This is a genomic window from Aeromonas taiwanensis, from assembly GCF_000820165.1.
GTDB lineage: Bacteria > Pseudomonadota > Gammaproteobacteria > Enterobacterales > Aeromonadaceae > Aeromonas > Aeromonas taiwanensis.
Window position 1 is genome coordinate 1 of record NZ_CDDD01000037.1, and the last position, 86,123, is coordinate 86,123.

Genomic DNA, 86,123 nt, shown 5'->3' on the forward strand with positions numbered 1-86,123 from the left:
CCCCCTGGCTCAAGGCCCACCCCGAGCTGCGCCAGCTGGTGAGCGAGGTGCTGGCCCAGGATCCGCGCCCCGCCTACAAGAAGGGCAAGCCGGACGACAAGGAGTACGGGGTCAGGCTGTTCGACGTCAACGTGCGCTTTCGCATCAGCGAGCCGACGTGCGAGGTGCTCGCCATCGAGCCTGCGAACTGAGCGCCCCGAACAGACAAAAAAACCACCCGTACGGGTGGTTTTTTTCTGCCTGACGATGGCCCTCAGCGACGTTGCAGCAGCAGGCTGCCGATGGAGTAGCCGGCCCCGAAGGAGCAGAGCACGCCGCGAGCCCCGCTCGGCAAGTCCTGGTTGAACAGGTGGAAGGCGATGACCGAGCCCGCCGAGCTGGTGTTGCCGTAGCGGTCCAGGATCACCGGCGCCTCCTGCTGGCTGGCATCGTGGCCCAGCAGCTTGCGCCCGATGAACTGGTTCATGGTGAGGTTGGCCTGATGGAGCCAGAGCCGGCTCAAGTCACCCGCCTCCCACCCCTGCTCGTCGAGCTGGGCGGCAATCTGCTCGCACACCAGGGGCAGCACCTCCTTGAACACCTTGCGCCCCTGCTGGCGGAACAGCTTGTCGTCCCCGTAGCGGGTGCGCGGACTGAAGCGGTTCAGGAAGCCGAAGTTGTTGCGGATGTTGTTGGAGTACTGGGTCACCAGCTTGCTCGCCACCAGCTGCCAGGGGTTGGCCACCTTGCAGTCGGATTCCCGCTCCAGCAGCACGGCAGTGCAGGCGTCGCCGAAGATAAAATGGCTGTCTCTGTCGCGAAAGTTGAGGTGGCCCGAGCAGATCTCCGGGTTCACTACCAGCGCCAGCCGGGCCGAGCCCGCCGCCAGCAGATCCGCCGCCGTCTTGATGCCGAAGGTGGCGGAGGAGCAGGCCACGTTCATGTCGAACGCCATGCCGCCCGCCCCCAGATAGTGCTGCAGCTCGATGGCCAGCGCCGGGTAGGGGCGCGGCATGTTGGAGGCCGCCACTATCACCAGATCGATCTCCCCCGGCTCGCGACCGGCGGCGATCAGTGCCTGCTCGGCGGCCGCCACCGCCATCTCCACCATGATGGAGGGCTGCTCATCCGGACGCTCCGCCAGCAGGGGCTGCATGATGTCGGGATCCAGCACCCCCTCGCGGCTCACCAGATAGCGGCTCTTGATGCCGGAGGCCTTCTCGATGAACTCGCAGCTCGAGTGCTGCTTGGGGGAGAGCTGGCCCGCGTCGATGGCGGAGGCGTTCTCCTCGTTGTAGAGATCCACGTACTGGTTGAAGGCGGCCACCAGCTCTTCGTTGCTGACGGCATGGGGCGGGGTATAGAGGCCCGAGCCACTGATTACGATAGAGGTCATCTTTGCTCCTGGCCGGGTGCAGTCCCGGCTTGTCTGTTTTTTAGGGTTCAGAGGATCACAGCTGGTCGATCGCAGCGGAGAGACCAGCCAGCGTCAGCGGGTGCATGCGCCCGCCAACCAATTCATTCATCAACTTGATGGAGGGGTGCCAGAGCCACTCCTGCCTGGGCAGAGGGTTGATCCACACCATCCTGGGGAAGTGGTGCTGCAAGCGCTCGAGCCACACCTGCCCCGGCTCCTCGTTCCAGTACTCCACGCTGCCCCCCGGCCAGGTGATCTCGTAGGGGCCCATCTTGGCGTCCCCCACGAAAATCACCCTGTAGTCGCTGCCATAGGTACGCAGCAGCCGCAGGGTGTCGAAGCGCTCCTCGGTGCGCCGGGCATTGTCCTGCCAGACGAAGTCGTAGAGGCAGTTGTGGAAGTAGAAGAACACCAGGTGCTTGAACTCGTGGCGCAGGGCCGAGAAGAGCCGCTGCACCTCGGCCACGTGGGCATCCATGGAGCCGCCCACGTCGAAGAAGACCAGCAGCTTGACGCCGTTGTGGCGCTCGGGCCGCAGCTTCACATCGAGCCAGCCCTGGCGGGCCGAGCTCTGGATGGTGTCGTCGAGATCCAGCTCGGAGGGGCTGCCCTTGCGCACCCAGCGCCTGAGCTTTCGCAGGGCCAGCTGGATGGCGCGCTGACCCAAAGCGTTCTCGTCGCTGAAGTTGCGATAATGGCGCGCCTCCCACACCTTGGTCGCCCGGCCATGCCGGCCCTCTCCCCCCAGGCGGATCCCTTCCGGGTGATAACCGCCGTGACCGAACGGGCTGCTGCCCCCGGTGCCCACCCACTTGTTGCCACCGGCGTGGCGCCCCTTCTGCTCGTGCAGGCGCTGTTTGAGGGTCTCCAGCAGCTTGTCGAGACCGCCAAGGGACTTGAGCAGGGCTTTCTCCTCCTCGCTCAGCAGCCGCTCGAACTCCTGGCGCAGCCACTCCTCCGGCAGGCTTTCTGGCAGCAGGGGAATGGCATCCAACCCCTCGTAGTATTCGGCAAAGGCGCGATCGAAGCGGTCCAGGTGCCCCTCGTCCTTGACCAGCACACAGCGGGCGAGCAGGTAGAACGCCTCCATGTCGACGCTGGCCAACCTGGCCGCCAGTGCCCCGTGCAAGTCCAGCAGCTCCCGCAGGCTGCAGGGAAGCTTGTGGCGGCGAAGATGGAGGAAGAAGTCGATGAGCATTCAGCCGCCGCGGCGCGCCAGGAAGGCGAGCTTCTCGAAGAGGTGCAAGTCCTGCTCCGTCTTGAGCAGGGCGCCGTAGAGGGCGGGCACCAGCTTGCCGGGCTCTCGGACACGCAGCGCCTCGGGGGCGATGTCATCGGCAAGCAGCAGCCGGATCCAGTCCAGCAGCTCGGAGGTGGAGGGTTTCTTGCGCAGCCCCTCGACGGCGCGCAGCTCGAAGAAGAGCTCCATCGCCTCGCTGAGCAGGCTCTCCTTGAGGGTCGGGTAGTGCAGACGGACGATGGCCTCCATCTCGGCCTTGTCGGGAAAGCGGATGTAGTGGAAGAAGCAGCGGCGCAGGAAGGCGTCCGGCAGCTCCTTCTCGTTGTTGGAGGTGATGATGACCACGGGGCGCTGGCGCGCCTTGACCCGCTCGCCAGTCTCGTAGACGTCGAATTCCATGCGATCCAGCTCCAGCAGCAGATCGTTGGGGAACTCGATGTCGGCCTTGTCGATCTCGTCGATGAGGAGCACCGGTCGCTGCTGGGCGCTGAACGCCTGCCACAGCTTGCCACGGCGGATGTAATGACCTATCTCCCCCACCCTCGGATCTCCGAGCTGGGAGTCCCGCAATCGCGCCACCGCATCGTATTCGTAGAGCCCCTGCTGGGCCTTGGTGGTGGACTTGATGTGCCAGCTGATGAGGTCAGCGCCGAGCGAGGCGGCCACCGCCTCGGCCAGCACCGTCTTGCCGGTACCGGGCTCACCCTTGATGAGCAGCGGCTTCTCCAGCACGATGGCGGCGTTGACGGCCATACTCAGTGACGTTGACGCGAGATAGCGGTCGCTTCCTGCAAATCCCATGAGATCCATTCCTTTGGTCGCCCGGGCACCGGGAGGCCCTTCGGCGAGAGAGAATAAGTTCTATATGTTCTAATAACATATTGTTATAACGATTCGTCACTTCTCATTCAGAAACCACAGGTTAATCTTGTTTCATCGCCTTAACAAACACAGGGATAGCACCATGAGCAAAATTTTTGAGGACAACAGCCAGACCATAGGCAATACCCCGCTTGTTCGTCTCAACCGTGTTACCAAGGGCCGCGTGCTGGCCAAGATCGAGAGCCGCAACCCGAGCTTCAGCGTCAAATGCCGTATCGGTTCAAACCTCATCTGGGATGCCGAGAAACGCGGTGTGCTGACCAAGGGCAAGGAGATCATCGAGCCTACCAGCGGTAACACGGGCATTGCCCTGGCGTTCGTGGCCGCAGCCCGTGGCTATCCCATCACCCTGACCATGCCGGCCACCATGAGCCTGGAGCGCCGCAAGCTGCTCAAGGCCCTGGGTGCCAATCTGGTGCTGACCGAAGGCCCCCTTGGCATGAAGGGCGCCATCGCCAAGGCCAACGAGATCCTCGAATCCGAGCCCGGCAAATACGTGCTGCTGCAACAGTTTGAAAACCCGGCCAACCCGGAAATCCACGAAAAGACCACAGGCCCCGAGATCTGGGAGGCCACCGATGGTGATATCGATGTATTCGTGGCTGGCGTTGGCACCGGCGGCACCATCACCGGGGTATCCCGCTACATCAAGCAGACCAAGGGCAAGGCCATCGTCTCCGTGGCGGTCGAACCCAGCGAGTCCCCCGTCATCAGCCAGAAGCTGGCAGGGGAAGAGATCAAACCGGGTCCGCACAAGATCCAGGGCATCGGTGCCGGCTTCATCCCGGGCAACCTGGACTTGAGCCTGCTGGACCGGGTCGAGCAGGTGAGCAGCGACGAGGCCATCGAGATGGCTCGCCGCCTGATGGAAGAGGAAGGGATCCTGGCCGGGATCAGCTCCGGCGCCGCTGTGGTTGCCGCCAACCGTCTGGCCGAGCAGCCGGAGTTCGAGGGCAAGACCATAGTCGTCATCCTGCCGAGCGCCGCCGAGCGTTACCTCTCCAGCGCCCTCTTCGCCGGCGTGTTCAGCGAGCAAGAGCTGCAACAGTAGTTGATCTGCTTACATCAAAACGACGGCGCTCCTCGGAGCGCCGTTTTCATTATGCGCTAAACTCAATAGCCATCAGCGTCAGTCGGCCCCTTATTTTTTGGGGTAAAATAACAAACTCCGCCATGACAAAAAAAGCAGACATTCTGTGATAAATCTCATATCCTGTGCGGCGTCACGAGGTGTTTACCGGCTAGGTATCACAAGGTAACAAAGTGTTATTTTTCGTTATAAATTAATTTCAGGCCAGTCCTGACGCGGCTTGTAGCGCGACAACGAAAAAAGACCTGGCCAAAACGCTGAATACTGCACAGAAAATTGACCTGGATTAAACCATTGCAGGTCTGATTTCGTTACTTTACAACATATCCATACTGACACGGTGAGACAGGAAGCCTCATTAGCGACCATCTCTCCACACAATATCAATAATATGGGGTGAAACCATGTACGAGAAGTCTGTTGTTATTACTGCTGAAAACGGCCTGCACACCCGTCCTGCAGCTCAGTTCGTGAAAGAAGCCAAAGAATTCCAAAGCGAGATCACTGTGGTCTCCGGTGGCAAATCCGCCAGCGCCAAGAGCCTGTTCAAGCTGCAGACCCTGGGTCTGACCAAAGGCACCAACGTGACCATCCAGGCCGACGGCCCGGACGCTCAGAAAGCCGTTGAGAAGCTGGTTGCCCTGATGGACGAGCTGGAGTAATCCAGCTTTATTCCTCCCCCACAGTCGTTTTAATAGGAAGGATTATGATATCTGGCATTCTTGCGTCCCCCGGTATCGCATTCGGCAAGGCGCTTCTTCTGAAAGAAGATGAAATCGTTATCAATCAAGGCAAGATTTCTGCCGACCAGATTGATGCCGAGATCAACCGCTTCCTCGAAGCCCGCACCAAGTCAGCCGCCCAGCTGGAAGCCATCAAAGAGATGGCCGGTCGCACCTTCGGTGAAGAAAAAGAGGCCATCTTCGAAGGCCACATCATGCTGCTCGAAGATGAAGAGCTGGAAGGGGATATCAGATCCTTCATCAAGGACAACAAGGCATCCGCCGACAAAGCCATCTTCGAGGTAATCGAACAGTACGCCAAGATGATGGCCGAGCTGGATGATCCTTACTTGCGCGAGCGCGCCACCGACTTCCGCGACATCGGTACCCGTCTGGTCAAAAACGTACTGGGCATCGCCGTTGTCAACCTGAGCACCATCGACGAAGAGGTCATCCTGGTCGCCAAAGACCTGACCCCGTCCGAAACTGCCCAGATCAACCTGAAATACGTGCTGGGCTTCGTCACCGACATCGGTGGCCGCACCTCCCACACCTCCATCATGGCCCGCTCCCTGGAGCTGCCGGCCGTCGTGGGCACCAACGACATCACCGAGCGCGTCAAGAACGGCGACATGCTGGTACTGGATGCGATCAACAACCAGGTCATCATCAACCCGACCGCCGATCAACTGAACGAAGCCAAGAAGTTCCAGGCCCAGTTCCAGGCCGAGAAAGACGAGCTGGCCAAGCTGAAAGATCTGCCCGCCATCACCCTGGATGGCCATCAAGTCGAAGTGTGCGCCAACATTGGTACCGTCAAGGATACCGAGGGTGCCATCCGCAATGGCGCCGAAGGCGTGGGTCTGTACCGCACCGAGTTCCTGTTCATGGACCGTGACGCGCTGCCGACCGAAGACGAGCAGTTCAAGGCCTACAAAGAAGTGGCAGAGGCCATGCCGGATCAGCCGATCATCGTCCGCACCATGGATATCGGCGGCGACAAAGAACTGCCCTACATGAATTTCCCGAAAGAGATGAACCCCTTCCTGGGCTGGCGTGCCGTGCGTATCTTCTTCGATCGCGCCGACATCATGAACGCCCAGCTGCGGGCCATCCTGCGCGCCTCCGCCTTCGGCAAGCTGCGCATCATGTTCCCGATGATCATCTCCGTCGAAGAGTTCCGCAGCCTCAAGGCCACCGTGGAGACGCTGAAAGCCGAACTGCGTGCCGAAGGCAAAGCCTTTGATGAATCCATCGAAGTGGGTATCATGATCGAGACCCCGGCCGCGGCCGTCATGGCTCATCATCTTGCCAAGGAAGTGGATTTCTTCAGTATCGGTACCAACGACCTGACCCAGTACACCCTGGCCGTCGACCGTGGTAACGAGATGATTTCCGCCATGTACAACCCGCTGTCACCCTCCGTCCTGACCCTGATCAAGATGGTGATCGACGCTTCCCATGACAATGGCAAGTGGACCGGTATGTGCGGTGAACTGGCTGGTGACGAACGTGCCACCCTGCTGCTGCTGGGTATGGGTCTGGATGAGTTCTCCATGAGCGCCATCTCTGTACCGCGTATCAAGAAGCTTATCCGCAACACCAACTTCGAAGATGTGAAGGCAATGGCAGACCAGGCCCTGAGCTATGCGACCGCCGCCGAAATCGAAGCCTGTGTAGATAACTTTATTAAGCAGAAGGCAGTCTGCTAAGATCGGCTGCAAACAGCGACAATCATCTCTAGGAGCTTTTACTATGGGTCTGTTTGATAAACTGAAGAAACTGGTTTCCGACGACAGTTCTGATACCGGCGGCATCGAAATCTTTGCCCCGCTGTCCGGCGAAATCGTGCCCATCGAAGATGTGCCTGACGTCGTCTTCGCCGAGAAGATCGTCGGTGACGGCATCGCCATCAAGCCGGCCGGCAACAAGATGGTTGCTCCGTGCGACGGTACCATCGGCAAGATCTTCGAGACCAACCACGCGTTCTCTCTGGAATCCGACTCTGGTATCGAGCTGTTCGTTCACTTCGGTATCGACACCGTCGAACTGAAAGGCGAAGGCTTCACCCGTATCGCTCAGGAAGGTCAACAGGTCAAGCGCGGTGATACCATCATCGAGTTCGATCTGGCCGTGCTGGAAGCGAAAGCGAAGTCCACCCTGACTCCTGTGGTCATCTCCAACATGGACGAGATCAAAGAGCTGGTGAAGATGACTGGTGCCGTGACCGTGGGCGAGACCCCGGTGATCCGCATCAAGAAATGATGCCCCTGGCCTGGTGCCAGTGACCGCAAAAAACCGAAGCCTGGTGCTTCGGTTTTTTTATGCCTGACTGTCGTAAACCCCGGCGTTGGATAAGGGATACGGCCCCTCATACAGGCCCTATGCCGGTGGGAAAGGGATCCTCATTCATCCCCCCATTGAAAAAGCCAGTCCGGAATCCCGGACTGGCTTTTTAGGATCTTGAGCCTGACAGACCCAGGCTCAGGGCAACACCACCCGGCTTTCGCCGCCGCCGAGGGCCTCCACCCTTATCTGCACACCGATCCGCTCCACCAGGGTCTGCACGTGGGAGATGACCCCGATCTGGCGGCCGGCCGCCTGCAGGGAGTCGAGGCTTGAGAGCGCCAGATCCAGGCTGTCGGGATCGAGCGTACCGAAGCCCTCGTCGATAAAGAGCGATTCGACCTGGGTCTGGCGCGACGACAGGCTGGAGAGGGCCAGCGCCAGCGCCAGCGACACCAGGAAGCTCTCGCCGCCGGAAAGGGAGTCCACCGAGCGCACCTCGTCCCCCATGTCGAGATCCACCACCTGAAGCGCCAGATCGGTACCGGGCACCCGCTCCAGCCGATAGCGGGGGGAGAGCTCGGCAAGCTGGGCGTTGGCCTCCAGCAGCAACCGCTCCAGGGTGAGGCTCTGGGCGAAGGTGCGCAGCTTGGCACCGCTGGCCGAGCCGATGAGATCGGAGAGCCGCTGCCAGTGATCCGCCACCGCCTGCTGGGCGGCCAGCTCCTCCTGCAGGGTGCCCGCCTTGATGGCCGCCGCCTCGGCCTGGGCCAGCGTGCTCTTGCACTGGAACAGCTGCTCGTCGAGGGCGCGGCAATGCGCCTCCAGCGCCGTCAACCGGCTGTCGAGCTCCTCTGGCGCCAACGCGGCCAGTTCGGGGTGATGCTCGCGGTAACGATCCCGCTTGCTCTCCTCCAGCGCCAGCGCCCGCTGCCGCTCGGTCAAACGGGTACGCGCCTCGGCGCGGGCATCCTCCAGCGCCTGCAAGGCGGCGCGGCGGGCCTTTAACTCATCCGGGCTCATGGCCAGCAGGCGGCGCAGGTCATATTCGGCAATGCCGAGGCTGCTGGCGTGGGCAGCCCAGCGCCCCAGCACCTCCCGCCGCCGCCGGCTGCTCACCTGCTTCTCCTGCTCCAGATGGCTGAGACGGGCCTTGAGCTCGGTCTGGCGCTCGCGCAGGGCGCGGGCCGCCCCCTGCATGGCCTCCAGATCGCTCGCCAGTTGCTGCAGCCGCTGCTGCCAGCGGCTCTCGACCAGGGCAATCTCCTCGCCCCCCAGACAGGTGGCGCGGCTGGTGACCATCCCCTGCCGTTGCTGTTCATGCTCCTTGTAGTCGCGCTCCAGCTTGTGCAGCAGCTCGCGCTGGGTCTGCAGGCGCGCCTCCTGGGCGCTCAGGGCCGGGGTGAGGCTGGCGATCTCGCCGGCCAGCCGCTCCCACTCGCTCTGGCCGTGCAGCCAGGCCTCGCAGGCCCGCTGCCACTCGTGCCACTGCTGGCTGCCCAGCCACTGACGCCAGGGCTGGCCCCCCATCTGCTCATCGAGCCGGCTGCCCCCCTGCTCGATGCGCTGGCGCAGGGTCGTCTCCTGCTCGCTCATCGCCTTCACCTCCCCTTCCAGGGCGATGCGCTGGCGGTCGGCCTCCTGCCACTGCTGCTCGAACTGCTGGTGCTGGCTGGCCAGCTGGCTCAGCTGCTGGCGCACGGCCTGCAACTGCTGCTGCCCCTGCTGGGCCTCGCGCAGTTGCTGCTGGCTTCGGGCCAGCCCCTGCTCCAGGCTCTGACCGCGGCCCAGCAGGATGCTCATCAGCTCGTTCCACTCAATTGGACTCTGACCTAGCGGCAGCGGATGGCCAAGCAGGGTATCGCCTCCGAGCTGTTGCCAGCGCAAGGTCAGCTGCTCGGCACGGGTATCCAGCTCAGGCAGATGTTGCTGGCGCACCGCCAACTGGCGGGCCAGCTCCTGACGCTCGCTCTCGCACTGAATGTATTGGTGATTGAGCCGCTCCCACTCGAGCTCCAGGCTGCGGGCACGCTCCGCCAGCTGCCCCAGAATGCCCGCCACCTGCGGCTGGCTCTGGTGATAGGGGTGCTCCTCGGCGCCGCAGAGCGGGCAAGGTTCTCCGTCGCGCAGGATGTGGCGATGCTGCTCGAAGCTGGCGATGGCGCGGGACTGCTCCAGCGCGTGGCGTGCCTCGTCCCGTTGCATGGCGAGCCGCTCACGGGCCGGCGCCAGTTCGTCGCCGAGGATGGCCAGCTTGCCGATCGCCTGCTCCAGCTGGGCGATCTCCTGCTGCAGGCGACCATGCTGCTCACCGTGATTGCGGCCATAGTCCGCCAGCTCCAGCAGCTGGCGCAGCTGGCCCAGCTGCTCGGTCTGCCCTTGCCACTGCTCCTGCGCCTTGGCGAGGCGGCTCTCCCATTGCTGCTCCTGCAATTCGTGCTGCTGTTGCTGCAGCCGCGCCTGCTCGCGCTGCCAGTAGTCGCGCTCCTGCTGCCCCTGCTCCAGCTGGTGTTGCAGTTGCCTGAGGGCGCGCAGCTTGTGTTCGCGCAGGGTGAGCAGCTGCTGCAGCCTGCCGGCATCTTCGGCCCAATCCTGCATGGCGGTGAGCAGGGGCTGCCATTGGCGGGCCACCGGCGCCAGCTCCTTGTGCTCCTCAAGCCAGGCGCCCCACTGCTGGTGCTGGGCCTTGAGCTGCTCCACCTGCTGGCGCTGCTGGTGCCAGCCCTGCTCCAGGGTGAGCTGCACCTCCCGCTCCTGCGTCCCCTCCTGCTGGATCTTCTGCAGTTGCTGCTGCTTTTCCCTAATGCGGGTATCGAGCTCCTGCGCCCGCTTGAGCTCGGGCTGCAGGGCGCCCCACTCGCGCTCGGCGGCGATCTTCTCCGCCAGCAGCTGCTGTTCGGTGAGGGCGCTCTGCTGAGTCTGCTCTTCCAGCTTGCCAAGCTCGGGGCCAAGCTCGGCGAGCAGTTTCTCCTGCTGCTGCACCTCCAGGGTGAGGCGGGCCAGCTCGTCGTGATCGGCGCGGGCCACCTGGGCCTGCTCGGCGCGGGCGAACTCCTCGCGCTCGGGGGCGGCCGCACCGTGGGCCGCCTCGGCCGCGGCCAAGGCCGCCTCCCCCTCCTGACAGGCCTGCTGCTGGGCGGCAATGCGACCGTTGAGATCACGCAAGTCCTGCATCATCTGCTGTTGCTGCTGCTCGTGCTTGAGGCTGGTGGCGAGGCTGACCTGCTGGCTCACCCACTGCTCGCGGGTCGCCTCGTCCATCAGCGCCACGTCGCCGAGCCGCTGGCTGATGGCGGCCAGTTGCTGCTGCTCCTCCCGCGCCCGTTCATGGGTTTGGATGGAAATGGCGGAGTAGAGCTCGGTGCCGGTCATCCGTTCGAGCAGGGCCGAACGCTCGTCGGCACTCGATTTGAGGAAGGCGGCAAACTCCCCCTGCGGCAGGATGACGGCGCGGCGAAACTGCTCCCAGGAGAGCCCCACCAGCTCGTCGATGCGATCCTGCAGCTCCCGCTTGCTGCCACTGAACACCTGGCCCGACGCCACGTCGGTCAGGCTGCGCTCCTGGGCCTGAAAGCGCCCCTCGGCGCGGTTGCGGGCCCGGCGCACCGCCCAGCGGGCCAGCCAGACGCGGCCGTCGCAGCCGCGAAACTGCACCTCGGCAAAACCGCTGGCGTGGCCGCGACTGAGGATGCCGCGCACGTCGTTGGCCTTGAGCTTCTCCTCGTCATCCATACGGCCCACTTCGGCCACGTTCTTGCGATTGGCGATAAAGCGCGGCATCTCATCAAAGAGCGCCAGGCAGATGGCATCGAGCAGGGTGCTCTTGCCGGCGCCGGTATTGCCGGTGATGGCAAACAGGCCGGCGGTCCCCAGGGCGCCACCGGCAAAATCGATGGTGAATTGACCGGTCAGGCTGGCAAGGTTCTCACCACTCAAAGAGAGGATCTTCATACGCCACACGCCTCCATCCATACCGACCCGATATCGCGCGTGCTCTTGCCCCCATCAGCCCGGGTATTGCCGGTGATGGCAAACAGGCCGGCGGCCCCCAGGGCGCCGCCGGCAAAATCGATGGCGAATTGATCGGTCAGGCTGGCCAGATTCTCCCCTGACAGCGACAAGATTTTCATGCATTGGCCTCCTTCACCTGCTCCAGGATCTCTTCAAACGACGCCACCAGCTCAGCCTCCGGCTCTCCGTCAAACTGACGCTGATAGCAAAGGCGGAACACTTCTGTGGGGGAGAGCTCATCGAGCCGGCGCTGGCCGGCGCCGTCCGCCAGCCCTTGGCCCGAGCCCTGATAACTGGTCGTGATGCGGGCCAGGCGCACCGGCTTGTCGCCGATGGCGGCCAGCACGCGCTCGCGGATGCGGGCCTCGGGTTTGGGCAGCAGCAGCCGCACCTCGAGGAAGGGCTGCGCCTGCTGCGGGCAAGCGGGCAGCGCCAGCGCCTCGATAGCTTTGAGTGCCTCGTCGAGGCCGCTCTGGGGCAGCCGGATCATCTGTACCGCGCGGGGTACCGGGATCCGCTCAAGCCTAGCCAGCTTGCCTCTCACAAACGTCACCTCCAGCACCTGATGGTTGTAGTTCGCCTCGGCCAGCGAGAGGGGCAGCGGCGAGCCGCTGTAGTACACCCCCTCGGCCGGGCTCTGGGCCAGATGCAGGTGACCCAGCGCCGTGTAGTCGGCAGCGGCAAACAGCTCGGCAGGCAGGGCATGCTGGTTGCCGCCGAGCACCCGCCGCTCGGAGAGCTCGGAGAGCTGGCCCGCCGCCAGATAGGCGTGGCCCATGGCGATGAGGGCCTGATCCGGATTGCAGCGCGCCCGCCCCTCCGTCAGCACCGCCTCATAGACCTGGCGTACCCCTTCGATGAGCCTGTCCTGCCCCTCGCTCAGCCCTTCCGGACGCAGATCGCTGCTGCGCAGAAACGGCACGGCAGCGCACCAGGCGGCCACCTCGCCGTTTTTGCCTCGCAGCGGCACCAGCAGACGCTCGGTCTCGAGGCGCCCCTCGTCGTCCCGGCTGATGCTGCCCACCAGATGCAGGTCGAAGGCGCGCAGCAGCTCGTGGGGGGCATCCAGCTTGGAGGGGGAGTCGTGGTTGCCGCCGATCAGCACCATCTCCAGTGCCGGGTGCTCGGCGCGCAGACGTGCCAGGAAGCGGTAGAGCTGCTGCCAGGCGCTGGCGGGGGGGTTGGCGGTGTCGAACAGATCGCCCGCCACCAGCAGGGCGTCGATGTCACGGCTCTTGATGGTGTCGGCCAGCCAGTCGAGGAAGGCGTCGTGTTCGAAGCGGCGGTCGTGGCCATGGAGTTGGTGGCCAAGGTGCCAGTCGGCTGTATGCAGGATCTTCATGAAAAAGCGGCTCGAAATGAAAGAGGAGGCAGCGGTGCCGCCCGATGCAGACAAGATGAGGATATGCCCCTCGCTTTTCAAGCAAAAGGGAGGTGACCGCCAGAGTCAGACGGGCTGGTAGTGCATCTCGTACTGGAGGTGTTGGGTCAGGGGATCCGCCACTTCCTCCCCGATCAGAAAGCCGTGGCGGCGATAGAAGCGCACCGCCGGCTCGTTTTCCACGAAGACCCGGGTATGGAGCGCCCGCCCCCGGGACTTGGCCTCCTGCAGCAGGGCGTGCCCCACTCCGCGCCCCTGGCGGTCGGGGCGCACGAAGAGGGCGGCGAGGTAGTCGTCTACCAGCGCCATGAAGCCGAGCAGATCGCCGCGCTCCTCGAACACCCAGATGCGGGCATGATCGAGATAGCGGGTGCGGAGCTCCTCCTGAGCCTGCCACCAGCAGGAAGCGTCGACGAAATCGTGGGCCTGCAAGGATGCCAGCAGCCAGATCTCGACGATCTCTTCCATGTCTTCCGGCCGGCTCTGTCTCAACATAGTCGCATCCTTGTTAACAATTCGAACACTCGCAGTCTAGGGGAGTTCGACCGGGGGACGGGCGGTCAACGTGAGGCCATGTGAAGTCGATCGCCCTTTATTTAGCGAGAATGATTGGCTGATCACAAAGCGCCTCTCTAGTACAATGCCCGCCGGACAATCTAGAGACCGAGGACGCCATGTGGTTTAAAAACCTGCAGATTTATCGCTTTACCCGCCCCTTTGACCTGACCGTCGAGCAGCTGGAAACCCAGCTGGAGGCCTGTGCCTTCACCCCCTGCGGCAGCCAGGACATCTCCCGGTTCGGGTGGGTCAAGCCCCTTGGCAAATTCGGCTCCACCCTGACCCACAGCGCCTCCGGCCACATCCTCGTCTGCGCCCGCAAGGAGGAGAAGATGCTGCCCGGCACCGTGGTCAAGGAGATGCTGGCGGAGAAGGTAGAGGCGATCGAGTTCGAGCAGGGGCGCGCCCTCAAGAAGAAAGAGAAGGAAGCGCTGAAAGAGGAGATCATGCACACCCTGCTGCCGCGCGCCTTCAGCCGTACCAGCCAGACCTTCGCCTGGATCAGTCCGGCCGACAACCTGATGGTGGTGGATGCGGGCTCCGCCAAGAAGGCGGACGATCTGCTGGCCCTGCTGCGCAAGTCCATCGGCTCCCTGCCGGTGGTGCCGGTGGCCCTGAAGAACCCGCCCGAGATCACCATGACCGAATGGCTCAACGAGGGCAACCTGCCCGCCGCCTTCACCCTGGAGGACGAGGCCGAGCTGCGCAGCGCCATGGAGCACGGTGGCATCATCCGCTGCAAGCAGCAGGATCTGATGAGCGAGGAGATCAAGAATCACCTGGCCAACGACAAGCTGGTGACCAAGCTGGCCCTCAACTGGGGCGAGACCCTGAGCTTCGTGCTGGGGGATGACCTCTCCATCAAGCGCCTGAAGTTCAGCGAAGAGCTGCGCGAGCAGAACGACGACGTCACCAGCGAGGATCCCGCCGCCCGTCTGGACGCCGACTTTGCCCTGGTCACCGCCGAACTCTCCCAGTTCATCCCGGCCCTGTTTGCCGCCCTGGGTGGGGAAGAGCAGTCCATCTAGTCCGCCGGCTGGCGACAGAAATCATCGTAAAAAAACCGCCGGATGGCGGTTTTTTTTATGCCCCGGCTCAGAGTGCCCCCCGCTCCTGCAACAGCCGGTGCAGGCGCTCGGCCAGGGTGCGATACCCCGGCGCATTGAGGTGCACGGCGTCGGACTTGAGCTCGGGGCGTCGCAGCAGGTCGCCGATGCTGTCGTTGTCCAGCACCAGGCCGTACTGCTCCGCCAGCTCCTCGTAGAGGGGAGCGCCCTCGGCAAACAGGGATTTTCGGGGCACACCCACCAGCACCAGCTGGGCGCCGCTGCTCTGCACCTCCTCTATCATGGCGGCGAGGTTGGCCTTGAGCGCCCCCTCCCCGCTACCGCGCAAGATATCGTTGCCCCCTTCCAGCAGGATGACCAGGGCGGGCCTGTGTTCCGCCAGCAACCCCGGCAGGCGGGCCCTGCCGGCCTGGCTCAGCTCCCCCGACACCCCGCCATTGATGACGGGATGACCGGTCAGACTCGCCAGCACGCCGGGGTAGCTCTGGGCCGCGCTCGCGCCTCGCCCTTCGGTCAGGCTGTCCCCGAAGGCCAGTATGGTCTCCCCCGCCCCCAGGGGCCTGAGCGCCGGCTCCCCGCAGGCGGCCAGCAGCAGACAGAGCAGCGCCAGGATGCCGCCCCTTCCTTCCAGCGTTTCGAGTCTCATGGTGTGCCTCCTGACAGATTTGTAACCATATGAGTATTAAAGACAATCTTTTCATCAGGCTCCAAGTGTGACACATTCCGACAAGTGAACAAGAAACCGACAAGGAGTTTGTCATGTCCCTCAAACCTCTCGGCCTGCTGGTCGCCCTTGGCCTGCTCGCCGGCTGCGCCCCCCAGAATGGCTTCCACTATGTGCCCCCACCCCAGACCCTGACCGCCCCCGAAGCGGCCAGCGGCTGGACTGACAAGCCAGGCTGGCAGGGTCGCCACTTCATGGTGGCCGCGGCCAATCCGCTGGCAGTGGACGCGGGCTACCAGATCGTCAAGGCGGGGGGCAGCGCCGTCGATGCGGCCATCGCCGTCCAGCTGGTGCTGACCCTGGTGGAGCCGCAATCCTCCGGCATCGGTGGCGGCTCCCTCATGCTGGTGTGGGACGGCAAGCGGGTGGCCGCGGTGGATGGCCGGGAGACGGCGCCTCTGGCTGCCACGGATCAGCTGTTCATGCAGGATGGCAAGCCCATGGCCTTCTACGACGGCGTGGTGGGGGGCCGCTCGGTCGGCGCCCCCGGCACGGTGCGCGCCCTGGCCCTGGCCCACGAGCGGTATGGCAAGCTGCCCTGGGCTAGCTTGTTCGAACCCGCCATCACCCTCGCAGAGCAAGGGTTTGTGATAAGCCCCCGCCTCGCCACCCTGCTCGCCAAGGAGCCCTATCTCGCCAAGGACCCAGAGGCCCGCGCCTACTTCTATCAGGCGGACGGCACGCCCAAGACGGCGGGTACCAAGCAAACCAACCCGGCCCTGGCCAGGGTGCTGCGCACCCTGGCAAGCCAGGGGCCGGACGCCTTTTATCGCGGGCCGCTGGCGGATGCCATGGTGGCCAAGGTGCGCAGCCACCCCACCAACCCGGGGGTGCTGGCGGCGGCCGATCTCGCCAGCTACCGCGCCAAGCTGCGGGACGGGCTCTGCTTTGACTATCGCCAGAGCGAGGTGTGCGGCTTCCCGACCCCCTCCTCCGGTACCCTGGCCCTCGGCCAGATCTTCGGCATGCTGGAGAGCCGCGACATGGCGGCGCTCAAGCCCGTACAGGGGCCGGACGGCAGGCTCGCCGCCTCCAGCGACGCCATCCACCTCTACAGCGAGGCGGCGCGGCTCGCCTTCGCGGATCGCAACCAGTACGTGGCCGACGGCGACGTCGTCTCCGTACCGGTGCAGGGCATGCTGGACAAGAGCTATCTGGCGGAGCGGGGTCGCCTCATCGGCAACCGCTCCATGGGGGTCGCCAAGCCCGGTACCCCGCCCAGGGCGCTGGCCATGGGCCGTGACGCCACCCCGGAACTTACCTCCACCAGCCACATCTCCATCGTGGATGGCAGCGGCATGGCGGTCTCCATGACCAGCTCCATCGAGGACGGCTTCGGTTCGCGACTGATGGTCAACGGCTACCTGCTGAACAACCAGCTCACCGACTTCTCCTTCACCTCGGTGGACGCGGCCGGCCTGCCGGTGGCCAACCGGGTGGAGCCGGGCAAGCGCCCCCGCTCCTCCATGTCGCCCCTGCTGGTGTTTGACAAGCAGAGCGGCGAGCTCGAGATGAGCCTGGGTTCCCCGGGGGGCTCCGCCATCATCAACTACGTGGGCAAGGCGCTGCTCGGTACCCAGGACTGGGGACTGACTTTGCAGCAGGCCATCGACCTGCCGAACTTTGGCAGCCGCAACGGCCCCACCGAGCTGGAGCAGGGGCGCACGCCCGACGCCGTGGTCCAGGGGCTGAAAGCCAGGGGACACGAGATCCTGCTCAATGAGCAGACCTCGGGGCTGCAGGGGGTGCAGCGCAATGCCGGCGGCTGGCTGGGGGCCGCGGATCCGAGACGCGAGGGGGTGGCCAGGGGCGACTAGCCCCTGTTGACTCACCCTATGCCGGCAAGGGTGCCAGCAGCGAGAGCCCCGCGCTTTTGCCACGCCAGAAAAACCAAGGCCACCCGAGGGTGGCCTTGTCGTTGCTCGCGTCACGCGCCCTGGCTCACACCCCGAGGCGATCGCGCAGGGTATACCAGGCGGCCCCGGCGGCGGTGAAGGGGATGCGGAACAGCCGGCCACCCGGGAAGGGGTAGTGAGGCAGCTTGGCAAAGGCATCGAAACGCTCCGCCTGACCGCTCAGCACCTCGGAGAGCAGCTTGCCCGCCAGATGGGTACAGGTGACGCCGTGGCCGCTGTAACCCTGCATGTAGTAGATGTTGTGGCCGATGCGGCCAAACTGCGGCAGGCGCGACAGGGTCAGCAGGAAGTTGCCGGTCCAGGTGTACTCCACCTTGACGTCGGCGAGCTGGGGGAAGGTTTTCAGCATCTTGGGGATGATCAGCCGCTCGATGTCGGCAGGATCCCGCGCACCATAGACCACGCCGCCACCGTAGAGCAGGCGGTGATCCCCTGTGGTGCGGTAGTAGTCCAGCAGGTAGTTGCAATCCTCCACGCAGTAGTTTTGCGGCAACAGCGAGCGGGCCCGCTCCTCCCCCAGCACCTCGGTGGCGATCACCTGGGTACCGCAGGGCATGCTCTTGCCGGCAAGCTCGGGCACCAGGTTGCCGAGGTAGGCGTTGCCAGCCACCACCACGTAGCGCGCCTTCACCGCGCCCTTGGCGGTCTTCACCAGCGGGCTCTGGCCCGGTGTAATGCTGGTCACGGCGGATTGCTCGAAGATGAGTCCCCCCTGCATGCGAATCGCCTCCGCCTCCCCCAGCGCCAGGTTCAGGGGGTGGATGTGGCCGCCGCTCTTGTCGAGCAGGGCGCCGACGTAGCGATCGCTCGCCACCACCTCGCGCACCCCGTCGGCATCGAGCAGCTCCAGCTTGTCGTTGCCCCACTTCTGCCAGCGTTCCTGCTGTGCCTTGAGCTCGTGCAGCTGCTTCTCGGTCTCGGCGGCGAACACGCCCCCCTCCTGCAGATCGCACTGGATGTTGTAGCGCTTGATGCGATCGCGAATGATCTGGCCCCCTTCAAACAACATGGAACCGAGCAGCCTGGCCTGTTCCGGCGGGCAGTTCGCTTCTATGGTGTCGATGTCGCGGCTGTAGGAGTTGACGATCTGGCCGCCGTTGCGGCCGCTGGCGCCAAAGCCGATGCGGGCCGCCTCCAGTACCACCACCTTGTAGCCCTTCTCCACCAGATGAAGGGCGCTGGAGAGGCCGGTGTAACCCGCCCCGATGACGCAGACGTCGCACTCAAGCTGCTCGGTGAGCATGGGATAGGGGGCGTGCTGGTTGGCACTGGCTGCGTAGTAACTCTTTACATGTTCGGTCATGATCCCTGTTTCCTTACCGGTTCTTTTCCAAAACGACACTTTTCCAGAACGACACTAGAAGTTGGCCGGGGTGTGGGCGCTGACGATGCGACAGACCTGCCCCGACGGATTGCTGAAACTGTGGGGTTCGCCTGTGTCTATCACATAGCTGTCCCCGGCGCTGAGCGCATAGGTCTGCCCGGCCAGGGTCAGCAGCACCGACCCCTCCAGCACGGTGCCGACCTCCTCCCCCAGGTGTTTGACCTGGCCCCCGGTGTCCGTGCCCGGGGCATAGGTCTCCAGCATGAAGCCGAGCTGGCGACGGTTGTTGCCGTTGTGCACCAGCTTCATGGAGACCCCCTGGCTGCCCAGCTCGATGAGCTGATCCGCCTTGATCACCACGCTCGGCGTCTGCTGCTCCTCCTCGGCGAAGAAGCGCGACAGCGGCAGCGCGTAGACACTCAGCAGCTTCTGCAGGGAGGCCACCGAGGGGCTCACCTTGTTCTGCTCTATCATGCAGATGGCGCCGTGGGTCAGGCCGCTCAGCTCGGCCGCCCGGCGCTGGGAGAGCCCGAGGCCCCGGCGGATCTGGGCGAGACGCTCCCCCATGCTCTTGTCCATCTCTTTGTCAGCCAAGGGGTTATCCGTCATGGTCCGCCACTGGACCTCTCCATGGGGTTGCTGCATCGTCCATCTCCTTAATTGCCATTCGAATACCTGGTGACGGTTGGTTAAAATAGTGCATCAACGCCGGTGCCCTGTTCACTATCCTGCACAATCCCATCCGTTCATTATTTTGCACACCCGAGACGACATAAAACGCAACAATCGCTCAATTAGCCTCATTTCTAGCATGCCAGACCCCGTACACTCAAATATATTTAACACTTGAAAAACATTTCGGCTCAATTTATGGTCGTCATGTGCTTATTATTCTATACGGCGTGTCCACCGGACGAGTGAACCGCCCTGACCCACAATCGAGGCTTCCCATGTCAGCATCACAACCTGCTCTCTCCTTGATCAAATCCCTTGCCTATGTCGATGGCCGCTGGTGCGAGGCCCGGGGCGGACACCGGTTCGAGGTTCTGAACCCAGCGACCGGCCAGGTCATCACCCAGGTACCGGACATGGACGGGGAAGACACCCGCGCCGCCATCGCGGCGGCCCACCAGGCGCAGCCCGCCTGGGCGGCCCTCACCGCCAAGGAGCGCAGCAGCAAGCTCTACGCCTGGTTCGAGCTCATCATGGCCAATCAGGAGGAGCTGGCCCGCATCATGACCTGCGAGCAGGGCAAACCGCTGGCCGAAGCCAAGGGAGAGGTGGCCTATGGCGCCAGCTTCATCCAGTGGTTCGCCGAAGAGGGCAAGCGCGCCTATGGCCGCACCATTCCCGGCTTCTCCGGTGATCGGCGTCTGGCCACCATCAAGCAGCCGGTGGGGGTCGTGGCCGCCATCACCCCCTGGAACTTCCCCATCGCCATGATCACCCGCAAGGCGGGCCCGGCGCTGGCCGCCGGTTGCACCATCGTCATCAAGCCCGCCGCCGAGACTCCCCTCAGCGCCCTGGCACTGGCGGCCCTCGCGGAGCAGGCGGGCATCCCTGCCGGGGTCATCAACATCATCACCTCTCACCAGGCGAGCGCGGTGGGCGACGAGCTGTGCAACAACAAGACGGTGCGCAAGCTCTCCTTCACCGGTTCGACCCGCATCGGCAAGCTCCTGATGCGCCAGTGCGCCGACACCATGAAGCGCCTCTCCCTGGAACTCGGCGGCAACGCCCCCTTCATCGTGTTTGACGATGCGGACCTCGACGCCGCCGTGGCCGGGGCACTCGCCTCCAAGTACCGCAATGCCGGCCAGACCTGTGTCTGCGCCAACCGCATCCTGGTGCAATCGAGTGTCTATGACGCCTTCGCCGACAAGCTGGCGGCCGCGGTGCGTGGCTTCAAGGTCGGAGATGGCATGGGGGAAGGCACCCAGATAGGCCCCCTCATCAACCCGGCCGCCGCCGACAAGGTGGCCAGCCTGGTCAAGCAGGCCGAGGCAGCCGGTGCCCGGGTGCTGGTGGGCGGCAGCCCCCACCCCGCCGGCCCCCTCTTCTATCACCCCACCATCCTGACCGGGGTCGAGCAGGGCAACCCCATCCTGGACGAGGAGATCTTCGGACCCGTCGCCCCCCTGGTGCGCTTCGAGACCGAGGCCGAGGCCATCGCGCTGGCCAACGACACCCCCTATGGCCTGGCCGCCTACTTCTATGGCCGCGACGTGGCCCGGGTATGGCGCGTGGCGGAGCAGCTCGAGTACGGCATGGTGGGTATCAACGAGGGGATCATCTCAACCGAGCTGGCGCCCTTTGGCGGCATCAAGGAGTCGGGCCTGGGCCGCGAAGGGGCGGCTGAAGGGCTGGAGGAGTACCTGGAGACCAAATACCTCTGCTTTGGCGGCATTCGCTAAGGCACGCGGGGCAGTCAGGAGCACCTGACCACCCCTTCGTTTTATCGACAGCAAGGGGGCGCACCGGCCACCGTCAGAGGTCATCAGACCCGACAGCACGCCGACTGCGCCCCCCACCGGACATGCCGCCCTGCCCATGGCAGGCAGCGGATGCAATTGATAGCCAGATGGCACAGGAATATCGGGGCACATGCCCTTCAGGGAGGAAAAATGAGTCATTCAAGCAACAACCAGAGCTGGCAGGCCCGCCGTGAAGCGGCCGTAGTCCAGGGCGTCGGCACCCTGCTGCCGGTCTTCATCGATCGGGCGCAGAACGCCGAGCTGTGGGACGTGGAGGGTAACCGCTACATCGATTTCGCTTCCGGCATCGCCGTGCTCAACACCGGCCACAACCATCCGAAAGTGGTGGCGGCGGTGCGCGCCCAGCTGGAGAAATTCAGCCACACCTGCTTCCAGGTCACCCCCTACTCCGGCTACATCGAGCTGGCGGAGAAACTGAACGACCTGGTGCCCGGCCCCACGCCGAAGCGTACCCTGTTCCTCTCCACCGGCGCCGAGGCGGTGGAAAACGCCATCAAGATCGCCCGTGCCCACACCGGCCGTAGCGGCACCATCGCCTTCAAGGGAGGCTTCCACGGCCGCACCATGATGGGCATGGCGCTCACCGGCAAGGTGGTTCCCTACAAGACCGGCTTCGGCCCCTTCCCGGGCGAGGTCTATCACCTCCCCTTCCCCGCCGATTACCTGGGAGTGAGCGAAGCGGACGCCCTGGCCGCGCTGGATCTCTGCTTCAGCGCCGACATCGAGCCCGCCCGGGTCGCCGCCATCATCATCGAGCCGGTGCAGGGCGAGGGGGGCTTCTATGCCGCTTCCCCGAGCTTCCTGCAGCGCCTGCGCCAGATCTGCGATCAGCACGGCATCCTGCTCATCTGTGACGAGATCCAGACCGGTTTCTGTCGCACCGGCAAGACCTTCGCCACCGAATACAGCGGCGTCGAACCGGACATCATGACCCTCGCCAAGAGCCTGGCCGGCGGCTTCCCCCTCTCCGCCGTGGTCGGCAAGGCCGACATCATGAACTCGGCCAAGCCGGGTGGCCTCGGCGGCACCTATGCCGGTTCCCCCATCGCCTGCGCCGCCGCCCTGGCCGTGCTGGAGGTGATCGAGGAGGAGCGTCTCAACCAGAAAGCCCAGGCCCAGGGCGAGCAGATCAAGACCCGCCTGCTCCAGCTGGCCGAGCGGTTTGACTGCATCGGCAACATCCGCGGCCCGGGTGCCATGGTGGCCATGGAGCTGGTCAAGGAGCGGGATGCCACCAGGCCGGATCCGGACCTCACCAAGCGGCTGGTAGCCGAGGCGGGCAAGCGCGGCCTGGTCCTGCTGGCCTGCGGTGTGCGCGGGAACGTCATCCGTTTCCTCGCCCCCCTGACCGCACCGGCGGCCATCGTCGACGAGGGGCTCGATCTGCTCGAGCAATCCCTGTTGGCATCCCTGGCCTGATACGGAAGAAAGCGTTCGCTTATTTGTGCAAAAAAATGCGTTTTTGCTCCCTTGATATGCTTGTCAAGGGGGCAACACGAATGCACAATGCGCCGCCGTATTCAAGGACCGCCCGCTCATCGGAGCCCGGTTCTTTTTTTGCGCCAAACAAATCCATAACGAGGCCGGAACCGACCGGAAATGATAGCGAGATGGACAGCCATCTCACGACACCCGCTTCTTAGTGAGGAACACCATGGGGCATATCACCGCTTTACTGCCGGCCCTCGCCGGTCAGCGCCATCCAGCCGAACAAGGGCATGGCGCCCCCTCTGCTCAGCATGACATCTCCGTCAGCCTGATCCCGTCGGTCCGTTTCGAGGGGAACCCATAATGACTGCGCAACCCACCGCTCTGAAGAAAAGCCTGAAACTCTGGCACGTGGTCATCATGGGGCTGGCCTACCTCACCCCCATGGCGGTGTTCGACACCTTCGGCATCGTCACCGAGATCACCGAAGGCCATGTGCCCACCGCCTACCTGTTCGCCCTCATCGGCATGCTGTTCACCGCCATGAGCTACGGCCATCTGGTGCGCAAGTTCCCCTCGGCGGGTTCCGCCTACACCTATGCCCAGAAGGTGTTCCACCCCTATGTCGGCTTCATGGTGGGCTGGGTCTCCCTGCTCGACTACATGTTCATGCCGATGATCAACATGCTGCTGGCCAAGATCTACATGGAGGCCCTGTTCCCGAACGTGGAGCCCTGGACCTACATCTTCGCCCTGGCCGCCGTGATGACGGCCCTGAACCTGCGCGGCATCAAGCTGGTGGCGAACTTCAACAGCCTGATCGTCATGATGCAGTTCAGCATCATCGCCGTCTTCATCGGGCTTATCGCCTGGGGCGTCTACAACGGTGAGGGCATGGGAACCGTGGCCAGCAGCCGTCCCTTCTTCTCCGAGCAGATGCACATCAACCCCCTGCTGACCGGCGCCTCCATCCTGTGCCTGTCGTTCCTGGGTTTTGATGCCATCAGCACCCTGTCGGAAGAGACCCCGGACGCGGATCGCGTGATCCCCCGCGCCATCGTGCTGACCGCGCTGATCGGCGGCGTGCTGTTCGTCACCACCTCCTACTTCCTGCAGCTGTTCTTCCCGGACATCTCCCGCTTCCAGCAGCCGGATGCGGTCCTGCCCGAAATCGCCCTCTATGTGGGTGGCACCCTGTTCCAGGCGGTGGTACTGGTGTGCACCACGGTGGCGGTGCTGGCTTCCGGCCTGGCCTCCCACGCCGGCGTGTCGCGTCTGCTCTACGTGATGGGGCGGGATCGCGCCCTGCCTGCGCGCTTCTTCTCCTACGTCCATCCCAAGTGGCAGACTCCGGCGCTCAACGTGCTGCTGGTGGGTACCCTGGCCCTCTCCGCCGTGTCGTTTGACCTGGAGATCGCCCTGGCCCTGATCAACTTCGGCGCCCTGGTGGCCTTCACCTTCGTCAACCTGGCGGTGATTGCCCACTTCTACGTGAAGCTCGGCCACAACAAGACCCTCAAGGATCACCTGCTGTTCCTGCTGCTGCCCCTGTGCGGTGCCGCCTGCATCGGCGTGCTCTGGCTCAATCTGGAACCCGCCTCCTTCGAGCTGGGCCTGGTCTGGGCGGCGCTCGGTGCCCTCTACCTGCTGCTGCGCCTGACCGTCTTCCGGGTCCGGCTCGGCCGCCCCGAGAGCGATGCCTCCTGATCCCTCCCCTGGAGCCCGCCCCATGCGGGCTCCAGCTTTTTCCTCCCGCCAGTCCATCCGCCCTTCTGGTGAGTATCTTGTCATTTTCCCCTGGATCTGGCTGCGAAGTGACTGCTTGCACTGGAAACAAAATCCCTTCTGACGGCCTTTTTTGCTTGTCTCCTCCCCCCCCTGAGGGCACAATACGGCGCCCTTTGAGAGCCGATGTTGTTGCGACATCGGTTCTTTGCTTTTTAAGGGGCACACCACCATCCACCAAGAGGCCGGACCTTGTGCCGGAATTGATACCGAGATTGCCAAACAATCTCCCGACGTTGTGAGGAAAAACATGGGGCATTTCACTGCTTTCCTGCCGGTCCCCGCCGGCGTGCGCCATCCGTCTGTCACCCAGACCGGCGCCCCCTGTGTCCAGCGAGGCCTGCGCGCTTCCCTGATCCCGTCCGATCTCGCCCCCGTGGCCTGTGCAGAGGAGAAAGCGTGATGGCCGGTGCCAAGCTGCTCAAGACGCTCACCCTGTTCCAGGTGGTGGTGATGGGTCTGGCGTACCTCACCCCCATGGCGGTGTTCGATACCTTCGCCATCGTCGGCGACATCACTGACGGCCGCGTGGCCACAGCCTATCTGCTGGCGCTGGGCGGCATCCTGCTGACCGCCTTCAGCTACGGCCACCTGGTGCGCCGCTTCCCCTCCGCGGGCTCTGCCTATACCTACGCCCAGAAGGTGTTCAACCCCTACGTCGGTTTCATGGTCGGCTGGTCTTCCCTGCTCGACTACATGTTCATGCCGATGATCAACATCCTGCTGGCCAAGATCTACCTGACCGCCATGTTCCCGAACGTCGATCCCTGGATCTTCATCTTCGGCCTGGTCACCGTGATGACCTTCCTGAACCTGCGCGGCATCAAGCTGGTGGCGAACTTCAACGGCGCCATCGTCTTCATCCAGATCGCCATCATCATCACCTTCCTCGGCCTCATCGCCTGGGGTCTGAGCCAGGGTGAGGGTGCCGGCACCCTGATGAGCAGCCGTCCTTTCCACGTGGAGTCCGCCAGCATGCTGCCGCTGTTTACCGGCGCCACCATCCTCTGCTTCTCCTTCCTGGGCTTCGACGGCCTGAGCTCCCTCTCGGAAGAGACCCCGAACGCCGGCAAGGTGATCCCCAAGGCGATCGTGCTGACTGCCCTCATCGGCGGCATCATCTTCGTGACCGTCTCCTACAGCCTGCAGCTCTACTTCCCGGATCTGGCCCGCTTCAAGGAGCCTGACGCCGTGCTGCCGGAGATCGCCCTCTACGTGGGCGGCACCCTGTTCCAGAGCATCGTGCTGGTGTGCACCACGGTGGCGGTGCTCGCCTCCGGCATGGCCGCCCACGCCGGCGTTTCCCGCATCCTCTACGTGATGGGGCGCGATCGCATGATCCCCGAGCGGGTGTTCGGCTACATCCACCCGACCTGGCGCACCCCGGCCATCAACGTGCTGCTGGTGGGCGCCCTGGCGCTCTCCGCGGTGTCGTTCGATCTGGACATGGCCCTGGCTCTGGTGAACTTCGGCGCCCTGGTGGCCTTCACCTTCGTCAACCTGTCGGTCATCGGCCAGTTCTGGGTCCGCGAGAAGCGCAACAAGAGCCTGAAAGATCACCTGCTCTACCTGGTGCTGCCGCTGCTGGGGGCCGCCACCATAGGCGCCTTGTGGATCAACCTGGAGCAAAGCTCCCTGGAGCTCGGCCTCATCTGGGCGGGGATCGGGGTGGCCTACCTCTTCCTGCGCATCGCGGTGCTGCGCATTCCCTTCCGTCAGTACGAGGAAGCGACCGACGGCCAGTAAGCGGCCAGCGACACGCAAAGCAGAACGTCACGCCAAGCAAAAGGGGAGCCCATAGGCTCCCCTTTTTACATCCACGCCCTCTTGCGGCGCATTCGTCGGTCCGGCAACTCAGTATGCGCCGCTGTGGCGCAGCACGGCCCTGCCCGCCGCCTGGGCCGGATCGTCCACGACGTTTTCCACCCGCTGCCTGGTGTTCTTCGCCTTGCGATAGGCATCGTCCACCCCGGTGGCCTGGGCCGCCTTGCGCTTGGCGTAGTCCCCCGGGTTGTCGACCGCATCCTCCACCCGCTGCCGGGTGTTCTTCGCCTTGCGATAGGCGTCGTCCACCCCGGTGGCCTGGGCGGCCTTGCGCTTGGCGTAATCCCCCGGGTTGTCGACGGCATGCTCGACCCGCTGCTTGGTGCTGGCCGCCGAACAGCGGCTGTTGACCCCGGTCGCGCTGTTGACGGCCGAGCCAATCGCCACGTCCTTGGCGCTGCAACCGGAAGAGAGGAGGTTGGCCTGGGCCGGGAGGGCGCAGAAGGCCAGGGGGAGGAGGAGAAGGGACCAGGGTTTCATGACGACATGCTTCATGACAGACTCACCATTGCTAATGACATGGCGCCGCAGTCTACTCTCCCGGGTCGAACCCTGGCACCAGATAGCACCTTTATGTCCTTTTGGCTCCTCTTTTCCCGTTTGCTCCGTCAATTTCTAGCGCGACCTCTGGCCCAGCCGCCGGCTGCCCAACAGAAAGGGAGCCATTGGCTCCCTTTCTTGCGTCGCACGGCGTGCCGCCTCGGCCCGGAATGGCCGACACCCGGCTCAGCCCTTGGTAACCACGGCGGTGGCCGCCGACTTGACCGGATCCTTCACCACCTTCTTCACGTCCTTGCCGGCCTCCTTGAGGCCATCGGTCTTGTCATCGATCGCCTTGGTGGTGTTCTTCTTCACCTCTTTCACTTCTTTCTTGGCATCCTTGGTCTTCTGATCCACCAGCTTGTCGGTATCACAGCGCCCCTTGACCCCCAGGGTTGCATTGAGGGCCTCGTTCTTGGCCGCCTTCTCGAGATTGCACTCGGCCTGGACGCCGGCAGACAACAATCCGAGGGAAAGACACAGTATCCATGCTCGCATGACAGCACCACTCTCTTTGGTTGAAAGGACAATCGTCAGCATATAACCCTGGCTGCCAAGTACAAGCACGATTTCGAACGACGCCCTTGCACCCTCCACACAGGGGGTGCGTCCGACAGTTCCTGACCCATTTGGTGGCAGCAAGGAGGCGGTGACGATCGATCCGCCCATCTCCCTGCCGTCATCAAACCATCATAAAAGTGTCACTTTGTCATATTTCTGTCATAGAGCGCTGCTGTAATGCGCCCGTCCAATTCAACGCAGCACGTCCCAAGAGGCCACATGCACAGCACCGCATCTTCCGCACCACTGCAGCCCCGCCGTACCGGCCCACTGTTCAACTGGCTGGCGGTGATCACGCTGATCTACCTGATCCTGGTCGCCGTTGGCGCCGTCTCCCACGGCTTCAAGGGCTTCTCCGGCGGCGCCGAGGGTGCGGCCCAGATCTTCGCCTTCGCAAACAACCCCTTCGTGGCCTTGCTGCTCGGGATCCTCGCCACCGCCCTGGTGCAATCCTCCAGCACCGTCACCTCGGTGATCGTCGGCCTGGTGGCTGGCGGCCTGCCCATGGGCATGGCCATCCCCATGGTGATGGGCGCCAACCTCGGCACCACCATCACCAACACCATCGTCTCCCTCGGCCATATCCGGGATCGGGGCGAGTTTCGCCGCGCCTTCGCCGCGGCCACGGTACACGACTTCTTCAACCTGCTGGCGGTCTTCATCTTCCTCCCTCTGGAGCTGATGTTCGGCCTGCTGCAAAAGAGCGCCGAGTGGCTGTCCGGCTTGCTGCTGGGCTCCGCCGACATGTCGATGAAGGGGATGGACTTCATGAAACCCCTCATCGAGCCGGCCATGAACGTCATCGACAGCGCCGTCGCCTTCCTGCCGGGCAAGGGGCCCGCCATTGCCACCATCGTCATCGGCATCCTGCTGATCCTCGGCTGTGTCACCACCCTCGGCAAGGTGCTGCAGCGGGTCATGGTAGGCCGCGCCAAGGAGCTGCTGCACAAGGCCCTGGGCCACGGCCCCCTGACCGGCATTGCCTCCGGCACCCTGGTCACCGTCATGGTGCAGTCCTCCTCCACCACCACCAGCCTGATGATCCCGCTGGCGGGGAGCGGCCTGTTCAGCACCCGTCAGCTCTACCCCTTCACCCTGGGGGCCAACATCGGCACCACCATCACCGCCCTGCTGGCCGCCACCGCCATCAGCGGCGCCGGTGCCCAGCTGGCGCTGACCATCGCCTTCGTCCACGTGCTGTTCAACCTGTTCGCCGTGACACTCATCTATGGCCTGCCCTTCCTGCGCGAGCTGCCCATCAAGGCCGCCGAGAACCTGGCCCGGGTCGGCAGCGAGAACAAGCTGCTTGCCCTGGGGTACGTGGCTGGGCTCTTCTTCGCCCTGCCCGCCCTGATGATGGTGGCCGCCAAGTAACGCCCACTGCCACCATGAGGGGGAGGATCTATCCTCCCCCTGTTCATTTGCCAGTCCGGTCACATCCTGCCCGCCCCGGCTCGCCCTGACGCCCCGGCTGGGATAAGATGCCGTTCTCGCTCTCACAAGGGAAATTCGATGAAATTCATTCTGATCGCGCTGCTGGTCGCCGGTGTCGCCTACTACTTCTTCACCAGCAGCAATAACAAGAAGCTGGCCGCGGAAAACGTGCGCATCGGCGCCCAGTTCCTCGCCGGCAATAAAGACAATCCGCTGGTGACCACCACCGCCTCCGGCCTGCAGTACGAGGTGCTCACCAAGGGCAACGGCACGGTTCACCCCACCGCCACCAGCAAGGTGAAGGTGCACTATGAAGGCAAGCTGCTGGACGGTACAGTGTTCGACAGCTCCGTCGCCCGTGGCGAGCCCATCGAGTTTGGCCTCAACCAGGTGATCCCGGGCTGGACCGAAGGGGTACAGCTGATGGTGGAAGGAGAGAAGACCCGCTTCTATATTCCCGCCAACCTGGCCTATGGCGATCGCGCCGCCGGCAAGATCCCGCCGGGCTCCGTCCTGATTTTCGACGTGGAGCTGCTGGGCATTCAGTAAGACCCCGCCCTCTCCTTTTCCCCAGGGCCGGCCACTGCGCCGGCCCTCTCGTTACCGCCCTCCTCCCCCATCACTATCTACCTATAGTGAACAGTGATTACACATCAGCATGGATTGTTAACCTCATGGCGTGAGCAGATAATGACCTCATCGTCAGCGGCACCTCGCCCTGACCCCGGTCTTTGGTACGCCGCGCGTACCTGCACACTGCATAGGGAGTCTCGTCATGGCTATCGCCCCCGTCTGGTTCATCTCTCACGGCGCCCCGGATCTGGTCTTGCGCGACCAGCCGGCCACCCAGTTTCTCAAGCGCCTGCGCCTCGAGGGCATCAAGGGGCTGGTGGTGTTCTCCGCCCACTGGTTCAGCCGCAGCGAGCTGCAGATCAACGTCGAACCCAGCCCGGCCCTGATGTACGACTTCTATGGCTTCCCCGAGCCGCTCTACCATATCCGCTGGCCTGCCAGCAGCCCCCAGTGGCTGCAGGAAGCGGTGAGCGATCAGTTGCTGCTGACCGGCATGCCCGCCACCCCGGTGCGCCGTGAGCTGGACCACGGCGTCTGGTCCCCCCTCTCCCTGATGGATCCTCACAGCGAGATCCCCCTGGTGCAGCTCTCCCTGCCGGCCAGCTTCAGCCCGGATCAGCTGTGGCGGCTGGGGGAAGCCCTGCGGGGCCTGCGCGAACAGGGGATCGGCATCCTCGCCTCCGGCGCCATGACCCACAACCTGCGCGCGCTCGGACCGGACGGCGCCCCGGTTCCCCAGTGGGCGAGCCAGTTCGCCCGCTGGATGGAACAGGCCATGAGCGAGGGGGACAAGGCGGCGCTGGAAGATTACCGCACCCGGGCCCCCGGGGCAGTGGAATCCCACCCCCACGACGATCACCTGCGGCCGCTGTTCGTGGCGCTGGGAGCGGCGGGGCAGGACAGGCCGGAAAAACTGCACGACAGCTGGGACTACGGCAGCCTCTACATGGGGGCCTACCGGTTCGGTTGAGCGGGTGGCACGGCCACGGCGCCCGGACGGCGGTCAATCCGCCCTCCGGGCCTCTTTTTATGGGAATACACGCCAAATAAGGGACTCGTTATAGTCGTTTTCCGGTAGAATGGCCGCCTTTGAACAAGACCTGGCAAGGATGGCTGTCACGTCGGATGGCATGATGAATCTCTTTCGAACACTGAGCCTGCTCTGCCTGCTGTGCCTGCAACCGGCCCTGGCCCTGACCCTTCACAGCCGTCACGCCGCCGAGATCCTCCCGCCCCGCTGGACCCAGGCCGAGCAGGCGTGGCTGCGACAGACCCCCCAACTGCGGGTCGGCATCCTGCGCCACGACTATCGCCCGTTCAGCATGATCCTCGCCCGGCAGCGTGTGGAGGGGCTCACCACCGACTATCTCGACGTGCTGGCCAGAACCCTGCAAAAACCCCTGGCGCTGCGCGCCTTCCCCGACAAGGAAAGCCTGCTCGATGCCCTGCGCCGCGGGCAGATCCACCTTGCCAGCGTTGGCAACCTCACGCTGGCGGACACCGATGCTGCCGGTATCCGGCTGAGCGTCCCCTATTTCAGCTCGCCTCTCGTCTTCTCGGCTCCCAAAGCCCGTCAGGGGCCCCTGTTCGCGCCGGGTCAGCGCGTAGCGGCAGTCCAGGGGCAGATCGACACGGCACGCTTCAAGCGCTACTACCCCACCCTCACCCTGGAGACCTACCCCTCCAACATGGAGGCCTTCGACGCCGTCTTCTTCGGCCGTCAGGACATCTTGCTGGGGGACGCCCATGCCATGCACTTCCTCAACAGCGAGCGCTTCGACTACCTGCGCCAGCGTGGGGAGGCCCCACCCGAGCTCGCGCCGGCAGATTTTCGCTTCGCGATGCAGGCCGGCGAGCCTGTGCTGGCAGCCCTGGTCGACAAGAGCCTGGAGGGGATCGACATCGGGATCCGCAATGCCATCTTCACCCAGTGGAACGGGCCCATTCGCGACATGAACGACAGGAATGGCGAGATCTATGACGCCGCCGAGCGGGCCTGGATGCGCCAGGCCCCCCCCGTCAAGGTGTGGCTGATGGACAATCTCTACCCCTATGGTGCCCTGGATCACGACGGCCAGCTGGTCGGCATGACGGTCGACATGCTGGCCAAGGTGAGCACACGCACCGGCCTCACCTTCGAGTTCGTGAGCGCAGACTCCGAGCGCCAGCTGGCAGAAGCCCTGCGGTCAGGCACCATCGATCTCATTGGTGCCATCTCCCAGCAGGTGGCCGAGCGCTACGGGCTGCTCACCTCCATTCCCTACGCCACCGACAACATCTATGTGATCCTCACTCGCCAGGACGAGCACACCATCGACTCCCTCCAGAGCCTGGCGGGCAGGACGGTGGCAATGACGCGCCACACCCCGCTCGCAGAGAGGCTCACTGGCAGCAAGATCACCCTGGTGGAGAGTGCCGCCCAGGCGATGGATGCGCTCGATTGGGGGCAACTGGACGCCGCCATCGTGCCGCTCTACTTCGCCCGTCACGCGCTGGAGAACGATCCCCGGGCCCGGCTGCGCATCGCCGGCCCCGCCGATGACGAGCCGATCCGGATGGGATTTGCCAGCCTGCCGGAGCACGGCATGCTGATGGGGATCCTCGACAAGACCCTGCTCGCCATTCCCCCCAACGAGCTGGCCATGCTGCGCTACGAGTGGCGCAACCGCAAACTGCCGGTGCCCGGCTTCATGGAGCGCCACGCCCACGTTTTCTACCTGGTGTTTGTCGTGCTGCTCTCCCTGGCGCTGGCGCTGCTCTACCGCAACCGCATGCTCAACCGCCTCGCCCACACCGAGCAGGCCTCCCGCCAGCAGCTGGAGGCCCATGTCCGCTTTATCCGGGCCCTGGGGGAGAGTCTGCCCCACCCCATCGTCGTGCGGGACAAGAGCGGCAAGGTGCTGCTGTGCAACAGCAAGTACCTGACCCAGCTCGGCGCAGAGCCGGACGCCGTCATGGGCCAGCCCTTCGCCCGGGGGCTGGAGGGGGTGCTTGATGCCCGCAGCATCGCCAGACTCGAACAAGACTTTGCCAAGGTGTTGCGGGAGGGGCAGCCCGTCTTTGCCGATCGCCTCTTCAACCGGCAGGGGGAGCAGACCGACATCTATCACTGGATGGTGCCCTACTTCGATGGCGACGGGATCATCAGCGGGGTGATCGATGGCTGGATAGACATCACGGACCGCAAGCGACTGGAGGAGGCGCTGCGCCAGGCCAAGCTCCAGGCCGACAGCGCCAGCCGCGCCAAGAGCGACTTCCTCGCCACCCTGAGCCACGAGATCCGCACCCCCATGAACGCCATTCTCGGCATGCTGGAGCTCGCCACCGAGGATCCCGCCCTCAGCCGCCGCAGCGGCGAGTGGCTGCGCATCGCCGCAGACTCCGCCAACGGCCTGCTGGATCTGCTCGGAGACAGCCTCGACATCGCCAGCATAGAGGCGGGCCAGATGACCCTGACACCGGTGCCGTGCGAGCTCACGCCGCTGCTGCAGTCGGTGACCCGGGTGTTCGCGGGCATGGCCGGGCAGAAGGGGCTGGCCTATGACGTCAGGCTGCCCGAGCGGCCCCTGCCGAGGGTGATGATCGACCCTCTTCGCCTGCGCCAGATCCTCTTCAACCTGATCGGCAACGCCATCAAGTTCACCGAGCAGGGCCAGGTGAGCATAGCGGCCACCCTGGCCGGTGCACAGGCCGAGCCCGTGCTGCACCTCGTCATCGCCGACACCGGGGCCGGCATTTCGCCGGACAAGCTGCCCCGGCTGTTCACCCCCTTCTACCGCGCACACACCCAGGGCCACATCCCGGGTAGCGGCCTGGGCCTCAACATCGCCCGCATCCTGTGCCAGATGATGGGGGGAGAGATCAGCGTCCACAGCCGGGTCGGCGAAGGCACCCGGCTCGAGATCAGCCTGCCCCTGACACTGGCGGAGCACGCCCCGCTGCCTGCCAGGGCAGCGATTCCGACTTCCCTGACGCCGCCGACCCGGCTGCGCATCCTGGTGGTGGATGACAACCACGCCAACCAGACCCTGCTGCGCCAGCAGCTCAAGCACCTGGGGCACGACGTCAGCGTGCGCGCCAACGGGCTGGAGGCCCTGCGCGCCCTCACCAGTCATCCCTTCGATCTCGTCATCACCGACTGCCAGATGCCGGTCATGGATGGCTTCGAGCTGACGCGCAACCTGCGTGCCCGTGGCCATGAGCTGCCCGTCTGGGGGTTCACCGCCCACGCCCAGCCCCGTGAGCGGGAGCTCTGCCTGGCCGCCGGCATGAACGACTGCCTGTTCAAGCCCATCGGCCTCGCCCGCCTGCGGGCGGCACTAGCCACCCTGGCTCATCGGCCCTGACTGGCCACCGGCTGATAGCCAGGGCGCATTGGCGCTGGCTATCAGCCCGGCAAGCGCCCAATAAAAAAGACAGCCCGTGGCTGTCTTTTTTATTGGCTGGCGCGTCCTCAGTAGAAGATCCGCTCCCCTCGCTCGCTCATCTTGAGCCACACCGGCTTGGTGCTGGTCTTGTTCCAGATACGGTGCAGGTAGCTGTAGAAACGGGCGCGATCGCTGCGAAACAGCATCACCGGGAAGGCGAGCAGACCCGCCATCAGCACGAAGATGCGGCGAAGGATTATCTGAGTCAGGGAGAAGGGATGAAACATGATATGACGCCTCACTGGTAAGACCACTGAACAAAGATTACGCCACAAATTGTAGGATTACTACACCCATGAGGCCATTTTTTTGGAAAAAAACGGTCTTAAAGCCAGAAAATGAAAATGGGTTACATTTTTTAACCAAAAAACAACAAGCGTGGCAAAACGCGGCGGCTGGACCAGAGTTAACGGAGGAAGCACAGACAGGGGGAATAGGATGAAACTCGCGGATGTGGCGATCCTGAGCGTACTGGGGCTGCTCGCCTGGTCACAATGGCAGGAGTGGCAGCTCAATCGCGAGGACGCCATCGACATCGCCTATCATGGCACGCCTTCCCCCAGCCTGTGGCAGTGCGCGCTGCTGACCCAGCGGATGACCGCCCTGACCGAACACGGCGGTGAGCTGGCGTTTCAGTTCCGGGGGGAGGCGCTGACCGACATGGAGCACTATCTGCGCAAGGAGTGGCAACGACAGGGATGCGAACAGCTCACCGGGTCGCAATGACAGTGGCGATACAGGGAAAAACCGCGTGAGTGATCGTCGGTGACGAGTGACAAAACAGGGAGAATATGGAGGCACGTTCCGGAGTCGAACCGGACTAAACGGATTTGCAATCCGCTGCATAACCGCTTTGCTAACGCGCCATGCTGACAAGGCCTGAGCCTTGAGAGTGATGTCCATGATTGGTGCCATGGAGTATTGGAGCGGGAAACGAGACTCGAACTCGCGACCCCGACCTTGGCAAGGTCGTGCTCTACCAACTGAGCTATTCCCGCATTACTGCTTTCGTGCCAGTTGCCTGACAACGAGGCGCATTATACGTACCCCGAGCCCGGGCACAACCCTTTTTTATGACTTTGTTCGCTTTTCAAAACTGTTTGCTCAGGCTTTAGACGTCTTGGTCGAAAATCCCCCCATTCCCTGTGACCCGACGAGCGAATTTCAGATAAAGCCATTGAAATAGTTAGCCTTTAGTCAGAAACTCATCGCGCTTAGTAACCGGATTCTCAATTGAAAATCACGCAATGAAATGGATCTTCAGGCCTCGTGGGCTCCGACCGCAGCTGATGCTGGCTTTCTTCATGTTGGGCCTGGTGCCCTTCCTGGTCGTCACCCTGTTTTTCCTCTATAGCCACGGCAAGGATCTCACCACCCAGACATCCAACCACCTGGTCTCGGTGCGCAATATCAAGAAGAGCCAGCTGGAAGATTACTTTGGCAACCTCAAAGAGCAGATCATCAACTTCTCCCAGCAGGATTTTGCCGGCAACAGTATCGGCCGCTTCTATGGCTTCACCGGCGCCTTCGAGAAGCTCGGCACCACGCCGCAGGAGGCCCGCGCCCGTGCCCAGGCCCGCTATGTGCCCGGCTCCTGGGACAAGCTGCAACAACCGGACAGTCAGGTCAACATCGAGCCCTCCATCAGTGCCCTCATCCTCGCGGACGAGATGTATGGCCGTGTCCACCAGCGTTTTCACCGCGGCTACGCCGACATGGTGCGCAAGTCCAACTACAGCGACATCTTCCTGGTCGACCTCAACGGCGACGTGGTCTATTCGGTCACCAAGCACGCCAACTTCGCCACCAACCTGCTCTCCGGCCCCTACCAGTCCAGCGGACTTGGCAACACCTTCGCCAAGATCAAGCGCCGGCTCGACGGTGGCCAGAAGCCGCAGCAGATCTTCGAGTTCACCGATTTTGGCCGCAACGAGCTGACCGGCCAGGTCGTCGCCTACCTGGCCGCCCCCGTGATGCAATACGACTACGTGCGCGGCGTGGTCATCTTCGAGCTGCTGCCGGACAAGCTGAACCAGATCATGGCGGAGCGGGAGGGGCTCGGGGAGACCGGCGAGACCATCCTCATCGGCCCGGACAAGCGGATGCGCGCCAACGCCTCCCTCGCCCCCGGCTTCAGCGTGGAGAACAGCTTCACCCCGGACTTCCGGCCGCTGCAGACGCCGCTCATCATCAAGGCCCTCTCCGGCGAGCAGGGGGTCGGGCAGTTTCTCTCCTACCACGAGGACGAGGTACTGGCCGCCTACACCCAGGTGAAGGTGTTCGATACCGAATGGGCCTTCATCGCCGAGATCTCCACCCGGGAAGCCTATGCCCCCATTCGCCAGCTCGAAGCCCTGGTGGTCCTGCTGGGTGCGGCCTCCCTGCTGCTGCTGACCCTCTTCTCCCGCTGGCTCTCCCACTCCATCACGGCGCCGTTGCGATCCCTCACCGCCGCCGCGGAGCAGGTGGCCGACGGCGCCCTGGATCACCCCATCGCCATCGATCGCACGGACGACGACATCGATCGGCTGGCCCAGGCATTTCGCCACATGCAGCGCTCGGTGAAGGAGAAGATCGAGCTCATCGAGCGCCAGACCCAGGAGCTGCAGCAGCAGGTCAAGCTGACCCACAAGCAGAACCTCAGCCTGCAGCAGGCGGACAAGCTCAAGGACGAACTGCTGGCCAACACCTCCCACGAGCTGCGCACCCCCATCCACGGCATCAAGGGCATGGCGGAGTCCATGCTCGCCAGCCAGCAGGATCTCACCGAGGGGCAGCAAAAGCAGCTCGGCCTCATCATCAAGAGCGCGGACGGCCTGGCACGCCTCGTGGACGATCTGCTGGACTACCACCAGATGCGCTACGGCCAGCTGGAGATCCACCCCCAGCCCGTCTCCTCCAAGGGAGTCATCCGGCTGGTGCTGGATCTCTGCCAGCACCTGGTGCAGGCCAAGCCCCTCACCCTGGTGGACATCAGCCCGGCCGAACTGCCGCCGGTGCTGGCGGACGAGCAGCGCCTCGAACAGGTGCTCTACAACCTGGTGGGCAACGCCATCAAGTACACCCCCCAGGGCAAGGTGGTGCTGAGCGCCCTGGTGGAGGGCAACTTCCTACGCATCAAGGTGACCGACACCGGCATCGGCATCGCCCGGGATCACCTGGAGCACATCTTCGAGCCTCTGGTTCAGATGAGCCCGGAGGTCAGCAAACAGGGGGCCGGCCTCGGCCTCTCCATCACCCGCCAGCTGGTGCATCTCATGGGGGGCGAGCTGTTCGTGGAGAGCGAACCGAGCGTCGGCTCCACCTTCGCCTTCACCCTGCCGCTCGCCAGCGGCAAGGCGGGCACCCTGACCCTGGACAGCCGCCAGATGGAGATCCAGCTGGTGCGCCAGCAGCCCCTCACCCTGCCGGACTGGGAAAGCGAGGATCTGCCGCCCCCGCCACGCGGCGCCCCCCTCATCCTGGTGGTGGACGACGAACCCATCAACCTGCACATACTGCGCCACCTGCTGCAACCCTGCGGCTACCGCATCCTGCCGAGCAGCGACGGCCACGACGCCCTCGCCAAGCTGGCCCAGGAGCCGGTCGATCTCATCCTGCTGGACGTGATGATGCCGACCCTCTCCGGCTTCGACGTCTGCCGCCGGCTGCGCCAGCAGCACCCCAAGGAGACGCTGCCGGTGCTGCTGCTCACCGCCCTCAACCAGCCCAAGGATATCGAGGAGGGTTTCAACGCCGGGGCCAACGACTACCTGGTGAAACCCTTCTGCAAGGAGGAGCTGTTTGCCCGGGTCAGGGCCCTGCTGGAGGCGAGCGCCGGTCGCGCCTCCCTGGTGGAGAACCGATTACTCAAGCAGGAGATAGAGCACCGCCTGATGTTGCAGGAGCAGTTACATCAGGATCAGGAGCGGCTGCTGGCCCTGCTCGGGGAAGGGGCCGACCCCATGGTCTTCATCGACGGCCAGGGCGTGGTGCTGTTCGCTTCCCGGGCGCTGGCGCGCCTGCTGGGTCAGGAACCGGAAGCCATGGAGGGGCAGCCCCTGGACGAGTGGCTGGCCAGCCCGCTGGCCCAGCAGTGGCCCGACATGACGGCGCGCCCGGAGCAGGATCTGGACTTCCTGGTGGCGGGTCAGAAGGATGGCCTCAATGCGCGCGCCCTGCCCATCAACCTGGCCGGGCAACACGCCTTTGCGCTGACCCTCAGCACCGAGCAGCGCCAGGACGACAACCGGGTGATGGCGCTGGAGAACGCCCTCAAGAGCCTGTCACGCCAAGCCATCATCGAGGATGGTCAACTGCTCGGGGAGTTGAGCCGGCTGGGGGGAGAGTTCAGATCGCTCGCGGACAACCTCATCCGCCAGCAGGATGACGAGCCCCTGCGCCGGGCCCTGGTGGATACCATGCGGCTCACCCTGGACACCTGGCAGCAGAGCACCGGCAAGGGCAAGATAGTGCTGGCGGAGAAGAGCAAGCTGTGGCGCGTCTACATGGACAGGTCCAGCCCCCAGACCCGCACCCTCGACAAGTACCTGAGCCTGGATACCCTGCCCAAGGCCCCGCGCTGGAAGACGGTGGTGGCCAGCGCGGAGTACGTCCTCAGGCAGTGCCCCCTGAGCGAGGCACAGCAGCAGAGTCTGCACCAGAGCACCCAGCGGCTGCGCCAGCTCGCGAGCCGCAAGGGCTGAATGGCAGGCGCCCTGATGCTCTCAGGGCGCGGTCATCAGGGGGTCTGACACAGGGCGGGATCGAACACGCTCTTCCAGTCCTGCTTCATGTCCACCAGGGTCCAACCATATTTGGTCGCCTCCGTCAGCCCCTTGACCAGGGTGCCGCTGCTCGGGGGATGGCCGTCATAGGCATACTCCCGTTTCGCGTCCGTGTGATGCACGATGAGGCCGAAGGTCTTGAAGCCGGGCTGGGTGGAGGTGTATTGCAGCATGGGCACATCGCCGTCGCTGTTGCCAAAGGCCCCCACCGGCCGCTGCCCCATGAAGAGGTGAATGGCGGCGGGCTTGGCGGCCTCGTCGTCGAAGTAGGCCCCCTTCATCGTCTTGGTGATGGCTGAGCCATCCGCCGTCAAGGCATAGTCGGACAGCGCGAAGGAGCCGATGACCTGCTCCGGCGGGATGCCGTACATCTCTTGCGCGAACACCCGCATGAAGTCGATGCCGCCACCGGACACTATCCAGGTCTTGAAGCCGTTCGCCCGCAGATACTCCAGCAACTGCCTCATGGGCAGGTAGCCCAGCTTGTCATAGCCACAGCCAAAGCGGGGATGCTTGCTCGTGTCCAGCCAGTGGCGCACCCGCTGCGCATAGTCGTCCGTGCTCATGCCGCTGTGCGTCAACGCCACCAGCTTGGTCAGTCCCGGTTTCTCCGCCTTGACCAGCCCGGCCAGATCGTCGGCCAGGACCAGCTTGACGATGGGATCGTCTTTCCACTCCGGGTGTGCGGGGGCGAGTCGCTTGATCTCGTCGAGGGCGAATTGCAGCTGGAACGTCAATGGGGCCTCCGGCCAGAGGGTCCCGTCGTTGTCAAAGACCACATAGCGTTTGCTGACCGGGATAAAGGTCTTGGAGCCTTCCGTCGTGGCGCCCTTGACCCAGGCCTCGATCGCCTTCTTGGGCGCCGTGTCTTGCCAGGCGGCCAGGGGGTTGGCCGCGCCTTGTTCGCTGGCGCCCGCACAGGTGCTCACGAGCAGGGCAACAAGCAGAGGGTTGAGTTTCATCTAATTCTCCTTGTGTGAGGGCGTCAGGTCCGGCAACGGGACGGGACGCCAGAATCGGGCAACCGCGAGGCGGGCAAACTGCCAGCCACGCAGCAGCGAATGACGGGCGAAGAAGCCCGCCACCGCCAGGATGGCCAGGCCTCCCAGCATAGACAGGTAGCGCCAGAGGTGAGAGGTGGTGCCGGCCCGCAGTTCGGCCTCTCGACCGGCCGCACGCGGCCCCTGTATCTCGTAGTCGGCCCCCGGCAGCTCGGCCGACTGCCAGCGCTGCGCCGAGGTATCCCACCACCTCAGGGTCAAGGGCGGCAGCACCAGCTTGCCCTGCCGGGTGGGCAGATAGCGCAGGCGCTCCTCCCGCTGGCCACCGCCAAAGTCGCCACGCCCCGAATCCAGCAGGCTGTTAACGGGGGGCAGTCGCTGGCTGTCCTGACCAGGAATGGCATACAGCAGTTGCGGGATCTGGGACGGCACGACCCCTTCGGCCTTGACCGTCACCTGCCGCTCAATGGCATCCCCCACATGCAGCGCGTCCCCCTCCCCGCTGCGGTAGAGCACCAGCTTCTGGCTCAGGGTCAGGGCGCTGGCCGGCAGGAAGCGGTCCGGTTGTTTGACGTCTTGGGGCCAGGCCACGGGTCGCTCGACGGCGGGCAGGGAGACGGTGTGGGGTGCTTGCCCCGCCGATGAGAGGGTCACCTCCAGCGCCGGCAGGCTCAGCGTGCCGGGATCCCAGGCGGAGACCAGCCTCTCCATCCGCACGCCGCTCCAGCTCTTGCCATCCTGCTGACGCGTCAACAGCTGGTTCGGCAGGGGCGTGGTCAGCAGGGCGCCGTTTCTCACCACCTGGGCTGGCCATTCGGGTGGCGGGTTGAACCAGGAGTCGGTCCAGAAGGTGACGGCGACGCGCACCGGTTGGCCCGGCACCAGCCGCTCTGGCGCCACCAGCTCCCGGCTGATGTCCATGGCGCCATATCCTGATAGGCTGACGAGCAGCAGCAACAAACAGAGCGGTTTCACTGTGCCTCCGGGGTGTCGGCCTGGTAGAGGTTGCGCAGCAGCCCGGAGGGGGAGAGCTGCAGATTGTCATACCATTGGTTCGCCTGGGGGGTGGCGCCGCCCACCGCCCCGAGATCCTGCTGATCCACCCCCTGCCCCTTCTTCAGGTCATGCTTGATCTCATCGGGATCGTAATCCGCCTCCTCCCCCTGGGAGGCTTCGCGATCCCGCTCTTGCTTGCGCAGCGCCATGATGATCCCGGCAATCCTGGCGCGGTTGTCCAGCGCCATGTCCCAGCCGGGGCGCAGGCTCAGCGCCTGATCATAGGCGTCGATGGCCTGTTGCCAGGATTTTTGCCGGGCATAGCTGTTGGCCAGCCACACTAGGGTCTCCGGTGTGGCCGGGGCCTGACGAAACGCCGCGGCCGCCGCCACAAACTGTTCGGCATGGTAGTGGGCAATGCCTCGCCTCAGCGGATCCTGGAAGTGCTCGGCGGCCTGCTCGTAATCCTGCCGGTCAAAGGCGCGCTGCCCCTGCTGATCCGGTGTCGCCCACCAGTCCAGCCAGGCCGCCTCGACATGGCCCCCATAGAGCCCGAGCGAGCCCGCCAGCAAGGTCACGCACAAGAGTTGCCTGCGCCAGAACAGCAGCAACCCCAGCATGGGGATCACCAGCAGGTAGCCGCTGTCTTTCCACCGCAAGTCTTCACGGGCATTGTTCTGGGCCTGCACCGCCCGCTCGATGTTGGCCGAGACGGCCGCCAGATCCCCGTCATCTATGGTGGCCAGGGTGACCGGTATGCCGTCCCGCTTCAGCGAACCAAACTCATCGACGTTCAGCCGGGTGTCTATCCCGCGCTCGGCATACTTGGCCGGCAGCGTGCCCCCCCGCTCCGTGCCCACCACCCAGACCTGTACCGGCAGCGGGGAGTCCCTCAGCGCGGCCGCTTCGTCCGGGGCCAGGGTGTCGGCCACCACCAGGATGCTGCGCGCCGCATCCGGGGCCGTCGGCAGATTCTCCCGCGCCAGCGCCAGGGCCTTGACCAGGGCCGAGCCCTGCCCCTGCGGCATGATGGCCGGGCTCTGGGCCTCCAGGAAGAGGGAGAAGAAGTCGGGGTCCAGCGTCAGGGGGGTGGTCAAATGCGCCGTGCTGTCATAGACGATGAGCCCGAACCCCGTTCCGGGCGTGCCCTGCACCAGTGACATCAGCTTGTGTTGCATGCGCTGATGACGGCTGGGCGCCAGATCTTGCGCATACATGCCGAGGTTCTGCTGCAGCAGCACCATGACGCTCCCCTGCGGGGAGAGCGCGGCCGGGATCTCCCGTTGCCAGGTCGGCCCGGAAAGCGCCAGCACGCCGGTGGCAAAGAGCCAGGGCAGCAGCTGCATCAGGGGGCGGGACTTGCCCACCAGCAGCGCCTCGGCCACCGGCTTGTCCATCAGCTGATACCAGGCGCTGGGCGGACGGCGCACAACAAACCAGAGCGCGAGGCACAGCGGCAACCCCAGCAGGTGCCATGGGTGGAGGAAATGGAAGTCACTCATGGGTCGCTGACTCCTTGCGGTAATCCAGCAGGGTGAACGCCAGCAACAGCAGCAGGGCCAGGCCGAGCGGCCAGGGATACAGCGGCTGGTGCCAGGACCAGCCCAGCGTCTTGACCTCTACCGGGGTCAGGGCGTCTATTTCCTTCCAGACCTCATCGAGGGCCGCGCCGCTGCGGGCGGCCTGCCAGCTCCGGCCGCCGGTGGTGTCCGCGATCTCCTTGAGCAGGTCCAGATCCACCTTGTCGTCACCACTGGTGTTCTCGTCGCCGAAGGCGATGGTGTGGATCTGAACCCGGTGATCCGCCGCCAACCTGGCCGCCAGCGCGGGGGGCAGCTGGGAGGCCGTGTCATTGCCATCGGTAAGCAGAATGGCCAGCTTGCTGCTCTCCCCGTGCAGGGCGGTATCCAGCATCTTGACCGCGACGCCGATGGCATCGCCGATCGCCGTCTGCTCGCCGATCATGCCGGAGGAGAGCTGGGTGATGCGGGCCTGCAGTGCCTGCTTGTCCTCGCTCAGGGGGGCAAAGGGGTAGGCACTGCTGGAGAAGATCACCAGTCCGATGCGATCCTGTTTGCGGGCTGCCACGAACCTGGCCACGGAGGCCTGCATCGCCGCGAGACGGGTCTCTCCCCCGGGCAGATCATTCTTTCCCATGGAGCCCGACACATCGAGGATGAGCACCATGTCTCTCATCGGTTTTACTATGTGCTGGGGCGGTGTCAGGGATTCGGGCCTCGCCAGCGCGCACACCAGGAGCAGCCAGACCGTCCAGAACCACAGCTGCTGCCAGCGGCTGGCTTGCGGTGGGCTCTCCTTGAGGTTCAGGGTCTCGATCAGATGGGGCAGGAACGGAACCCTCACATAGTCTGCCTGCGGCCTGACCTGGGGCAGCAGGAAGCGGCCGAGGAGCGGCAGGAAGAGGAGCAGCCATGCCCAGGGCCAGGCGAAATCGAAGCGGGATAACCAGTCAGACATGAGGCAGGCTCTCCAGCCAGGCGGCGATTTGCCTGGCCAAACGGGCGTTCTGGGCAGGGGTCAGTTCACTGTCAGGGCGGCAGTAGCGCTCGCACAACAGGTGCCGGGAGGCCTCGTCGACGGGGACTCCGGCCAGGATCTCGGCCGGGGAGATGGCCCGGGCGACCTCGGCGCGAGGGTGATGGACCAGACGGATGCGCTTGATCATCGCCAGCCAGCCGTCGACGTCCCTCAGGGTCGCCATCATGGCGCCGGCCTCGCGGCGCCAGCGGTTGCGCCGCCAGCGGGCAAGGCGGGACAGGGCCATCACGCACAGGGCCAGCAGCAGCAAGGCTCCCAGCCATCGCCAGCCAAACGCCAGCGGCCACCAGGAGACACGCTCTGGCAGGGATGGATCCAGCAGTGCCGGTACGGAAAACCCTTTCTCGAGCATCAGCCCCCCTCTATGTTCCCTTTCATGTTCCCTTTTGCAGCTGCCGCACCAGATCCTGGCTGGTCACTATGTTGCGCACCCTGGCCCCCAGTCGGGTCAGCCGCGCCTCCTGATCCGCCAGACGCCTGCCGATGGCATGCTGGATATCGTCCCTCATCTGCGGCGACAGGGCGACGGTGGCATCGCTGCCCTGATAGCGGGCGCACAGCGCACCCCGGGTCGGCAGCCGCAGATGGAGGTCGTCATAGACCACGAAGGCCGTGATCTCGCAGCGACGCCTGAGCCCTGCCAGCAGGGCATCACAGCGGGCATCCATGTCATGAAAATCGCTGATGATCCCGAGCCAGGCGCCTGGCGGGACCAGCGACTGGATCTGTTGCAGCACGCGGGCCAGATCCACCTCCGGGCGCGGCTCCTGGGGATAGGCCGCCGGCAGCGCCTGATTGAAGCGGCAGAGATCCTCGATGACGCGGCCCAGATTCTGCTTGGGTGAGCGGCAGGGATGCACCGCCAGTTCTTCGTCATTGAACACCAGGGCCCCGAGCCGATCGCTGTCGTGCCAGCTGCGCCAGGCATAGAGCCCGGCGATCATGGCCGCCGCCGCCGACTTGCTGTGGCCACGGGTGGTGAAGTACATGTCGAGACGCTGATCGATCAGCAGGAAGACGGGGCGTTCGCGCTCCTCGTTATAGAGCCGTATCCAGGGGGTGCGCAGGCGGGCGGTGGCCTGCCAGTCGATGAGACGGACATCGTCCCCCGCCTGGTAGCGCCGCAAGCCTTCGAAGTTGAGTCCCCGCCCCTGCTGGCGCGAGACACGCTCCCCCGCAAGGGCCCCCTTGGCGATCCGCTCCGGATCGTTTCGGAGCAGCCTGGCCTCCCCCGCCAGCGCCATCAGATCGGCGCGATCGATGCAAAGTCCCGTGGCCATCAGGCGACCACGGTATCGAGCAGGGTCTGGATGGCGTCGTCCGCCGAGAAGCCGTCCGCATTGGCCTGATAGCTCATCATCAGGCGATGACGCAAGACGGCGTGGGCGACGTCCTTGATGTCCTGTGGCAGGACAGCGTCGCGACCCGCCAGCCAGGCATTGGCCCGCCCGCAACGCTCGAGGGCCAGGGTGGCGCGAGGGCTGACCCCGAGGCTGATGTAGCTCGCCAGTTCGTCGCTCACCCCCTGCGGGTGGCGGGTCATCCCCACCAGATTGACGATGTAGGCCTCGACGGTCGGGGCGACGTGCACCTGGGCTATCTCCTGCCAGCAGCTCAGCACCTCCTCCTGGGTGATCCGCAGATCCGGGGCCGTGGCAGCCTCTTCTCCCCGATCGCTCCGGGCATATTTCTGCCGCTGCTCTTCACGGACCAGTTGCATGACCTGCTGCTCGTGGGCCTTCGAGGGGTAGTCCACCAGCACCTTCATCAGGAAGCGGTCCAGCTGCGCCTCCGGCAGTGGCCAGGTCCCCTCCTGATCCACCGGGTTCTGGGTCGCCAGCACCATGAAGAGGCCGGGCAGTGGCCAGCTCTTCCCCGCCACGGTCACGTGGCGCTCCTCCATGGCCTCCAGCAGGGCCGACTGCACCCGTGCCGATGCCCGGTTGATCTCGTCCGCCAGAATGATGTTGCCAAACACAGGGCCGGGCCTGAAGCGAAACTGTTCCTGCTCCGAACTCGCATGCTGCTGATAGATCTCGCTGCCGGTGATGTCAGATGGCAGCAGATCCGGTGTGAACTGGATTCGGCTGTAGTCCCCGTCGATATGGCGGGAGAGCGCTCGCACCGCCCGGGTCTTGGCGAGCCCGGGCAGCCCTTCCAGCAGCACGTGACCATCGCACAACAGGCCGATGACGAGCATCCTGACCAGATTCTCCTGCCCCAGCACCTGTTCGTTCATGCGCTGCTCGAGCTGCAGCAGCCTCTCCCTGTTGCTCATGCCTTATCTCCTGCCGGTTGCCCCTGCAAAATGGTGACTATGCCCACCACTATGGGCTGGGCGTAGTCGAAAAAGGCCTTGATGCCGGGGCAGAGGTAGTTCAGTCCCAGCTCCCCATCCGGGGTGCGTACAATCCGGTTCTTCGGGCACTCCCCCCAGCACAGCTTGAGATAGGGGCAGGCCCGGCAATAGGCGGGAAGGGTATCCCGCTTGCCAAACCCGAAGGCCTGCTGACGCTCGGAGAAGGCCATGTGGGACAGCGGAGTGTCGTCGATGTTGCCCAGCCGGTACTCCGGATAGACGTAGTGATCGCAGGAATAGATGTCCCCGTTCTTCTCGATGGCCAGTCCCTTGCCGCAAAACTCCGAGGTCACGCAGATCTGGGCGGGCATGCCCATGGTCTGGGCCACCGCCGTCTCGAACAGGTTGACCTGCACCCGGCCGAGATCGTTGTTGACCCACTCCTCGAACACCGCGATCAAAAACTGGCCCCAGTCATCCGGGTCCACCGACCAGTCCGTCACGATGGAGTCCAGATCCCCCGGCTTGGCGCGGCGGCTACCGGTTACGGGAATGGTGTCATCGTGCCAGAACTGCGGCGCCGTCCTGGTGAAATCCACGGGCTCGACACAGGGGTTGAACTGGATGTAGGTGGCCCCCAGCTCCCGGGTTAGGAAGCGATACACCTCGAGGGGGAAGCGGGCATTGGTCCGGTTGACGGTTACCAGGGCATTGAAGGGCACCCCGTGTCGCTTGAGGGCGGCCACCCCTTCCATCACCTTGTCGAAGGTGGGCTTGCCGCTGCGGGTCACCCGATATCTGTCATGCAGTTCGCGCGGCCCGTCGATGGAGAGCCCCACGAGGAAATGGTGTTCTTTCAGGAAGGCGGCCCATTTGTCATCGATCAGAATGCCGTTGGTCTGCAGATCGTTCTCGATCCGCTGGCCTGCCTTTTGATACTGCTTTTGTAACTTGACGATTTTCTGGAAGAAATCCAGCCCCATCAGGGTTGGTTCGCCCCCTTGCCAGGAGAAGACAACCTGCTCGCCATCCTGGCTGTCGATGTACTGGCGAATGTAGTTCTCCAGCACCTCGTCACTCATGTGAGTGTGACGCTCCTGATGGAGCAGCCCCTCTTTGTGCAGGTAGAAACAGTAGGTGCAATCGATGTTGCAGGTGGAACCCGTCGGCTTGGCCATCACATGAAAGCGGCGAACCCAGGCTGGCCCCTTGCCGGCATATTTTTCTGCGGATGCCAGCGCCTTGATGGGCATGGTGGTGCTGTGTTTCATCGTTACCCCTGAAAGCGGGTGAGGCCAGGGCCTCACCCGTACACGCCGAGAATCAGTTGCTCTTCGCACCCTGCTCGATCAGGGCGCTCACGTCGGATATCGTGAAGCTACCCGGTTTCTGCCGTGGCGGGAACTCCTGGAAGCTGTTGATCATGTCGGTGGCATACTTCTGCGCGCCGCCAAGCAGGAAGAGACGATCATAGAACCAGGTGTTGTAACCCATCCCATCACTGCCCTTCTCAAGCGGGTCGACCTCCAGATCGAAGATCATCGGGGTACGCAGCTTGGTGAAGGGGTATTGCCACAACGCCAGACCGGTATGCTCCTGGATCATGAAGTGAGCCTTCCAGCGGCCGTAGCGCATGGCCAGCAGATCGCCATCATCACTCCAGTAGAAGAACTCCTGGCGCTGACTCGGTGACTTGCCCTGCAGATAGTCGAGCTGGTTGTAGCCGTCCAGGTGGACCTTGTAGGTCATTGCCGAGGTCTTGTAGCCCTTGAGCAACTTCTCCTTGATCTCGGGTTCGCCGGCGGCGGCAATCAGGGTCGGGAACCAGTCATTGCTGCCGAAGATATCGTTCAGCACAGTGCCTGGCTGGATATGGCCTGGCCACTTGACCATGGCAGGCACGCGGAAGCCCCCTTCCCAGCCGGTGTTTTTCTCGCCGCGGAAGGGCGTGAAACCGGCGTCCGGCCAGGTCGCGGTCATGGGGCCGTTGTCCGTGGTATAGACGACGATGGTGTTGTCCTCGATCCCCAGGTCTTTGATCTTCTTCATCACCTCGCCAATGATGGCGTCGTGCTCCACCATGCCGTCGGCATAATCGCCGAGACCCGTCTTGCCCTGGTGATCAGGCTTGATGTGGGTCTTGTTGTGCATGCGGGTGGTGTTGAACCAGGTGAAGAAGGGCTTCTTGGCCTTGACCTGACGCTCCATGAAGTCGTTGTTGGCCGCCAGCGTCTCCTCGTCCACCGTGGTCATCCGCTTGACAGTGAGTGGACCCGTATCCTCAATCTTGCCATCCGCGGTGCTCTTGATGACGCCGCGCGGGCCGAACTGCTTGCGGAAGGCGGGATCTTTCGGATAGTCCGGGTTTTCCGGCTCCTCTTCCGCGTTCAGGTGATAGAGGTTGCCGAAGAACTCGTCGAAGCCGTGGGCGGTCGGCAGGAATTCATCCCTGTCACCCAGGTGGTTCTTGCCGAACTGCCCCGTGGCATAACCCAGCTGCTTGAGTACGTTGGCGATGGTGGGGTCCTCTTTCTGGAGACCCTGAGGTGCACCCGGCATCCCCACCTTGCTCATGCCGGTACGGAACGGCATCTGGCCGGTAATAAAGGAAGAACGACCCGCGGTAGAGCTCTGCTCTGCATAATAGGAGGTGAATTTGGCGCCTTCTGCGGCGATCTTGTCGATATTGGGCGTTTTGTAACCCATCATGCCCTGGTTGTAGGTACTGAGGTTCCAATAGCCGATATCATCGCCAAAGATAACAACAATGTTGGGCTTGCCTTTATCCTGTTCGGCGGCCGTCGTGGCTGCCTGTACCGCAGAGGTTGCGGTGGCGCCAAAGGCCAGCGTCAGCATGCTGGCTATCAACGTCCGTTTAGATGGAATGTTATTCAGCATTGCAATGACTCCATTTCCGGTGGGTGGGATTCAAATGCAATGATAACTAAATAAGTTAAGATGGAAACGGTCAAGCCTTAACCACACCTGAACCATAATTATATTGTTTCCATCGCAATAAAAATGCATCAAGCCCCTTTGGATCCGCAGCTGTCATCCATGACTACCCGAGCGCCCGCTCACGCTACCTGGCAACGCCTTCCCGCTTCTCCACCATAAAGTCCATCAGCGCCCGGATCTTGGCCGGCATCTGGGCCCGCGACGGCACATAGAGATAAAACCCCGGGAAGGGGGGGCACCAGGGGGCGAGCACCCGCACCAGTGAGCCATCACTCAGGTGTTGGCGCACCCGCAGATCCAGGTGTTTGACCAGGCCAACCCCCTGCAGGGCCGCCTGCAGCATGCTGTCGTCGTCGTTGAACACGGCGTTGCCCTTGGGATCGACGATCTGGGTGTGCTGCTCCTCATCGGGGGAGGTGAACGACCAGCGGTCGATGGTGTTGCTGGAGGTAAAGCGGTAGGCCAGGCAGTTGTGCCGGGTGAGATCGCCCGGGATCTGCGGCGTGCCATGCTGCCTGAAATAGTCGGGTGAGCCGACAATCGCCATGGTCAAAGGGGGAGTGATGGGCACCGCCACCACGTGTTCATCCAGATTCTCCCCCAGGCGGATGCCGGCATCCATCCCGTCGGCGATGATGTTGGAAAACCCGTCCGCCATCACCAGCCGCAGCTTGGGATGGCGCGCCAGAAACTCCCCCATGTGCGGTTCGATCAGCAACCTGGCGGCGATGCGCGAGCTGTTGATGCGAATAAGGCCCGAGGGCTCAATGGATTGTGGCGGGCAATAGAAGCCACACCAGGATGGATCCCTGTGAGCAAAGAAGAACGGGGGAGATTTGCGTTTCTTAAAACAGGAGTATGAGCCAAAGTATGGGCTGGCATAGGCTTCAAATGACAAGCCCGCGACGGACGCGGGCTTGAAGGGAATAAATGGCGGAGAGACAGGGATTCGAACCCTGGGTGGCATTGCTGCCACAATTGATTTCGAGTCAATCCCGTTCGGCCACTCCGGCATCTCTCCACGGGCCCTCATATTGACTCAACCCAAGCCGGGAAATCAACGTAAATCTCGTTGTAGATCAGACAACTGGCGATAAAATCGCCACCCTTCCACACCTTGCGCCCCTCCCCTGCTCACGCCAACCACATGGCAAACATGATCCGCTGTGTCAGTAGCGGTCACTGGGCAGGGAGCCATGACGCGGCTTCCCATGGGCCGTCATTCCCGGCAACACGGGTTCTTAGCTGCAACGCTGATGCAAACTGCCACCACCCCACCCGGCAGACCCGGGTGCGAGGCTGGTAATCCCCGGACGATTGGTTGACAATCCCAGCTCATTTTTTGGGAAGGAGGGCTTCCCTCACCCACAGTCGATAGGAAGAACCATGTTCAATACACGTATCGTCTCACTGCTGCTGGCCGCCGTCAGCCTCTGGGCCGCGCCGGCCTGGTCCAAAACCTATCCCCTGCCGCCCGCCGACAGCCGGCTCATCGGCGAGCTGGAAGATTACATAATCCAGCCGGGCGATCATCTGGAACTGGTGGGCAAATACACCCAGATCGGTTTTCTGGCCCTGCTCGAGGCCAACCCCGGCGTCGACCCCTATCTGCCCAAACCGGGCACCCGGCTGACCCTGCCGACCCAGATGCTGCTGCCCGACGTGCCGCGGGAAGGCATCGTCATCAACCTGCCAGAGCTGCGCCTCTACTATTTCCCCAAGGGCAAAAACGAGGTGATGGTGCTGCCCATCGGCATCGGGGACATCGGGCGCGAGACGCCGGAGATGACCACCACCGTCATCGCGAAGAATCCCAACCCGACCTGGGTGCCCGGCCCCATGGTGCGCAAATCCTGGCTGGAGCAGAAGGGGATCGATTTGCCCGCCGTGGTACCGCCCGGCCCGGACAACCCCCTCGGCAAGTTCGCCATGCGCCTGGGCTATGGCAACAGGGATTACCTCATTCACGGCACCAACAAGGACTTCGGGGTTGGCCTGCGGGTCAGCGCCGGTTGCATCCGGCTGCGCCCGGATGACATCGAGATGCTGTTCGGCCTGGTGCCGGTCGGCACGCCGGTGCGGGTGATCAACCAGCCGGTCAAGATGGCAGTGGAGCCCGATGGACGCCGCTGGCTGGAGGTGCACTCCCCTCTCTCCCGTACCGAGGACGAACTCGAAAATGGCGCCCCCCTGATCCTGCCACCGGCCGTCGAGCAGTTTATCAGCGCGCCCGAGGTTACCCAGGCCGATGTCACCGCCGCACTGGACAGCAAGAATGGACTACCCCGCCCTATCAGCGGCTAAGTACCGGAGTCATCATCACTCATGAGATACCTGCTTCTTCTGTTTATCCTGGCAAGCCCGCTGACGTGGGCCAAGGACATCCTCTGGATGCGCAACGGCGATCGCCTGACGGGTACCATAGAGGAGATCACTCCAGAGTCGGTGCGCATTGCCCTGCCCTACAGCCAGGCAGTAACGGTCAAACGGGAAGCAGTCAAACGCTGGCGACTGGAAAAGCAGGACAAGCCCAAGGCTACGGCCAAGGGGGGAATATCGCTGTTTCAGGCTGATGGGGACGAGGGCAACGCCTGGCTCTGGACCGGCAATGGCGACCTGAACATCAAGCTCAAGAAGAATGAAACCCGCACCAACGACATCAACATCAAGGGCAAGACGGAGGTCGCCAATCTCGACTGGCGTTACAGCCTGTCAGGGGAATACAACTACGAAACCGCCAATGGCGAGACCGACAGCCACGACTATACCGTCAACCCGACCCTGGACTATTTCTTCAACGATCACTGGTTTGTTCGCAACTCTCTCAATGCCGAATACAACATGCTCGATGAAAACTATCTCCAGCTCGATTTCAGCTCCGGTCCCGGTTACCGCTTCTGGAATGACAAGCGCAGGCGACTGGAACTGATTGCCCAAGCAGGTGTCCAGCGCGCCTATTTTCGCGATGGCGGCTGGGCAGGATTGCTTCTGTTTGATTCGCGCATCATCAGCTACCCCATCGGCAGTCTGAGTTGGGATTATCGCCAGCCATTCTCGCTCTGGCGGCAGCAGTTCGAGCTGTTCAGCAAGGGCAGTTATCTGAAATACCTGTCACAGCAGTCCCCCTATCTCACCCTGGATCAGGACATCAATGGCAGCCTAGGGCTACGCTACTACTTCAACGACAACGTTCGCCTCTCCTGGTCGAGCGAACTCGACTGGCAAGATGGGGAGTTCCATTTTGAGGGGGCAGGGCAGAGTCTCAAGGAGAGCGAGGTCCGCCATCTGATCAGCCTGGGTGCCAGTTTTTGAACCAGTGACCAGTCACATGCAAAGGGGAGTCATAGCGGCTCCTCTTTTTCATTAATAGGCGTGATGTTCTCTAGGGTCAGATGCAAGGTTCAATCGCGGCATGCAGTGCTGCCTCACCAGCTCACAACCTTATCAAAAGAAAACCGGTTAGCTGCGACAGCACCGGTTTTATGAGTCAGATCCAGCTGCGCATCCGTTTGTCCTGGGGGCTGGCCATCTGTGCCGGATACAAAAACGGGCCCGCGACAGCGAGCCCGTTCAACCATCAACAGTGAAGGCGTGATCAGAAATAGATGCGGGTCACCGACTCGATGACGCACCCCGGACGACGGATCCCCTCGATCTCGATCTTGATCTCCTTGAGCAGCTCGATCCCGCCCTTGATGGGGGTGACCCGGGACAGCTTGGTGCGGGCCCGGATATTGCTGTCCACCTTGATGGGATAGGGGAAGCGTACCTGCTCCAGCCCGAAGTTCACTACCATGCGGGCAGTGGGAAACTCTGGCGTCGTCTCATCCACCGAGCCGGTAAGCTGCGGCAGCAGGGCCAGGGTCAGGAAGCCGTGGGCGATGGTGGTCTTGAAGGGGGACTCGGCCGCCGCGCGCTCGGGATCGGTGTGGATCCACTGGTGATCCCCGGTCACGGTGGCGAACTGGTTGATCAGCGCCTGAGTCACCTGCAGCCACTCGCCGACATGGGTCTCTTCCCCGAGCCGATTCTGCAGCTCGGCATAGAGTGCGGCGGCCTCCCCGTCGAGCTCGACGACAGGATCCTGCGTCATGGCCGGCTGGCCGTTGGCCACCTGCGCCACTCTGGCGCTCTCCTGCTGCTGGGCGTTCTGGGACTCCCCTTGCAGATCCAGCACTCGCCCCAGCAAGGGGTGAAGGTGTGCCTTTTGCTGAAACTCACGCCAGTAGTCGCGGATAGCCGGGGAGAGCCAATCCTTGAGCTCGAAGGGGTGCTGCGCCAGAATTTCGCGCTTGTGCTTCAGAAAATCGACAACTTTCATGTACCGATCCCTATTCGATTAACAGCCTGTGAAGAGGTCTAACCAGTCCCATTTTATGAAAGTTTCAGCAGTAAGTACAAAAAAATCTCGGCGTACAACTGTACCGAGGGCGGGAGTGGTCACTAACATGCTGGAAAAATCAGGTGGGAAAACGATTGAAACGAGGGCTGCAAGCGGGAATAAATCAGTCCGGAAAAAGAGAACCGGGGCCCTTGCCAGTGCCCCGGTCTTGCTCATCTGCCCATGGCAGACCACCAGGCTGCCCGCTTCTCCTCATCCAGGAAACTCCAGGCCAGGATCCGGCTCACCTTGTTGCCTTGCGCCATATCGAGTACACGAACCTCCCGCGCCCCCGCCCGGGTCAGCGCCTTGCGGGCGGCCGGCAGGTTCTCCTTCTTCGACACCAGCGAACTGAACCAGAGGCACTGGGCGGCAAATTCCCTGCTCTGCTCTATCATGCCGGCCAGAAATGCCGCCTCGCCCCCTTCGCACCAGAGCTCGGCCTTCTGCCCGCCGAAATTGAGCACGGGCGCCCCCGTCACCGCCTTGCCCTCCCCCTTGCCCAGGTTGCGCAGCTTGCGCTCCGTCCCCTTGCTCGCCTCGGCCAGGGATGCATGGAACGGCGGGTTGCACAGGGTCAGGGCGAAGTGCTCCTTCGGCCCCAGAATGCCGCGAAAGATGTGTTTCGGGTTGCCTTGATGGCGGCACGCAATCTGGCTCCCCAGGCCATTGCTGGCGGCCAGCAGGGTCGCCGCCTTGACCGACACCGGGTCGATGTCTGACCCCACGAAGCGCCAGCCATACTCGCGGGCTCCCAGCAGGGGGTAGATGCAGTTTGCCCCGACGCCGATATCCAGCACCCGCACGCCCTTGCCCGTCGGCACTTTGCCCGCGCTCTCCGCCAGCAGATCCGCGACGCGATGCAGATAATCGACCCGCCCCGGGATGGGCGGACAGAGGTAGCCAGGTGGCAGATCCCAGTGTTCGATACCATAGTGCAGCGCCAGCAGCGCCCGGTTGAGCGCCTTGACGGCGGCCGGATCGGCGAAATCCAAGGTCTGGGTGCCGTGCTCGTTGACGAACACGAAAGGCGACAGCGCCGGGGTACGCAGGCAGAGCGCGTCAAAATCGTAGGGGGCCTGATGGCGATTGCGCGGGTGCAATCCGGTTTTCTGCTGTGGTGTCATGCTGGACCTGCCGAGGATCAAGGGGGCCACACTATAGAGAGTCAGCCAGGGAAAGTCTAAAAGAGGGCCATAAAAAAACCGGACCCTGAGGGCCCGGTTCAAGTGAGGTTGGAAAAACAGTCCGTACTGCGAGCCGTTTGTCCAGCCTGACTCAGATATCGATCCGGCGTGCCTGCCAGAACTTGTTGCGCCAATACACATTGTCGAGCTTGGAGCGCGTGACGCCGGCACGGAAGGAGACGTGGATGAATTCACCGTTGCCGACATAGATGCCGACATGGTTCAGACGCGGGTTGATCTTGAAGAAGACCAGGTCCCCCTCGACCAGATCCTGCTTGGAGACGCGAGAGCCTTCGTGGACCTGGGAGCGGGTATCGCGGGGCAATTCGATGCCGATGGCATTGCGGAACACTTCACGGGTAAACGCCGAGCAATCGATGCCTCGTTCTGTGGTACCGCCATAACGGTAGGGGGTACCACGCCACTCTTTGTATACGGTCAGGATTTCGTTGACATCCGGGGTAGGCGAAACTTCGGGTTCAATCACGGGTTCCATCATGGAAACCTCGATCTTGCTCGCGACCTCGGGTTGGGGTGCCGAAGCACAACCTACCATTCCGAGCGCGACCAGCAGTAGCATCAGGTGGCGCAATCCTTTATCCCCACAAAAAAGAGTGAAACTTGTTAAAATGCAGCCCGACAGGGCAATTTATAAGGCAACAGCACCCGACTATATCCAAGAATTCTATCGAGGCAAGCGAAAATCCCAATCGAACTCACATTTTTGCAAGGAAATGCTCTGTTTAGCGCAATTTATGTGATCATGGCCAAACAATATACAATCTTGAAAGCATCGGTTTCGGCCTCTCCAAACGGATTGTTATCGCTACTTCGACCCCATTTTTAAGTGAAATATTATGCTTTCTGCGGATCTCTATTTGTTAAATACCGCGCTCGTCGATACTGAACAGTTGATCGGGCTGTCATCCGGGCTCTCCCCGGAGGAATACCGCCACTGGCACGAGATCCGCCAACCAGGCCGCCAGCGGGAGTACCTGCTGGGACGCGTGTTGCTTCGCCGCCTGCTGGCCGAACGCCTCCACTGCCCTGCCGGCTCTCTGGCCTTTCACATCGGCGAGCATGGCAAGCCGATGCTGTGCAACCACCACTGGCAGTTCAACCTCAGCCACAGCGGTGACTGGTTGGTGCTCGCCCTCTGTCGGGAGGGTCCCCTCGGCGTGGATATCGAAATGGGCCTGCGCCGCCGCCCCATACTGCCCCTGGCAGAGCGTTTCTATGCCCCCGGGGAATACCTGTGGCTGCGCACCCTGCCAGTGCAGGAGCAGGACTCGGCCTTCTATCGGCTGTGGTCGCGCAAGGAGGCGGTGCTCAAGGCCCACGGCGCCGGCATCGCCGCCGGGCTGGAGAAGGTCTGCTTCTTGCCGGAGCAAGGGTGGCGGCTGGAGAACCTGCTCGATACCCGCATCTATGAAGTGAGCGACTGGCCAATTGGCAGAGGATGGCTCAGCCTCGCCGCCCCGACCCGCCAGGTCGATGCCTATCTGCTGGACGGGAGCTTGAAATCCACTCCGCTGGACCCCATGTTGATCCACACCATTTTCCGAGAGTCAGCCTCATGATCGTCGACATCACTCCCCAGAATTTTCACGCCGAACTGATCGATGCGTCCCTGAAAAAGCCGGTCGTCATCTACTTCCACGCCCCGCAGATGCCGGAGTGTCAGGCCATGACCCCCCTGGTGGAAGCCCTGGTTGGTCAGGCCAATCCTGGCGTCACCCTGGCCAAAGTCGACATGAACGATCCCCAGCTGCAGCCGCTGGCGAGCCAGCTGGCCCTGCGTGCGTTACCCGCCCTGGTGCTGTTCCATCAGGGTCGTCCGGACGAGCAGGCCATCCTGGAAGGCCCGCAGGATGAAGCGACCCTGCGCCAGTATTTCGCTGCTTTCGCCCCCAAGGAAGAAGAGCTGCTGCTGGAGCAGGCCAAGCAGGCACTGGCCGCAGAGCAGGCCGATGTGGCGCACACCCACCTGAGCAAGGCCCATCGCCTCGCCCCCGAGCGTCACGACATCAGCCTCTGGCTGGTACAGGCGGCCCTGGATCTGAACCTGCTGGACGAGGCGCAAGCCCTGCTCGCCGCCATCCCCATGGTGGCACAGGACGATCACTATCAGACCCTGAGCTCTCGTCTCTCGCTGGCGCTGCAGGCCAGTGACAGCCCTGAACTGCGCGCCCTGGAGCTGCGTCACGCCGAACAGCCGGCAGATGACGCCCTTGCCCAGGAGCTGGCGGTACTCTACAGCCAGGTCGGTCGACAGGAAGAGGCTCTGGCCTTGCTGTTCACCATTCTCAAGCGGGATCTGGCCTTTGGGGATGCCAAGAAGATCTATCTCGATGTGCTGGCCACCATGGGTGCACATCCGGCAGCGCAGAATTACCGCCGCAAGCTCTACAGCCTGCTTTATTGATCGAAGGGATATTCAGGACGGGGAATGCCGATCAGTCGGCATTGCCTTGTTCAGGCGGGAGTCAAACACAGAGAATTGCCAGATTTCAGGCAAAAAAAAATGGCGCATTAAAATGCGCCATTTTTTCGCATGGATTACTTCTTGTAGGAAGTAGCCATGTTGTCGATGCGCTGGTTAGCACGCATAGCTTCTTGCTTGGCTTCTGCAACATCAGCAGCGATCTTGGACTGATCAGCACGAACAGCGCTAACATCTTGAGCCAGTTGGTCAACTTTGTTAGACAGATTCTGAACGGAAGTTTCCAGTTCGCTGGTGTTTGCACAACCGCCCAGCAGAGCGGACAGACCAACAACACCTACCAACAACATTTTTTTCATTTTTAAAAGCTCCCTTTAACTCGCCAGACGTTTAGCAAGCGGCGTGATTATGGCACAAAAAAATCATACTTTGGATAGGCCCCATCACAGATAAATGCGTTAAAACCCTCATTTTTTTTTAGTTGCACACTTTATGCGCAAACTTTAATCAAAAAAGAGTGTCTCCGGATGAGGTTCGTGCAAAGCGTAACCAAAATTTCGGCTTATTACAATTTCGTATGAGGCTCAGGCTGAACGCTCTGACAGCAATTGACGATATTGCACCAGATCCTCGATGGTCAGCACCGGCATCTGGTGCTGGCGACCGAAGGCCACCAGGTCCGGCAACCTGGCCATGGAGCCATCCTCCCTGGTCAGCTCGCACAACACCCCGTAAGGTTTGAGCCCGGCGAGCTGCATCAGATCGACCGTGGCTTCGGTGTGACCGCGCCGGGTCAGCACGCCGCCGGTACGGGCACGCAGCGGGAAGACATGGCCGGGGCGATGCAGGTCGGACGGTCTGGCCCCGTCGGCGATGGCGGCACGTATGGTGGTGATGCGATCGGCGGCGGACACCCCGGTGGTCACCCCCTGCGCTGCTTCGATGGTCACGGTGAAGGCGGTCTGGTAGTGGCTGGAGTTGGCCTCAACCATCATGGGGAGCTCGAGCTGGCGAACCCGCTCGTCGGTCAGGCAGAGGCAGACGATGCCGGAACACTCGCGGATCATCATGGCCATCTGTTCGTTGGTCATGGATTCTGCGGCGAAGATGAGGTCACCCTCATTCTCACGATCTTCATCGTCGGCCACCAGCACACCCTGGCCGGCACGCAGTGCGGCCAGCGCGGCCTCGACGCGAGCAATGGGATCACCGAATTCACTGAGCAGAGACTGATTCATGGTAAGACTCCTAAAAAAGACAAGGACCAGAATCAGGGCATGGAAAGGCAGACAGAGATAGGCATGCAGCGGCCGGCCCACAGGGGGCTTGCCAGCAATATCTGTCTTATCCTCTTTCATCCGGACTGTGACCGTCGGCTCCGGCATCTCACCGGATCTGCTGACCCCGCCCGGTCAAACCGGGTCGGGCGCTCGCGGGCTCCCCGAGTCATATCGGGATACCGCCGGTGGGGAATTTCACCCCGCCCTGAGAATAAGCGCAGACAGCCTAAAGAAAATCGCCGCAGGATGCCAGCCCAAAACCCATCAACGACAAACGGTTGCTCCCGGCGGCCCGCCTCTGCCAACCGGTCACGCCGATGCACGGCACGCTGTCTTTTCTGATTTTGTTTGTGGCATAGTGCCAAAAAAACGTGCTGCCCGCGCAGACTGGGCGCCAACAACACAAACGGAATCATGACAGAGATGGAAAAGAAAATACTGCTGACCGATTGCCCCGACGCCAAGGGGCTCATCGCCAAGATCACCAACATCTGCTACAAGCACCAGCTCAACATCAACAAGAACGACGAGTTCGTGGACCATGAAAACGGCCGCTTCTTCATGCGCACCGAGCTGGAAGGGCGCTTCAACGACGAGACCCTGCTGGCGGATCTCGATGATGCCCTGCCGGCGGGCGCCCAGCGCCGCCTGGTCAAGGCGGGCAAGAAGCGTATCGTCATCCTGGTGACCAAGGAGACCCACTGTCTTGGCGACATCCTGATGAAGAACTACGCCGGCGCCCTGGACATGGACATAGTGGCGGTGATCGGCAACTACGACACCCTGGGCGAGTTGACGGGCAAGTTCGACATTCCCTTCCACTGCGTGAGCCACGAGGATCTCAGCCGCACCGAACACGAAGATCAGGTGCGCGCCCTCATCGATGGCTACCAGCCGGATTACGTCATCCTGGCCAAGTACATGCGGGTGCTGACCCCGAGCTTCGTCGCGGCCTACCCGCGCAAGATCCTCAACATCCACCACTCCTTCCTGCCCGCCTTCATCGGTGCCCGTCCCTATCGCCAGGCGTTCGATCGCGGGGTCAAACTCATCGGCGCCACCGCCCACTTCGTCACCGACGATCTGGATGAGGGTCCCATCGTCGAGCAGGACGTCATCCACGTCGACCACACCTTCACCGCCGACGACATGGCCAAGGCCGGTCGCGACGTGGAGAAATCCGTGCTGAGCCGCGCCCTGGAGTTGGTACTGAACGAACGGGTCTTTGTCTACGGCAACAAGACGGTCGTGTTCAAGTAAGCGGCGGTCCGCCCCCAGAAAAAAGGCTCCCGAAGGAGCCTTTTTTCATTGCGGGGGCACTCACTGGTGCAGTGGCAGACCGTTGACGGTGACCTGCCCCTTCTCCAGCTTGAGCTCGGCGCTCAGCACCGCCGACTCCGCCTTGAGGTAACCCAGGTCGATGAACTGGTTCAGCATGGGAGCCAGCTGGGGAACCGCCTGGCCCAGCTTGTCGCCAAGGCGCGCATGGAGCAGGCCTGACAGGGCCTGCATCCCCTCCTCGCTCTCCATCAGCGCTGCCAGGGTCGTGGGGGCCAGTTTGGCCTCCCCCTGCAGGTTGACGGGTTCGCCGTTGAGGCGGGCGCTGAGGTCCGTCAGCAGGAGCGTGGCCCCCCGCTGGAGCATCTTGTCCAGCGCCTCCTGGATGGCAGCTTCGTCCACCCGCTGGCTGCTGGCCTCCTGCAGCCGCTGGTACCCCTCCAGATCCAGCCCGTTGAGCGCCAGATCCAGGTTGCCCTCGGTCAGCGCCAGGCTGTCCTCCTCGTTTTCCAGATTGAGAGACGCCACCTTCATCTGATAACGGGTGGAGAGTGTCTGGACATCATCCCCCGCCAGCTGGGTGGCGGTGGTCATCCCCTGCAGGGAGACCTTGAGATCCCCTTGTGTCAGGGAGAGGGCGGAGAGGGTCGCATCGCTGCGGGGCGAGAGCCAGAGGCCGCTAATCTCCGCCATGTCGGCGCTGCCCTTGAGATCGGCCAGGGCCAGATCCGTCTTGCTCTGCGCATCGTGTACCGTCATGCCCAGCCAGTGGGCAGTCAGATGACCATTACCGTCGAGATCGCCGCGATAGTCGCCGTTCAGGGGCAGGAACTGGAACTCGTTGAGCCCCTCCTTGACCTTGAAGTCGCTGGCCCAGAATCGGGAGCTGTTGCTCATGGTCCAGAGACTGCTGGCCGACTCCGCCCCCAGCTGCCATTTCTCCATGCCTAGGGCCGTGAAGACGGGCGCGAGGGAGCCCTCTGCGGTGTCCAGCAAGAGGTGGCTCTTGATATAGAGCGGCAACATGCGGCTGTTGAACGCGAACTGCATCTCGATGGCCTCGCTCCCCGCGAGCTGGGGATCAAAGCTCTCCAGCGTCTGGGGCGGCACCACCACCTTGAGCAGGCCGTCGCGAACGAACAGGTTCTCCGTGGCCGGATGCCAGCTGATCTCGACCCCGCTCTCCTGCTGCGCCCTGGCGATCTGCTCGGCCAGGATCCGGTCGAACGTGTTGCCCGTGTACCAGCAGGCGCCAAGCCCCCCCACCACCAGGACGGCCCCGACGGCCAAGGCCACTTTTTTCTTCATCTGTTCTTTTTCTCCACATTATCAATGGCGGGTGCATGGGCGCACTCTACGGGGAGGATGGGAACACACGCAAGCCGGATCGCGGCTCAGGGTTCCCTCTCTGGCTGTCACAGCAAGGGGCTGAACAGGTAGAAGATGTTCTCCAGCAGTTTTTTGTACCAGGGCCGCGCACGCCACTTGGTCAGGGACATGGGGGTCGCCTCCAGCATGTAGCCCTGTACCAGCTGGTTCATCTCGGCGACGAACACCGGGTTGTCGATGAGCAGGGTGATCTCGAAATTGAGCCAGAGGCTGCGCCTGTCGAGGTTGACCGTCCCCACCAGGGCGAAGTCATCGTCCACCAGCACGCTCTTGGTGTGCAGCAGGCCGGCGTCGTAGCGGTAGATCTCCACCCCGGCCGCCAGCAGATCCTCCATGAAGGAGTTGCTGGCGTGGTTCGCCATCAGGGAGTCGTTGCGCGCCGGCAGCACCAGCTGCACCAGCACGCCCCGCGCCGCCGCCGAGGAGAGCGCGGCCGCCAGGGGGTCATCTGGCACGAAATAGGGGGTGGTCAGCACCAGGTGATGGCGGGCCTGATAGATGGCCAGCAGCAGGCTCTGCTGGATGCAGTCACCGCCCACGAAGGGGCCGGAGGGGATGAGCTGGGCCCGGTAGTTGGTCTGCGGCCAGGCTTCGGGTTCGTGCTGCAGACTGTCGAGCAGGCGCTCGCCGGTCTCCATCTCCCAGTCCCAGACGAAGGTGGACCACATCAGCGGCACCACGGGCCCCTGCACCCGGATCATGATGTCGACCCACTGGCCGACACCGGCGTCCTGCTTGAAGTAGCGGGGATCCACCATGTTCATGGAGCCCGTGTATCCCACCCTGTCATCGATCACCACCAGCTTGCGGTGCATGCGCAGATCCTGGCGCTGGAAGGGGATGCGCCAGGCACCGACCGGCAGCACCTCCACCACCTTGACGCCGGCAGCGCGCAGCGCCTTGGGCCAGCGGGAGCGCAAGAAGGTCTTGCTGCCGATGGAATCGAGCAACACACGACAATCCACGCCGCGTGCCGCCACCTCCATGAGCGCCTCGCACACCTCGTCCACATCCCCGCCGGGATGCCAGATATAGAACTCCAGATAACAGGACTGGGAGGAGCCCCGGATGTCGCGCACTATCTCCTGGATGATGGTCTCGGGCTTGTGCAGCAGCGTCATCCGGTTGCCCGACAGCATGGGCATGGCCAGCCGCCCCTGGATAAGGTCGTGGAGCGGGCGTGCCTTGCTGCCCACCTCGCAACAGTGCTGGGGGAAGAGCCGGGCCAGCTGGCGGATCCAGATGGCATAAGGGCGGTACATGGCCTGGGCGCGCTCTGCCCGCTTGCGGCCGAGCCGAATCTCGCCAAACAACACGTAGAAGCCGACCCCCGCGAAGGGGATGGCATAGATGAGAGCCAGCCAGGCCAGGGAGACCCCGATGGGACGCCGCTTCATCACCACCCGCAGGGAGATCCCCGCCACTATCACAGTGTGAAACAACAGCAACAGCCATCCGAGAAAGCGGGAAAACAGCAACTGAATGTCGTATTCCAGACCGTCGAGCAAGACGACTCCTTGGTGTATTGGGCAAATGGCATGGGCAGATCCCACAAGGCCGGGATGGTATGCTGTAGGACACACCCATTCTATCAGGTCGTTAGCATGATCCTGCAATCTATGCTGCTGAGTCTGGCCATGCTAGGCCAAGGCTCATATGACATCAATGAGCAGCAGATAAATCAGTACCTGCAATCCCAGGTACAAGTGGACAAACAGTTGGAACTGCCCGGCATCATCAAGGCTCACGTGCGGCTCGAGCAGAGCGACGTGCAGATCGGCCGCCAGAGCCCCGACACCGCCAGGGTGTTTGGCAAGGGCAAGCTGAAGATAGCGCTGCCGGACCAGACCGAGTATGACGCCCTGCTGAACATGACCTATGAGGCCAGACCCCGCTACGACAAGGCCCAGAGCGCGCTCTTCCTCGACAACATGAAGCTCATCGATTACAAGCTGGAGCCGGCGGCGGCCGAGCAGAAGTTCGGTTTCATGTTGCGCATGCTGCTGCAGAGCATGGAGAAACGGCTGGAGACCCAGCCTGTCTACAAACTCGATGACAAGGATCCCAACCAGGCCTGGCTCAAGGAGAATCTGCTGGGGCTGGAGCTGTCACCGGGCAAGATCCACCTGCTGACCAAGCCCCAATGAGACGTCAGTTGAAAACGGGGGCTTTGGCCTGACGCACCAGCAGCTCGATCTGGTAACCCTGTTCGTGCTGCTGGTGATAGAGGGAATGAAGCGGCCCGCTGAGCTCGTTCAGAGGGAGGTGGGCAAAACCGGCCTTGAGGTAGAAGGGCTTCTCGAAGGGCAGGGCATGGCAGATCACGGGCTTGTCCGACAGATTGCTGCAGGCATGCTGCAACAGTCTGGAGCCCAGCCCCAGGGACTGGTAGTGGGGCAGCAGTCGAAAACCGCACAGATGGTAGTAGTCCTGTTCGTCCCGCAGGCGCACCGCGCCCACCAGCCAATGGGCATCGCGCACCACGAAGATCCGCTCGGCCAGATCCGGCACATAGTGGGAAAACGTCGTCTCGTAATAGTCCCTGATCAGGGAAAGATCCGCATCACAGTACTCTTCGAATCTGAGCTCCATCGCTCGCCTGTTTGTCATGCCCATGTCGTTATGGCCACCCGGCCTTCTCCTGCCCCGTCACTCGGCCCCACCAAGCGATCAGACCCGAAGAGATCAGACCAGAGTAGAGCAGCAGCAAGATAACACGCCTTTAACTTACAAAAAAGCCAATAGCCAGAGAGAAAGCAGGGTTGACTCCAGGCTCGCCGCACCGGGCATTGTCGCCTTCGCAACCCCTGCTGTGCTCGGCATCCCGGCCCACCTTCCACCGCGCACTTTTCTGATGGCGCCCCGCCGGTGCACTTGTTCTGCCGCGCCCAGAATGCTTTACTCAACGTGGCGAACGAGGCTTAAGGAGCAAGCCGTTGAAAGCATGGATGTTGCTGGGCATGATCCCGCTGTTTTCCCCCCTTGCCTGGGGCCAGTTGCCGCCACCGGCCGAGGTGGTGATCCTGACGTCCACCCCCTCCCCCTTGCCCGACAAACCCGACGTGGCGCCTCCGGCCCCCTCTTCTTTACCCGACGAGCCCGACGCCACGCGCCAGGCATCTGCGCCCGCCCCCGAGCCCGCCACGCGCCAGATCCAGGTCTACAAGTCGGTGCAAAAAAACGGCGTGGTACGTTACTCCGACATGATGCCGGAGCAGGGTCACTACGAGTTGCTGCTGTTCAACGACTGCTACGCCTGCGACCCCGCCTCCAAGGTCAACTGGCGCACGACCGGGCTCTTCCTCTACGACTACGCCAGCACCATCAAGGCGGCGGCCAAGGCCTATCAGGTCGAGCCCGCCCTCATCCGGGCGCTGATCCACGCCGAGTCCGCCTTCAACCCGCTGGCGGTCTCCCGCAAGGGGGCCATGGGGCTGACCCAGCTGATGCCGGCCACCGCGCGGGAACTCGGGGTCGGCAACGCCCTGATGGCGGAGCAGAACATCTTCGGCGGAGTGAAATACCTGGCGGGGCTGCTCAAGCAGTACGACGGCAACGTGGCCCTGGCCACCGCCGCCTACAACGCAGGGGCAGGGGCGGTACAAAAGCACGGCGGCATCCCCCCTTACGCTGAAACCCGGGCCTATGTAGAACGGGTCAAGCTGCTGCACCAACGCTACAAGGACATGCTGAGCGCCAAGGGCCTGTGACGATCACGGATCCCTGTCTCCCCTCTTCCCGCGCCCTGGCGGCGCGTTTTCCCTCCTCCTCAAACGAAAAAACACGCCCGAAGGCGTGTCGATACCACACGTTATTTAGCAACACATCACTCTTTCGTGGCGACCACACGATAGGCCAATGCACCCAGAATGGCACCGACGATGGGGGCAACCCAGAACAGCCAGAGCTGGCCGACGGCCCAGTCACCCACGAACAGCGCCACACCGGTACTGCGCGCCGGGTTGACCGAGGTATTGGTCACCGGAATGCTGATGAGGTGGATCAGGGTCAGGCACAGGCCGATGGCGATCGGGGCGAAACCGGCCGGAGCACGACTGTCGGTGGCACCCATGATGACGAACAGGAAGAAGCCGGTCATCACCACTTCACACACCAGGGCCGCCAGCAGGCTGTAACCACCCGGGGAGTGCTCACCATAGCCGTTGGAGGCAAAGCCGGCGCTCACATCGAACCCCGCCTGCCCGCTGGCAATGACATAGAGCACGCCACCCGCCACGATTCCGCCAAGGACCTGGGCGACGATGTAGGGCAGCATGTTGGAAGCCGGGAAGCGACCACCGGCCCAGAGCCCCACGGTCACGGCCGGGTTCAGGTGGCAACCAGAGATATGACCGATGGCGAAGGCCATGGTCAGTACGGTCAGACCAAACGCCAGGGCTACCCCCAGCAGACCGATACCCACGTCAGGAAACGCGGCGGCCAGCACGGCACTGCCGCACCCGCCCAGCACCAGCCAGAAGGTTCCCATAAATTCAGCAGCAAAAGGTTTCACTCTTGTCTCTCCCGATGATGACGAACAAGGAGCCCAAAAGGGCTCGTACGGACACTGTTATTAAACAGGCGCCATATTATGGGAGTGTGGCGGAACAAGACGAAGCCGCCTCATTTCATGAAGAATGTGTGACGCAAGTCACAAGTTATTGATTAGGTAGGAAGATATCCCCCATTGCCGCCCCCTTCTCCATGAGAGTCCCGTCCGGAAGGTGCGACAGAAAGTGACTCAAATAGCGCTTTTGTCGGCAACATGGGCACTTGGCGGGGAAGGACGGCCCCCTGCCGGGGGCCAGCGGGGATCAGCGGTAACGGCCGCGCACCGCGCCGGTGGCGCGCCCTGCCATCCGGATCAGGCTCTGCCGGGTGTGGAAGTGGCAGAGCGCCACCCCGAGGGCATCCGCCGCATCCGCCTGGGGGGTCGCAGAAAGCGTGAGCAGATGGGTCACCATGTGCTGCACCTGCTCCTTGGTTGCCCCGCCGGTCCCCACCACCGCCTGCTTGATCTGGGTGGCCGAGTATTCGCTCACCGGCAACAGGGCGTTGACCGCCGCGACGATGGCGCTGCCCCGCGCCTGGCCGAGCTTGAGGGCCGAGTCCGCGTTGCGGGCCATAAAGACCCGCTCGATGGCGAACTCGTCCGGCTTGAACTGGGTGATGATCTCGCTCACCCCGTCATAGACCTGCTTGAGGCGGGACGGCAGCTCCCCCAGGTCGGTGCGGATACAGCCGGACCCCAGGTACTGCGCCTTGCCCGCCACGATGCGGATGACGCCGTAACCGGTGATCCGGGAGCCGGGGTCGATTCCCAGGATAATGCTCATGAGACTCTGCTGTGTTGAAGACTGTTCATGGCGGCCAAGATAGCAAACTCCCCCCCGCTTGGCTCGCGCGGCAACGCCTAGGGCGCCTGACTGCGCAGGGATGCGCCATCTTGTACAGTGGTCTGCCGCTTCTCTCGCCAGTTATAGCGGCCAGTTATAGCGGCCAGTGATACCGGCCAGTGATGCCGATGGGCTTCACCCCGGCTGGCTACGCTGGGGTCACTCCCCCGCCATGACCACCAGTCGCTCCGCCAGCCGGTGGCCGTGCAGATAGCTCTCGATAAGCCGCCCGTCGGCCCGACCCAGCTCCACCTGCCGATACCAGTGATCGAGCATCGCAACGAAGCCCCGTTGGGCCAGCACCGGCTGCCAGTCGTCCGGCGCCAGGGTCTGCACAGCCTTGTCTCGGGCCATCGTGCCCCGGGTGCAGTTCTCGATATGAAGGGAGAGGTTGTCCCCATAGGCGTCGATGCGCTCCTCCGTGATGCCGGCGCTGCGATTCATGCTGCCGCTCACCGCCACCTGCCCGCTCTGCCAGGCGACGCTCGCGCTCACCAGCATGTCCGGATCCTGCGCACTGCGCCGCAGCACGGCATGGATGTCGCCGTCCGGCACGCCGCCATAGAAGCAGAGGCTGTCGAGCACGTGGATAAAGTCATCGAACAGGAACGAGCGCGGCCACCCCGGCAGATCGTGCCTGTGCTTCTGCCAGTGGATCTCGGTGAGCGGCTGACTGCGGGCCGCGGTCAGGGCAGGCAAATAGCGGCGGTTGAAGCCCACAAAGAGCGGGCAATCCTTCGATAGGGCAAGGTTCGCGAGCGTCTCCACCTCGGCGTACTCGAAGCAGAGCGGCTTGTCCACAAAGGTGGGGATGCCCGCCGCTAGGCATTGCCGCGCCAGCGCGAAGTGCACGACGGTGGCGGCGTGGATCATCACCGCATCGGGGCGGCTCGCGAGCAGCGCATCGACCTCGGTAAAGCACTCGGGGATCCGGTACTGGCGGGCCAGCTTGCCGAGCACGGAGGGATTACGGGTGCAGAGCAGCGGGGTGACTCGCTCGTCGCTGGCAAGCAGCGGCAGATAGGCCTTCTGGGCGATATCGCCAAGGCCAATCAGGGCAATGCGCATGGGAACTCCTCCTCTGGGTACGATGGCCGCAAGGTAGCATGTCCCCGCCCCTGGGCGAACCGGGCAAGCCCCCGTATGGGAGATGCTTCACAGCCCACTGATTAACAAGGAAAAATAGACGAAGGTCAGCTTCCAAGCTCAGGCACCGAGGTTCCCAAGCCCCGGACGGCTGGCTAAGATGCCAGCCTTGCACGCCCATCAAGGAAGACCATGAGCCACTCGACCCTGCCATCCCTCTTTCGCTACAAGGCCTGGGCCGATGGCGAGCTGCTGGATGCCCTCGCCACCCTGGACCCGCGAGAGTACCCCGAGGCGCACCACACTGCCCTTCGCATCTTCAACCATCTCCATGTGGTCGACGCCATCTTCAAGGGCAACCTGCTGGGGGAGCCCCACGGCTATAGCGCCACCAATACCCCGGAAACGCCGACCCTCGATATGCTGCGCACCGCCATCCACGCGCTGGATGCCTGGTATCTGGATTACGTGGCAAGCCTTGGTCAGGCAGAGGGCGAGGCCGTGCTCTCGTTTCACTTCGTGGACGGGGACAGGGGGCAGATGAGCCGCGAGGAGATGCTGCTGCATCTGGTGACTCACGGCGGTTATCACAGGGGAGCCATCGGGCGGATTCTGGTGCAGTGCGGCATCACGCCGCCCCGCGACACCCTGACCACCTTCCTGCATCGCAGCGAACCCGGGCGACGGGGCGGCTGATCCCGCCATGCGCGGGCGGCGGATGTCGCCCTTTACTCCGGGGAGTTGGCCTGCGCCCTGGCATCGACCCACTTGCCAATTCGGGCCCCCAGCTCGGAGCCGACCACGGCGCTCACCATGGCCAGGATCATCGGCGCCAGCTCAAACCCGGCCTGGGGCCCGAACAGCACAGGCACCAGCATATTGAAGCCGATGATCCCGAATACCAGCCCGAGCCCGCTGCCTATCTTCTCGTTTCTGGACTTGCTTTTGACTGCCATCTCATTGCTCCTGTGCCGGTCTCTTTGTCGGTGCTCGTGCGGGGTGCGCCATGGCGCCCCCACGCCAAATTAATCGGCCGCCAAGATAGCAAAACCGCCCCCGCCTGGCTGCCTTTATCGGCAGCCTGCTGGCACTTTGATGACAGGGTTCAAAAAACCGCAACTTCCCGACTGTGATATCGCTACCGATGCTCGCACAGGCAGCTTCGTTTGGCTTACAGTGGCTATCTGGAACCTGTTGAGCTGCTATGGGTTGCTGCCCCCGCTGGTCAATGGAGCATGTTGGAAGCTGTAATCCACGGGCGGTAGCGTCTTCTTATAGAAAATAGCTCTAACCCGACAAGCATTAGATATAATACATCCAATCAACCCCAAATCGGATAATAAAACATGAACACGCCTTCCTTTTCAGAATTTTTGAGTCCAATAAGCGTTAGGTTGGAACAAATTTTATTAGACCCTAATAACCCCAGATTTTCAGACCTAGGGGAGGAAGTTCATCCTATACAAGAAGGTCGATTCGCAGACGAGAGAGTCCAATCTCATACATTTGAGAGAATGAAAGCAGATAGTTTTGATGTATCAGAGTTAAGGGATACAATAAAAACTCTTGGTTTCCTACCTATGGATAAAATCGTACTTCGTCGTTGGACAGGAAATCAGGATGAAAATATTAAATATGTAGTTGTAGAGGGAAATCGCCGTGTAACAGCCTTAAAATGGCTTATACATTTACATGATATAGGGCGAGAAACATTTAGTGCAGAACAAATTGAAAACTTCACACATCTAGATTGCTTATTGATCGATGACTCTCGTGCTCCTGATTCAATTTATTTGATTTTGCCAGGATTGCGTCATGTGTCTGGGATTAAAGAGTGGGGGCCATACCAGAAAGCCAAGGCAGTATATGGATTACGATGCTCAGGTCTAAGCCCGCAACAGGCTGCACAGTCATTAGGTCTATCCACTAGAGCGGCAAATAGTGCATATCGTTGCTTTTTAGCGCTGGAAGCAATGAAAGAGGATGAAGAATATGGTGAGTATGCTCAACCCAAAATGTACAGTTACTTTGAAGAAGTATTTAAAAAACCAAATTTAAAGTCATGGCTAGGTTGGAGTGATGAAAGAGAGTCATTTTTAGAGGAAGATCGTGTTGCTGAATTTTATAGCTGGATTGTTCCACTTGAAGGCGAAGATAGTGAAAAAATCACTACCGCAATTCAAGTTCGAGAGCTTGCAGCAATTATTAATGATGAGGAAGCTATAGCTATCTTGCGCAGTCCATCTGGCACTCTGGCAAGGGCTCTTGCTCGTTATGAAGCAGACCATCCTCAAGACTGGTTACCCAAAATAAAAGCTGCAACTAGTGCCCTAAGGGCGTTAACGCCTGAAACCTTACGAGCAATGCAACCAGAATATCTTGCCGCATTAGAAGCATTATTAAGCCAAACTCAATCAACTATTAATGACAGGCAAGTATTGCTATCTCGGGAATAAATATGGCCAATATACCATCACAAGTTATTAAAGGGTGGCTTATTGCACGACTTAATAACACCGATTGGATATCTTTAATAGAGGTATTGATTGCTGTTATAAGAGTTGAGGCGCGTGGATTATCGACAGAAGAGATTGCTGAAATAGCCGAAGATCACATGCCACATATATCTCAATTACTAAGAGAGCAATTAGAGGCAGAGAGACTGTCTCAGGTCCCATCAGTATTTGAACTTGATGAAGAGAGTCCTCCATATATTAGATCTCTTATTAGTGATGAAATAAGAAGATTATCTAGAGACATATGTAGCATTGCTCCAGACAGGTTCGAAATAATATGCCAAGAAATTGTAAGTAAAATCGGAGGGGTATCTAATCAGCATATAGGGGGTGCTAATGATGGAGGTATTGATTTTATAGGGTATGACATTGTTCCTGATCAAGGTTATACGTACATACCACAATCAAGTAAAATCGTCATACTAGGTCAAGCTAAGCGATATGCTAGATCACACAATGTCAACCTCAATGAAATGCGCCAATTCGTCGGTTCCTGTAAAGCCAAAATAAATGACCTTAAACGTTCGGGTAAAATTGGTCCTTTTACACCTATAATGTGTGCATTTTGGACAACGAGTAACTTTAGTGCAGAAGCCGTAAATTATGCCAGACAAATTGGAGTTTGGTATATGGATGGTATATCAATAGCTAAAGCAATCAGAACTTTTGAAATTAACATTGACATGCATTAATAATTTCCAGAGATCATCATAACTGGCATATCCGAGTCATGAACATTTTAGTTTAAAATGAAAAGGCGACCATCTGGTCGCCTTTTTATTTCTATCTCTTCCACATCAGGAATATCACCGCGCCGGTCGCTTGGCTGCCCCGCCTTTTGCGGCAGGCTTGCCGCCCTGAGTGGCGGGTTTGGCGCCCGGCTTGGCAGAGCCAGCGCGGGTCGGGGCCTTGCCCTTATGGGCCGGTTTCCCCTGCCCTGCCGGTTTGCCCTGGGCTGCACCCTGTCCAGCCCCCTGAGCGGCAGGCTTGCCGTTGCCGGCACCTTTCTGGAGCTGAGAGCCCACCGGTTTGCCATTGCCGGCCTTGCCGCCGTTTCTGCTGGCTGCCGGGGCATTCCCTGCACCAGCCTCGCTGCGGGCGCCCTTGTTGCCAGCCCCGTTGCTGCGCTGATGGGTGATGGCGCTGTGGCGGGTCAGGGCCGGTTTCAGGCCCTTGTTGCGGCTGCGCTCGGCTTTGGCTTCGCCACGCCCTTCCGGCGGCACCAGGCAGTCGGGGCCGTTGCCAATCAGGTGGCCCTTGCCCATCTCCAGCAAGGCTTCGCGGATCATGGGCCAGCCGGCCGGATCGTGATAGCGCAGCAGCGCCTTGTGCAGGCGACGGCGACGCTCCCCTTTCACCACGAACACGTCCCCGCCCTGGCGGCTCACCTTGTTGAGGGGGTTTTTCTCCGTGTAATACATGGTGGTGGCGTTGGCGAGCGGCGACGGGTAGAAGTTCTGCACCTGATCGAGCTTGAAGCGGTTGGATTTGATCCAGAGCGCCATGTTCACCATGTCCTCATCCGTGGTGCCCGGGTGGGCGGAGATGAAGTAGGGGATCAGGTACTGCTGCTTGCCCGCCTCCTTGGAGTACTTGTCGAACAGCTCCTTGAAGCTGTAGTAGCTGCCCATGCCCGGCTTCATCATCTTGGAGAGCGGGCCCTCCTCGGTGTGCTCCGGCGCTATCTTGAGGTAGCCGCCGACGTGGTACTTGGCCAGCTCCTTGATATAGCGCGGATCTTCCACCGCGATGTCGTAGCGCACCCCGGAGGCGATCAGTATCTTCTTGATGCCCTTGAGGTCGCGCGCCTTGCGATAGAGGTTGATGGTCGGGCTGTGGTCTGTGTCCATGTGCGGGCAGATGGTCGGCCAGACGCAGGAGGCGCGGCGACAGGTCTGCTCGGCCTTGGGGCTCTTGCAACGCAGCTTGTACATGTTGGCGGTGGGGCCGCCGAGATCCGAGATGACGCCGGTAAAGCCCGGCACCTTGTCGCGGATCTCTTCGATTTCTTTGAGGATTGACTCTTCCGAGCGGCTCTGGATGATGCGCCCCTCGTGCTCTGTGATGGAGCAGAAGGAGCAGCCGCCGAAGCAACCGCGCATGATGTTGACCGAGGTCTTGATCATGTCGTAGGCCGGGATCTTCTCCTTGCCATAGGCCGGGTGTGGCACCCGCTGGTACGGCAGGCCGAACACGCCGTCCATCTCGTCGGTTTCGAGGGGGAAGGCGGGCGGGTTGACCCAGATGATGCGATCGCCGTGGGCCTGGGAGAGCGCGCGGGCACAGCCGGGGTTGGTCTCGTGGTGCAGGATGCGGGACGCGTGGGCGTAGAGCACCTTGTCTTCCTTCACACGCTCGAACGCCGGCAGCTTGACGTAGGTCTTCTCCCACGGCTTTTGCTTCGGCGGCTGCACCAGGATGGGTTTGGCCTCCTGCTCCATCGGCGCGGTGCCTTCGTCGTCCGCGCAGGGGGCCCCTTCCATATAGGGGTTGGGGATGGGATCGATGCGGCCAATCTGGTCGAGCTTGCTCGAATCCACCCCGCGCCAGCCCGGCAGCGGCTCCTTGCGGATGACGGCGGTGCCGCGAATGTCCTGCATGGTCTCGATGGTCTCGCCACCGGCGATGCGGTGAGCCACCTCCACCAGGGGGCGCTCGGCGTTACCGTAGATGAGGATGTCGGCCTTGGCGTCGATCAGGATCGAGCGACGGATGGTCTCGGACCAGTAGTCGTAGTGGGCGATGCGGCGCAGGGACGCCTCGATGCCGCCGATGACCACGGGGACCTCTTTATAGGCCTCCTTGCAGCGCTGGGTATAGACCAGGGTCGCGCGGTCCGGCCGCTTGCCGCCCACATCCCCGGGGGTGTAGGCGTCGTCGTGGCGCAGCTTCTTGTCGGCGGTGTAGCGGTTGATCATGGAGTCCATGTTGCCCGCGGTCACCCCGTAGAAGAGGTTCGGCTTGCCCAGGCGCATAAAGTCATCCTTCGACGACCAGTCCGGCTGGGCGATGATGCCGACCCGAAAGCCCTGGGATTCGAGCATGCGGCCGATCACCGCCATGCCGAAGCTCGGGTGATCCACGTAGGCATCCCCCGTGACCAGCACGATGTCGCAGCTGTCCCAGCCGAGCTTGTCCATCTCCGCACGGGACATGGGCAGGAAGGGCGCCGTGCCGTAGCACTCGGCCCAGTAGCGGGGATAGGAGAAGAGGTTGGTAACCGGCTGCATTTTGACCACCTGGAACAATTCGGGTCGCGCATTATACCGGCAGAGCAAGGCGGGGGCGACGGCTTTTTGCCCCCACAGAACGCGAGGGGAAAGGGCCCCTTCGGGCGGGCACGGCAGGCCGGCGTAACAAACTTGGATCTCATCAACAAGCAGGGCGCCCATTGGCGCCCTGCTTATGGCATCGTGGGTCGGCCAGCTAGGCCGCCGGCTGGTCCCGCCCTTTCTGGGGCGTTCCCTCGTCCGGGAGGGACTGGCGCTCTGGCGTCGCCGCCGGCGCATCGCCCGCAAGCACTTTGCCCGCCAGCACCTCGTCCACCAGCCTGTCCCTCGCCCCCGTCATGCCCGCGCGTCTGGCGATCAGCTGATAGATGGCGGGCACCACCAGCAGGGTGACCAGGGTCGCGAGCGACAGCCCGAAGAACACCACGGTGCCCACGGCCATCCGGCTCTCGTAGCCCGCCCCCATGGAGATCATCAGGGGCACGGCACCGATGATGGCGGTGAGCGAGGTCATCAATATGGGGCGCAGGCGGCGCACCGAGCCTGCGATGATCGCCTCCTCGAACCCTTCGCCGCGCTGGCGCAGCTGGTTGATGAACTCGACGATGAGGATGCCGTTCTTGGTCACCATGCCGATCAGCATGATCATGCCGATCTGGCTGTAGATGCTGAGCTCCTGCCCCGTGAGCCAGAGGCCGAGCAGGCCGCCGAAGATGCCGAGCGGCACCGTCATCATCACCACCGCCGGGGTCAGCAGGCTCTCGAACTGGGCCACCAGCACCAGATAGACCACCAGCAGGGCGAGGCCGAACACCAGCACCATCTCCCCCTGGTTGTCGCGATAGTCCTTGGACTCGCCGGCGTAATCCACCGACATGCCGGTGGGCAGGTGATCTGCGGCCCAGCTATCCAGGAAGTTCAGGGCCTCCCCCAGGGTGTGGCCGGGGGCCACGTCCGCGGTGAGGGCAACCGCCTTCTGACGCTGGTAGTGGTTGAGGCGCTGGGGGCTCGCCACCTGGGTGACGGTGGCCAGGGTCGAGAGACTCACCATCTCGCCGCTCGCGGCCTTGAGATAGATGCGGCTGACGTCCGAGATGCCGTTGAACTGGGTCTGGTTGGCGCGCAGGTAGACGTCATACTCCTCGCCCCTGTCCACATAGGTGGTCTGGCTGACGCCGCCAAGCAGGGCCTGCAACGAGCTCGCCACGGTCGAGACCGGGATGCCGAGCTGGCTCGCCCGCTCCCGCTCTATGGTCACCTGCAGCTCCGGGGTCTTCTCGGCGTAGTCGAGATCCGGGCTCAGCATCAGGCCGCTCTGGGTGGCGGCTTCCTTGAGCGCCAGACCCTGCTGATAGAGCTCGCCATAGTCGGAGCCCTGCAGCACGAACTGGACGGCGGCGGTGGAGCCGCCCCGAAAGCCCGGCTGGAAGGTGCGGATCATCACGTCCGGGATGCCGGCGAGCAGGCCGCTGAGGCTGCGGCCAAACTCGGTGGCGGTCACATCCCGCTCGGCCCAGTCGGTGAGCTGGATGATGGCCATGCCGGTCTGATCGCCGCCGCGCCCGAAGGCCGGGGTGCTGAAGCTCATGGCCTGCACCACCCCCTGGCCGAGCAGCGGCAGGATGGCGGCCTCCACCTGCTGCATGTTGCGCTTCATGCGCTCGATGCTGGTGCCCTCGGCCCCCTTCACGAAGACGTAGAGCACGCCCCTGTCTTCGGTCGGGGTGAGGCTCGCGGGCAGCTTGCCAAACAGGGCGCCGATGCCGCCGAGGCAGAGCAGCAGCACCAGAGGCATCCAGATGGCGCGGCGCAGCACCCAGCCGAGCAGGCGGCGGTAGCGTTCCTCCACCCAGCCAAGGCCCCGGTCCAGGGTGGCGGTCAGGGCGTTGGGTTTATGGACGGCCCGCATCAGCCAGGAGCCCATGGCCGGGGTCAGGGTCAGGGCCACCAAGGAGGAGAAGAGCACGGCGAGCGACAACAGAATGGCAAACTCGGTGAAGAGCCGGCCCACCATGCCGTCCATGAAGGCGATGGGCACGAACACCATCACCAGCACGGCGGTGGTGGCGATGACCGCGAAGCCCACCTCCCGGGTGCCGTGCCAGGCCGCCATCAGGGGAGATTCCCCCCGCTGCAGGTGGTGGTGGATGTTCTCCACCACCACGATGGCGTCATCCACCACCAGGCCGATGGCGAGGATCAGCGCCAGCAAGGTGATGAGGTTGATGGAAAAACCCAGATACCAGGCACCGATAAAGGCCGAGATGAGGGAGACGGGTACCGTGATGGCCGGGATGAGCGTGGTACGCCCCTGACCGAGGAAGAGGTAGAGCACGGCCACCACCAGCACGGCACAGATGGCGAGCGTCTCGTACACCTCGTCGATGGCCTGCTTGATGAAGATGGTGGAGTCGTAGTCCACCTCCAGGCTGGCCCCTTCCGGCAGGAAGCGCTGCATCTCCACGAGCTTCTTCTCGATGCCCTGGGCCACGGCCAGGGGGTTCGCGGTGGACTGTGCCACTATGCCGATCCCCAGGCTCTCGCGACCATTGCGCTGGTAGGCGCTGTCTTCATTCTTGGCCCCCACCTCCACATCCGCGATGTCGGCCAGGTAGATGCTCTCGCCGTTGGCGGCGGTCGTCACCGGCAGGGAGCGGAAATCCTCGGCGCTGTGATAGAGGCGCGCGATCTGCACCGCCATGGTCATGCTGTTGTTGCGGATCTCCCCCCCCGGCAGCTCGATGTTCTCCCGCTTGAGGGCGTCCTGCACGTCCGCCACCGTGATGCCGCGGGCGGCCATGTCGGCGGGGCGCAGTCGCACATACATTACCTGGGTCAGATCCCCGGAGAGGGAGACCTCGCTCACCCCGTCCACCAGGCTCAGGGGATCCACCAGCATGCGGTTCGCGTAGTCGGTCAGGGCGGTGCGGTCCATCTGGGTGCTGCTGAAGTTCAGCCAGATCGCCACGTCGCCGTTGCCGTTGTCCTTGGTCACCATGGGCTCGTCGGCGTCGTCAGGGAGCCTCGGCCTCGCGCGGGAGATGGCGTCGCGCACGTCGGAGGTGCCCTCCAGCATGTTCCAGCCGAGCTTGAACTCCACCGTGATGGAGGAGCGCCCCTTGCGGGTCACCGAGTTGATGTTCTTGATGCCGCTGATACCGGAGAGCTGGTCCTCGATGGGCTTGGTGACCTGGCTCTCCATCACCTCGGGGGCGGCCCCCTCATAGGTAGTGGTGATGGAGACGGACGGGGTCTGCACGTCCGGCATCTCCCTGACCGTCAGCTTGCTGAAGGCCACGAGGCCGAACACGGTGAGCAGGGCGCTGATGACCACCGCCACCAGGGGGCGACGCACTGAGATATCGGAGAGCCACATCAGCCTTTTACCTCGCTCAGGTCGTGCACCAGGGCACCGTCGCGCAGGTTCACCAGCCCCTCGACCGCGATGCGATCGCCGACGTTCAACCCCTTCAGCACCCACACTTCTTCGCCGTGGGTGTCACCGAGTTCCACCGGGATGCGCTTCACCCGGCCGTCCGCCTCCAGGCGATAGACGAAGCGCTGCTCGCCGGCGTACTCCACCGACTGGGCGGGGATCAGGGTCATCTTCTGGGCCGGCAGGGAGAGCTCCACGTTCATCAGCATGCCGGGGCGCAGCTGGCCGCCGGGATTGGGCAGGATGACCCGCGCCTTGATGTTCTGGGTGTCGTTGGAAACTCGGCTGTCGAGGGTCTCCAGCACGCCGGAGAAGGATTGATCCGGCCAGGCGGAGCTGGTCGCCGTCACCGTCATGCCGGGGCGCAGCAGGGAGAGGTAGCGCTCCGGCACCGCCAGATCGAGGCGCAGCCTGGCCAGCTCGTCCAGGTGCAGCAGCACGTCGCCGCTGTTGACCAGGGCCCCTTCGCTCAAGTCGATGAGGCTGACGGTGCCGTCAAAGGGGGCGGCCAGGGTGCGCAAGGAGAGCTCGTAGCGGGCCGCGTCCACCCGCGCCTGGGCCTGGGCCACCGTGGCCTCCTGCCCTTCCAGTTCGGAGGTGGTGACGGCGCCGCGGGCCACCAGCTTGCGCATGTCCCGCAGCTTGCGCGCCTCGTCACGCACGCTGGCGCTCTGCTCGGCCAGCTCCGCCTGTTGCTTGCCCGCGTCCAGGGCGATCAGGGTCTCCCCCTGCCTGACCTGCTGGCCGGAGCGCACCGCTATGGTGACGATGCGGCCGGTCACCTCCGGGCTCACCACCACGGAGCGATTGGCCGCCAGCTTGCTCACCAGCTTGATGGAGGGCTCGGCCAGGCTCTGCCTGACCGTCTCGGCCCGAATGTTGATCTGCTTTGGCGCAGGCTTGCTGGCGGGAGCATCCTGGCGCAGGTGCCAGGCACCCGCCGCCAGCAACAGAAGAAGAGGGAAGAGCCACAGCCACACGCGCGTTTTCATCAAGGGATCCATGCCGTCAAAAAGAGAAGAAGAGAAGGAACTTCATCAAGGATGGCACCATGTTACTCCCTGACTATGCCGTGACTATGTATAAATGTGACAAAACGTAACAGGGCGGCAGAGGATCAACAAAATGTCATCTTCCCGGGACGATAAGGGGTGTTGTACCTTAGACTGAACGTCGATTCCTGCCATCAGCCCGGAACGCTCATGCCCATACCTTCCCCTGCCTTTGCCAGATATCGCTTGCAGTGGCTGCTGCTGGGGTTGAGCCTGCTTCTGTTGCTGCTCGCCCTGCAGCACGCCTTTCATCAGGTCACCGAGCTGAACAAGCGCGACACCATCAATGCCGCCACCCATTTCAGCAGCCAGTACCAGCGCATGGAGGCCTTTCTTGAAGCCATGCGCGGCCAGGCGGAAGAGCGCCTGCGCACCGACCCCAGATCCGTGCTCTCCCACCAGCTGTATCAGGCGCTGCAGGACGACGGGGAACACGGCATCACCCTGGATCGCATCCCCGTCGGCCTGCCTCCCGCCCTCATCGGCAATCTGACCGGGTTGAGCCCGCGGCCCCCGGCGGACAGTCAGCGGGAAGCCAGAATGCACCTGGCCCTCAGCCTCTCGCCCCTGCTCGCCACCGCCAGCAAGCTGCTGGGCAAGGAGGCGGCCTGGATCTACTTCACCGGCAAGGACAACTTCATCTATCTCTATCCCTGGGTGCCATCGAGTCAGTTTCGCTTCAGCCCCCTCATCTACAACACGGCTTACTGGCAAGAGGCTCTTACTCAACTTTCCCCTTCGGAGCACGCCATCCTCTCGCGCCCCTATCAGGATCTTGCGGGCCAGGGACGGATGGTCACCCTCTCCCAACCCATTACCCAGACCGGCGAGATCACCGGCCTGATCAGCATCGACATCGAGACCGCCACCCTGGCGCAGACCCTGCGCCGGCTCGCCCCCCAGGTGGGTACCCTGTTCCTGGTCAATGCGCACCAGCAGATCCTCGCCAGCAGCCAGTCCGGCACGGCCCCGCCCCTCACCCGGCAGGCGCAAAAGGAGGGTTATCGCTGGCAGCAGGGAGCCTTGCAGCTCACGCACACCATCCCCGGCACCCCGCTCACCCTGATCCATCGCATTGCGCTGCTGCCCCTTTTGCAGATATTGCTGTGGGAGTCGGCCACGGCGCTGCTCACCGTGCTCTGCCTGGTGATCGCGACTCTGTCTAGCCTGCACGTACGCAGCCTCAATCGGCGCCTGAACTACCTCTCCCGTCACGATGCCCTGACCGGCGCCTTCAACCGCCACTACTTCGATGCCTTCGAACACAGTCATGCCGAGGCCGGCACCCGCCAGATCGGCGCCATCATGTTCGACTGCGATCACTTCAAGCAGGTCAACGACCGCTTCGGCCACGAGGTGGGGGACGAGGTGCTGATCCGGCTGGTGGCGCTGTGCCACACCCTGCTGCCCCGGGCGTGCCACCTGATCCGCTGGGGGGGTGAGGAGTTCCTGCTGCTCGTCACCGACCGGCGCCTCCCCCTCGCCCCCCTCGCCGAGCGGCTGCGCCTTGCCATCGAGGCGCACCCCTGGACCGACATCGCACCCGACCTGAGGGTCACGGTCAGCCTGGGCCATTGCCGCCAGAGTCAGGCCGCCACGTTGCAGGAGGCCATTCGCCGCGCCGATCTCGCCCTCTATCAGGCCAAGGCCAAGGGTCGCAATCGAAGCGAAGGCTGGCGGGATGACGGGCAGGAACAGTCGGGGTAAGCTGGACCCCCAACTCACCATCAGGAGACGCACTGTGTCACGAAAACCCCGCCTGGGCCTGGCCCTGGGCAGCGGCGCCGCCCGAGGATGGGCGCACATCGGCATCATACGGGCGCTGGAGCGCCTCGGCGTCAAGCCGGATCTGGTGGCGGGCTGCTCCATCGGCAGCTTCGTCGGCGCCGCCTATGCCGCCGGTGAACTGGACAAGCTGGAGAGCTGGGTACGCGGCTTCAACCGCTTGCAGGTGATGGGGCTGCTCGATCCCGCCCTCTCCGGCGGCCTGTTCCGCGGTGACAAGGTGTTCGGCATCGCCGCCGCCCATCTGGGGGATCCCCCCATGGAGAGCCTGCCGCTCCCCTTCGCCTGCGTCGCCACCGAGCTCGATACCGGCCGCGAGATCTGGTTGCAGCAAGGTCCCCTGCGCCAGTGCGTGCGCGCCTCCTGCGGCATGCCCGGCATTCTGACCCCGACCCGGATCGACGACCGCTGGCTGGTGGATGGCGCCGTGGTCAACCCCGTGCCCATCTCGCTGGCCCGCGCCATGGGGGCCGAGGTGGTGATCGCCGTCAACCTCAACACCGACCTGCACCAGCCCTGGACGGACGAACCGGACGAGCCCGCCCCTGGCGGCCTCTTCAGCCAGTGGCTGGGCCGCGGCGAGCCCAGTACCCCGGGCATGTGGGGGGTGATGACCGGCTCCATCAACATCATGCAGGAGCGTATCACCCGGGCCCGGATGGCCGGTGACCCCCCCGAGATCCAGCTCTGCCCCCGCCTTGGCAACCTCTCCATCATGGATTTTCACCGCGCAGGCGAGGCTATCAGCGAGGGAGAGGCTTGCGTCGAGCGCAACCTGGACCAGCTCAAGGAGGAGCTCTCCCGGCTCGGCCTGCTCTGACACTCGGGGATACCCATGAAAAGAGCGCCATCAGGCGCTCTTTTGCTCTCTGGCCCGGTGTTTCAGAACAGCCCCAGCCCCTTGAGCATCACGACCAGGATCAGCAGCGGCGACACGTAGCGGATGATAAAGAAGAGCGGCTTGAGGATGGGCAGCGCCAGCGTGCCGCCATTGGTCAGTGCCCCCTTCATCCGCTCGAAACCCCAGACCCAGCCGACGAACAGGCAGAGGAGGATGCCGCCAAGGGGCATCAGTACGTTGGAGGAGATGAAGTCGAACAGATCGAAGAAGGTCTTGCCGGCGATCTGCACCTGCGCCAGCGTGCTGTTGGAGAGCGCACAGGTCGAGCCGACCGCCCCCAGCACCAGCAGGTTGATGAGTGTCGCCTTCCGCCGGCTCATCTGGAAGCGCTCGGAGAGCACCGAGACCGGCACCTCCAGGATCGAGAGCATGGCCCCGGTGGCCGCAATGGCGGAGAGCACGAAGAAGAGCACCATGAAGAGGTGGCCAAACGGAATGCTGGCAAACACCGCCGGGATGGTGATGAACAGCAAGGAGGGGCCGGCACTTGGCTCGAAGCCGAAGGCGAATACGGCCGGGAAGATGGCGATCCCCGCCAGCATGGAGACGAAGAGATCGGCGCACATCACCCGGACCGTGATGAGGGGGATGTGCTGATCATCCCGAAAGTAGCTGCCATAGGTCATCATGGTGCCCATGCCGATGGAGAGCTTGAAGAACGCCAGTCCCATGGCCGTCAGCACCACGCCGGCGGTCACCTTGGAAAAATCCGGTGAGAACAGGAAGCGCAACCCCTCGCTTGCCCCGGGCAGGGTCAGGCTGCGGATGCCTATCACCAGCAGCAGGATGAACAGCAGCGGCATCAGCTTCTTGGTGACCGCCTCGATCCCCTTGGCCACCCCCATCAGCAGTATGCCCCCCATCAGGGCCAGCACCAGCCACTGCCACAGCAGGCTCTGCCAGGGATCCGTGATGAGCGCGTTGAAGGCCGCGCCGGTGACGGCGGGATCGGTCGAGAGGATGTCGCCGCTGGCCGCCTTGAAGACATAGGCAAACACCCAGGCCGCCACCTCGGAGTAGAACGACATGATGAGGAAGGCCGCCGTCACCCCCATGGCCGCAATCAGCCACCAGGGTTGCCCCTTGGGGGCCAGCTTGATGAGCCCGCTCACCACATCGGACTTCGTCTGACGCCCCAGCATGATCTCGGAGATCATCACCGGCAGCCCCACCAGCAGGGTGGCGAGGAGATAGACCAGCAGAAAACCGGCGCCGCCATTCTCCCCGGTCAGGTAGGGGAACTTCCAGATATTGCCGAGCCCGACGGCCGACCCCAGGGTCGCGGCCAGCACGCCAAAGGTACTGGTGAAACCATCTCTTGCCTTGGGAGTGGAATGACTCATATTTGTCTCGTCACATGCATCAGGGATATGAACTCACAGCGTCGGAATATTCCGGGGATTAATCCAGTTCAACAAATTGATTCAGTTGAAATATTTACTCACGGAACACGACGTAATATTTATTTAAACAGAGTATCTTTTTGATAAATAAAAAATGCCGCCCCGAAGGCGGCATTTTTATCCAGGGGCTGGCGATCAGGCCTTGGCAATATCGTCCGGACCAATCTGGCCGATTTCGGCGACTTTCTTGTCAGCCAGCAGCCAGAGGGTGAACTTGTGCAGTTCCGGGTGGTGAGCCAGGGCAACCAGGAAGGCGCCTCCAACTTCACGGTAACCCAGTTCATAGTTCTTCAGCGTGGTTGGGGGGACACCCAGCAGATCAGCAAACTTGGGACGGCTCAGGCCTACCGCTTCGCGGATCTGACGGATCTTCTTGCCAACAGTTACGATATTTGAATTCATGTGTTCCATACTCCGTTCGGCGGATTGACTCCACCTTTATTTTTCGCGACGACTCGTAGTCAAGTGTATCAGTTTTGAACGGACTCGTTATGGTCGAGTCTCTATCTATAATCAGCGTCTTTCGACGACAACCCTAACAAACCTCGGGGATGGTAATCGCAGAGCCGCTTCAGGTAAACAGTCTCGAAAAGAAACCTTTATTCTTGCCCCGCCTTAGCTCGTATAATTCTCCGATTATCCCTTCAGGAGTAATCAATATGGCATTTCCCGGCATCATCTCCCGTCTTCATCCCGGTTCGGGGCCAGACTCTCTCCTCCGTCAGCTCAGCCAGGGCCAGCAGACCCGGGCCGAGGCGTTCTGGCTGCCCGCGACCATGCAGGGTGACGCCGCCACCGTGCTGGCCGCGCTGTCCGACAAATGCAGTCTCTATCTCGAAGGTCCGACGACACTGATACTGCGCAGCCACGACGGGATCCTGCAGGAGGATGGCACCCTGAAACTTGGAAATGGCAACCATATGAAGCTCTCCATGGAGAGAGGAGATGGGGGCATTGTCCCCGAGCAGGGTCTTCAGGAGATGGACACCTGGCTGGCTGCCGGACACCTGCATTTCATCTGTTCAGCTGCGGTTCAGCCTGTGGCGCGGGCCATCCTCAATATCTGGCCCCTCGACCCCTATCTCGCCCGCCATTTTTTGCTCAGTTTCACACCCTTGCTATGCGAAGCAACTGAGGCCGATTATCTCGCCGTCTTCTCGGCAAGGGAAAATGGCGCCACCCCGCAGAATGACTGGGCTCAGGCCTATATGAAGCTTGAGAAAAAGCTGCACCGCGCCTACTTGGATCACTAATAAATTCGAAGAAACAGCCAGTTATCCATACGACACAATTTGCCCCATCCCTTATCTGTGAGCTTGATCATGTTTTGAAATGGGCATAAAGTGCGCCACGTCATCGGAATGACTCGGCTGTTCGTGACGGCGTTTGTGCACTGTCGACAGTGCAACCCGATCACTTGTGCACCCAGATGCGTGCCTCCTGGATGGATCTAGGATCCCTGTTCGTGCCAACCCAGGTTGGTCGACAGAGCCAGCAGCTTAAATAAATTACAAGTGCGAAGCACGTGAACAACGTGCCATCTCAACGAGGATTATTTTATGATGAAAATGGCTCCTTCCATGATCGCCATCGCCATGGCTGCCATGGGTGCAACTGCAGCTCACGCCGCTGACGACATCTACTTCGGTGCCGGTGTTGGTGCAACTCACTTCAACGGTCTGAACAAGATCGAAGGCGTGACCTCTGGTGAAGAAGACGCGACTGCTGCCAACGCATTCGTCGGTTACAACTTCAACGAATACTTCGGTTCCGAGCTGGGCTACCAGTACACCGGCCGTGGTAACACCGATGGCAACCGTTACGAGAGCCAGGGTGCCACCCTGTCCGGTATCGCTCGTCTGCCGCTGGGCTACGACTTCTCCCTGTTCGCTGAAGGCGGCGCCTACTGGGGCCACACCGACGGCCTGGGCACCAGCGACAGCAAGGTATCTCCGCTGGCTGGCGCCGGTGTGACCTACAAGGTCAACGACGCTCTGGACCTGCAAGCTCGCTACCGCTACATGTGGGACGTGGCTGATCTGCACGACGGCAACGTACGCTACAAAGCCGACCAGAGCATTGCGACCCTGGAAGCCGTTTACCACCCGTTCCGCACTTCCTACGTAGCTCCGGCTCCGGCCCCGGTTGTTGAAGAAGCTCCGGCTCCGGCTCCGCAAGTTGTTGAGAAGAACTTCGCCCTGAACTCCGACGTGCTGTTTGCCTTTGGCAAAGACACCCTGAAGGCTGAAGGCGTGGAAGCTCTGAACGCGCTGTACCAGCAGATCATCGAGTTCCAGCCGAAAGACGGTAACGCCGTTGTTGTTGGTTACTCCGACCGTATCGGTTCCGACGCTTACAACCAGAAGCTGTCTGAAGCCCGTGCTCGCACCGTTGCCAACTTCCTGGTCAGCAAGGGCATGGCTGCCAGCAAGGTTGCCATCGAAGGTCGCGGCGAAGCCAACCCGGTCACCGGCACCAAGTGTGACGGCGTCAAGGCCAAGGCTCAGCTGATCTCCTGCCTGGCTCCGGACCGTCGCGTAGAAGTTCGCGTATCCGGCGTACAAGAAGTTCAGCAGTAATCTGACCTCGCTCAGATAACGCAAAAAGGGGATGCCACGGCATCCCCTTTTGCTTTGTCATCTCCCCCAGCGACAGCCCCTGTCTCATCCCCGCTTGTCTTCTTTCCCTCTGCTCTCGTGGTTGTCCCCTGGCACCCGGGCCTGCGCTGCATATCTGAGCAGAAACTTGATCATGCCGATTCAAAAGAATACAGTAGCAACGCTTGTAAGACATTGGATGAACTATTAAAAGTGCTGAACGCCCGGTTAGTTGTCCATGGAGAACAGCTTCATGAGTATCCAGGTTTCCATCCGTTTTTTATTCAAGCCGTCCGTGATCCATCACGGAGTCGCAACATGAAGTGTCATCTGCGACCGGTATAACAAAGAGTGCGCATTCGCCTGTAGCACGGCAACTCAACGAGGATAAAACGATGAAAATGAAAGTGGCACCAACCCTGATTGCTCTGGCTATCGCAGCCATGGGAACTACCACCGCTCAGGCGGCCAACGACTGGTACACCGGTATGGGTGCTGGTTGGGCATATGGCCATGACCTGGACTCCTTCGGCCTGGATGCCGACAAGGACGCCACCGCACTCTCCCTGTTCGGCGGCTACAACTTCACCGAAAACTTCGGTGCCGAGCTGGGCTACCTCTATGCCGGCAAGGCTGGCGTCGACGGCGTCGACTTCAAGACCCAGGGCGCGACCCTGTCCGGTATCGCCCGCCTGCCCATGGGTGACATCTTCTCCGTTTTTGCCGAAGGCGGTGCCTATTTCAACCACGTCAACGGCAATGGTGACAGCGACAACGGTACTGCCCCGCTGGCCGGCCTGGGTCTGACCGCCAAGCTCTCCGACCTCCTCGATCTGCAGGCCCGCTACCGCTACATGTGGGATCTGGGTGACGATCAGAAGACCTGGCAGACCGACATGAGCGTCGCCACCCTGGAACTGGTGATGCACCCGAACCGCACCTCCTATGTCGCACCTGTGCCTGCCCCTGCCCCGGAGCCGGCACCTGAGCCCGTCATGGTCGACAAGAACTTCTCCCTGAGCTCCGACGTGCTGTTTGCCTTCGGCAAATCCACCCTGAAGCCGGAAGGTTCCGAGGCCCTCAACACCCTGTATCAGCAGATCGTTGACGTTCAGCCGAAAGATGGCAGCGCCGTGGTGGTGGGTTACACCGACCGCATCGGCTCCGATGCCTACAACCAGAAGCTGTCCGAAGCCCGTGCCCGTACCGTGGCTGACTTCCTGGTTGGCAAGGGTCTGCCGGCAGGCAAGGTCTCCATCGAAGGTCGCGGCGAAGCCAACCCGGTCACCGGCAACCAGTGTGACGGCGTCAAGGGCAAGAACGAGCTGATCTCCTGCCTGGCTCCGGATCGCCGCGTCGAAGTGCGCGTCACCGGCGTGCAGGAAGTACAGCAGTAATCGCTTAAGCACCATGCAAAAAAAGGGACCATACGGTCCCTTTTTTATTGCCTGCCGGGGCTGTCATCCTCCCGCTCCCACGCAGAAAAATTGCCCGCCGCTCTCACAGATTTTCCATATAGATGCGCCACTTAAGTGGTTAAAGCGGCCACATCGCCTATACATAGTGTTGGTTATACATAACAAAGGGCTGGGAGCCCTATAACACCCAACATCGACGAGGATACGCGATGAACATAAGACTGAAACCAATCTGGATTGCATTGGCATTGGCGACGGGAGCCGCCCAGGCGGCCCCTGCTCACGACTGGTACATAGGCGCGGGGGCGGGCTGGGCGTGGGCCCATGACATCGACGACTTCAAGATAGGCACGCAAACGGTTCAAGGCGTCGACGACAGCGACAACGCCTACAACGCCTTCGTGGGCTACAACTTCACCGAAAACCTGGGGGCCGAGCTGGGCTATCTGTCGGGAGGCGACTGGGACGTCAACGGCCACGAGTTCAGCAATCAGGGGGCCACCCTGTCGGTGATAGGCCGCCTGCCCCTGGGGGACATCTTCTCGGTGTTCGCCGAAGGGGGTGGTTACCTCTACAGCGTCAAGTCCATCAACGGCAGCGAGGACAACCTGGCGCCGCTGGCAGGGCTCGGGCTGACTGCCAGGTTGCACGACTGGGTCGACATCCAGGCCCGCTACCGCTATCTGGTGCGAGTGGGGGATGACTCGGACAACGACAAGGTGGACAGCGGCACCCATCGCTGGGTCAGTGACATCAGCACAGCCACCATCGAGCTGGTGCTGCACCCCAACCGTACCGTCGCCGCAGCCCCGGTGGCCGCCCCCATGGTAGCGGCTCCGCCCCCGGCCCCCGAGCCCGTGGATCAGACCTTCAACCTGAGTTCGGACGTACTGTTTGCCTTTGGCAAGGCCGACCTCAAGCCGGAAGGCATGGCCGCCCTGGATGATCTCTATCAGCAGATTGCCGACGTCAAGCCCAAGGACGGCAACGCCCTGGTGATGGGTTACACCGACCGCATCGGCTCGGACGCCAACAACCAGGCGCTGTCCGAGGCACGGGCCAGGACGGTGGCGGACTTCCTCATCGGCAAGGGGCTGCCTGC

At 62.6% G+C, this 86,123-nt stretch carries 73 protein-coding genes, 3 tRNA genes, 1 pseudogene and 1 riboswitch; of the genes and pseudogenes, 34 read left to right on the forward strand and 43 right to left on the reverse strand.

Annotated features, from left to right (window positions below):
- Positions 1 to 191: pseudogene (locus BN1136_RS06375) on the forward strand (tRNA (N6-threonylcarbamoyladenosine(37)-N6)-methyltransferase TrmO); the annotation flags it as partial.
- A 62-nt stretch (positions 192 to 253) separates the two neighbouring features.
- Here BN1136_RS06375 and BN1136_RS06380 read toward each other — a convergent pair.
- From BN1136_RS06380 to BN1136_RS06390, 3 genes are read right to left on the reverse strand one after another with little or no spacing between them, the layout of a single operon-like run.
- On the reverse strand, positions 254 to 1,375 hold the full coding sequence (locus BN1136_RS06380) for a beta-ketoacyl-ACP synthase III (RefSeq protein WP_043759003.1): 1,122 nt from the start codon (positions 1,373 to 1,375) through the stop codon (positions 254 to 256).
- 55 nt (positions 1,376 to 1,430) lie between these two features.
- A complete protein-coding gene (locus tag BN1136_RS06385; protein WP_043759002.1) occupies positions 1,431 to 2,594 on the reverse strand; it encodes a vWA domain-containing protein in 1,164 nt (387 codons plus the stop codon).
- A complete protein-coding gene (locus BN1136_RS06390) occupies positions 2,595 to 3,437 on the reverse strand; it encodes an AAA family ATPase (RefSeq protein WP_043759001.1) in 843 nt (280 codons plus the stop codon).
- Positions 3,438 to 3,600: 163 nt separating this feature from the next.
- Between BN1136_RS06390 and cysK the strand changes: the two genes are divergently transcribed.
- The 4 genes from cysK (at position 3,601) to crr (ending at position 7,595) form a co-directional block, all read left to right on the forward strand.
- Entirely contained in the window at positions 3,601 to 4,569 is a 969-nt protein-coding gene (cysK, locus tag BN1136_RS06395; protein WP_043759000.1) for a cysteine synthase A, read from the forward strand.
- A gap of 443 nt (positions 4,570 to 5,012) precedes the next feature.
- Positions 5,013 to 5,270: an HPr family phosphocarrier protein gene (locus tag BN1136_RS06400; protein ID WP_005303128.1), complete on the forward strand. Its 258-nt coding sequence runs from the start codon at positions 5,013 to 5,015 to the stop codon at positions 5,268 to 5,270.
- A gap of 44 nt (positions 5,271 to 5,314) precedes the next feature.
- Complete coding sequence (gene ptsI / locus BN1136_RS06405) at positions 5,315 to 7,042, forward strand: phosphoenolpyruvate-protein phosphotransferase PtsI (RefSeq protein ID WP_043758998.1); 1,728 nt, start codon at positions 5,315 to 5,317, stop codon at positions 7,040 to 7,042.
- Positions 7,043 to 7,085: 43 nt separating this feature from the next.
- Positions 7,086 to 7,595: a PTS glucose transporter subunit IIA gene (gene crr, locus BN1136_RS06410; RefSeq protein ID WP_010673569.1), complete on the forward strand. Its 510-nt coding sequence runs from the start codon at positions 7,086 to 7,088 to the stop codon at positions 7,593 to 7,595.
- Positions 7,596 to 7,814: 219 nt separating this feature from the next.
- Here crr and BN1136_RS06415 read toward each other — a convergent pair whose 3' ends face one another.
- From BN1136_RS06415 to BN1136_RS06430, 4 genes are all read right to left on the reverse strand, one after another.
- Entirely contained in the window at positions 7,815 to 11,567 is a 3,753-nt protein-coding gene (locus BN1136_RS06415) for an AAA family ATPase (protein WP_043758997.1), read from the reverse strand.
- Positions 11,564 to 11,746 carry a hypothetical protein gene (locus tag BN1136_RS06420; RefSeq protein WP_043758995.1) on the reverse strand — a complete coding sequence of 61 codons (183 nt, stop codon included), beginning with the start codon at positions 11,744 to 11,746 and terminating at the stop codon, positions 11,564 to 11,566. Before BN1136_RS06420 ends, BN1136_RS06415 begins: the two co-directional genes overlap by 4 nt.
- Complete coding sequence (locus BN1136_RS06425) at positions 11,743 to 12,969, reverse strand: exonuclease SbcCD subunit D C-terminal domain-containing protein (RefSeq protein WP_043758994.1); 1,227 nt, start codon at positions 12,967 to 12,969, stop codon at positions 11,743 to 11,745. The genes BN1136_RS06420 and BN1136_RS06425 overlap by 4 nt, the downstream gene beginning before the upstream one ends.
- A gap of 105 nt (positions 12,970 to 13,074) precedes the next feature.
- Positions 13,075 to 13,503, reverse strand: a complete 429-nt coding sequence (locus BN1136_RS06430; RefSeq protein WP_043758992.1) for a GNAT family N-acetyltransferase — start codon at positions 13,501 to 13,503, stop codon at positions 13,075 to 13,077.
- A 179-nt stretch (positions 13,504 to 13,682) separates the two neighbouring features.
- On the opposite strand from BN1136_RS06430, the gene rdgC reads away from it, so the two are divergent.
- Entirely contained in the window at positions 13,683 to 14,594 is a 912-nt protein-coding gene (gene rdgC / locus BN1136_RS06435) for a recombination-associated protein RdgC (protein WP_043758991.1), read from the forward strand.
- Between the two features lie 67 nt (positions 14,595 to 14,661).
- Here the strand turns inward: rdgC and BN1136_RS06440 are convergent, their stop codons facing one another.
- Positions 14,662 to 15,279, reverse strand: coding sequence for a GDSL-type esterase/lipase family protein (locus tag BN1136_RS06440; protein WP_043808218.1), 618 nt, complete (start codon positions 15,277 to 15,279; stop codon positions 14,662 to 14,664).
- A gap of 113 nt (positions 15,280 to 15,392) precedes the next feature.
- Between BN1136_RS06440 and ggt the strand changes: the two genes are divergently transcribed.
- Positions 15,393 to 17,174, forward strand: a complete 1,782-nt coding sequence (ggt, locus tag BN1136_RS06445; protein ID WP_043808221.1) for a gamma-glutamyltransferase — start codon at positions 15,393 to 15,395, stop codon at positions 17,172 to 17,174.
- A 124-nt stretch (positions 17,175 to 17,298) separates the two neighbouring features.
- Here ggt and BN1136_RS06450 read toward each other — a convergent pair whose 3' ends face one another.
- Both BN1136_RS06450 and puuR read right to left on the reverse strand, forming a co-directional pair.
- Positions 17,299 to 18,576 (reverse strand): NAD(P)/FAD-dependent oxidoreductase, encoded by a 1,278-nt coding sequence (locus BN1136_RS06450; protein ID WP_043758989.1) that lies wholly within the window; start codon positions 18,574 to 18,576, stop codon positions 17,299 to 17,301.
- A gap of 54 nt (positions 18,577 to 18,630) precedes the next feature.
- Positions 18,631 to 19,242, reverse strand: coding sequence for an HTH-type transcriptional regulator PuuR (gene puuR, locus BN1136_RS06455; RefSeq protein ID WP_043758987.1), 612 nt, complete (start codon positions 19,240 to 19,242; stop codon positions 18,631 to 18,633).
- Positions 19,243 to 19,547: 305 nt separating this feature from the next.
- Here puuR and BN1136_RS06460 point away from each other — a divergent pair, with 305 nt between their 5' ends.
- From BN1136_RS06460 to BN1136_RS06475, 5 genes are all read left to right on the forward strand, one after another.
- On the forward strand, positions 19,548 to 21,011 hold the full coding sequence (locus tag BN1136_RS06460) for an NAD-dependent succinate-semialdehyde dehydrogenase (protein WP_043758986.1): 1,464 nt from the start codon (positions 19,548 to 19,550) through the stop codon (positions 21,009 to 21,011).
- Positions 21,012 to 21,221: 210 nt separating this feature from the next.
- Positions 21,222 to 22,511 (forward strand): 4-aminobutyrate--2-oxoglutarate transaminase, encoded by a 1,290-nt coding sequence (gabT, locus tag BN1136_RS06465; RefSeq protein ID WP_043758985.1) that lies wholly within the window; start codon positions 21,222 to 21,224, stop codon positions 22,509 to 22,511.
- Positions 22,512 to 22,883: 372 nt separating this feature from the next.
- Entirely contained in the window at positions 22,884 to 24,227 is a 1,344-nt protein-coding gene (locus tag BN1136_RS06470) for an APC family permease (RefSeq protein WP_043758983.1), read from the forward strand.
- 328 nt (positions 24,228 to 24,555) lie between these two features.
- Positions 24,556 to 24,708 carry a hypothetical protein gene (locus BN1136_RS20380; protein WP_167332219.1) on the forward strand — a complete coding sequence of 51 codons (153 nt, stop codon included), beginning with the start codon at positions 24,556 to 24,558 and terminating at the stop codon, positions 24,706 to 24,708.
- Positions 24,708 to 26,051, forward strand: a complete 1,344-nt coding sequence (locus BN1136_RS06475) for an APC family permease (RefSeq protein WP_043758981.1) — start codon at positions 24,708 to 24,710, stop codon at positions 26,049 to 26,051. The genes BN1136_RS20380 and BN1136_RS06475 overlap by 1 nt, the downstream gene beginning before the upstream one ends.
- 108 nt (positions 26,052 to 26,159) lie before the next feature.
- Here BN1136_RS06475 and BN1136_RS06480 read toward each other — a convergent pair whose 3' ends face one another.
- Together BN1136_RS06480 and BN1136_RS06485 are read right to left on the reverse strand one after the other, a co-directional pair.
- Positions 26,160 to 26,624, reverse strand: a complete 465-nt coding sequence (locus BN1136_RS06480) for a hypothetical protein (RefSeq protein ID WP_134695846.1) — start codon at positions 26,622 to 26,624, stop codon at positions 26,160 to 26,162.
- Positions 26,625 to 26,855: 231 nt separating this feature from the next.
- Entirely contained in the window at positions 26,856 to 27,167 is a 312-nt protein-coding gene (locus BN1136_RS06485) for a hypothetical protein (RefSeq protein WP_043758978.1), read from the reverse strand.
- Positions 27,168 to 27,449: 282 nt separating this feature from the next.
- On the opposite strand from BN1136_RS06485, the gene BN1136_RS06490 reads away from it, so the two are divergent.
- The 4 genes from BN1136_RS06490 (at position 27,450) to BN1136_RS06505 (ending at position 33,583) form a co-directional block, all read left to right on the forward strand.
- Entirely contained in the window at positions 27,450 to 28,604 is a 1,155-nt protein-coding gene (locus BN1136_RS06490; protein ID WP_043758976.1) for a Na/Pi symporter, read from the forward strand.
- A 138-nt stretch (positions 28,605 to 28,742) separates the two neighbouring features.
- Positions 28,743 to 29,213, forward strand: a complete 471-nt coding sequence (locus tag BN1136_RS06495) for a BamJ family beta-barrel-assembly machinery protein (RefSeq protein WP_043758975.1) — start codon at positions 28,743 to 28,745, stop codon at positions 29,211 to 29,213.
- 226 nt (positions 29,214 to 29,439) lie between these two features.
- Positions 29,440 to 30,207: a DODA-type extradiol aromatic ring-opening family dioxygenase gene (locus tag BN1136_RS06500; RefSeq protein WP_043758973.1), complete on the forward strand. Its 768-nt coding sequence runs from the start codon at positions 29,440 to 29,442 to the stop codon at positions 30,205 to 30,207.
- Positions 30,208 to 30,370: 163 nt separating this feature from the next.
- Complete coding sequence (locus BN1136_RS06505) at positions 30,371 to 33,583, forward strand: response regulator (RefSeq protein ID WP_043759039.1); 3,213 nt, start codon at positions 30,371 to 30,373, stop codon at positions 33,581 to 33,583.
- Between the two features lie 107 nt (positions 33,584 to 33,690).
- Here BN1136_RS06505 and BN1136_RS06510 read toward each other — a convergent pair whose 3' ends face one another.
- Entirely contained in the window at positions 33,691 to 33,891 is a 201-nt protein-coding gene (locus BN1136_RS06510) for a YbfA family protein (protein WP_043758971.1), read from the reverse strand.
- A gap of 211 nt (positions 33,892 to 34,102) precedes the next feature.
- Here BN1136_RS06510 and BN1136_RS06515 point away from each other — a divergent pair, with 211 nt between their 5' ends.
- Entirely contained in the window at positions 34,103 to 34,390 is a 288-nt protein-coding gene (locus BN1136_RS06515) for a hypothetical protein (RefSeq protein WP_043758970.1), read from the forward strand.
- Between the two features lie 66 nt (positions 34,391 to 34,456).
- Here the strand turns inward: BN1136_RS06515 and BN1136_RS06520 are convergent.
- Both BN1136_RS06520 and BN1136_RS06525 read right to left on the reverse strand, forming a co-directional pair.
- Positions 34,457 to 34,530: transfer RNA gene (locus BN1136_RS06520), tRNA-Cys, on the reverse strand.
- A 56-nt stretch (positions 34,531 to 34,586) separates the two neighbouring features.
- Positions 34,587 to 34,662, reverse strand: a tRNA-Gly gene (locus tag BN1136_RS06525).
- A 249-nt stretch (positions 34,663 to 34,911) separates the two neighbouring features.
- Between BN1136_RS06525 and BN1136_RS06530 the strand changes: the two genes are divergently transcribed.
- Positions 34,912 to 38,349, forward strand: coding sequence for a hybrid sensor histidine kinase/response regulator (locus BN1136_RS06530; RefSeq protein WP_043758968.1), 3,438 nt, complete (start codon positions 34,912 to 34,914; stop codon positions 38,347 to 38,349).
- A gap of 35 nt (positions 38,350 to 38,384) precedes the next feature.
- Here the strand turns inward: BN1136_RS06530 and BN1136_RS06535 are convergent, their stop codons facing one another.
- From BN1136_RS06535 to BN1136_RS06585, 11 genes are all read right to left on the reverse strand, one after another.
- Positions 38,385 to 39,392: an HAD family hydrolase gene (locus BN1136_RS06535; RefSeq protein WP_043758966.1), complete on the reverse strand. Its 1,008-nt coding sequence runs from the start codon at positions 39,390 to 39,392 to the stop codon at positions 38,385 to 38,387.
- Positions 39,393 to 40,406 carry a BatD family protein gene (locus tag BN1136_RS06540; RefSeq protein WP_197068426.1) on the reverse strand — a complete coding sequence of 338 codons (1,014 nt, stop codon included), beginning with the start codon at positions 40,404 to 40,406 and terminating at the stop codon, positions 39,393 to 39,395.
- Complete coding sequence (locus BN1136_RS06545; protein WP_043758963.1) at positions 40,403 to 41,929, reverse strand: VWA domain-containing protein; 1,527 nt, start codon at positions 41,927 to 41,929, stop codon at positions 40,403 to 40,405. Before BN1136_RS06545 ends, BN1136_RS06540 begins: the two co-directional genes overlap by 4 nt.
- Positions 41,922 to 42,905 (reverse strand): VWA domain-containing protein, encoded by a 984-nt coding sequence (locus BN1136_RS06550; RefSeq protein WP_043758960.1) that lies wholly within the window; start codon positions 42,903 to 42,905, stop codon positions 41,922 to 41,924. Before BN1136_RS06550 ends, BN1136_RS06545 begins: the two co-directional genes overlap by 8 nt.
- On the reverse strand, positions 42,898 to 43,338 hold the full coding sequence (locus BN1136_RS06555; protein WP_043758959.1) for a DUF4381 family protein: 441 nt from the start codon (positions 43,336 to 43,338) through the stop codon (positions 42,898 to 42,900). Before BN1136_RS06555 ends, BN1136_RS06550 begins: the two co-directional genes overlap by 8 nt.
- Positions 43,339 to 43,360: 22 nt before the next feature.
- Positions 43,361 to 44,266, reverse strand: coding sequence for a DUF58 domain-containing protein (locus tag BN1136_RS06560; RefSeq protein WP_043758957.1), 906 nt, complete (start codon positions 44,264 to 44,266; stop codon positions 43,361 to 43,363).
- A complete protein-coding gene (locus BN1136_RS06565; RefSeq protein WP_043758955.1) occupies positions 44,266 to 45,264 on the reverse strand; it encodes an AAA family ATPase in 999 nt (332 codons plus the stop codon). Before BN1136_RS06565 ends, BN1136_RS06560 begins: the two co-directional genes overlap by 1 nt.
- A complete protein-coding gene (locus BN1136_RS06570; protein WP_043758953.1) occupies positions 45,261 to 46,556 on the reverse strand; it encodes an anaerobic sulfatase maturase in 1,296 nt (431 codons plus the stop codon). The genes BN1136_RS06565 and BN1136_RS06570 overlap by 4 nt, the downstream gene beginning before the upstream one ends.
- A gap of 52 nt (positions 46,557 to 46,608) precedes the next feature.
- Positions 46,609 to 48,183 (reverse strand): arylsulfatase, encoded by a 1,575-nt coding sequence (locus BN1136_RS06575; RefSeq protein WP_043758952.1) that lies wholly within the window; start codon positions 48,181 to 48,183, stop codon positions 46,609 to 46,611.
- A 184-nt stretch (positions 48,184 to 48,367) separates the two neighbouring features.
- Entirely contained in the window at positions 48,368 to 49,210 is an 843-nt protein-coding gene (locus tag BN1136_RS06580) for a LysR substrate-binding domain-containing protein (RefSeq protein WP_081843648.1), read from the reverse strand.
- Positions 49,175 to 49,264, reverse strand: a tRNA-Ser gene (locus tag BN1136_RS06585). Before BN1136_RS06585 ends, BN1136_RS06580 begins: the two co-directional genes overlap by 36 nt.
- Before the next feature lie 365 nt (positions 49,265 to 49,629).
- Between BN1136_RS06585 and BN1136_RS06590 the strand changes: the two genes are divergently transcribed.
- A complete protein-coding gene (locus BN1136_RS06590; RefSeq protein ID WP_043758950.1) occupies positions 49,630 to 50,547 on the forward strand; it encodes a L,D-transpeptidase family protein in 918 nt (305 codons plus the stop codon).
- 21 nt (positions 50,548 to 50,568) lie between these two features.
- The gene (locus BN1136_RS06595) at positions 50,569 to 51,555 is read left to right on the forward strand and encodes a DUF481 domain-containing protein (RefSeq protein ID WP_043758948.1); all 987 of its coding nucleotides are present in this window, start codon (positions 50,569 to 50,571) and stop codon (positions 51,553 to 51,555) included.
- A 283-nt stretch (positions 51,556 to 51,838) separates the two neighbouring features.
- Here the strand turns inward: BN1136_RS06595 and BN1136_RS06600 are convergent, their stop codons facing one another.
- The 3 genes from BN1136_RS06600 to BN1136_RS06610 form a co-directional block, all read right to left on the reverse strand.
- A complete protein-coding gene (locus BN1136_RS06600; RefSeq protein ID WP_043758946.1) occupies positions 51,839 to 52,564 on the reverse strand; it encodes a MaoC family dehydratase in 726 nt (241 codons plus the stop codon).
- A 233-nt stretch (positions 52,565 to 52,797) separates the two neighbouring features.
- Positions 52,798 to 53,751: a 23S rRNA (adenine(1618)-N(6))-methyltransferase RlmF gene (gene rlmF / locus BN1136_RS06605; RefSeq protein WP_043758944.1), complete on the reverse strand. Its 954-nt coding sequence runs from the start codon at positions 53,749 to 53,751 to the stop codon at positions 52,798 to 52,800.
- 151 nt (positions 53,752 to 53,902) lie between these two features.
- Complete coding sequence (locus tag BN1136_RS06610) at positions 53,903 to 54,391, reverse strand: C40 family peptidase (RefSeq protein WP_010673526.1); 489 nt, start codon at positions 54,389 to 54,391, stop codon at positions 53,903 to 53,905.
- A 277-nt stretch (positions 54,392 to 54,668) separates the two neighbouring features.
- On the opposite strand from BN1136_RS06610, the gene BN1136_RS06615 reads away from it, so the two are divergent.
- Together BN1136_RS06615 and BN1136_RS06620 are read left to right on the forward strand one after the other, a co-directional pair.
- Positions 54,669 to 55,391, forward strand: coding sequence for a 4'-phosphopantetheinyl transferase family protein (locus tag BN1136_RS06615; protein ID WP_042878780.1), 723 nt, complete (start codon positions 54,669 to 54,671; stop codon positions 55,389 to 55,391).
- Positions 55,388 to 56,236: a tetratricopeptide repeat protein gene (locus tag BN1136_RS06620; protein WP_043758938.1), complete on the forward strand. Its 849-nt coding sequence runs from the start codon at positions 55,388 to 55,390 to the stop codon at positions 56,234 to 56,236. Before BN1136_RS06615 ends, BN1136_RS06620 begins: the two co-directional genes overlap by 4 nt.
- 134 nt (positions 56,237 to 56,370) lie before the next feature.
- Here the strand turns inward: BN1136_RS06620 and BN1136_RS06625 are convergent, their stop codons facing one another.
- Positions 56,371 to 56,613, reverse strand: coding sequence for an Lpp/OprI family alanine-zipper lipoprotein (locus tag BN1136_RS06625; RefSeq protein WP_010634682.1), 243 nt, complete (start codon positions 56,611 to 56,613; stop codon positions 56,371 to 56,373).
- A 225-nt stretch (positions 56,614 to 56,838) separates the two neighbouring features.
- Complete coding sequence (gene ribB, locus BN1136_RS06630; protein WP_043758934.1) at positions 56,839 to 57,492, reverse strand: 3,4-dihydroxy-2-butanone-4-phosphate synthase; 654 nt, start codon at positions 57,490 to 57,492, stop codon at positions 56,839 to 56,841.
- Positions 57,493 to 57,596: 104 nt separating this feature from the next.
- Positions 57,597 to 57,751, reverse strand: a riboswitch (FMN riboswitch).
- A 206-nt stretch (positions 57,752 to 57,957) separates the two neighbouring features.
- Between ribB and purU the strand changes: the two genes are divergently transcribed.
- Positions 57,958 to 58,794: a formyltetrahydrofolate deformylase gene (gene purU, locus BN1136_RS06635; protein WP_043758932.1), complete on the forward strand. Its 837-nt coding sequence runs from the start codon at positions 57,958 to 57,960 to the stop codon at positions 58,792 to 58,794.
- Between the two features lie 60 nt (positions 58,795 to 58,854).
- Here purU and BN1136_RS06640 read toward each other — a convergent pair whose 3' ends face one another.
- Both BN1136_RS06640 and cls read right to left on the reverse strand, forming a co-directional pair.
- A complete protein-coding gene (locus BN1136_RS06640; protein ID WP_043758930.1) occupies positions 58,855 to 60,120 on the reverse strand; it encodes a DUF945 family protein in 1,266 nt (421 codons plus the stop codon).
- Between the two features lie 107 nt (positions 60,121 to 60,227).
- Complete coding sequence (gene cls / locus BN1136_RS06645) at positions 60,228 to 61,709, reverse strand: cardiolipin synthase (protein ID WP_043758928.1); 1,482 nt, start codon at positions 61,707 to 61,709, stop codon at positions 60,228 to 60,230.
- A gap of 96 nt (positions 61,710 to 61,805) precedes the next feature.
- On the opposite strand from cls, the gene BN1136_RS06650 reads away from it, so the two are divergent.
- Positions 61,806 to 62,348 carry a YceB family lipoprotein gene (locus BN1136_RS06650; RefSeq protein ID WP_043758926.1) on the forward strand — a complete coding sequence of 181 codons (543 nt, stop codon included), beginning with the start codon at positions 61,806 to 61,808 and terminating at the stop codon, positions 62,346 to 62,348.
- A gap of 4 nt (positions 62,349 to 62,352) precedes the next feature.
- Here the strand turns inward: BN1136_RS06650 and BN1136_RS06655 are convergent, their stop codons facing one another.
- Positions 62,353 to 62,793, reverse strand: coding sequence for a GNAT family N-acetyltransferase (locus tag BN1136_RS06655; RefSeq protein WP_407921445.1), 441 nt, complete (start codon positions 62,791 to 62,793; stop codon positions 62,353 to 62,355).
- 356 nt (positions 62,794 to 63,149) lie between these two features.
- On the opposite strand from BN1136_RS06655, the gene BN1136_RS06660 reads away from it, so the two are divergent.
- On the forward strand, positions 63,150 to 63,911 hold the full coding sequence (locus BN1136_RS06660) for a lytic transglycosylase domain-containing protein (RefSeq protein ID WP_043758924.1): 762 nt from the start codon (positions 63,150 to 63,152) through the stop codon (positions 63,909 to 63,911).
- A 116-nt stretch (positions 63,912 to 64,027) separates the two neighbouring features.
- Here the strand turns inward: BN1136_RS06660 and aqpZ are convergent, their stop codons facing one another.
- The 3 genes from aqpZ to BN1136_RS06675 form a co-directional block, all read right to left on the reverse strand.
- Complete coding sequence (aqpZ, locus tag BN1136_RS06665; RefSeq protein WP_043758916.1) at positions 64,028 to 64,714, reverse strand: aquaporin Z; 687 nt, start codon at positions 64,712 to 64,714, stop codon at positions 64,028 to 64,030.
- Positions 64,715 to 65,015: 301 nt separating this feature from the next.
- Positions 65,016 to 65,537 carry a crossover junction endodeoxyribonuclease RuvC gene (gene ruvC, locus BN1136_RS06670; protein ID WP_043758913.1) on the reverse strand — a complete coding sequence of 174 codons (522 nt, stop codon included), beginning with the start codon at positions 65,535 to 65,537 and terminating at the stop codon, positions 65,016 to 65,018.
- 219 nt (positions 65,538 to 65,756) lie between these two features.
- The gene (locus tag BN1136_RS06675) at positions 65,757 to 66,665 is read right to left on the reverse strand and encodes a Gfo/Idh/MocA family protein (protein ID WP_043758911.1); all 909 of its coding nucleotides are present in this window, start codon (positions 66,663 to 66,665) and stop codon (positions 65,757 to 65,759) included.
- Positions 66,666 to 66,875: 210 nt separating this feature from the next.
- Here BN1136_RS06675 and BN1136_RS06680 point away from each other — a divergent pair, with 210 nt between their 5' ends.
- Positions 66,876 to 67,379: a DinB family protein gene (locus BN1136_RS06680; RefSeq protein WP_043758909.1), complete on the forward strand. Its 504-nt coding sequence runs from the start codon at positions 66,876 to 66,878 to the stop codon at positions 67,377 to 67,379.
- Between the two features lie 32 nt (positions 67,380 to 67,411).
- Here the strand turns inward: BN1136_RS06680 and BN1136_RS06685 are convergent, their stop codons facing one another.
- Entirely contained in the window at positions 67,412 to 67,639 is a 228-nt protein-coding gene (locus BN1136_RS06685; RefSeq protein ID WP_043758907.1) for a hypothetical protein, read from the reverse strand.
- Between the two features lie 390 nt (positions 67,640 to 68,029).
- Here BN1136_RS06685 and BN1136_RS20150 point away from each other — a divergent pair, with 390 nt between their 5' ends.
- Together BN1136_RS20150 and BN1136_RS19730 are read left to right on the forward strand one after the other, a co-directional pair.
- A complete protein-coding gene (locus BN1136_RS20150; protein WP_152552598.1) occupies positions 68,030 to 69,139 on the forward strand; it encodes a hypothetical protein in 1,110 nt (369 codons plus the stop codon).
- A gap of 2 nt (positions 69,140 to 69,141) precedes the next feature.
- Positions 69,142 to 69,891: a restriction endonuclease gene (locus tag BN1136_RS19730; RefSeq protein WP_081843645.1), complete on the forward strand. Its 750-nt coding sequence runs from the start codon at positions 69,142 to 69,144 to the stop codon at positions 69,889 to 69,891.
- 114 nt (positions 69,892 to 70,005) lie between these two features.
- Here the strand turns inward: BN1136_RS19730 and BN1136_RS06690 are convergent, their stop codons facing one another.
- From BN1136_RS06690 to BN1136_RS06700, 3 genes are all read right to left on the reverse strand, one after another.
- Positions 70,006 to 72,429, reverse strand: a complete 2,424-nt coding sequence (locus BN1136_RS06690) for a YgiQ family radical SAM protein (protein ID WP_043758917.1) — start codon at positions 72,427 to 72,429, stop codon at positions 70,006 to 70,008.
- A gap of 196 nt (positions 72,430 to 72,625) precedes the next feature.
- The gene (locus BN1136_RS06695) at positions 72,626 to 75,805 is read right to left on the reverse strand and encodes an efflux RND transporter permease subunit (RefSeq protein WP_231557837.1); all 3,180 of its coding nucleotides are present in this window, start codon (positions 75,803 to 75,805) and stop codon (positions 72,626 to 72,628) included.
- Positions 75,805 to 76,857, reverse strand: coding sequence for an efflux RND transporter periplasmic adaptor subunit (locus BN1136_RS06700; RefSeq protein ID WP_043758905.1), 1,053 nt, complete (start codon positions 76,855 to 76,857; stop codon positions 75,805 to 75,807). Before BN1136_RS06700 ends, BN1136_RS06695 begins: the two co-directional genes overlap by 1 nt.
- Before the next feature lie 210 nt (positions 76,858 to 77,067).
- Between BN1136_RS06700 and BN1136_RS06705 the strand changes: the two genes are divergently transcribed.
- On the forward strand, positions 77,068 to 78,624 hold the full coding sequence (locus BN1136_RS06705; RefSeq protein WP_043758903.1) for a sensor domain-containing diguanylate cyclase: 1,557 nt from the start codon (positions 77,068 to 77,070) through the stop codon (positions 78,622 to 78,624).
- A gap of 34 nt (positions 78,625 to 78,658) precedes the next feature.
- Complete coding sequence (locus BN1136_RS06710; protein ID WP_043758901.1) at positions 78,659 to 79,522, forward strand: patatin-like phospholipase family protein; 864 nt, start codon at positions 78,659 to 78,661, stop codon at positions 79,520 to 79,522.
- Positions 79,523 to 79,584: 62 nt separating this feature from the next.
- On the opposite strand, the gene BN1136_RS06715 is transcribed toward BN1136_RS06710, so the two are convergent.
- Complete coding sequence (locus BN1136_RS06715; protein WP_043758899.1) at positions 79,585 to 80,946, reverse strand: sodium-dependent transporter; 1,362 nt, start codon at positions 80,944 to 80,946, stop codon at positions 79,585 to 79,587.
- Positions 80,947 to 81,141: 195 nt separating this feature from the next.
- The gene (locus BN1136_RS06720; RefSeq protein WP_005298604.1) at positions 81,142 to 81,408 is read right to left on the reverse strand and encodes a helix-turn-helix domain-containing protein; all 267 of its coding nucleotides are present in this window, start codon (positions 81,406 to 81,408) and stop codon (positions 81,142 to 81,144) included.
- A 257-nt stretch (positions 81,409 to 81,665) separates the two neighbouring features.
- On the opposite strand from BN1136_RS06720, the gene BN1136_RS06725 reads away from it, so the two are divergent.
- From BN1136_RS06725 to BN1136_RS06740, 4 genes are all read left to right on the forward strand, one after another.
- Entirely contained in the window at positions 81,666 to 82,259 is a 594-nt protein-coding gene (locus BN1136_RS06725; protein ID WP_043758896.1) for a hypothetical protein, read from the forward strand.
- A 306-nt stretch (positions 82,260 to 82,565) separates the two neighbouring features.
- Positions 82,566 to 83,585, forward strand: a complete 1,020-nt coding sequence (gene ompA / locus BN1136_RS06730; protein WP_043758893.1) for a porin OmpA — start codon at positions 82,566 to 82,568, stop codon at positions 83,583 to 83,585.
- Positions 83,586 to 83,998: 413 nt separating this feature from the next.
- Positions 83,999 to 85,000: a porin OmpA gene (ompA, locus tag BN1136_RS06735; RefSeq protein ID WP_043758892.1), complete on the forward strand. Its 1,002-nt coding sequence runs from the start codon at positions 83,999 to 84,001 to the stop codon at positions 84,998 to 85,000.
- Between the two features lie 230 nt (positions 85,001 to 85,230).
- Positions 85,231 to 86,123 (forward strand): outer membrane beta-barrel protein (locus BN1136_RS06740; RefSeq protein WP_043808226.1); only part of this gene is annotated, 893 nt, incomplete at its 3' end.

Coding starts and splice junctions, on each gene's coding strand:
- BN1136_RS06600 (WP_043758946.1), bottom strand. CDS start 52,564: ATGAAAGTTGTCGATTTTCTGAAGCACAAGCGCGAAATTCTGGCGCAG.
- gabT (WP_043758985.1), top strand. CDS start 21,222: ATGAGTCATTCAAGCAACAACCAGAGCTGGCAGGCCCGCCGTGAAGCG.
- BN1136_RS06575 (WP_043758952.1), bottom strand. CDS start 48,183: ATGCTGAATAACATTCCATCTAAACGGACGTTGATAGCCAGCATGCTG.
- ggt (WP_043808221.1), top strand. CDS start 15,393: ATGTCCCTCAAACCTCTCGGCCTGCTGGTCGCCCTTGGCCTGCTCGCC.
- BN1136_RS06530 (WP_043758968.1), top strand. CDS start 34,912: ATGAAATGGATCTTCAGGCCTCGTGGGCTCCGACCGCAGCTGATGCTG.
- BN1136_RS06475 (WP_043758981.1), top strand. CDS start 24,708: ATGGCCGGTGCCAAGCTGCTCAAGACGCTCACCCTGTTCCAGGTGGTG.
- BN1136_RS06720 (WP_005298604.1), bottom strand. CDS start 81,408: ATGAATTCAAATATCGTAACTGTTGGCAAGAAGATCCGTCAGATCCGC.
- puuR (WP_043758987.1), bottom strand. CDS start 19,242: ATGCAGCAACCCCATGGAGAGGTCCAGTGGCGGACCATGACGGATAAC.
- ompA (WP_043758892.1), top strand. CDS start 83,999: ATGAAAATGAAAGTGGCACCAACCCTGATTGCTCTGGCTATCGCAGCC.
- BN1136_RS06580 (WP_081843648.1), bottom strand. CDS start 49,210: ATGCCACCCAGGGTTCGAATCCCTGTCTCTCCGCCATTTATTCCCTTC.
- BN1136_RS06490 (WP_043758976.1), top strand. CDS start 27,450: ATGCACAGCACCGCATCTTCCGCACCACTGCAGCCCCGCCGTACCGGC.
- BN1136_RS06420 (WP_043758995.1), bottom strand. CDS start 11,746: ATGAAAATCTTGTCGCTGTCAGGGGAGAATCTGGCCAGCCTGACCGAT.
- BN1136_RS06495 (WP_043758975.1), top strand. CDS start 28,743: ATGAAATTCATTCTGATCGCGCTGCTGGTCGCCGGTGTCGCCTACTAC.
- BN1136_RS06660 (WP_043758924.1), top strand. CDS start 63,150: ATGTTGCTGGGCATGATCCCGCTGTTTTCCCCCCTTGCCTGGGGCCAG.
- BN1136_RS06680 (WP_043758909.1), top strand. CDS start 66,876: ATGAGCCACTCGACCCTGCCATCCCTCTTTCGCTACAAGGCCTGGGCC.
- ompA (WP_043758893.1), top strand. CDS start 82,566: ATGATGAAAATGGCTCCTTCCATGATCGCCATCGCCATGGCTGCCATG.
- crr (WP_010673569.1), top strand. CDS start 7,086: ATGGGTCTGTTTGATAAACTGAAGAAACTGGTTTCCGACGACAGTTCT.
- BN1136_RS06430 (WP_043758992.1), bottom strand. CDS start 13,503: ATGTTGAGACAGAGCCGGCCGGAAGACATGGAAGAGATCGTCGAGATC.
- BN1136_RS20380 (WP_167332219.1), top strand. CDS start 24,556: ATGGGGCATTTCACTGCTTTCCTGCCGGTCCCCGCCGGCGTGCGCCAT.
- BN1136_RS06390 (WP_043759001.1), bottom strand. CDS start 3,437: ATGGGATTTGCAGGAAGCGACCGCTATCTCGCGTCAACGTCACTGAGT.
- BN1136_RS06620 (WP_043758938.1), top strand. CDS start 55,388: ATGATCGTCGACATCACTCCCCAGAATTTTCACGCCGAACTGATCGAT.
- BN1136_RS06460 (WP_043758986.1), top strand. CDS start 19,548: ATGTCAGCATCACAACCTGCTCTCTCCTTGATCAAATCCCTTGCCTAT.
- BN1136_RS06550 (WP_043758960.1), bottom strand. CDS start 42,905: ATGTCTGACTGGTTATCCCGCTTCGATTTCGCCTGGCCCTGGGCATGG.
- BN1136_RS06470 (WP_043758983.1), top strand. CDS start 22,884: ATGACTGCGCAACCCACCGCTCTGAAGAAAAGCCTGAAACTCTGGCAC.
- BN1136_RS06480 (WP_134695846.1), bottom strand. CDS start 26,624: ATGAAGCATGTCGTCATGAAACCCTGGTCCCTTCTCCTCCTCCCCCTG.
- BN1136_RS06610 (WP_010673526.1), bottom strand. CDS start 54,391: ATGCTACTGCTGGTCGCGCTCGGAATGGTAGGTTGTGCTTCGGCACCC.
- BN1136_RS06690 (WP_043758917.1), bottom strand. CDS start 72,429: ATGCAGCCGGTTACCAACCTCTTCTCCTATCCCCGCTACTGGGCCGAG.
- ribB (WP_043758934.1), bottom strand. CDS start 57,492: ATGAATCAGTCTCTGCTCAGTGAATTCGGTGATCCCATTGCTCGCGTC.
- BN1136_RS06705 (WP_043758903.1), top strand. CDS start 77,068: ATGCCCATACCTTCCCCTGCCTTTGCCAGATATCGCTTGCAGTGGCTG.
- BN1136_RS06505 (WP_043759039.1), top strand. CDS start 30,371: ATGAATCTCTTTCGAACACTGAGCCTGCTCTGCCTGCTGTGCCTGCAA.
- BN1136_RS06565 (WP_043758955.1), bottom strand. CDS start 45,264: ATGAGCAACAGGGAGAGGCTGCTGCAGCTCGAGCAGCGCATGAACGAA.
- BN1136_RS06700 (WP_043758905.1), bottom strand. CDS start 76,857: ATGAAAACGCGCGTGTGGCTGTGGCTCTTCCCTCTTCTTCTGTTGCTG.
- BN1136_RS06570 (WP_043758953.1), bottom strand. CDS start 46,556: ATGAAACACAGCACCACCATGCCCATCAAGGCGCTGGCATCCGCAGAA.
- BN1136_RS06650 (WP_043758926.1), top strand. CDS start 61,806: ATGATCCTGCAATCTATGCTGCTGAGTCTGGCCATGCTAGGCCAAGGC.
- BN1136_RS06640 (WP_043758930.1), bottom strand. CDS start 60,120: ATGAAGAAAAAAGTGGCCTTGGCCGTCGGGGCCGTCCTGGTGGTGGGG.
- BN1136_RS20150 (WP_152552598.1), top strand. CDS start 68,030: ATGAACACGCCTTCCTTTTCAGAATTTTTGAGTCCAATAAGCGTTAGG.
- ruvC (WP_043758913.1), bottom strand. CDS start 65,537: ATGAGCATTATCCTGGGAATCGACCCCGGCTCCCGGATCACCGGTTAC.
- BN1136_RS06385 (WP_043759002.1), bottom strand. CDS start 2,594: ATGCTCATCGACTTCTTCCTCCATCTTCGCCGCCACAAGCTTCCCTGC.
- rlmF (WP_043758944.1), bottom strand. CDS start 53,751: ATGACACCACAGCAGAAAACCGGATTGCACCCGCGCAATCGCCATCAG.
- BN1136_RS06685 (WP_043758907.1), bottom strand. CDS start 67,639: ATGGCAGTCAAAAGCAAGTCCAGAAACGAGAAGATAGGCAGCGGGCTC.
- BN1136_RS06535 (WP_043758966.1), bottom strand. CDS start 39,392: ATGAAACTCAACCCTCTGCTTGTTGCCCTGCTCGTGAGCACCTGTGCG.
- BN1136_RS06450 (WP_043758989.1), bottom strand. CDS start 18,576: ATGACCGAACATGTAAAGAGTTACTACGCAGCCAGTGCCAACCAGCAC.
- BN1136_RS06380 (WP_043759003.1), bottom strand. CDS start 1,375: ATGACCTCTATCGTAATCAGTGGCTCGGGCCTCTATACCCCGCCCCAT.
- BN1136_RS06675 (WP_043758911.1), bottom strand. CDS start 66,665: ATGCGCATTGCCCTGATTGGCCTTGGCGATATCGCCCAGAAGGCCTAT.
- BN1136_RS06545 (WP_043758963.1), bottom strand. CDS start 41,929: ATGAGTGACTTCCATTTCCTCCACCCATGGCACCTGCTGGGGTTGCCG.
- BN1136_RS06500 (WP_043758973.1), top strand. CDS start 29,440: ATGGCTATCGCCCCCGTCTGGTTCATCTCTCACGGCGCCCCGGATCTG.
- rdgC (WP_043758991.1), top strand. CDS start 13,683: ATGTGGTTTAAAAACCTGCAGATTTATCGCTTTACCCGCCCCTTTGAC.
- purU (WP_043758932.1), top strand. CDS start 57,958: ATGGAAAAGAAAATACTGCTGACCGATTGCCCCGACGCCAAGGGGCTC.
- BN1136_RS06725 (WP_043758896.1), top strand. CDS start 81,666: ATGGCATTTCCCGGCATCATCTCCCGTCTTCATCCCGGTTCGGGGCCA.
- BN1136_RS06510 (WP_043758971.1), bottom strand. CDS start 33,891: ATGTTTCATCCCTTCTCCCTGACTCAGATAATCCTTCGCCGCATCTTC.
- BN1136_RS06655 (WP_407921445.1), bottom strand. CDS start 62,793: ATGGAGCTCAGATTCGAAGAGTACTGTGATGCGGATCTTTCCCTGATC.
- BN1136_RS06625 (WP_010634682.1), bottom strand. CDS start 56,613: ATGAAAAAAATGTTGTTGGTAGGTGTTGTTGGTCTGTCCGCTCTGCTG.
- BN1136_RS06590 (WP_043758950.1), top strand. CDS start 49,630: ATGTTCAATACACGTATCGTCTCACTGCTGCTGGCCGCCGTCAGCCTC.
- BN1136_RS06425 (WP_043758994.1), bottom strand. CDS start 12,969: ATGAAGATCCTGCATACAGCCGACTGGCACCTTGGCCACCAACTCCAT.
- ptsI (WP_043758998.1), top strand. CDS start 5,315: ATGATATCTGGCATTCTTGCGTCCCCCGGTATCGCATTCGGCAAGGCG.
- BN1136_RS06555 (WP_043758959.1), bottom strand. CDS start 43,338: ATGCTCGAGAAAGGGTTTTCCGTACCGGCACTGCTGGATCCATCCCTG.
- BN1136_RS06440 (WP_043808218.1), bottom strand. CDS start 15,279: ATGAGACTCGAAACGCTGGAAGGAAGGGGCGGCATCCTGGCGCTGCTC.
- BN1136_RS06485 (WP_043758978.1), bottom strand. CDS start 27,167: ATGCGAGCATGGATACTGTGTCTTTCCCTCGGATTGTTGTCTGCCGGC.
- BN1136_RS06415 (WP_043758997.1), bottom strand. CDS start 11,567: ATGAAGATCCTCTCTTTGAGTGGTGAGAACCTTGCCAGCCTGACCGGT.
- BN1136_RS06595 (WP_043758948.1), top strand. CDS start 50,569: ATGAGATACCTGCTTCTTCTGTTTATCCTGGCAAGCCCGCTGACGTGG.
- BN1136_RS06695 (WP_231557837.1), bottom strand. CDS start 75,805: ATGTGGCTCTCCGATATCTCAGTGCGTCGCCCCCTGGTGGCGGTGGTC.
- BN1136_RS06515 (WP_043758970.1), top strand. CDS start 34,103: ATGAAACTCGCGGATGTGGCGATCCTGAGCGTACTGGGGCTGCTCGCC.
- BN1136_RS19730 (WP_081843645.1), top strand. CDS start 69,142: ATGGCCAATATACCATCACAAGTTATTAAAGGGTGGCTTATTGCACGA.
- BN1136_RS06615 (WP_042878780.1), top strand. CDS start 54,669: ATGCTTTCTGCGGATCTCTATTTGTTAAATACCGCGCTCGTCGATACT.
- BN1136_RS06560 (WP_043758957.1), bottom strand. CDS start 44,266: ATGGCCACGGGACTTTGCATCGATCGCGCCGATCTGATGGCGCTGGCG.
- BN1136_RS06400 (WP_005303128.1), top strand. CDS start 5,013: ATGTACGAGAAGTCTGTTGTTATTACTGCTGAAAACGGCCTGCACACC.
- BN1136_RS06715 (WP_043758899.1), bottom strand. CDS start 80,946: ATGAGTCATTCCACTCCCAAGGCAAGAGATGGTTTCACCAGTACCTTT.
- cysK (WP_043759000.1), top strand. CDS start 3,601: ATGAGCAAAATTTTTGAGGACAACAGCCAGACCATAGGCAATACCCCG.